Source organism: Sphingomonas psychrolutea, from assembly GCF_014636175.1.
GTDB lineage: Bacteria > Pseudomonadota > Alphaproteobacteria > Sphingomonadales > Sphingomonadaceae > Sphingomonas > Sphingomonas psychrolutea.
Genome location: NZ_BMDW01000013.1, coordinates 1 through 109,804 on the forward strand (window position 1 = coordinate 1; position 109,804 = coordinate 109,804).

General features: G+C 63.0%; 102 protein-coding genes, 1 tRNA gene and 3 pseudogenes. 63 read left to right on the forward strand and 43 right to left on the reverse strand.

Annotated elements, in window-relative coordinates; translation table 11 throughout:
• Window positions 1–99 precede the first annotated feature (99 nt).
• The 8 genes from IEV62_RS11250 to IEV62_RS11285 are packed head-to-tail and all read right to left on the reverse strand — an operon-like array spanning window position 100 to window position 8,093.
• Window positions 100–1,098 carry an NADP-dependent oxidoreductase gene (locus tag IEV62_RS11250; RefSeq protein WP_188447492.1) on the reverse strand — a complete coding sequence of 333 codons (999 nt, stop codon included), beginning with the start codon at window positions 1,096–1,098 and terminating at the stop codon, window positions 100–102.
• Window positions 1,095–2,027 (reverse strand): NAD(P)H-dependent flavin oxidoreductase, encoded by a 933-nt coding sequence (locus IEV62_RS11255; RefSeq protein ID WP_188447494.1) that lies wholly within the window; start codon window positions 2,025–2,027, stop codon window positions 1,095–1,097. Before IEV62_RS11255 ends, IEV62_RS11250 begins: the two co-directional genes overlap by 4 nt.
• A complete protein-coding gene (locus tag IEV62_RS11260) occupies window positions 2,024–2,935 on the reverse strand; it encodes an SDR family NAD(P)-dependent oxidoreductase (RefSeq protein ID WP_229733052.1) in 912 nt (303 codons plus the stop codon). The genes IEV62_RS11255 and IEV62_RS11260 overlap by 4 nt, the downstream gene beginning before the upstream one ends.
• 7 nt (window positions 2,936–2,942) lie before the next feature.
• Window positions 2,943–4,121, reverse strand: a complete 1,179-nt coding sequence (locus IEV62_RS11265) for an acyl-CoA dehydrogenase family protein (RefSeq protein ID WP_188447498.1) — start codon at window positions 4,119–4,121, stop codon at window positions 2,943–2,945.
• Window positions 4,118–4,993: an HpcH/HpaI aldolase/citrate lyase family protein gene (locus IEV62_RS11270; RefSeq protein ID WP_188447500.1), complete on the reverse strand. Its 876-nt coding sequence runs from the start codon at window positions 4,991–4,993 to the stop codon at window positions 4,118–4,120. The genes IEV62_RS11265 and IEV62_RS11270 overlap by 4 nt, the downstream gene beginning before the upstream one ends.
• Window positions 4,990–5,442, reverse strand: a complete 453-nt coding sequence (locus IEV62_RS11275; protein ID WP_188447502.1) for a MaoC family dehydratase — start codon at window positions 5,440–5,442, stop codon at window positions 4,990–4,992. The genes IEV62_RS11270 and IEV62_RS11275 overlap by 4 nt, the downstream gene beginning before the upstream one ends.
• Window positions 5,443–5,467: 25 nt before the next feature.
• The gene (locus IEV62_RS11280) at window positions 5,468–6,664 is read right to left on the reverse strand and encodes an acetyl-CoA acetyltransferase (protein ID WP_188447504.1); all 1,197 of its coding nucleotides are present in this window, start codon (window positions 6,662–6,664) and stop codon (window positions 5,468–5,470) included.
• Window position 6,665: 1 nt separating this feature from the next.
• Window positions 6,666–8,093, reverse strand: a complete 1,428-nt coding sequence (locus IEV62_RS11285) for a 3-oxoacyl-[acyl-carrier-protein] synthase III C-terminal domain-containing protein (RefSeq protein ID WP_188447506.1) — start codon at window positions 8,091–8,093, stop codon at window positions 6,666–6,668.
• A 128-nt stretch (window positions 8,094–8,221) separates the two neighbouring features.
• Between IEV62_RS11285 and IEV62_RS11290 the strand changes: the two genes are divergently transcribed.
• The 11 genes from IEV62_RS11290 (at window position 8,222) to IEV62_RS11340 (ending at window position 18,091) form a co-directional block, all read left to right on the forward strand.
• Window positions 8,222–8,710: a Rossmann-fold NAD(P)-binding domain-containing protein gene (locus IEV62_RS11290; protein ID WP_229733054.1), complete on the forward strand. Its 489-nt coding sequence runs from the start codon at window positions 8,222–8,224 to the stop codon at window positions 8,708–8,710.
• Window positions 8,707–9,900 (forward strand): acyl-CoA dehydrogenase family protein, encoded by a 1,194-nt coding sequence (locus tag IEV62_RS11295; protein WP_188447508.1) that lies wholly within the window; start codon window positions 8,707–8,709, stop codon window positions 9,898–9,900. The genes IEV62_RS11290 and IEV62_RS11295 overlap by 4 nt, the downstream gene beginning before the upstream one ends.
• Window positions 9,901–9,999: 99 nt before the next feature.
• Window positions 10,000–10,470: a MarR family winged helix-turn-helix transcriptional regulator gene (locus tag IEV62_RS11300; protein ID WP_188447510.1), complete on the forward strand. Its 471-nt coding sequence runs from the start codon at window positions 10,000–10,002 to the stop codon at window positions 10,468–10,470.
• 19 nt (window positions 10,471–10,489) lie between these two features.
• The gene (locus IEV62_RS11305; protein WP_188447512.1) at window positions 10,490–11,251 is read left to right on the forward strand and encodes a glucose 1-dehydrogenase; all 762 of its coding nucleotides are present in this window, start codon (window positions 10,490–10,492) and stop codon (window positions 11,249–11,251) included.
• A gap of 7 nt (window positions 11,252–11,258) precedes the next feature.
• A complete protein-coding gene (locus IEV62_RS11310) occupies window positions 11,259–11,669 on the forward strand; it encodes a PaaI family thioesterase (protein ID WP_188447514.1) in 411 nt (136 codons plus the stop codon).
• A gap of 1 nt (window position 11,670) precedes the next feature.
• Complete coding sequence (locus IEV62_RS11315; RefSeq protein WP_188447516.1) at window positions 11,671–12,465, forward strand: enoyl-CoA hydratase-related protein; 795 nt, start codon at window positions 11,671–11,673, stop codon at window positions 12,463–12,465.
• A gap of 13 nt (window positions 12,466–12,478) precedes the next feature.
• Window positions 12,479–13,705, forward strand: a complete 1,227-nt coding sequence (locus IEV62_RS11320; protein WP_188447518.1) for an acetyl-CoA hydrolase/transferase C-terminal domain-containing protein — start codon at window positions 12,479–12,481, stop codon at window positions 13,703–13,705.
• 10 nt (window positions 13,706–13,715) lie between these two features.
• A complete protein-coding gene (kce, locus tag IEV62_RS11325) occupies window positions 13,716–14,639 on the forward strand; it encodes a 3,5-dioxohexanoate:acetyl-CoA acetone transferase (RefSeq protein ID WP_188447520.1) in 924 nt (307 codons plus the stop codon).
• A complete protein-coding gene (locus IEV62_RS11330) occupies window positions 14,639–16,024 on the forward strand; it encodes an AMP-binding protein (RefSeq protein WP_188447522.1) in 1,386 nt (461 codons plus the stop codon). The genes kce (IEV62_RS11325) and IEV62_RS11330 overlap by 1 nt, the downstream gene beginning before the upstream one ends.
• Window positions 16,021–17,292 (forward strand): enoyl-CoA hydratase-related protein, encoded by a 1,272-nt coding sequence (locus IEV62_RS11335; RefSeq protein ID WP_188447524.1) that lies wholly within the window; start codon window positions 16,021–16,023, stop codon window positions 17,290–17,292. The genes IEV62_RS11330 and IEV62_RS11335 overlap by 4 nt, the downstream gene beginning before the upstream one ends.
• 37 nt (window positions 17,293–17,329) lie before the next feature.
• Entirely contained in the window at window positions 17,330–18,091 is a 762-nt protein-coding gene (locus IEV62_RS11340; protein ID WP_188447525.1) for a tyrosine-protein phosphatase, read from the forward strand.
• Between the two features lie 93 nt (window positions 18,092–18,184).
• Here IEV62_RS11340 and IEV62_RS11345 read toward each other — a convergent pair whose 3' ends face one another.
• Window positions 18,185–19,624, reverse strand: a complete 1,440-nt coding sequence (locus tag IEV62_RS11345) for an aldehyde dehydrogenase (RefSeq protein ID WP_188447527.1) — start codon at window positions 19,622–19,624, stop codon at window positions 18,185–18,187.
• Window positions 19,625–19,918: 294 nt separating this feature from the next.
• A complete protein-coding gene (locus IEV62_RS11350; RefSeq protein WP_188447529.1) occupies window positions 19,919–20,131 on the reverse strand; it encodes a hypothetical protein in 213 nt (70 codons plus the stop codon).
• A gap of 150 nt (window positions 20,132–20,281) precedes the next feature.
• Between IEV62_RS11350 and IEV62_RS11355 the strand changes: the two genes are divergently transcribed.
• The 16 genes from IEV62_RS11355 to IEV62_RS11430 all read left to right on the forward strand — a co-directional run bounded on the left by IEV62_RS11355 (window position 20,282) and on the right by IEV62_RS11430 (window position 38,836).
• Window positions 20,282–21,385 carry an NAD(P)-dependent alcohol dehydrogenase gene (locus IEV62_RS11355; RefSeq protein WP_188447531.1) on the forward strand — a complete coding sequence of 368 codons (1,104 nt, stop codon included), beginning with the start codon at window positions 20,282–20,284 and terminating at the stop codon, window positions 21,383–21,385.
• Window positions 21,386–21,461: 76 nt separating this feature from the next.
• Entirely contained in the window at window positions 21,462–22,445 is a 984-nt protein-coding gene (locus tag IEV62_RS11360) for a DUF7064 domain-containing protein (RefSeq protein WP_188447533.1), read from the forward strand.
• 2 nt (window positions 22,446–22,447) lie between these two features.
• A complete protein-coding gene (locus tag IEV62_RS11365) occupies window positions 22,448–23,683 on the forward strand; it encodes a phosphotransferase family protein (RefSeq protein WP_188447535.1) in 1,236 nt (411 codons plus the stop codon).
• Between the two features lie 26 nt (window positions 23,684–23,709).
• The gene (locus IEV62_RS11370; RefSeq protein ID WP_188447537.1) at window positions 23,710–24,201 is read left to right on the forward strand and encodes a hypothetical protein; all 492 of its coding nucleotides are present in this window, start codon (window positions 23,710–23,712) and stop codon (window positions 24,199–24,201) included.
• 627 nt (window positions 24,202–24,828) lie between these two features.
• Window positions 24,829–27,234: a TonB-dependent receptor gene (locus tag IEV62_RS11375; protein ID WP_229733072.1), complete on the forward strand. Its 2,406-nt coding sequence runs from the start codon at window positions 24,829–24,831 to the stop codon at window positions 27,232–27,234.
• Window positions 27,235–27,372: 138 nt separating this feature from the next.
• Window positions 27,373–28,029: a glutathione S-transferase N-terminal domain-containing protein gene (locus tag IEV62_RS11380; RefSeq protein ID WP_188447541.1), complete on the forward strand. Its 657-nt coding sequence runs from the start codon at window positions 27,373–27,375 to the stop codon at window positions 28,027–28,029.
• Between the two features lie 51 nt (window positions 28,030–28,080).
• On the forward strand, window positions 28,081–29,277 hold the full coding sequence (locus tag IEV62_RS11385) for an LLM class flavin-dependent oxidoreductase (protein WP_229733056.1): 1,197 nt from the start codon (window positions 28,081–28,083) through the stop codon (window positions 29,275–29,277).
• A gap of 26 nt (window positions 29,278–29,303) precedes the next feature.
• Window positions 29,304–31,229 carry a flavin-containing monooxygenase gene (locus IEV62_RS11390; RefSeq protein WP_229733058.1) on the forward strand — a complete coding sequence of 642 codons (1,926 nt, stop codon included), beginning with the start codon at window positions 29,304–29,306 and terminating at the stop codon, window positions 31,227–31,229.
• Window positions 31,226–31,990 (forward strand): crotonase/enoyl-CoA hydratase family protein, encoded by a 765-nt coding sequence (locus IEV62_RS11395; RefSeq protein ID WP_188447545.1) that lies wholly within the window; start codon window positions 31,226–31,228, stop codon window positions 31,988–31,990. The genes IEV62_RS11390 and IEV62_RS11395 overlap by 4 nt, the downstream gene beginning before the upstream one ends.
• The gene (locus tag IEV62_RS11400) at window positions 31,987–32,862 is read left to right on the forward strand and encodes a 3-hydroxyacyl-CoA dehydrogenase family protein (RefSeq protein WP_188447547.1); all 876 of its coding nucleotides are present in this window, start codon (window positions 31,987–31,989) and stop codon (window positions 32,860–32,862) included. The genes IEV62_RS11395 and IEV62_RS11400 overlap by 4 nt, the downstream gene beginning before the upstream one ends.
• Window positions 32,862–34,043, forward strand: coding sequence for an acyl-CoA dehydrogenase family protein (locus IEV62_RS11405; protein WP_188447550.1), 1,182 nt, complete (start codon window positions 32,862–32,864; stop codon window positions 34,041–34,043). Before IEV62_RS11400 ends, IEV62_RS11405 begins: the two co-directional genes overlap by 1 nt.
• Window positions 34,043–35,554: a class I adenylate-forming enzyme family protein gene (locus tag IEV62_RS11410; RefSeq protein WP_188447551.1), complete on the forward strand. Its 1,512-nt coding sequence runs from the start codon at window positions 34,043–34,045 to the stop codon at window positions 35,552–35,554. The genes IEV62_RS11405 and IEV62_RS11410 overlap by 1 nt, the downstream gene beginning before the upstream one ends.
• Complete coding sequence (locus IEV62_RS11415) at window positions 35,551–36,354, forward strand: ester cyclase (protein ID WP_188447554.1); 804 nt, start codon at window positions 35,551–35,553, stop codon at window positions 36,352–36,354. Before IEV62_RS11410 ends, IEV62_RS11415 begins: the two co-directional genes overlap by 4 nt.
• A gap of 2 nt (window positions 36,355–36,356) precedes the next feature.
• The gene (gene kce, locus IEV62_RS11420; RefSeq protein ID WP_188447556.1) at window positions 36,357–37,283 is read left to right on the forward strand and encodes a 3,5-dioxohexanoate:acetyl-CoA acetone transferase; all 927 of its coding nucleotides are present in this window, start codon (window positions 36,357–36,359) and stop codon (window positions 37,281–37,283) included.
• A gap of 2 nt (window positions 37,284–37,285) precedes the next feature.
• On the forward strand, window positions 37,286–38,059 hold the full coding sequence (locus tag IEV62_RS11425) for a cyclase family protein (protein ID WP_188447558.1): 774 nt from the start codon (window positions 37,286–37,288) through the stop codon (window positions 38,057–38,059).
• A gap of 30 nt (window positions 38,060–38,089) precedes the next feature.
• Window positions 38,090–38,836, forward strand: a complete 747-nt coding sequence (locus tag IEV62_RS11430) for an SDR family NAD(P)-dependent oxidoreductase (protein WP_188447560.1) — start codon at window positions 38,090–38,092, stop codon at window positions 38,834–38,836.
• A gap of 5 nt (window positions 38,837–38,841) precedes the next feature.
• Here IEV62_RS11430 and IEV62_RS11435 read toward each other — a convergent pair whose 3' ends face one another.
• Window positions 38,842–39,690: an alpha/beta hydrolase gene (locus IEV62_RS11435; RefSeq protein ID WP_268234239.1), complete on the reverse strand. Its 849-nt coding sequence runs from the start codon at window positions 39,688–39,690 to the stop codon at window positions 38,842–38,844.
• Between the two features lie 230 nt (window positions 39,691–39,920).
• Between IEV62_RS11435 and IEV62_RS11440 the strand changes: the two genes are divergently transcribed.
• The 9 genes and pseudogenes from IEV62_RS11440 (at window position 39,921) to IEV62_RS18430 (ending at window position 46,439) form a co-directional block, all read left to right on the forward strand.
• On the forward strand, window positions 39,921–40,610 hold the full coding sequence (locus tag IEV62_RS11440; RefSeq protein WP_229733060.1) for a TetR/AcrR family transcriptional regulator: 690 nt from the start codon (window positions 39,921–39,923) through the stop codon (window positions 40,608–40,610).
• A 382-nt stretch (window positions 40,611–40,992) separates the two neighbouring features.
• A pseudogene (locus IEV62_RS11445) lies at window positions 40,993–41,637 on the forward strand (Mu transposase domain-containing protein); the annotation flags it as partial.
• Window positions 41,624–42,352, forward strand: a complete 729-nt coding sequence (gene istB / locus IEV62_RS11450; RefSeq protein WP_188447564.1) for an IS21-like element helper ATPase IstB — start codon at window positions 41,624–41,626, stop codon at window positions 42,350–42,352. The pseudogene IEV62_RS11445 and the gene istB, both read left to right, overlap by 14 nt.
• 675 nt (window positions 42,353–43,027) lie before the next feature.
• A complete protein-coding gene (locus tag IEV62_RS11455; protein WP_188447567.1) occupies window positions 43,028–43,315 on the forward strand; it encodes a hypothetical protein in 288 nt (95 codons plus the stop codon).
• 93 nt (window positions 43,316–43,408) lie between these two features.
• The gene (locus IEV62_RS11460; protein ID WP_188447569.1) at window positions 43,409–43,771 is read left to right on the forward strand and encodes a hypothetical protein; all 363 of its coding nucleotides are present in this window, start codon (window positions 43,409–43,411) and stop codon (window positions 43,769–43,771) included.
• 239 nt (window positions 43,772–44,010) lie between these two features.
• Window positions 44,011–44,364 (forward strand): hypothetical protein, encoded by a 354-nt coding sequence (locus tag IEV62_RS11465; RefSeq protein WP_188447571.1) that lies wholly within the window; start codon window positions 44,011–44,013, stop codon window positions 44,362–44,364.
• Entirely contained in the window at window positions 44,364–44,639 is a 276-nt protein-coding gene (locus IEV62_RS11470) for a hypothetical protein (RefSeq protein WP_188447573.1), read from the forward strand. Before IEV62_RS11465 ends, IEV62_RS11470 begins: the two co-directional genes overlap by 1 nt.
• A gap of 144 nt (window positions 44,640–44,783) precedes the next feature.
• Window positions 44,784–44,987: a helix-turn-helix domain-containing protein gene (locus IEV62_RS11475; RefSeq protein WP_188447575.1), complete on the forward strand. Its 204-nt coding sequence runs from the start codon at window positions 44,784–44,786 to the stop codon at window positions 44,985–44,987.
• A gap of 332 nt (window positions 44,988–45,319) precedes the next feature.
• Window positions 45,320–46,439, forward strand: a pseudogene (locus tag IEV62_RS18430) (ISAs1 family transposase).
• A gap of 268 nt (window positions 46,440–46,707) precedes the next feature.
• Here the strand turns inward: IEV62_RS18430 and IEV62_RS11490 are convergent.
• The 8 genes from IEV62_RS11490 to IEV62_RS11525 all read right to left on the reverse strand — a co-directional run bounded on the left by IEV62_RS11490 (window position 46,708) and on the right by IEV62_RS11525 (window position 54,055).
• Complete coding sequence (locus IEV62_RS11490) at window positions 46,708–47,217, reverse strand: flavin reductase family protein (RefSeq protein WP_188447581.1); 510 nt, start codon at window positions 47,215–47,217, stop codon at window positions 46,708–46,710.
• Window positions 47,202–47,972: an enoyl-CoA hydratase-related protein gene (locus IEV62_RS11495; RefSeq protein WP_188447583.1), complete on the reverse strand. Its 771-nt coding sequence runs from the start codon at window positions 47,970–47,972 to the stop codon at window positions 47,202–47,204. Before IEV62_RS11495 ends, IEV62_RS11490 begins: the two co-directional genes overlap by 16 nt.
• A gap of 3 nt (window positions 47,973–47,975) precedes the next feature.
• A complete protein-coding gene (locus IEV62_RS11500; RefSeq protein ID WP_229733063.1) occupies window positions 47,976–49,241 on the reverse strand; it encodes a cytochrome P450 in 1,266 nt (421 codons plus the stop codon).
• Window positions 49,242–49,265: 24 nt separating this feature from the next.
• On the reverse strand, window positions 49,266–50,348 hold the full coding sequence (locus IEV62_RS11505; RefSeq protein WP_188447586.1) for a zinc-binding dehydrogenase: 1,083 nt from the start codon (window positions 50,346–50,348) through the stop codon (window positions 49,266–49,268).
• Between the two features lie 80 nt (window positions 50,349–50,428).
• Window positions 50,429–51,019: a TetR/AcrR family transcriptional regulator gene (locus IEV62_RS11510; protein WP_188447588.1), complete on the reverse strand. Its 591-nt coding sequence runs from the start codon at window positions 51,017–51,019 to the stop codon at window positions 50,429–50,431.
• Window positions 51,020–51,075: 56 nt separating this feature from the next.
• On the reverse strand, window positions 51,076–52,014 hold the full coding sequence (locus IEV62_RS11515) for an SMP-30/gluconolactonase/LRE family protein (protein ID WP_229733065.1): 939 nt from the start codon (window positions 52,012–52,014) through the stop codon (window positions 51,076–51,078).
• Window positions 52,015–52,026: 12 nt separating this feature from the next.
• Entirely contained in the window at window positions 52,027–52,881 is an 855-nt protein-coding gene (locus IEV62_RS11520; protein WP_188447590.1) for a crotonase/enoyl-CoA hydratase family protein, read from the reverse strand.
• 67 nt (window positions 52,882–52,948) lie between these two features.
• Window positions 52,949–54,055, reverse strand: a complete 1,107-nt coding sequence (locus IEV62_RS11525; protein ID WP_188447592.1) for an LLM class flavin-dependent oxidoreductase — start codon at window positions 54,053–54,055, stop codon at window positions 52,949–52,951.
• Between the two features lie 166 nt (window positions 54,056–54,221).
• Between IEV62_RS11525 and IEV62_RS11530 the strand changes: the two genes are divergently transcribed.
• Genes IEV62_RS11530 through IEV62_RS11540 form a run of 3 tightly spaced genes read left to right on the forward strand, consistent with a single transcriptional unit; the run spans window position 54,222 to window position 57,770 of the window.
• Window positions 54,222–55,898, forward strand: coding sequence for a class I adenylate-forming enzyme family protein (locus IEV62_RS11530; RefSeq protein ID WP_188447594.1), 1,677 nt, complete (start codon window positions 54,222–54,224; stop codon window positions 55,896–55,898).
• Window positions 55,895–57,001 (forward strand): 3,4-dihydroxy-2-butanone-4-phosphate synthase, encoded by a 1,107-nt coding sequence (ribB, locus tag IEV62_RS11535; protein ID WP_188447596.1) that lies wholly within the window; start codon window positions 55,895–55,897, stop codon window positions 56,999–57,001. Before IEV62_RS11530 ends, ribB begins: the two co-directional genes overlap by 4 nt.
• Before the next feature lie 22 nt (window positions 57,002–57,023).
• The gene (locus IEV62_RS11540; RefSeq protein WP_188447598.1) at window positions 57,024–57,770 is read left to right on the forward strand and encodes an SDR family NAD(P)-dependent oxidoreductase; all 747 of its coding nucleotides are present in this window, start codon (window positions 57,024–57,026) and stop codon (window positions 57,768–57,770) included.
• Window position 57,771: 1 nt separating this feature from the next.
• On the opposite strand, the gene IEV62_RS11545 is transcribed toward IEV62_RS11540, so the two are convergent.
• Together IEV62_RS11545 and IEV62_RS11550 are read right to left on the reverse strand one after the other, a co-directional pair.
• Window positions 57,772–58,152, reverse strand: coding sequence for a VOC family protein (locus IEV62_RS11545; RefSeq protein ID WP_188447600.1), 381 nt, complete (start codon window positions 58,150–58,152; stop codon window positions 57,772–57,774).
• A 2-nt stretch (window positions 58,153–58,154) separates the two neighbouring features.
• Window positions 58,155–58,814 (reverse strand): TetR/AcrR family transcriptional regulator, encoded by a 660-nt coding sequence (locus IEV62_RS11550; RefSeq protein ID WP_229733067.1) that lies wholly within the window; start codon window positions 58,812–58,814, stop codon window positions 58,155–58,157.
• Between the two features lie 275 nt (window positions 58,815–59,089).
• Here IEV62_RS11550 and IEV62_RS11555 point away from each other — a divergent pair, with 275 nt between their 5' ends.
• A complete protein-coding gene (locus IEV62_RS11555) occupies window positions 59,090–60,241 on the forward strand; it encodes an LLM class flavin-dependent oxidoreductase (RefSeq protein ID WP_188447602.1) in 1,152 nt (383 codons plus the stop codon).
• Window positions 60,242–60,366: 125 nt separating this feature from the next.
• Window positions 60,367–62,871, forward strand: a complete 2,505-nt coding sequence (locus IEV62_RS11560) for a TonB-dependent receptor (RefSeq protein WP_188447604.1) — start codon at window positions 60,367–60,369, stop codon at window positions 62,869–62,871.
• Window positions 62,872–63,388: 517 nt separating this feature from the next.
• Here IEV62_RS11560 and IEV62_RS11565 read toward each other — a convergent pair.
• Together IEV62_RS11565 and IEV62_RS11570 are read right to left on the reverse strand one after the other, a co-directional pair.
• Window positions 63,389–64,573: a tyrosine-type recombinase/integrase gene (locus IEV62_RS11565; RefSeq protein WP_188447606.1), complete on the reverse strand. Its 1,185-nt coding sequence runs from the start codon at window positions 64,571–64,573 to the stop codon at window positions 63,389–63,391.
• Between the two features lie 178 nt (window positions 64,574–64,751).
• Window positions 64,752–64,842: transfer RNA gene (locus tag IEV62_RS11570), tRNA-Ser, on the reverse strand.
• Between the two features lie 105 nt (window positions 64,843–64,947).
• Between IEV62_RS11570 and IEV62_RS11575 the strand changes: the two genes are divergently transcribed.
• Entirely contained in the window at window positions 64,948–65,898 is a 951-nt protein-coding gene (locus IEV62_RS11575; protein ID WP_188447608.1) for a peptidylprolyl isomerase, read from the forward strand.
• Between the two features lie 7 nt (window positions 65,899–65,905).
• Here IEV62_RS11575 and IEV62_RS11580 read toward each other — a convergent pair whose 3' ends face one another.
• Genes IEV62_RS11580 through IEV62_RS11595 form a run of 4 tightly spaced genes read right to left on the reverse strand, consistent with a single transcriptional unit; the run spans window position 65,906 to window position 69,385 of the window.
• Window positions 65,906–66,502 carry an ABC-type transport auxiliary lipoprotein family protein gene (locus tag IEV62_RS11580; protein WP_188447610.1) on the reverse strand — a complete coding sequence of 199 codons (597 nt, stop codon included), beginning with the start codon at window positions 66,500–66,502 and terminating at the stop codon, window positions 65,906–65,908.
• Window positions 66,499–67,470, reverse strand: coding sequence for an MlaD family protein (locus IEV62_RS11585; protein ID WP_188447612.1), 972 nt, complete (start codon window positions 67,468–67,470; stop codon window positions 66,499–66,501). The genes IEV62_RS11580 and IEV62_RS11585 overlap by 4 nt, the downstream gene beginning before the upstream one ends.
• Window positions 67,470–68,288, reverse strand: a complete 819-nt coding sequence (locus IEV62_RS11590) for an ABC transporter ATP-binding protein (protein WP_188447614.1) — start codon at window positions 68,286–68,288, stop codon at window positions 67,470–67,472. The genes IEV62_RS11585 and IEV62_RS11590 overlap by 1 nt, the downstream gene beginning before the upstream one ends.
• Window positions 68,288–69,385 carry an ABC transporter permease gene (locus tag IEV62_RS11595; RefSeq protein ID WP_188447616.1) on the reverse strand — a complete coding sequence of 366 codons (1,098 nt, stop codon included), beginning with the start codon at window positions 69,383–69,385 and terminating at the stop codon, window positions 68,288–68,290. The genes IEV62_RS11590 and IEV62_RS11595 overlap by 1 nt, the downstream gene beginning before the upstream one ends.
• Before the next feature lie 63 nt (window positions 69,386–69,448).
• Between IEV62_RS11595 and IEV62_RS11600 the strand changes: the two genes are divergently transcribed.
• The 3 genes from IEV62_RS11600 to IEV62_RS11610 all read left to right on the forward strand — a co-directional run bounded on the left by IEV62_RS11600 (window position 69,449) and on the right by IEV62_RS11610 (window position 72,635).
• The gene (locus tag IEV62_RS11600; protein WP_188447618.1) at window positions 69,449–70,120 is read left to right on the forward strand and encodes an HAD family hydrolase; all 672 of its coding nucleotides are present in this window, start codon (window positions 69,449–69,451) and stop codon (window positions 70,118–70,120) included.
• 293 nt (window positions 70,121–70,413) lie between these two features.
• A complete protein-coding gene (locus tag IEV62_RS11605) occupies window positions 70,414–71,994 on the forward strand; it encodes a SulP family inorganic anion transporter (RefSeq protein ID WP_188447620.1) in 1,581 nt (526 codons plus the stop codon).
• A complete protein-coding gene (locus IEV62_RS11610; RefSeq protein WP_188447622.1) occupies window positions 71,991–72,635 on the forward strand; it encodes a carbonic anhydrase in 645 nt (214 codons plus the stop codon). Before IEV62_RS11605 ends, IEV62_RS11610 begins: the two co-directional genes overlap by 4 nt.
• A gap of 14 nt (window positions 72,636–72,649) precedes the next feature.
• Here the strand turns inward: IEV62_RS11610 and IEV62_RS11615 are convergent, their stop codons facing one another.
• The 3 genes from IEV62_RS11615 to IEV62_RS11625 form a co-directional block, all read right to left on the reverse strand.
• Window positions 72,650–73,921: a DUF445 domain-containing protein gene (locus IEV62_RS11615; protein ID WP_373868587.1), complete on the reverse strand. Its 1,272-nt coding sequence runs from the start codon at window positions 73,919–73,921 to the stop codon at window positions 72,650–72,652.
• Window positions 73,922–74,015: 94 nt separating this feature from the next.
• Window positions 74,016–77,174 carry an efflux RND transporter permease subunit gene (locus tag IEV62_RS11620; RefSeq protein ID WP_188447624.1) on the reverse strand — a complete coding sequence of 1,053 codons (3,159 nt, stop codon included), beginning with the start codon at window positions 77,172–77,174 and terminating at the stop codon, window positions 74,016–74,018.
• 6 nt (window positions 77,175–77,180) lie between these two features.
• Entirely contained in the window at window positions 77,181–78,359 is a 1,179-nt protein-coding gene (locus tag IEV62_RS11625; protein ID WP_188447626.1) for an efflux RND transporter periplasmic adaptor subunit, read from the reverse strand.
• A 307-nt stretch (window positions 78,360–78,666) separates the two neighbouring features.
• Between IEV62_RS11625 and IEV62_RS11630 the strand changes: the two genes are divergently transcribed.
• On the forward strand, window positions 78,667–78,927 hold the full coding sequence (locus tag IEV62_RS11630) for a GlsB/YeaQ/YmgE family stress response membrane protein (protein WP_188447628.1): 261 nt from the start codon (window positions 78,667–78,669) through the stop codon (window positions 78,925–78,927).
• 110 nt (window positions 78,928–79,037) lie between these two features.
• Window positions 79,038–79,751: an SIMPL domain-containing protein gene (locus IEV62_RS11635; RefSeq protein WP_188447629.1), complete on the forward strand. Its 714-nt coding sequence runs from the start codon at window positions 79,038–79,040 to the stop codon at window positions 79,749–79,751.
• A 62-nt stretch (window positions 79,752–79,813) separates the two neighbouring features.
• On the opposite strand, the gene IEV62_RS11640 is transcribed toward IEV62_RS11635, so the two are convergent.
• The 3 genes from IEV62_RS11640 to IEV62_RS11650 all read right to left on the reverse strand — a co-directional run bounded on the left by IEV62_RS11640 (window position 79,814) and on the right by IEV62_RS11650 (window position 80,891).
• Entirely contained in the window at window positions 79,814–80,068 is a 255-nt protein-coding gene (locus IEV62_RS11640) for a GlsB/YeaQ/YmgE family stress response membrane protein (RefSeq protein ID WP_188447631.1), read from the reverse strand.
• A gap of 175 nt (window positions 80,069–80,243) precedes the next feature.
• A complete protein-coding gene (sciP, locus tag IEV62_RS11645) occupies window positions 80,244–80,543 on the reverse strand; it encodes a CtrA inhibitor SciP (RefSeq protein ID WP_188447633.1) in 300 nt (99 codons plus the stop codon).
• Between the two features lie 108 nt (window positions 80,544–80,651).
• Window positions 80,652–80,891 carry a hypothetical protein gene (locus IEV62_RS11650; protein WP_188447635.1) on the reverse strand — a complete coding sequence of 80 codons (240 nt, stop codon included), beginning with the start codon at window positions 80,889–80,891 and terminating at the stop codon, window positions 80,652–80,654.
• Window positions 80,892–81,003: 112 nt separating this feature from the next.
• Between IEV62_RS11650 and mnmA the strand changes: the two genes are divergently transcribed.
• Together mnmA and IEV62_RS11660 are read left to right on the forward strand one after the other, a co-directional pair.
• Complete coding sequence (mnmA, locus tag IEV62_RS11655) at window positions 81,004–82,113, forward strand: tRNA 2-thiouridine(34) synthase MnmA (RefSeq protein WP_188447637.1); 1,110 nt, start codon at window positions 81,004–81,006, stop codon at window positions 82,111–82,113.
• 147 nt (window positions 82,114–82,260) lie between these two features.
• Window positions 82,261–84,240, forward strand: a complete 1,980-nt coding sequence (locus IEV62_RS11660) for a putative bifunctional diguanylate cyclase/phosphodiesterase (protein WP_188447639.1) — start codon at window positions 82,261–82,263, stop codon at window positions 84,238–84,240.
• A 17-nt stretch (window positions 84,241–84,257) separates the two neighbouring features.
• On the opposite strand, the gene IEV62_RS11665 is transcribed toward IEV62_RS11660, so the two are convergent.
• From IEV62_RS11665 to pdxH, 3 genes are read right to left on the reverse strand one after another with little or no spacing between them, the layout of a single operon-like run.
• On the reverse strand, window positions 84,258–85,088 hold the full coding sequence (locus IEV62_RS11665) for a PhzF family phenazine biosynthesis protein (RefSeq protein ID WP_188447641.1): 831 nt from the start codon (window positions 85,086–85,088) through the stop codon (window positions 84,258–84,260).
• Window positions 85,085–86,029, reverse strand: coding sequence for a cation diffusion facilitator family transporter (locus IEV62_RS11670; protein WP_188447643.1), 945 nt, complete (start codon window positions 86,027–86,029; stop codon window positions 85,085–85,087). The genes IEV62_RS11665 and IEV62_RS11670 overlap by 4 nt, the downstream gene beginning before the upstream one ends.
• On the reverse strand, window positions 86,026–86,604 hold the full coding sequence (gene pdxH / locus IEV62_RS11675; RefSeq protein WP_188447645.1) for a pyridoxamine 5'-phosphate oxidase: 579 nt from the start codon (window positions 86,602–86,604) through the stop codon (window positions 86,026–86,028). The genes IEV62_RS11670 and pdxH overlap by 4 nt, the downstream gene beginning before the upstream one ends.
• A gap of 109 nt (window positions 86,605–86,713) precedes the next feature.
• Between pdxH and ku the strand changes: the two genes are divergently transcribed.
• The 9 genes from ku (at window position 86,714) to aroC (ending at window position 98,313) form a co-directional block, all read left to right on the forward strand.
• The gene (ku, locus tag IEV62_RS11680; protein ID WP_188447647.1) at window positions 86,714–87,583 is read left to right on the forward strand and encodes a non-homologous end joining protein Ku; all 870 of its coding nucleotides are present in this window, start codon (window positions 86,714–86,716) and stop codon (window positions 87,581–87,583) included.
• Complete coding sequence (gene ligD / locus IEV62_RS11685; protein WP_188447649.1) at window positions 87,576–90,101, forward strand: DNA ligase D; 2,526 nt, start codon at window positions 87,576–87,578, stop codon at window positions 90,099–90,101. Before ku ends, ligD begins: the two co-directional genes overlap by 8 nt.
• A gap of 73 nt (window positions 90,102–90,174) precedes the next feature.
• On the forward strand, window positions 90,175–92,646 hold the full coding sequence (locus tag IEV62_RS11690; RefSeq protein WP_188447651.1) for a circularly permuted type 2 ATP-grasp protein: 2,472 nt from the start codon (window positions 90,175–90,177) through the stop codon (window positions 92,644–92,646).
• Window positions 92,647–92,773: 127 nt separating this feature from the next.
• The gene (locus tag IEV62_RS11695) at window positions 92,774–93,664 is read left to right on the forward strand and encodes a transglutaminase family protein (RefSeq protein WP_188447653.1); all 891 of its coding nucleotides are present in this window, start codon (window positions 92,774–92,776) and stop codon (window positions 93,662–93,664) included.
• Window positions 93,665–94,063: 399 nt separating this feature from the next.
• Window positions 94,064–94,984 carry a DnaJ C-terminal domain-containing protein gene (locus IEV62_RS11700; protein WP_188447655.1) on the forward strand — a complete coding sequence of 307 codons (921 nt, stop codon included), beginning with the start codon at window positions 94,064–94,066 and terminating at the stop codon, window positions 94,982–94,984.
• Window positions 94,985–95,006: 22 nt separating this feature from the next.
• Window positions 95,007–95,966: a YihY/virulence factor BrkB family protein gene (locus tag IEV62_RS11705; protein ID WP_188447657.1), complete on the forward strand. Its 960-nt coding sequence runs from the start codon at window positions 95,007–95,009 to the stop codon at window positions 95,964–95,966.
• Window positions 95,963–96,766, forward strand: a complete 804-nt coding sequence (gene fabI, locus IEV62_RS11710) for an enoyl-ACP reductase FabI (protein WP_308510952.1) — start codon at window positions 95,963–95,965, stop codon at window positions 96,764–96,766. Before IEV62_RS11705 ends, fabI begins: the two co-directional genes overlap by 4 nt.
• A gap of 66 nt (window positions 96,767–96,832) precedes the next feature.
• On the forward strand, window positions 96,833–97,249 hold the full coding sequence (locus IEV62_RS11715) for an endonuclease domain-containing protein (RefSeq protein WP_188447661.1): 417 nt from the start codon (window positions 96,833–96,835) through the stop codon (window positions 97,247–97,249).
• A complete protein-coding gene (gene aroC, locus IEV62_RS11720) occupies window positions 97,246–98,313 on the forward strand; it encodes a chorismate synthase (RefSeq protein WP_188447663.1) in 1,068 nt (355 codons plus the stop codon). Before IEV62_RS11715 ends, aroC begins: the two co-directional genes overlap by 4 nt.
• A gap of 101 nt (window positions 98,314–98,414) precedes the next feature.
• Here the strand turns inward: aroC and IEV62_RS11725 are convergent, their stop codons facing one another.
• Window positions 98,415–98,768: a hypothetical protein gene (locus IEV62_RS11725; protein ID WP_188447665.1), complete on the reverse strand. Its 354-nt coding sequence runs from the start codon at window positions 98,766–98,768 to the stop codon at window positions 98,415–98,417.
• Window positions 98,768–100,057 (reverse strand): adenylosuccinate synthase, encoded by a 1,290-nt coding sequence (locus IEV62_RS11730; RefSeq protein WP_188447667.1) that lies wholly within the window; start codon window positions 100,055–100,057, stop codon window positions 98,768–98,770. Before IEV62_RS11730 ends, IEV62_RS11725 begins: the two co-directional genes overlap by 1 nt.
• A 150-nt stretch (window positions 100,058–100,207) precedes the next feature.
• On the opposite strand from IEV62_RS11730, the gene IEV62_RS11735 reads away from it, so the two are divergent.
• Both IEV62_RS11735 and IEV62_RS11740 read left to right on the forward strand, forming a co-directional pair.
• Window positions 100,208–100,429, forward strand: coding sequence for a hypothetical protein (locus tag IEV62_RS11735; protein ID WP_188447669.1), 222 nt, complete (start codon window positions 100,208–100,210; stop codon window positions 100,427–100,429).
• The gene (locus IEV62_RS11740; protein ID WP_373868588.1) at window positions 100,423–101,121 is read left to right on the forward strand and encodes an alpha/beta hydrolase; all 699 of its coding nucleotides are present in this window, start codon (window positions 100,423–100,425) and stop codon (window positions 101,119–101,121) included. Before IEV62_RS11735 ends, IEV62_RS11740 begins: the two co-directional genes overlap by 7 nt.
• Before the next feature lie 2 nt (window positions 101,122–101,123).
• Here the strand turns inward: IEV62_RS11740 and IEV62_RS11745 are convergent, their stop codons facing one another.
• The 4 genes from IEV62_RS11745 to IEV62_RS11760 all read right to left on the reverse strand — a co-directional run bounded on the left by IEV62_RS11745 (window position 101,124) and on the right by IEV62_RS11760 (window position 105,538).
• Window positions 101,124–102,230, reverse strand: a complete 1,107-nt coding sequence (locus IEV62_RS11745) for an ATP phosphoribosyltransferase regulatory subunit (RefSeq protein WP_188447672.1) — start codon at window positions 102,228–102,230, stop codon at window positions 101,124–101,126.
• Complete coding sequence (locus IEV62_RS11750; protein WP_229733069.1) at window positions 102,230–102,583, reverse strand: endonuclease domain-containing protein; 354 nt, start codon at window positions 102,581–102,583, stop codon at window positions 102,230–102,232. The genes IEV62_RS11745 and IEV62_RS11750 overlap by 1 nt, the downstream gene beginning before the upstream one ends.
• A 105-nt stretch (window positions 102,584–102,688) precedes the next feature.
• Complete coding sequence (gene serA / locus IEV62_RS11755; protein WP_188447676.1) at window positions 102,689–104,266, reverse strand: phosphoglycerate dehydrogenase; 1,578 nt, start codon at window positions 104,264–104,266, stop codon at window positions 102,689–102,691.
• A gap of 138 nt (window positions 104,267–104,404) precedes the next feature.
• Window positions 104,405–105,538 carry a phosphoserine transaminase gene (locus tag IEV62_RS11760; RefSeq protein WP_188447678.1) on the reverse strand — a complete coding sequence of 378 codons (1,134 nt, stop codon included), beginning with the start codon at window positions 105,536–105,538 and terminating at the stop codon, window positions 104,405–104,407.
• 147 nt (window positions 105,539–105,685) lie between these two features.
• On the opposite strand from IEV62_RS11760, the pseudogene IEV62_RS11765 reads away from it, so the two are divergent.
• Both IEV62_RS11765 and IEV62_RS11770 read left to right on the forward strand, forming a co-directional pair.
• Window positions 105,686–106,356: pseudogene (locus IEV62_RS11765) on the forward strand (extensin family protein).
• A 37-nt stretch (window positions 106,357–106,393) separates the two neighbouring features.
• Entirely contained in the window at window positions 106,394–107,269 is an 876-nt protein-coding gene (locus tag IEV62_RS11770) for an LOG family protein (protein ID WP_188447679.1), read from the forward strand.
• Window positions 107,270–107,391: 122 nt separating this feature from the next.
• Here the strand turns inward: IEV62_RS11770 and IEV62_RS11775 are convergent, their stop codons facing one another.
• Complete coding sequence (locus IEV62_RS11775) at window positions 107,392–108,060, reverse strand: c-type cytochrome (RefSeq protein WP_188447681.1); 669 nt, start codon at window positions 108,058–108,060, stop codon at window positions 107,392–107,394.
• A gap of 163 nt (window positions 108,061–108,223) precedes the next feature.
• On the opposite strand from IEV62_RS11775, the gene IEV62_RS11780 reads away from it, so the two are divergent.
• Window positions 108,224–109,114 carry a prephenate dehydratase gene (locus tag IEV62_RS11780; RefSeq protein WP_188447683.1) on the forward strand — a complete coding sequence of 297 codons (891 nt, stop codon included), beginning with the start codon at window positions 108,224–108,226 and terminating at the stop codon, window positions 109,112–109,114.
• Window positions 109,115–109,804: the final 690 nt, after the last annotated feature.

Sequence of the window (109,804 nt, forward strand, 5' to 3'; positions counted from 1 at the left end):
TGGAAACGCATCGGCACCTTGCTCGACGCTTTCCCGCCTCAGGAATGCGCCAACTATCTCAGAAACTCCGGCTACGCTTCAACATAAATGGATCAGACTCTAGCGCAATTCGATGACCCGTTTGCCGCGGTTCTCGCCGCGATAAAGGCCGGCGAGCGCATCCGGGCATGCCTCGATCCCGTCGAGCACGTCTTCAGCATAGCGCAGCCGACCTTCGCGGACCCAAGCGGCCAGCTGAGCGACGCTGGCGTCATATCGATCGTTGTGATCGAAAATGACGAAGCCCTGCGCCCGCGCACGCTTGACGAGCAAATGCCGTTCGATGCGCGGACCGGTCGGCCACGGGTCCCAGGCGGGGATCGATGCGGTACCGCAGATGACGACACGTGCTCCGATCGTCAGGCGGGGATACACGGTGTCGCTGATGACGCCGGCGGTATTGTCGAAATACACGTCCACGCCATTTGGGCACGCCGCATCGATCGCGTGGCCGAGCTCCGGTGCCTTGTAGTCGATCGCGGCGGCATAGCCGAAATCCTCGACGCACTGGCGCACTTTGTCGGCCCCGCCGGCGATCCCGACCGCACGCGCGCCGAGGATCGTCGCGATCTGCCCGACCGCTGAGCCCACCGATCCCGCCGCGGTTGACACGAGCACCGTGTCGCCGGGCTTTGGCTCACCGATCAGGGTCAGCGCGAGATGCGCCGTGACGCCGTTAATCCCGAGCACGCCGAGCGCCAGCGATAACGGAAGATCGGTTTCGGTCACGCGGCGGACGATCGCGTCGGAATCGACGGCGGCGAATTCCTGCCAGCCGAACCAGCCCGCGACATGCTCGCCAACGGCATAATTCGGATGGCGGCTCGCGACGATCCTCCCTACCGCGAGGGATCGCATGACCTCGCCGATGCCAACTGGCGCGGTATAGTTGCCGACGTCGGCGATCCAGCCGCGCATCGCCGGCTCGACCGACAGAAAGCGGTTGTGGACCAGAATCTGGCCATCGCCGGGGACCGGATCGTTGCTCTCCCGGATCGCGAAATTGTCCGCTTGCGCCACCCCCGTCGGGCGAGACACGAGAACGACTTGGCGGTTCATGCCACGCCCATCGCGGTCTTCGCCTGCGCATAGTCGTCGGCAAGCCAGTCGATATAGGCAGCGGCGGGTTCCGATCGCTTGATTGCGCCAATGCCTTGGCCGGCACTCCATATATCGCGCCACGCCTTGCTGTTAGCGCCGCCGCCGGAGATGTTGATCTCGCCGCCGGGTGGTCGTTGCAGGTTCTTGGGATCGAGCCCGTTTTTCAGGATCGAGGGAAGCAGGAAGTTCGCGTTCACCCCCGTGAAGCAGTTGGTGACGGTGATGTCGGCGGCCGAGCAATCGACGATCATCTGCTTGAACCCGGCTTGCGTGTTTGCCTCATCGCTCGCGAGGAAGGCAGAGCCGATATACGCGAGATCAGCGCCGAGCACCTCGGCGGCGAGTAGCGAGCGGCCGTTGGCGATACAGCCTGACAGGATCAGCAGCCCGTCCCACCATTCGCGGATTTCCTGCATCAAGGCGAAGGGCGACTGGTCGCCGGTGTGTCCGCCCGCGCCCGCGCCGACCGCAATGATGCCGTCGACGCCCATCTCTGCGCATTTTTGGGCATGCCGGTTTTTGATTACGTCCTGGAAAACCAGCGCGCCGTTCGCTTGGAGTTCCTTGACCAGGTCGGGGTTGGCGGCGAGCGCTAGAACGACGATCGGCACCTTGTGGCGCAGGATCACGTCTAGATCAGCCTGCAACCGCTCATTGGTCCGATGCGCAACAAGGTTGATACAATAAGGACGGTCCCCCACGGTCTCGCGAATGCGCGCCACGTCCTCATCGAGTGCGGCGGTGCTGCATGGGTTTAGCGCAGGCATCGCGCCGATGATCCCGGCCTTGCACTGCGCGATGACCAGATCGGCAGTCGAGGCTATGAACATGGGTCCGGCCATGACGGGCAAGCGAAGTTTCGCGCGCAGATCGGTCGCTAGGCTCATACTGGATCCCAAGTGAAGACGTCGCCCGACTTCTGAAGCGGGTAGAAGTCGTTGGCGAACTGGTCAAAGACCCGTTCGGCGACGGTCTCAGGCGTCCAGCCCTCGGCGGTATGCGCGGTGCGGATCGGACGCGGCTGCGAGAAGAGATATATCTCGTTGTTGCGCACGCCGAATATCTGGCCTGTTACCTTGGCACCGGCATCGGAACACAAAGCGACGACGAACGGTGCGATCTTTTCCGCGACGAGCTTCTTTAGTCCCTCGACGCGCTTCTGCTGTTCCGGCGTCTCGTTGGGGATCGAACTGACCATCCGCGTCCACGCGAACGGAGCGACCGCGTTGGACCGGATGCTGAAGCGCTGCATGTCGATCGCGATCGACTTGGACAGGCCGACAATACCCATTTTGGCGGCAGCATAATTGGCTTGGCCCAGGTTGCCGATCAGTCCTGAAGTCGAGGTCATGTGGACGAACGCGCCCGATCCCTGCTCTTTGAAGAACGGTGCGGCGGCACGGCTGGTGTTGAAGCTGCCCTTTAGGTGCACCGCGAGCACAGCGTCGAAATCCTCGGGACTCATCTTGTGAAACAACACGTCGCGCAAATTGCCGGCGTTGTTCACAACCGCATCGATCCGGCCGAAATTGTCCACGCCGGCCTTCACCATCGCGCAGGCACCGGCCCAGTCGGCGACGCTGTCGTGGTTGGCGACTGCCTGGCCGCCCATCGCGACGATTTCGGCCACGACCTGCTGGGCGGGCGATTCGTTCTCCGCACTTTCGTCGCCAGTCAGCGATACGCCGAGATCGTTGACCACGACCGCCGCCCCGGCCTTCGCCAGTGCGAGCGCTATGCCGCGCCCGACGCCGCGTCCCGCGCCCGTGACCAGCGCGACCTTGCCTTGCATCATGCCCATCTCAGTAACTCTTCGGCAGGCCGAGGACCTTCTCGGCGATGAAGCTCATGATCAACTGCTCGGTGATCGGCGCGAGGCGGGTCAGCGCCGATTCACGGTAGAGCCGCTCGACATGATATTCCTTGGCGTAGCCGAAGCCGCCATGCGTCGCGACCGCCTGCCACGCTGCATCGTGACACGCGCGGGCGGCGAGAAATTTCGCGCTGTTCGCCTCTGCACCACAGGCCAATCCTTGATCGTAGAGCGCAGCCGCCTTCTGGACCATCAGCCACGCGCTTTCGAGATACATCCAGCGCTCGGCGAGTGGATGCTGGATACCCTGGTTCTGGCCGATCGGGCGGTCGAACACGACGCGGTCCTTGGCGTAAGCGGTCGCGCGGCGCAGCGCGTCGCGGCCGATGCCGATCGCCTCCGCGCCGATCAGGATGCGCTCCGGGTTCAGGCTGTGGAGGATATAGCCGAAGCCCTTGCCCTCCTCACCGATCCGGTCTTCGTCGGGGATGAACAGCCCGTCGATGAAGATCGCGTTCGAATCCACCGCCTTGCGACCCATTTTGGGGATCAGGTGGACGTCGATCTTGGACCGGTCGAGATCGGTGTAGAAGATGGTAATACCGTCGGTCGGCTTGGCACAGTCCTCGAACTTGGTGGTGCGCGTCAGCAGCATGATTTTGTTCGAGACCTGCGCGGTCGAGGTCCACACTTTCTGGCCGTTGACGACGTAACCGCCCGGGACTTTCCGTGCGAAGGTCTTGATCCGCGTGGTGTTGAGTCCGGCATCGGGCTCCGTGAAGCCGAAACAGCATTGGTCCTCGCCTGAGACGAGCCGCGGCACCCAGCGTGCCTTCTGCTCGGGCGTCCCCTTCACGACGATTGGGTGCGGGCCGAACAGGTTGATGTGGATCGTCGACGCCGCCGCGAACCCGCCGCCGCATGCCGCGACCTCGCTCATCATCGTCATCGCCTCAGTCACGCCGAGACCGGAGCCGCCATATTCCTCCGGCATGGTGATGCCGAGCCATCCGCCGTCCGCCATCGCGCGGTGAAAGTCCTTAGGGAATTCACCGGTATCGTCGCGGTCGAGCCAATATTCGTCGTCGAACGGTTTGCAGACCGCGCGGACGCCTTCGCGGATGGTGTCGAGATCGTCTTCGGTGGGCAGGGGGCGGGGAGTGCTCATGCTTTGTCTCCGGTCGCGGCGAGCGTGCGCTGGGCGGCCTTGAGGTGGGGGATGTCGTACATCTTGCCGTCGATGCCGAGCGTGCCGGCCTCCGGGGATGCGGCGAACGCGGCGACGATCTTCCGCGCGTCGGCGAGTTCGTCGTCGGATGGGCTGAAGCAGCGGTTGATCGCGGCGACCTGATCGGGGTGGATCGCGATGCGACCGGTGAACCCGTCGCGGCGCGCGTCGCGGCATGATCGCTCCAGGCCCTCGGTGTCGCGGAAATCGGCGAATAGGGTATCGATCGGGGCGACGCCCGCACCCGCCGCCGCATACAGGCACTGCGCGCGCGCGACCTGATAGGGGAAGGTCCAGGCGCCGTCCGGATGCTTGTTGCCGGTCGCGCCGATCGCCGCTCCAAGGTCTTCCGCACCCCAAGTCAGGCCGACCAGCCGCGAGTGCGCGGGCGCGTAGCTGCCAAGCGCGAACATCGCCGCCGGCGTCTCGGTCGCGACGACCGCTATCTTCACGCTGCCGAGCGGCATATCGGCTTTCTGCTCGAACGCGTCGAGATAATGGCCGATGCGATCAATGTCGTGCGCGCCGTTCGCCTTGGGAACCAGGATGCCATCGAGCCCGGGCTTCACCACCGCGGCGAGATCGGCGAGCGTCAGCCCGGTGTCGAACGGGTTGACGCGAACGAAGAATGCCCATGCGCGCGGCGCGGTGTCGTCGAGCAGACCCGCGACCATCGCCCGTGCGGCGTCCTTCTGCGACGGCGCGACCGAATCCTCCAGGTCGAGGATCAACACATCGGCGCCGACGCCCGCCGCCTTGGCGAACTTGCGCGCGCTGTCGCCGGGCACGAACAGGAGCGAACGCAGCCTCATTGCGGCTTGGCCAGCATCAGCGCGGCCCGGGTCGTCTTGCAGACGATCTCGTCATGCTGGTTGAGCCCGACATGTTCGAAGGTGACGATGCCCTGGCCAGGGCGCGACTTGGAGGCGCGCAGGTCCATCACCGTTGTCTGCGAGCGGATTGTGTCGCCCGCGAACACCGGTTTGGGGAACACCGTGTCGGTCATGCCAAGGTTGGCGACGGTAGTGCCGAACGTGGTATCCTGCACGCTCAGGCCGATCACGAGACCCAGTGTGAAGATCGAATTCATCAGCGGCTTGCCAAATTCGGTCTTCGCGCAATAGTCGTGATCGATATGGATCGCCGCCGGATTGTACGTCAGCGACGAGAACATCATGTTGTCCATGTCGGTGACGGTGCGACGGATCTCGTGCATGAAGATGCGCCCGATGGTGAAGTCCTCGAAATACAGACCTGGCACAAAATGCTTCCTTGATTTGGGCGGTTCAGTTTAAGCGGCCGAGGATCGAGACCGCGGCGACGCTGTTGAACGGCGATCCGCCGAGATTGTGGGTGAGCCCGAAATCCATGTTCTGGCGCTGGCGACTACCCGCGCGGCCCTCGAGCTGGATGTAGACCTCGTACGCCATGCGCAGCCCCGACGCGCCGACCGGGTGGCCGAAGCATTTGAGTCCGCCATCGATCTGGCACGGGATCCGGCCGTTAGCATCGTAATCGCCGTCCAGAACGTCGAACAGCGCGCGACCCTCGTTTGACAGGCCGAGATCTTCCATCGTCACCAGTTCGGTGATCGAGAAACAGTCATGGACCTCGGTCATCGACAGATCGGCGCGGGGGTCAATCCCTGCCTCGGCATAGGCGCGGCGCGATGCGACCTGAGTGTTGCGTACCGACGCGCCGTCCCATTCGCCGTACTGCATCTCCCAGCCATTGCTGGCCGAGAGCTGGATGGCCTTGACGGTGACCGGGTTGGCGCGACCGAGCGACTTGGCGATCTCCGGCGTGGTAACAATCGCGCAGGCGGCGCCGTCCGATACGCCGCAGCAGTCGAACAGTCCGAGCGGATCGGCGATCATCGGCGCGGACAGGATCTTCTCCATGTCGACTGGATTGCGCAAATGTGCCTTGGGGTTGAGCGCGCCGTTCTGATGGCTCTTCCACGAGACGTGGCCCATTGCGCGCTTCAAATCGGCGGCATCGACGCCGTGGCGGGCAGTATAGGCACCGGCGAGCTGCGCGAAGGTCCCGGGCGCGGATCCGTACGGCATCCACAGATCGTTCGCGAGCCCCTTGGTCTTGAGCGGCAGCCCGCCATACCCCGTGTCCTTAAGCTTCTCGACGCCGAGCGCGAGAGCGAAATCGACAGCACCCGAAGCGACTGCATAGGTCGCCGCGCGCAACGCCTCAGTCCCGGTCGCACACATGTTCTCGACGCGCGAGACAGGGATGGTTTGCAGCCGGAGTGCGTGCGCAAGGGGCAGCGCGCTGTTGCCGACGCTGATATCGTCGAGCGCATTGCCCATCCACGCCGCTTCGATCTGGCTGCGGTCGATACCGGCGTCGGCAATCGCTTCCTCGAACGCCTCGACCATCAGGTCGTCGGCGCCCTTGTCCCAGCGTTCGCCGAACTGGGTGCAGCCCATACCGATGACCGCAACGCGATCCTTGATCCCGGTTGCCATTTCAGTTCTCCAGCGAAGGTCGCACATGTGGTGCGGCCTTCCAGAAATAGGTGCGAAAACCCCGCTTGCGATCGATCCCCTTGATGCGCAGCCGCATGGCGAGCGGATCGCCGACCGAGAAGCCCTTCGGATCCGCGTCGGTCAATTCCATGAGCACGCGCGCCCCGCCGTCGAACTGGACGAGGCCGAACCAGAAGGGCGGATCGGGCGTGTAATTGAGCCGGTCGGCGGTGACCGAAACAAGGTTGGCCGCAACATCGGCGAGACGGATGTCGGCCATCGGTTCGGGGCCGGTGGCACCGGGGCGCACGGGCATGCGGCTCTTGGGGAATTGCACGTTCCCGGCTGAATCGCGCCCACCGATAAAGCCGATTGTGTTGCGGCCGTGGCGTTCGAGTACCGTCCCCTGCGCCTTCTGCTCGAACTCGGATCGCACGCCCCAATCGAGCGCGATCTCTCCGGTGAGCGACAGGAATCGTACATAGTCGGTTGTGACGATGCCGGTGGCGAGCATCGCACTTGCCACCGAGCTGCCGGGGGTATCGCCGGTGGCTTCGAACAGCAAAGCGTCGCAGCCCGAACCGAAACTGGCGAGCAGGATGATGTCGCCCGCTTTCGCGGCATCTAGCGCCAGCGCGAAAGCGTAGAGCGCATGCGCCGCGCCGAGATCGCCAGCCTTGGCCTCAAGATCGGTAGCGTAATTGGGTGCGGTGACTCCAGACAGTTTGGCGATGTCGCGCCACAGATTGGGGAGAGGTTCGTGGACCGCCGCGTGGGTGATGGCGGAAGGGTCGATCCCGGCATCTGCACAGGCGGCGCGGATCGTGGGGGCGATGACGTCGCGCGCGGAGACTTCGCGGACGAAGCGTTCCTCATAAACATAAGGCGTGGGATGCTCGCGCGAGGCATAAGTGTCGACCAGATCGCGTGACAGGCTGGCCGAGCCGATGAATCGCGCGGCCCCCACATCGCCGACGCGCACTGCCACGCCGCCGTCGCCGAAGCGGAAATGCTGTGCGCTGCCCGCCCTGGCCGGGCGCTTCTCGCCGGCGGCAATCACCGTGTCGCCAGACCCCTGCACCGCATCGAGTAAGGCCGCTACGGCGCAGCGGCGCGATCCGGCGACGTCGTTGCTGCGCGTGGCGACGGGGAGGGCGAGGGCTTCGATCGCTAGCGTCGCCTGGCTGCGTTCGAAGAACGGGGCCGAGGTGGACGCAAAGATGAATTTTGCCGGCGCGGATTCGGAAACCAGCGCACGACTCGCTTCGACCGCTAGCGTCAGCGCATCCTCATCCCAGCCCGCGACGGCGCGCGTGCCCGCACCCCTGCCGCCGAGTCCCGAAAAGCGCAGCGCCTTCGCCGCGGCTGCGCGATCGAGCCGCAGCAATGGAAGATACCCGCTCGCGCCTGAAATGAACCTGCCCGACATTCCTCATCCTGTATCGTTTCTGGGTTTTGTTCCGCAGGTTTCTTGACACCATTCAATGAACTTGTAAACAGGTTGACGAAGATCGCGGCGCAGCCATAAGGGCGTCCGGCAAGGAAACGGGGTTCAGCGTGAGTCGCAACATTTTTCGCGATGATGTCATGGTAGGGACGCCGGTTTTGATGACTGGCGGCGGTTCCGGCCTGGGCAAGGGAATCGCTACCGCGATCGCCGCCCGCGGGGCGGCGATGCATATTTGCGGCCGCCGCGCCAACCTGCTGGAGGACGCCGCGAAAGCGATCGCGCCAAGGCTTTTCCCGACCGAGGGCGCGTGGCGGAAATTGAACCCACTACCGGGCATGAAATTCTCCGCGACGAACGATGATACCGTGCCGCTCGGTCTGTTCGGCGCAATGGCTGAGTTCAAGAACCTGATCGTCTTGCTGCTGTCGGACGGATGCAGCTATCTGACCGGGCAGACGGTCGCGATCGGCGGCGGACGGACTCGTGCCCAGTCCGCTGCCTTTGCCGACCGCTCCGACTTGACCGACTGGCGTTGGCAGGATGTGCGCGAGATGATCCAGGCTTCTTCCGCACGCGATAAGGCGAACCGGGCATGATCGACCGCAAGATTTTTACGCTTGAGCATGATATGTGGCGGGAAACCGTCCGCAAGTTCGTGGAAAAGGAGATCGTGCCGTTGCATGCGCAGTGGGAGCGCGACGGCATCGTCCCGCGCGAACTGTGGCTTAAGGCGGGTGAGGCTGGTCTGCTGTGTTGCACCGTGCCGGAAGAATATGGCGGGCTCGGCCTCGATTATCTGTTTGACGTCGTGGTATTCGAAGAATTGTGGCGCGTGGGGGCTAGCGGTCCCGGCTTCCTGATCCATACCGATTTGGTCTCCACCTACATTTTGTCGTTCGGCAGCGAGGAGCAGAAGCGGCACTGGCTGCCCAAGATGGTGCGCGGCGAGGCGATCGGTTCGCTCGGCATGACCGAGCCACATGCCGGATCGGACCTGAAGGCGGTGCGCACCAAGGCGGTGCGCGATCCGGAGGCGAAGCCGGGCGACAACGATGCCGACTTCGTCATTAACGGGCAGAAGGTGTTTATCTCCAACGGCCAGATGTGCGACGTGATCGTGCTGGCGACCAAAACCGACAGCGACGCTGGAGCCAAGGGCGTTTCGCTGTTCCTGGTCGACGCCGCGACCAAGGGGTTCGAGCGGGGCAGCAATCTCGAAAAACTGGGTATGAAGGCGCAGGACACGTCCGAACTGTTCTTCGACAATATGCGCATCCCGGCATCGTCGATGCTCGGCACCGAAGGTGGCGGCTTCAAGCTGATGATGACCAAGCTGGCGCAGGAGCGGCTGGCGCAGGCGATCCGGTCGGCTACGGTTACGGAGACGATGATCGAGTGGACCGTGGATTACACTGCCGAGCGCCGCGCGTTCGGCCAGACGATCGGTGATTTCCAGAACACGCAATTCGTTCTGGCGGACCTGAAAGCACGGAGCGTGATGGCGCGCGTGTTTACTGACAAGTGCATCGAACTGTTCATGGCCGGCGAACTGGATTCGGTCGATGCAGCAATGGCCAAACTGGTTACGTCGGAACTGCATTGCGAAGCGGCGGACAAGTGCCTGCAGCTGTTCGGAGGCTGGGGCTATATGTGGGAATATCCCATCTGCCGCGCGTATGCGGATGCGCGGATCGTGAAGATCGCCGGCGGATCAGTCGAAATCATGAAGACAATCATCGCGCGCGAGATGTTCAAAGGCAAGCTCAGCCCGAAACGGCTGGATTGAGCGTTGGGCGACGACGATCCGTCATCGAACAATTTTTCGGAGCGTGATTTCACGGATTCGCGTAACGGCGTTGGGTCCATTCTCAAGTCAGGATCTGTCGTGCCAAAGGATCTCAACGCCAACCTTCGTTTCGGTTTTCTCGTTCACGACGTGTCGCGCCTGCGCCGCGTCGTGGTCGATCGTGCGCTCAAACCGGTGGGTATCACGCGCTCGCAATGGTGGATTCTCGCTTTTTTATCGCGTCGTGACGGCATGACGCAGACCGCGCTCGCCGCCGATCTTGACCTGACCAAGGTGGCGATCGGCGGCCTGCTCGATCGCATGGAAGGGTCGGGCTATGTCGAGCGCCGGTCCGACCAGCGCGATGGGCGGATCAAGCGCGTCTATCTGACGAGTTCGGGGGCGAAATTCCTCTCCACGATCCGCAGCAACGTCCAGGATGTCGAACAGGACATCATGGCCGGCGTCAGCGACAACGCGCTTCAGGTCACGGCGGACACGCTGATCCTGATCAAACGCAATCTGCGCAGCCTTGTCGATGGCGAAGCGGGCGATAGCGAACACAGTTAACTTCAAAGGAGATTAAGCGTTGCGTGGTTTGAAAGGCAAAGTGGCGATCGTCACCGGCGGCGGTCAGGGGATCGGGCGCGCGTTATCGTTGAGGCTGGCCGAGGAAGGTGCGAAAGTCGCGATCTTCGACCTGAAGCCGGAGGCGGGCGAGGAGACCGCAGCTCTGGCGGGCGCCGGTGCCACGGTGAGGACCTACGAAGTCGACGTCGGCGACCAGGACGCGGTGAACGCCGCGGTCGATCGAGTCGAAGCCGAACTGGGTCCGATCTGGGCGCTGGTCAACAATGCCGGTTGGGATCAGCCCGCGCCGTTCCTCAGCACCGACAAGATGCTGTGGGACAAGATCATCCGCATCAATCTTTATGGCCCGCTCCACACCCACGCCGCGGTCGCGCCGAAGATGGTCGAGCGCCGCGCCGGGCGGATCATCAATATCGCGTCGGACGCCGCGCGCGTCGGCACCAGCAACGAAGCAGTTTATTCTGCGTGCAAAGGTGGGCTTATCAGCTTTACCAAGTCGGTCGCGCGCGAACTCGCGTCGAAGGGTGTGCTGCTTAACGTCGTCTGCCCGGGGCCGACCAACACACCGATGATGGCAAGCGTGCTCGGCGAAGGCGAACAGGCCGTGAAGTGGAAGGACGCGATGGTCCGCGGCATTCCGCTGAAGCGCATGGGCGAGCCCGAGGATTACGCCGGAATCGTCGCTTTCCTGGCGTCGGACGATGCTAGCTTCATAACCGGCCAGACCTTCTCGGTCGCCGGCGGCATGAACATGATCTGAGCCGCGCTTGACGCAACCTGTCCCCTACGGTTTCGAACCGACCGAACTGGGGTCCGGTTTCGGCCGGGCGTTCTGCTCGGTCTGGCTGAACCGCCCGACCTGCCGCATGGGGTTCCACGTCGCCGAACAGCATGTGAACCCCGTCGGGGGTTTGCACAGCGGTGCGATGGCAACCCCCGGCGATACTCAGTTGATGGTGTTCGGGGCGGGGGCAGAAAAGCGCGCGAGCCATTGCCCGACAATCAGCCTGTCGGTCGACTATCCGGCACCCGCCGCGGTCGCGGCTGAGATCGAGGACAGGGTGACGATGGTCGAGCAGAGCCACACGATGCTGTCCACCCAAGCAACGATGACCGTCAATGCCGACCCTGTCACACGGTCGCGCGCCATCTATCGTTCTAAAGACCAAGGAGACTGACATGATCGACCCGACGACTTTTGAAGACGTTATCTATGAAAAACGTAACCGTGCAGCCTGGATCATCATCAACCGACCCAAGCTTTATAATGCATTTCGGGCAAAAACGATCGAGGAACTTATCGCAGCGTTTAAACTTGCCGCCGACGACAAGGGAGTGTCTTCAGTGGTGTTGACGGGCGCGGGCGACAAGGCGTTCTGCACCGGGGGGGATCAATCCGCGCATGAGGGGCAATATGACGGCCGAGGTATTGTCGGGCTGCCGATTGACGAGCTGCAGTCGATCATCCGTGATATTCCCAAACCCGTGATCGCCCGCGTGAACGGTTTTGCGATAGGCGGCGGCAACGTGTTCGCGACGCTCTGCGACCTGACCATCGCTGCGGATACTGCCAAGATGGGGCAAGTCGGCCCCAAGGTTGGTTCGGTCGATGGCGGCTGGGGTACGGCGCTGCTTGCACGCCATGTCGGTGACAAGAAGGCACGCGAGATCTGGTACCTCAACGAGCAGTACACAGCGCAACAGGCGCTCGAGATGGGGCTGGTCAACAAAGTCGTGCCGGCGGCCGAACTCGACGCCGCAGTCAATGCCTGGACCGATACGATCGGTGAACGCTCGCCGACCGCGCTCGCACTCGCCAAGCGGTCGTTCAACGCCGACAGCGAGAATATTCGCGGCATCAGCCAGATGGCGCTGAACGCGGTGAAGCTGTTTTACGATACCGCGGAATCGAAGGAGGGCGTCAACGCCTTCACCGAAAAGCGGAAACCCGACTTCCATAAATATGTGAAGTGATCGGGTGATCGTGATGCCGCGACGGATCGACCCCGGCGAGCTCGCCACCGTCCTGCTGCCGGGCGGGCTGACTTTGGTGTCGGCCTGTTCGGCGGAGTCCACCGTGCTCGCGGATGCGGTGGAGACGGCAGGGGCGGCACTGGGCGCGATGACGTTCGCCGGGATCTTCGTCGGCGGGCTAAACCGGCGCACTTGGCGTGCGGGGCCGAAGGCGAGGGTACTTACCTTCTTCCTGACGCCGGACCTGCGCGCTGAAGCCGATCGTGTCGAGTTCCTGCCGCTCTGCTATCAGGATATTCTGGTCGAACTGCGGCGTCGTAAGCCTACCGCGGCGCTGTTCATGTGTTCGCCGCCCGATGCGGACGGACTGTGCAGCTTTGGCACCGAGGTCGCGTTCATCGCCGAACTCTGGCGCGAGATCCCGGTACGGATCGCGCATATCAATTCGTTGATGCCGCAGACACGGGGCAGTTTCGGCATCCCCTTCGATGCGCTGACGGCCTATGTTGAGCAGGACCAGCCGCTGGCGGGTACGCCAGCGGCGGAGCCAGACGCGGTCGCCAGCGCGATTGCTGCGCATGTCGCGCGCTTCGTACCGGATGGCGCGACGGTGCAAGCGGGGCTTGGCAAGCTTCCCGACGCGGTGTTCGGAGCGCTCGGTGCGCACCGCGACTTAAACGCGCATACCGGCTTAATGGGCGACGGATTGCTTCGCCTGATCGAGGCGGGTGCGGTTCGCCACGCCACCGTCGGCGTCGCGATCGGCAGCGCACGGCTTTACGCATCGCTCGATCATCCAGCGATACATTTCGCGCCCGTGTCGATCACGCACGGTGCCGAAAGTCTCGCCGCGATCGACGACCTCGTGACGATCAATTCGGGGATCGAGGTCGACCTGTTCGGCCAGGTCTACGCTGAACTGACCCCACGCGGACTGATGTCGGGGCCAGGCGGTGCGTCCGATTATGCCCGTGGCGCCCGCGGTCACGGCCTGCGCATCGTCGCGCTGCCGGCGAACGCGGGGAACGGCACCATAAGCCGGATCGTCGCACCCGGCCAGGCGGCCGGACCGGTGTCGCTCGGCCGGATGGACGTCGACGTGATCGTCACCGAACACGGCGCTGCAGACCTGCGCGGGCTCGGCTATGAAGCACGGGCACTTGCCCTCATCGCGATCGCGGCGCCCGACAGGCGCGATACGCTTGCAGAACAGTGGGCGGCCTACGCCCGCAAACTTTAGGAGACGCCCTATGGCCAAGGTCATCATCAGTTGCGCCATTACCGGATCGATCCATACCCCGTCGATGTCACCGCATCTGCCCGTCACCGCCGCTGAGATCGCCGAAAGCGCTCTGGGTGCGGCCGAGGCGGGCGCAGCGATTGTTCATCTCCACGCGCGCAACCCTGACGATGGTCGTCCAGACCAGAGCCCCGAAGCGTTCGAACCCTTCTTGAAAATCATCAAGCAATCGTCGAACGTCGTCGTGAATCTGACGACCGGCGGTTCGCCCTATATGTCGGTCGAGGAGCGCGTGAAGCCCGCCGAGCACTGGAAGCCCGAGGTCGCGAGTCTCAACATGGGCAGCATGAACTTTGGGCTGTTCCCAATGCTCAAGCGCTATAAGGACTTCAAGCACGACTGGGAGCCGGCGATGCTGGAGGGCAGTCACGATTTGGTGTTCCGCAACAGCTTCAAAGACATCCGTTACGCGCTCGACACGCTTAACGCGACCGGCGCGCGCTACGAATTCGAGTGCTACGACACGTCGCATCTGCACAACCTGCATTATTTCTGGACCGAAGGCCTCGTCCAAGCGCCGTTGTTCATCCAGACCTGTTTCGGCCTGCTCGGTGGAATCGGCGCGCATCCGGAAGAAGTGCTCCACATGAAGCGCACCGCCGACCGGCTGTTCGGCGATAATTACCGCTGGTCGGTGCTCGGCGCGGGCGCGAGCCAGATGAAGGTGGCGGCACAGGCAGCTGCGATGGGCGGGCATGTCCGCGTTGGGCTCGAGGATAATCTGTGGCTCGACAAGGGCGTGCTCGCGCCGAGCAACGCCGCTCAGGTGACACGCGTCCGCCGGATCATCGAGGGGCTGGGGCTTGAGGTCGCGACGCCCGACGAGGCGCGTGAGATTCTCAGCCTCAAAGGCGGCGACAAGGTCGGGTTCTGATGCAATCGCTGGCCGACGTCCCTGCGCGCTATCCGCCTGATCGTCTGGCGCTCGTCCACGGCGAGGCGCGCTGGACGTTCGGCGATCTCGATGCGCGATCGTTGGCATGGGCGCGGACGCTGGTCGCGCGCGGCGTCGTCGTCAACGATCTGGTCGCCTTCTCGTTGCCCAACGGGCCGGCGTTCATCGCGCTCGCCTTCGGCATCTACCGCGCCGGCGCGACACCCGCACCGATCTCCGGCAAGCTGCCCGCGTTCGAGCGCGATGCGGTGCTCGCGGTGATGCGACCGCGCCTGTTCCTCACGCTCGACGACATGCCGGACGCGGACGCGCCATCGTTCGCGATCGACCACGTCGCCGCCTCGTGGAAGGCGTGTACCAGCGGCGGCAGCACCGGCACGCCCAAGGTCATCGTCGATGGTCGGTCCGCCGCGTTCCCTGAGAGTACCGACTTCATCGGCATACCCGCCGACGCAGTCGTGCTGGTGCCGGGTCCACTGTACCACAACGCCCCCTTCAGCGCCGCAGTCTTCGCGCTTTGGAAGGGCAGCGCGGTCATCACGATGGACCGGTTTGACGCCGCGGGGGCGCTCGCACTTATCGAGCGCGAGCATGTCGCCTGGTCGATCATGGTGCCGACGATGCTCCACCGGATCTGGACGCTGCCGTCGGAAATGCGCGATGCTTACGACCTGTCGCGCTGGCGGATGGTCGTCCATACCGCAGCGCCGATGGCACGCTGGCTGAAACACGCGTGGATCGACTGGCGGGGACCAGATCACATCTGGGAAGTCTATGGCGCGACCGAAGGTTTGGTGCGCTGCTGGATCGGCGGTACCGAATGGCTTGAACGGCCCGGATCGGTCGGACGGTCGATCGGTGGCGCGACGCTCCGCATCCTGGATGAGCAGGGTGAAGAGGTTCCGACCGGCGAGACCGGCGAAGTGTTTGCGATGCCGCCGGGCGGCGCCGGATCGAGCTACCGTTATATTGGTGCCGATCGTCGCGCGACCGCTGACGGGTGGGAGTCGGTCGGCGACTGCGGGCATGTCGACGCCGATGGCTATCTGTTCCTCGCCGACCGCCGAACCGACCTGATCATCCAGGGGGGCGTCAATATCTGGCCTGCCGAGGTCGAGGCGGCTCTGCTGCGGCACCCCGAGGTTCGCTCTTGCGCCGTCTATGGCGAGGACGACCCCGATCTCGGCCAGCGCGTCCATGCCGTCGTGGAGACCACCGCGCCGCTGACGCTGGAAGCATTACGTAATTTCCTCGTCGAATATCTCGCCCGCGACAAATGGCCGCGCGCGCTTACGCTGCAAGCCACGCCTGTGCGCGACGACGCTGGCAAGTTTCGCAAGATCCGACCGAAAGCTCCCGCATGAACGACACGCCCGCGCTGACCCAGTTTCGTCTAAACTTTGCCGATAACGGCCTCGTCCATCTAATCTTCGACTGCCCAGGGCGGACGATGAACGTGTTCTCCGATGCCGCGATCGACGATATCGGTGCGTTCGCGCAGTGGCTGACGACCGCCGACGTCACGGGCGTGTTGATCCGGTCGGGCAAAGACAATGCCTTCTGCGCAGGGGCCGACCTGAACGAGCTCGGTGTCGCCTACGATATGATCATGGCGGCGGCGCCACAGCGACGGTTCGACGTCGCCTTCGCGCATTTCTTCCGATTGAGCACGGCGCTCCGTTTGCTTGAAACGGCCGGTAAACCCGTGGCCGCAGCCGTCGCTGGCTTAGCGCTGGGCGGTGGCTGCGAGTTGGCAATGGCGGCGCACTATCGCGTGCTGGTCGACGATCCCAAGATCGCGATGGGACTGCCGGAGTCGCTTGTCGGGTTGCTGCCGGGCGGGGGAGGGACGCAACGTCTTCCGCGGTTAGTCGGGCTTCAGGCGGCAATGCCGATCCTGCTCGATGGCGCAAAGCTCTCAGGCGAAGCGGCACGTACGGCCGGGCTGGTCGACAGGGTCGTGGCACCCGGCGAGGAAATCGCGGCGGCAGAGGCTTGGCTGCTCAGCGACCCGGAGCCGATCCAGCCCTGGGACCGCGACGATCGAGACGTGTTGACGACAGCGGCGATCGATGCTGGTATCACCCCGCTTCGCGAGCTGGTGCTCGAGGCAACACTAGGCCATTATCCGGCGCCGCTAGCGATTCTTGATTGCGTCGAGTTCGGCTTGCCCCAGGTTTTCGACGGCGCGATACGGACCGAAATGGCGATTTTTGCGCACCTCATCCAGCGCCCCGAAGCGCGTGACATGATCCAGACCCAGTTCCTGGCCAAGACCGACTATGACCGGATGCGCCGCAAGGACGTGCTGCCAGACCTCATCGGCGAAGCTGTCGATGTTGCACGCGCCGCGTTGGCGACGATCGGCGATGCCGACGCGCTCGCCGCCGCAGGTTTTGGCGGCAAGAGCGATCCAAAACGGGATCGGACACGCAATGGCTATTGGATTGATACCACCGAAGGCGCCGCAGCCCGGGCTACGGTCGCACACATCGACGCGGCGGTTGCGCCGGTCGGTGCCGGCAGAACGCATGCCGAGCGACGCCTGATTGATTATGCCGTGGTGACCGCGATCGGCTACCCGGCCTATCTCGGCGGACCGCTCGCCTCGGCACGGGGGCCGGCGGCGTGAGTTTCCTATCGGTCGTTTTGTCATCGTTGCGCGCGCCATGCCCCAGAGCCTGACGACCGCCCCGAATTTTCGCGACCTCGGCGGCCTGCCGACGGCGGATGGTCGGATCGTTCGCCCCGGTCTGGTGTTTCGATCCGAGGCGCTGCTCGAACCGATCGACGCCGATGCCGCGGCAATCATCGCGTACGGCATCGTCCTCGTCTGCGACCTTCGCAGCGATAGCGAGCGTAACCACGCCCCCAATGATTGGTGGGCGGCACAGGGTGTCGAGCTGCTCGACCTGGATGTCATGGCGGCGATCGAGGCCTGCGACGGTCCTTGGCTCCGATTGCGGTCCGACCGGACGACGGCCGGCGCAATCGCCGCGATGGAGGCGACCTACACCGCTCTGCCCGCCGCGGCCCTTGTCCATCTCGCCGCGATCGTCGATCGGATTATCGCGGGCAACCTCCCGCTGCTGATCCACTGCACCGCGGGGAAGGATCGCACTGGGTTCGTCTCTGCCATGCTGCTTGCGGCACTTGGCGTCGATCACGCGACCATCCTTGCCGATTATCTTGATAGCGACGGTCGCTGGACACCCCAGGTCCGCGAACACACACGACAGATGGTCGCCGATCAGATCGCCGAAGGAGTTCCGCCCCAAGCGATCGACGCGATGATGGGCGTGGACGAACGCTATCTCACGGCGAGCTTCTCAGTGATCGACGCGTATTACGGAGGAATTGACGCGTATTTCGCCGCTGGCGGTGTCGATGCCACCCGCCTGAATTTCGTGCGCGCGGCCTTGCTTTGCTGATCATCGCGTGGCTGTGCGCTCTGATCGTCGCGGATTTCGCGACGATCAGAGCGTATCAAGAGGCAGGTCGACACGCTGCGACGCTCAATAACTTCAGCCCATCACATAGATGGACTTAAGTTGCTGGTAGGCACCAATCGCTTCGGGCCCAAACTCCCGACCCATGCCGCTCGCCTTGACGCCACCAAACGGCGATCCGAGCGATGGCATGTAGCCGTTCACGCCGACCGTGCCGCTCTTCACTCTGCGCGCGATGCCGATCGCGTGCTCGGCGTCGCTGCTCCACACGGAGCCGCCTAGCCCAAACTGAGAGTCGTTCGCGATGCGCACAGCGTCGTCGTCGGTTGTGTACGAGATCACCGACAGCACTGGCCCGAAAATCTCCTCCTGTGCGATCGTGGCGCCGTTATCGACCTCGGCGAACAGCGTTGGCTCGACGAACCAGCCATGGTTGAGACCGCTGGGGCGGCCGCCGCCGGTGACTAATTTGGCCTCGCCACGACCTTTGGCGATATAGCCTTCTACGCGGTCGCGGTGCGCTTCCGTTGCCATCGGGCCGATTTGTGTTTCCGGGTCTAGCGCATCCCCGACTTTCAGCGACGACAGCAATTCGGCCAGCCCGTCGACGACTTCGCCATAACGGCTCTTAGGAGCCAGGATGCGCGTACCGTTGTAGCACGCCTGACCGTTATTCAGCATCGACACCAGCGGCACAGCCGTCAGGAACGCGTTAAGATCGGCGTCCTCCAACAAGATGGCGGCGGATTTGCCGCCCAGCTCGAGTGTGACGGGGCGCAGCATCTCACCGCAGACCTTCGCGATACCGCGACCTGCTGCGGTCGATCCGGTAAAGGCGACCTTGTCGATGCCCGGATGAGCGACGAGATACGCGCCGACATCCCGATCCGCGGCGACCCAGTTAAGCACGCCCGGCGGCACACCCGCCTCCAGCGCCGCCTCGGCAACGATATAGCTGTCGAGAACGGTGCCCGGCGAAGGCTTGATGACCAGCGTGCACCCTGCCGCCATGGCGGGCGCGATCTTGCTCATCGCCAGCGTTACCGGGAAATTCCACGGCACGATTGCCGCGACGACGCCGACGGCCGAGCGCTCGACGAGCGTCTCCTTGCCCATTTGCGACGGCCGCACGTCGGGTTGCGACGGCGCGCCGGCCAACTCGGCGTAATATTGCAGCACGCCCACCGAAAACTGCGCTTCAAGCATGCTCGACAGGCTGATCGGCATGCCGTTCTGCGCACTGACGGCTTCCGCGAGCTGGGCGCCGCGCGTCGCCAGCGCCCCCATGAAGCGCTGCATCACTACCGCGCGGTCGGCGGATGCGAGTTGGGGCCAGCCGGAGTGATCAAACGCATGGCGTGCCGCCGCGACTGCCGCGTCGATGTCCGCTTCGGCCGCCTCTGGTACGGTGGCAATCACTTCGCCGGTGGAGGCGCCGACGATTGCGAAGGTCCGCGAGGACGACGGGCGCGCCCATTCGTTGTTGATGAAGAACTCCTTGTGGTACTGGGTCATTGATTGCTCCTTGGGGTGTAAATCTAATGCGACGTGTTGTATGAGGAGCGACCGTCGATCGCTGGATGTTTGCGATTCCAAAGGGCTGGCACCGCTACATTCGAGCTTCGCCAGAACGCTCCGCCGACAAGGACATCTTCGAGGCTCTCGTCTTCGAGGCTCTCGTCTTCGAGGCTCTCGTCGAAATGTCCGGAGCCGCGCTCACTATCCCCGGCCAGATCATGATATGGGTCATCGATCCGGCCACCCCTCGCAGTGCAGGATCGCGGAGATCTTTGCATCGCTTTTCGCGGATCACGATCGCCCGCTCGCTCCGCCGCGGCCATCGTCGCCAAGCTCGAATGCCGTGCGCGCTACGGCGATCGCCCGATCGACGTCGGCCGCAATTGCTTTCGGTACTGCCGCGATCATTTCGCCGGTCGAGGCGCCGATCCGCTGAAACGTTTTCGACGCCGTCGGCTTCAGCCATTCGTTACCAATAACGATAGCGTCGCGATCCCGAATCATAAATCTCTCCCGCTGAGCCGCTTCATCGCCAGTCTATTATTCAGTTGACAAGCAAATCTAGTAAACCAATGAACTGGTTTAAGCCAATCGAAATCGTCATGGCGATTTTAGGCGGCAATCGGCATGAAACGTCATGCGCAGGAGATCAATATGACCGACGCAATCGCTGCGGTGATGCCCGCCGCCAATGCCGCTTTCTCGATCGTACCAATTACGGTCGAGGATCCCCAGCGCGGCGAAATCCTGATCGATATCAAGGCGGTCGGGGTCTGTCATACCGACTTGGTGATGGTCTCGGGTGCGTTCGGGACAGTCTTTCCGGCTGTGTTCGGGCATGAGGGCGCGGGCATCGTGGTTGCGATCGGCGACGGCGTGACCAAGGTTGCAGTCGGCGACAAGGTGTTGCTCACATTCAACAGCTGTGGGGCTTGCGCCCGCTGCACCGATGACGATCCATCCTATTGCACGCAATTTTCAGCATTAAATATGGCCTGTGCGCGCGGCGACGGGTCGTCGCGGCTGCACGCTAACGGCACGGCGCTGTCGGACAATTTTTTCGGCCAGTCATCTTTTGCCAGCAAATCGATCGCGATGGAGCGCAATGTCATCAAACTGGCCGAGGACGCTGACCTTGCGATGCTGGCGCCATTGGGGTGCGGCGTCCAGACCGGGGTTGGGGCCGTGACGCGTTCGCTCGAGGCGAAAGCGGGGCAATCGCTCGTGGTTATCGGCGGCGGTTCAGTCGGACTTAGCGCGGTCCTCGGCGGCCGGCTCGCAGGCTGTTCGCCTATCATTCTCATTGAACCGCAGCAGGATCGGCGGACGATCGCATCCGACATTGGTGCCGATCACGTCATCGACCCAGGCGCGGGCGACATCGTCGGGGCCGTGCGTGCGCTCCTGCCCGCAGGAGTCGATCTGGTGGTCGACACGAGCGGCCACATCCCGTCGGTCACCGCATCGCTGGGAATGCTGGCGAACAAGGGAAAGCTCGGGCTGGTCGGATTACCGGGCGCCTTTGATGCCGCCTTGCCGGTCCCCGTCATCCAGTGGATCACATCGGGCGGAACGGTGCGCGGGATCGTCGAGGGCGATAGTGACCCGGACCAATTCCTGCCTGAGTTGATTGAGCACCATCGTGCCGGGCGTTTGCCGTTCGACCGGTTCGTTCGCACCTATCCGTTCGCCGCGATCAATGAGGCCATCGCCGACGCGCATTCGGGGAAGGCGATCAAGGTCGTGCTCACTTTCTAACCGTTTTTGCCGCGCGCTTGGGTGTCGACTCGGCGATCACATCACACCTGCAAGCCGACCAAGGAGCAAGTTTCCCATGATCACGGTCGATGACTTCGGCTTTCACCCGTGCGATCCGACCGATCGCAGCTGGACTGAAACCCTGTTCGTGATTTTTTCGGTTCCTGAAGCCGGGATTAGCGGCAACCTCTACACACTGGCCCGACCCAATCTCGGCATCTGTCACAGCTCGATCGAAATCCACAAGGGAATGTGTTTTCATCCGTGGCAAATCCATCACAACGATGCTCAGATGCATCTGGTCTGTCCCGACAAATTCGATGATTTCACGCTCGAGAACGGGCTGTCGTTCAAGGCGCATAATGCGCGCGACAGTGAATTCTCTTACAATTCGCTGGATGGCAAATGCCAGTTGAAATTGTCGTTTGAGGCGGTATGCGACCCGTTCGATCCGCACGATCCCGACCAGGTCCCGTCGCTCGGTAAGGGCACAGTCGCCGGCTATGACGGCTGGAACAACGGTCACATGGAAAGCAAAGGCCGCATCCGCGGATCGCTGACCCTCCGCGGCAAGACGTATGCGGTCGACTGTGTCGACGGAATGGACAAGAGCTGGGGCCCGCGGCGCGATTGGGGCAATAAGGGTGCGACCTGGGTCCAGATCGACCTCGGCGAGGGACTCAGTGCATTTCTTGTCCTTGGACTGTCGTTCGAGAACAAGGAGGTCCGGTACGGCCCGTTCAACTATGGCTTCCTCGCGATCGGGGGCGAGCGGGTGCCGATCGTCTCGGCCTCTATGACGGCGCAGAGATCGGACATGCTGGTAACGCGTGCAGATGTGAGATTCGAGGACGATCAGGGCAATGAGTACCACGCCCGAGGAACGACGATCGCCGCTGGACCCTGGTATAATTTCAATCCTTCGAGCGCTGCGTTCCAGACGCTCATGCGCTGGGAATCGGGGACACGCGTCGGTTATAGTCACATCGCCGACTTTGCCGGGCTGAGCTATCTGTCCGAAGGCATGTCCGACAATTTCGCCAACGAACTGGACCAGTGAGCATGATCGGAGCAACGAGGGCCGGAGTTGCGGATGTTCGGCGGCAACCGGACAATGCGTTAATCGACGCGATCCGCGAGAAATTCCCGGTCGAGCGCGAAATCGACAAGATCCTGACGCGAAAAATGCATCGGCGCGCCGGTCTGTCGTTTCAGCTACCAAGCCTACACGATCTCGTCACCGCTACGACGGTATTGATCAGTGCGCGCGCCGGATATCCGGTTACGCTCGAGCGCGCCCGCTGGCTATCGGGCGGCGCGTCCAAGCTGCAGGTGGCGTTCGACCTTCGCTGGCGCGGTCCCGAAGGCGGCTCCGATGCGGTCGTGCTGACACCGATGGTGATGCGGATGGAGACCGCCGCATCGGTCACCGAGTCGAGCCGGCGTCGCGAATTCGAAGTGCTGCAGCTGGTCGATGGGATCATTCCCGCACCCCAAACCTATTGGGTAGATGCCGATGCCGAGTTCCTGCCTTATCCTGGGCTAATCTATGGGTTTGCCAGCGGCGTCGCCAAGCCGTCGGGCGATTCCGCCAAGGTCACCGGGCTGGGCCAGAATTATGGTCCCGAGTTGCGGGCGAAGCTCGTTCCACAGTTTGTGGAGATGCTCGCGACACTGCATCAGATTCACTCAAGCCAGTTCGCGGCACTGCCCAGCTTCGACGTTCCCGAAGTCGGGAGCAACGCGTCGATCATAAAGCAGGTCAACAACGCGCGCCGCATCTGGGAAGAGGACCGGATCGAGGAAGAGCCAGTGATGGAACTGGTTTATCACTGGCTGGTGGCGAATGCCCCGCCGCTCGACCATGTGTCGGTCGTCCACGGGGATTATCGAAGCGGCAATTTCCTATTCGACGAGACAAGCGGGGTGATTACTGCCTGGCTCGATTGGGAAGGTGCGGTACTTGGAGATCGCCATCAGGACCTGACCTATGTCACCATGCCGATCTTTCGACACATTGCGGAGGACGGCCAGACGATCTTGATGTCGGGCATGGGAACCGCTGATGAGCTGTTCGCACGCTATGCAGCGGCATCGCGTCTGGGAGTGTGCCCCGAACGCTTGCGCTATTTTGGGATCTTCAACCGTTATCTGGTCACCGTCCTCCTGCTCGCCGCGTCTGCGCGCGCCGCGCAAGTCGCGGGGACTCACCAGGACGTGTTGCTCAACCATGTTGCCGGGCTGGGCTATATCGCGCTCGACGACCTGCTCGACAACTTCCGGAAGGCCGTCGCATGATCCAGTCCTTCGAAACCCAGCTCCAAGTGTCGCTCCGTGCGCTCGGCGAGATTGTCGCCCCGGCCCTCGCGGGCGCGGACAAGCATGTGATCGAACAGCTGCACTTAGTGATGGCGGCGCTGGGATTTATGCAGGCGCGGCTGCGGTCGGAAGTTGGCTTCCAGCAGGCGGAATTAGAGGCGTATCTTGCGCTTGCTGAGGAGGTCGCCGCCAATTTCAGGAAGCATCGCGCGAGCGACTGCGCAAAGTTGATAGAAGCGGTGTCCGCGGGCCGCGTGGTGCTGGCGAGCGCCACATCGCAAGTCGGCGATTATCAGCATTCGACGCGTCACCTGCGCCAGCTCGTAGCGGCACTGGCCAGCGACTCGTCGAGCGAGGCGGAAGCCGCTGATTATCAAGTAATTGTGCTTGCGCGCAGTGGTGCCATGATCGGTGATGCTCGGCTGTGGTGTCTGCCGCTCGGCTTCGAGCTCGACCCCACCGCGCTGCCGCGCCGCGACTGGCTGCCAGTGGCGTAATTTCTACGGGACGACAGGAGCGAAGTTGGACGCTTTCGGGGGGCTGAGAGCGTGTTCATCTGTGACGCGAATATCGCACGCGGCAATTGCTGAGCGTCGGCTTCGAGATTGGCGAGCGAAAACCAGTATTCTGTAAAGATATATTTGCCATGTGGCATCGATACTGCAAAAAGGCACGGCACTTTTAAAATAGAATATTCCATCGATCGCTCGGGCGAATGCGCTGATAGCAATGAAAAACGTCCCCTTTGACGTATTATTTACTCGATACATATTTATTTGAGAGATACTCTCACACTATTTAGTTCTTTTATAGGCTATGAAGGTTTTTTTCGAATAGTGTCTTATCAGTACATCGGTACGCGGATCTTATTATATAGATGATTGAAGTTTTTATTCCAGTCAACGTTCATGTTCATAATGAACGTCTGTTATATATTATATGCTAGCTTATATTAATCTCGGTCCGGATACCCGGGCGGTAATAATTATTTTTTGAGTTAACAGTCCTATTGACTTGATCAACGCCACTGTTAAACACTCAGGGTGCAAGTCGAAGCGGGCGTAGCTCAGCATTCGGCAAATCCATCGCCACTTGTGAAAGTTGGGGATGGGAAAAGGGGGGTGATGATGACAAGAGCTCAAATCGGTGCTGCTTCGCTGGCGAGTTTGATCGCTATGATACAGTCTGGCACTGTGTTCGCGCAGGATGCGCCGGTGAACCCGCCTGTTGAGGCCAAATCACCGGCATCTGGAGACATTGTCGTTACGGCGCAGCGTCGTGCGGGTACTCTGGCACGAACTCCAGTTGCGATGACGGTGCTGGCTGGCGACATGCTGGCGCGGCAGGCGATCGTCACTGATTCGGACCTGCAGATCGCATCGCCTGGTCTGACCGTCCGCGCAGGTCAGAACTCAAACCAACTCAATTATGCTTTGCGCGGCCAGTCACTGGATGCGTTTAGCGACACTCGCCCAGGTGTCCTGCCCTACTTCAACGAAATTCAGCTGGACGGCGTAGGCGGGGGCTCTTCCGCATTCTACGACCTGCAGTCCGTGCAGGTCCTGAAGGGTCCCCAGGGAACATTGTTCGGGCGCAATTCTACCGGCGGTGCGGTACTGTTTACCTCGGTTCGTCCTTCTGACGCATTTGGTGGCTATGTTAGCGGTCGATTGGGTAATTACAATTCACGCCAGATTGAAGGCGCGATCAACGTCCCCATCATGGCCGACAAGGTTATGGCGCGGGTGGCTGGCTTTTATGAAAAGCGCGACGGCTATCAAGAAAATCGATTTCAGAACAACCGAGCGGGCAATGTCGATCGCTATGGGTTGCGCGGTAGCCTGACGGTCAACGTTACCAACCAGATCAAGAACGAACTGGTGGTTGATTACCTGCATTCGGATGGCAATAGCCTTAGTGGGTTAATCAATAGCCTAGATCCGTCAGGGGCGGTTCCTTTAATTTTGCTGACTAATTTTGGGAATCAGCCGCAATATAATTTCCTGATCAATGCCTTCACCGGCGGTGCAGCGGGATGCAATTCCACGACCAATAACTGCGCCGCGGCTTTCGCCGCCGCCAATCCCAAGCTTGATCCAGGTGGCGTTGCCTCGTACCTAAATACGCAGAACGCGCGTGGCCCGTACGTGATCGAGACAGACGGCGAAAACAAATATAAGGGGCGTAACCTTATTATTTCGAATATCACAACGTTCGAACTTACGCCCGACACCAAGCTCCGCAACATATTTGGCTATACAAACATTGAAGCCAACAGCACGGGCGACATTGACGGTACAGCCTTCGGTATCGATAGCAACGGACCGAATGGCGGAAAAAACGACACAACGAAGCAATATTCCGAAGAGTTGCAGCTGGGCGGAAAGGCATTCGCCGGAAAACTAAATTATGTTATTGGCGGATTCTATTCGCACGAGACAAATGTCGATTTGACAACTAGCTTGCTACTCCAATTTCCGCCGCTAACCTCAACGACCCGTTACCACAAACTTACTACACGGGACATGTACGCGGGTTACGGGCAGGGGACCTTTGATTTAAGCAATGCCACCGGAATACAGGGCCTGAGTGCCACGCTCGGCGCACGTTTTACGCACGAGAAGATCAAATTTGACGTCCTGCCAGATGATACGGCTTACCAGGCACCGCCGGCCCGGCAGGCGATCTTTAACTTCAACCAGCAGAAATCCTACAGCAACGTCAGTTGGACACTGGGGCTTGAAGAGCAGGTGAACTCCAACCTTATGATCTATGTGGCATCTCGCCGCAGCTACAAGAATGGCGGCTACAACGGGATCCAGGATCCCGTCCCGGGCCCGGGCTCGACGGGTGGCGATGGCTATGGCCAAGAAACGCTGACAGACGCAGAGGTCGGTCTGAAGTATCACGGTCGCGTGGGCGATATGCCGACTCAATTCAACCTTGCCGTCTATCAAAACTGGATCATGCAAGGGCAGCGCGTTGCTTACGTTCTGCTCGGGTCGACTCCGGCTGCCGTCACAGTTAACGTGCCGAAGTCAAAAGTTTCCGGTTTCGAGCTGGATGGGACGATCCGCCCTGCAAAGTGGCTTTCGATAGGCGGTTCGCTGAATTATACCAATGCACAGTTCACCGATGGGCGGGTGTCGATCAACGGCAATCCGGTGCTGTTCGCAACCTATCCTGATACGCCTAAATGGTCAGGCAGTGTTTTCGCTGAATTGCAGGCGCCGATCCATGCCTCAGTCACGGCTAGCCTCCGGGGTGATCTTTATTCGCAGTCCTCATTTTACTTCTCATCGACTGCGAACAACAATACTGGCGCCAAAATCAATGGTTATAGTCTTGCTAATTTCCGACTTGGAATAGAGGACAGCAACGCCGGATGGTCGCTCGCTGCAAATCTCAAGAACGCCTTCAATCGCGTCTACTATGTAGGTGGAATAGCTACTGGAGAGTTGTTCCAGTTTAACACCGTGGTGCCCGGTGCACCCCGGACGTTTTTAATAGAGGCGCGCTTTAAATTTTGAGTTGCCTAAAAGCAACGGGCTGATCGGTGAAGAACGTCGATGCTGGGTGACCAAGTGGCCGCCCAGCAGGAGCGGACGCGTTGCCTATGTCATCATTAGTTTAGAGTTTTAAGGTTTGTTTCTCGATCGAGGACTATCATGGCACTCAAACTCATCAATGCCGGTCCCAGCCCGTTCGGTCGGAAGGTCGCCATTGCGCTTCTGGAAAAAGGGCTCGAATTCGACGTACAAATGGACGCGCCCTGGGCGGTGGGGTCGGTTACGCCGCATCATAATCCGCTGGAGCAATTACCCATCCTGATTGCTGGCGACGAGACGCTGTTCGACTCGAGCTATATCCTCGAGTGGATCGAGGCGCGTAATCCCGCCCCGCCCCTGATACCAGCCGATCCCGACGCCCGGCTGGCGACGCGCAAGCGCCAGATGCTCGGCGAGCGGCTGATGGAAATTGCTCAGGTATTGATCATGGAAATGCACCGCCTCAAGCCGAGCCCCGACTGGATCGACCGGCAAACGCGCAAGATCAACGGGGGGCTTGCCGCGCTTGACCAGCTTTATGGGCAGCGCGGGATAAGCGGCGAGGCAATCGACCTCGGCGACATCGCCGTGGCCACAACGCTTTTGGTCTTCGAACATGCGGTGACGGCGGGATACAGCCCCGACATTGACGCACTTCTCTGGCGTGGGCGATTTGTCGCGTTGACCAAGTTCGTCGAAAGCGTCGAGCATCGCCCCTCTTTCGTCGCCACCCGGCCACAGGCGATGGCGCTCGATCTCGCGGCAACGGTGGGCTGAACAAACGACTGGGAACAGGGCGGCCCGCGGGCACCTAACTAGGAGAAGATGATGTCTACCAAACTTCGTTATGGCGCTTTCTGCGGCCCGCACCATGCGCTCAACGAAAATCCGACGCTGTGTCTGCAGCGCGACCTCGAACTTGCCCAGCATCTCGAATATCTCGGCTTCGACGAGCTGTGGTACGGCGAGCATCATTCCGCTGGGTGGGAGTTGATCGCAAGTCCCGAAGTGATGATCGCCGCCGCAGCCGAGCGGACCACCCGGATCAAATTGGGCTCGGCGGTAAGCTCGGTCCCATATCACCATCCGCTGATGCTAGCCGAACGGTTCAGCCAGCTCGATCACATGACGCGGGGCCGAGTGATGCTCGGGATGGGGCCGGGGTCGCTTGCTTCCGACGCCAAGATGATGGGCATCGAAGTCTCGAAGCAGCGCGACATGATGGACGAGGCGATCGACGTGATCGTCCGTCTGATGCGAGGTGAGACCGTGACTGCGAAGACAGACTGGTTCACGCTCGACAATGCCCGCATCCAGATGACGCCCTACTCGCGTCCTTCTATCGACATGATCGCGGCGAGCACCATATCGCCGACGGGGGCCCGGGCCAGCGGCCGCAACGGCATCGGGATGCTGTCGTTTGGCGCAACCTCGAGCGGGGCGTTCGACGCGCTTGCCGCCAACTGGGGTATTTGCGAGGACATTGCGCGCGATCACGGCAAGACTGTCGACCGCGCGAACTGGCGGCTGGTCGCGCCAATGCATATTGCCGAAACGCGTGAACAGGCGCGCGCCGAGGTCAAGCATGGCATCGAGGGCTGGGCCGACTATCTGCGCAATGTCGCCGCATTACCAATCGTCCCGGGCGGCGGCGACGTCATTGATGCACTTCTCGATTCGAGCATGGCAGTGATCGGTACTCCCGATGACGCCGTTGCGCAGATTGAGCGGCTCACGGCCCAGTCGGGCGGGTTCGGCACGCTGATCCTGTTCGCACACAATTGGGCCGACTGGCCGCAGACCAAGCGCAGCTACGAAATGTTTGCGCGCTATGTGATGCCCAAGGTCGACACGCTGCCCGACAATCGCGCTATCTCCGAGGACGAATGCCGGACCGCCAGACCCGAGCTGGCCGGCCAGATCGGTGCGGCGATCCAGGCGCGCATCCAGCGCCACGTCGATGAGAAGGGCGCCAAGAATATCGCTCCGCAGCTGATCGATGCTCTCCCCGAGAAGCAGTCCTAGGTGCGTCCGCGAGAGGATTGACGGCAGTGGGCGACGCACATTCTGGTGATTGGCTGGACGAGGCAACTGCGGTTGCCAACGTGCCGACGCTTGCCTGCATGCTCGTCCAGCTGACTGGCGATACAGAATGGATCCACGGTCGTTTCGTGCCCAGCCGAACACGCGGGCTGGAAGATAATGACGATGGCGGGCTGTCGTCCGAGGTCCAGGCCGAAGTGCGGGCGGCGGCCGCGGTCGAACTTCGCAAATGGTTCGCCGGATCGCCCCCGGCGCTTCCCGAGCCGCCGGGAGCGCTGGTGCGCGAGATGATGAGTGTGTCGCTCGGCGAGGACATCCCAGCCGACTACATCCCGATGATCCGGCACGAACTTGGCCTTGTCACCGAAGCGGCCGGGAAGGGGCCGGCCGCCGTCCCGCCAGGTTTCACCGCGCTGATCATCGGGGCGGGCATTTCCGGTCTGTGCGCCGCGATTCAACTGGCGAAAGCGGGCATCCCATATACCATCGTCGAGCGCAGTCATGAGCTTGGCGGAGTGTGGTTCGAGAACCGCTACCCCGGTGCGGCGTGCGATGTCCCGAGTCATCTCTATTCCTTTTCGTTCGCGCCCTATCGCTGGTCACGCTTCTTCGCTGGCAGCCGCGAAATCCACGCCTATCTCAGCGACGTTGCCGACCGGTTCGCGGTGCGCGATCAGATCCGCTTCGGGCTTGAGGTGATCGAAGCACGCTGGGACGAAGGTCGTTCCATGTGGGACGCCGACGTCCGCCGCGACGATGGCTCGATCGAGACGCTGAGCGCGAGTATGATGGTCAGCGGGGTCGGTGCGTTCAACAAGCCGCGGCTGCCCGATGTCCCCGGGCTCGATACATTCGAGGGCGTCAGCGTCCACACCGCGCGCTATCCCGATGCTGGGCTAGACCTCGTCGGCAAGTCGGTCGTGCTGGTTGGCAACGGCGCCAGCGCGATGCAGGTCGCCCCGGCAATCGCGGATCAGGTCGCCGCGCTGACTGTCGTCCAGCGCACCCCGCAATGGGTCGCGCCCTTCCCCAAGTTCGGCGAGGCGATCTCCGCGCCCTTGCGGCGACTGCTAGATGAGGTGCCGCTCTACCGCCGCTGGTATCGGTTGCGGCTCAGTTGGGCGTTCAACGACAAGCTCTATGACGCGCTGACGCGTGATCCCGAGTGGAACGGCGGCGGCAAGTCGATCAACAGGATCAACGACGCGCACCGCCTGGGGCTGACGGCTTATATGGAGGAGGAGCTCGGTGAAGCGCGGCACTTGCTGCCCAAAGTGCTCCCCGACTATCCGCCGTTCGGCAAGCGGATGCTCCTCGACAATGGCTGGTTCCGCACACTGGCACGGCCCAACGTGACTCATGTCGCGGGCGCGGTCGTTCGCGCCACGCCGACCGGCGTGGTCACCGAAGATGGCATCGAGCATCCCGCCGACGTGATTATTTGGGCGACCGGGTTCGACGTGGTGAACTTGCTCGCGCCCATGCGCGTGCGCGGACTTGGCGGGGTTGAGCTTCATACCGAATGGGACGGCGACGATGCGCGCGCTTATCTCGGCACGGTCATCCCGGGCTTCCCCAATTTCTTCTGCCTCTACGGCCCCAACACCCAGTTCGGTCATGGTGGCAGCCTAATTTCGGTGCTTGAGCGGCAAATGCACTATGTCATGTCGCTTCTCGGCCAGATGTTCGCGCGCGGGGTGGCGACGGTCGACGTTCGCCGTGACGTCTACGAAAACTATAACCGCGCGGTCGACGATACCCATGCGCACCTCGTCTGGTCGGCTCCCGGGGTCGATGGCTATTACCGCAACTCCAAGGGGCGGATCGTCGTCAACAATCCGTTCCGCATTCTTGAAGTGTGGCAACGGACCGAGACCGCGAGTCTCGACGACTATCGCCTCGACGGCCAGACATCTGCGGCGGTGCCGGCATGAGCGCGGCAGTCCTCATTGAGCGCAGCGGCGCCATATTGGTCATCACGCTGAGTCGCCCCGAACGGCGCAATGCGGTCGACTATGCGATGTCCGAAGCGGTCGCAGCAGGGCTCGACCTGCTCGATGCCGACGCGCAGCTGCGCGTCGGGATCATTACCGGGGCGGGTGGGAGCTTTTGCTCAGGCATGGACCTGAAAGCATTTGTTGCGGGCAGCCGTCCCGAGGTTATGGGCCGCGGCTTTGGCGGGCTGACCGAGGCCCCTCCGGCCAAGCCGCTGATCGCCGCCGTCGAGGGCTATGCGCTCGCTGGCGGATGCGAGATGGCGCTTGCCTGCGACCTGATTGTCGCCGCCGATGACGCCAGTTTTGGGCTTCCAGAGGTCACGCGCGGGCTGGTTGCGGGATCGGGCGGACTGACCCGGTTGGTGCGACGGATTCCGCCTGCGCTGGCGATGGAATTCGCCCTGACCGGTCGCCACTTGGGGGCGCTCGAGGCATATCGTCTCGGGCTCGTCAACCGTCTCACCGTACCAGGCGAGGCATTGGCCGAGGCGCATGCGCTAGCCGCCGAGATTGCCGCCAACGCCCCGCTGGCGACAATGGCGAGCAAACGTATCATGGTGGAAAGCGCCGACTGGACCGCCGCCGAGCAATGGGACCGCCAGCGCCCGCTGGTCGACGCGGTGCTTGCAACCCACGATGCGCAGGAAGGCGCCCGCGCCTTCGCCGAGAAGCGCCTGCCCGTGTGGAGGGGCGAATGACCAGCGACGACCTAAATTCCATCGCGGTCATCGGCGGCGGTACAATGGGAGTCGGCATCGCCTATGTCGCGGCGTTGGCGGGCATGCCGGTCGCGGTGGTCGAACCGGACAATGGCCGCGCCGAGGGGATGCGGCGCACGATCCGAGACACGGTCGCATCGGCCATCGGGCGCGGCAAGTTGGACCAGGCCGGCGGAGATGCACTGGCCCGGCGGATTACGCATGTCGCTGCGGTCGAAGATCTTGCCGCAGAGCTGTCATTGATCATTGAATCGATCCCCGAGCGCGTCGATCTCAAGCTCGACGTGCTCGCGCGGTGCGCCGCGCGCCGCCCGCGCCTGCTGGCCTCCAACACCAGCGCATTGTCAATCGACCGGCTGTCGCAAGCAGTCTCCGATCCAGGCACTTTCCTGGGAATGCACTTCTTCAACCCCGTCTGGTCGATCAAGCTGGTCGAGCTGGTGCGCGGGGCGGCGACGTCGGAGGCGACCCTCGCTACCGCCCGCGTCTTCGTCGCCGCGCTCGGCAAGGAGTCGCTGACGGTCCGCGACGTCCCGGGCTTCGCGACCAGCCGCCTCGACCTCATCGCTTCGCTCGAAGCGATGCGTATGCTCGAAAGCGGCGTTGCCAGCGCGGCTGATATCGATCGCGCGTCGGTCCTCGCCTACCGCCACCCGGTCGGCCCCCTGCGGCTCAGCGACATCGTCGGCCTCGACGTCCGGCTCGATATCGCGCGCACGCTCGAAGCCGTACACGGCGAGCGGTTCAGGCCGCCGCAATTGCTGATCGACATGGTCGCCGAGGGCAAACTCGGCGTCAAATCGGGCCACGGCTTCTTCGCCTGGCCCGATCCCTCGCGAAAGGAAGCCTGATGGCTGACCAGTCCCTGTTCTACAATAATCTGGTCGATACCGCCGACCATCATGCCGATTTGCGCGCTTCCGTCGGCAAGCTAGTCGGCAAATATGGCCGGAAATATTTTCAGGACGTCGTGACGAACGGTACTCAGCCCGACGAATTGTGGGCCGAACTCGGCAGCGCTGGTTTCCTTGGGGTCCACATCCCCGAAGCCTATGGTGGCAGCGGTGGCGGGCTCGCGGAGCTCAACATTGTCATCGAGGAATGTGCCGCGCAGGGCTGCCCGATGCTGAGCCTCGTGATCGCGTCGATTTGCGCGCCGATTATCGCGGCGTACGGATCGACCGAGCTGAAGGACAAATGGCTCCCCGGAATCGCTACCGGCAAGCTCAAGATGGCCTTCGCGATTACCGAACCGGATGCTGGATCCAATACCCACAATGTTACGACGAGCGCGCGCAAGGTCGATGGCGGCTGGTCAATTCACGGGGCGAAATACTGGACCTCCGGGATCGATGAATCCGACGCCGTGATGGTCGTTGCCAAGGATCCCGAGATGGAGACCGGAAACGGCCGCTCGGCGCTGTCGCTGTTCGTCATGCCGGCCGATGCACCCGGGATCAGCTACACGCGGATCGATGCGGCGGTGAAAACGCCCGAACGGCAATTCTCTGTGTTCTTTGACGACGTCCGCCTGCCGGAAGAAGCGCTAGTCGGCGAGCGCGGCGTGGGGCTCCGGCAGCTCTTCGTCGGGCTCAATCCCGAGCGCGTCTCGGCGGCCGCAATCAACAATGGCATTTCGCGTTTCGCCATTGCGCAGGCGGCGCGCTACGCCAACGAGCGGTCGGTTTGGGAAACCCCGATCGGCGCGCATCAGGGCGTCGCCCATCCGCTCGCCGAAAGCTATATCGGGGTCCAGTCGGCGCGGCTACTGGCGGCGCGGGCGGCGCAGCTGTTCGATCAGGGCGAGGATGCCGGTGAGGCCGCCAACATGGCCAAGTTCCTGGCTGCCGAGACATCGCTGAAAGCGCTCGACCAAGCGATTCAGGTCCATGGCGGCAACGGTCTTAGTCACGAATATGGCCTCGCCGACCTGTGGTTCATCGCCCGCCTCCACAAGACCGCGCCGGTCAGTCGCGAAATGATCCTGAACTATATCGCGCAGCACGGCCTCGGGCTCCCCAAGAGCTATTGATGGAAGCAGACATCACTTTGCTCGACGTCCTGCGAGAACACGCCGCGCGCACGCCCGGCAAACCGTGCCTGTCATTCGGCGAGGAGACGATCGGCTTTGCTGGCCTTGACGTATGGAGCGATCGGATCGCGACGTTTCTGGAGCAGCGCGGCGTCGGGCCGGGCGACCGGGTAGCGATCCTGTCGCACAACGCGCCGCTCTTCTATGCGCTGCTGTTCGCCTGCGCCAAGATTTCCGCGATCATGGTGCCGCTGAACTGGCGACTCTCGGCGCGTGAGATTGCCGCGATCATCGCCGATGGAGAGCCTAGCGTCGTGCTCGCATCGGACGTGCTAAGCCATCTTCTGCCGGTAAGCAGCGAGCCGCCAGTGCCGCTCAATCTGCTCGACGCACTGCCCGATGTCCCGGCCCGGAGCGGGTCGCCCGATCCCGATGCTGCTGCCATCATCCTCTACACATCGGGCACGACCGGCGAGCCCAAGGGTGCCATGCTTAGCCACCGCGCGCTCGGCTATGCGGCGCGCATCGCGCCCTACGCGTGGAATTTCGACGGGGCGTCCGTCAATCTGGTAGGTATGCCGTTGTTCCATATTGGCGGCATCGGTTATGGGATGATGGCACTGACCCAGGGCGGGCATACGGTGCTGACGCGCGAGGCGGACCCGGCGCTGATCCTGGCGACAATCGACCGCTGGCAGGTTACACACGCGTTTTTCGTGCCTACCGTGATTCAGCGACTGGTCGAACTAGTCGAGGCGGGAGCGCCGCCACCACGCAGCCTGAATCTGCTTGTTTATGGTGCTGCGCCGATCGGCGAAACCCTGCTGCGCCGCGCGATCGCCGTGTTGGGCTGCGGCTTCAGTCATGCTTACGGCATGACTGAAAGCGCGGGGACGATCGTCTCGTTACCCGCGAGCGACCATGATCCCGACGGCCCTAATGCGGATCGACTGCGATCATGCGGGCGGGCGTTCCCGTGGGTCGAGATCGCGCTGGTCGATCCCACCAGCGGTGCGGCGGTCCCCACGGGTGAAATCGGCGAAATCCGCATCCGCTCGGCGATGCTGATGAGCGGCTATTGGCGCAAACCCGCCGAGACCGCTGCAGTGATTGACCGAGAGGGCTGGTTCCACAGCGGTGACGCGGCAACGCGTGACGCCGACGGCTGCCTATTCATCCGCGACCGCTACAAGGACATGATCGTGTCAGGTGGCGAGAATATTTACCCGGCCGAAATCGAGCATGTTCTTCAGGCGCATCCGGCGGTGGCCGACGTGGTGGTGATTGGTGTGCCCCATTCGACCTGGGGCGAGACTCCGCGGGCCTGTGTCGTCGGAGCGCCAGGCGAACCGGCTGACGAGGCAGCCCTGATCGCCTTTGCGCGCGAGCGGCTGGCGCGCTACAAATGCCCGAGCTCGGTGCGTTTCATGGACGCCTTCCCGCGCAACGCCTCGGGTAAGGTGCTGAAGTACGAACTTCGTGCGCAAGCGGTGGCGGAAGAGGGCTTATGATTGGCGAACTTGCCCCACAGGCAGCGCTGCTGCGGGGGTTCGCGATCGATTTCCTCACTTCGCACGACGGAGCCGAGGTCGGGCGGATCATGGACCCGGCCTATCGCTTGTTGATCGGCGGTTTCCTGCTCGACGGTCGCGACGACAGCTATTTTCCGGCCACCGCCGCGCAGCTTGCCCAGTTCCCAGGCCTATGTGTCACCGTCCACGACGCCATCATCGGCACCGACCATGTCGCGATGCGCTTCACCGAGCATGGCGCCTCCGTCCGCGACGAGGGGCGGGTCGCAGCGTGGAGCGGAGTGACCTTGTTTCGCATTGCTGACGGGCGCCTTGCCGAAGGCTGGGCGGAAGAGGATTATTTCGCGCGCAAACGGCAGCTGAAGTCGGGCCATTGCGACCCAATCCGCGTTCCCGGCGCGGCACCGTGGGACCAGCCTGCCTTAGCGTCGGACGCCCACGTCGAAGCCGCCGTCCGCAACTGGCTCGCTCGCCCCTCATTCATTTTCGACCCGGTCGTCGACGAAATCGTCATTGGTGGTCCTGGCTTCGCGGCGTTGCTGGATCCAAGCGAAGTTAAGATCAACGCGCTGTTTACCGCCGGCCCGCGCGCCGCCTTCCACCTCGATCTCGTCGGCACCTATTGCGGCGGCTTTGACGATCTCGACAAGGCGACTGTCGGCCAAGCGGTCAGGCTGCGGCTCGCGGGAATGGTCGACATTGAGAACGGCGCGATCGTTCGCGCGCAGATATCCGGCGATCGGCTCGGCCTTCACCGCAGCCTGCTGAAACGAGGATAGCCATGGCCAAGGTCATCATCACCTGCGCGGTCACCGGGGGCGCCCATACTCCGACGATGTCCGACGCGCTGCCGATCACCCCACACCAGATTGCCGGCGATGCCATTGCCGCCGCAGAGGCCGGCGCAGCGATCCTCCACCTCCACGCGCGCGACCCCGTCGACGGCAAGCCGACCGGCGACCCCGAGGTCTATGCGCAGTTCCTCGGCGTAATCCGCCAGCGGACTGATGCAGTCATCAATATTACCACCGGCGGATCGGCGACGATGCCGATGGCCGATCGGCTTGCCGCCGCGACGCGCTTCAAGCCCGAGATGGCGTCACTCAACATGGGCTCGATCAATTTTGCCTTCTTCCCCGCCGCCCGCCGCATCACGCAGTGGAAGCACGCTTGGGAAGAGTCCTATGTTACCGGCTCGGACGATTTTATCTTTAAGAACACGTTCCGCGATATCGCCCATATCCTCGACACGCTGGGGGAGCGCGGGACGCGGTTCGAGCATGAATGCTATGACGTCGGCCACCTCTACAATCTCGCCCATTTCGTCGATCGCGGGATGATCAAGACCCCCTTTTTCCTCCAGTTTATTTTCGGCATCCTCGGCGGGATCGGTCCCGACCTCGAAAATCTGATGTTCATGAAGTCGACAGCCGACCGCCTGTTCGGGCGCGATGCCTTCAAATGGTCGGTGCTCGCTGCCGGGCGTCACCAAATGCCGTTCCTAACTCAAGCAGCGCTGATGGGCGGGCATGTCCGCGTCGGCCTCGAGGACAGCTTGTTCATCGAGCGCGGCAAGCTGGCCATTTCGAACGCCCAGCAGGTCGAAAAGATCGTTCGCATCCTTGCTGAAATGGGCCATGAGCCCGCCACACCCGCCGAGGCGCGCGAGATGCTCGCGCTCAAGGGCGGCGACCGCGTGGAGGTCTGACGATGGCGCGCAAAATCATCGACCTGTCGGTCTTCCTCGAGAACGACGTTATTTCCGATCCGCCCGGCTACCGTCCGAAGATCGACTATATCGACCATGAAACTTCGGTCCCCGATCTGCTCGACTTCTTTCCGGGCCTCAAGACCGAAGACCTTCCAGACGGCGAGGCGTGGGCTATCGAGCGTGTCGAACTCATCACTCACAATGGCACCCACCTCGACGCGCCGTACCATTTCGCCACGACGATGGACGGCGGCCAGCGCGCGATCACGATCGACGAAGTATCGCTCGACTGGTGCTTTCAACCGGGGGTCAAGCTTGACTTCCGCCATTTCGCCGACGGCACTGTCGTGACCGCCGCCGACGTCGAGGCCGAGTTGACACGCATTGGCCATACGCTGTCGCCGCTCGAGATAGTAGTGGTCAATACCGCCGCCGGCGCGCGCTACGGCTCGGACGATTATGTCTCGGCGGGCTGCGGCATTGGTTATGAGGCGACGCGCTATCTGCTCGACCGCGGGGTCCGGCTGACCGGCACCGACGGCTGGAGCTGGGACGCGCCGTTCGTCCATACGCTGAAGGAATATCAGGCAAGCGGCGATGCGTCGCTGATCTGGGAAGGGCACAAGGCCGGGCGCGACATCGGCTATTGCCACCTCGAAAAGCTCCACAATCTGGAATCGCTTCCCGCGACCGGCTTCACCATCGCTTGCTTCCCGGTGAAGATCCGCGCGGCTTCGGCCGGCTGGACCCGCGCCGTCGCCATTTTCGACTGACAAAAGATCATCAGGAAAGAGGATTTTTACATGGACCGGCTCAAAGGCAAGATTGCGATCATCACCGGTGCGTCGCAGGGAATGGGTAGTGCCCACGCCAAGGCATTTATCGACGAAGGCGCGAAGGTCGTGCTGACTGACCTCAACGTAGCAGATGGCGACGCCCTCGCTAAGAGCCTTGGCGAGCATGCGATCTTCGTCGAGCATGACGTGTCAGACGCTGCTGGCTGGCGCCGCGTGGTCGACGCCGCAGAAGCTGCCTTCGGACCGGTCAGCGTGCTGGTCAACAACGCCGGGATTATCGGTCCGGTCTCGATGAGTGCCGATCTAGACGAAGCTGCCTATGCGAGGGTCTGCGCGATTAACCAGACCGGGGTATTCCTCGGCATGAAGGCGGTGCTTCCCGGGATGATTGCAGCGGGCAACGGGTCGATCGTCAACATCTCGTCGATATCGGGGATCGTCGCAATCGTCGGCTCGCCCAACCTCGCTTATGTCGGCAGCAAGTTCGCCGTGCGTGGGATGACCAAGCATGTCGCGGTCGAATATGGAGATCGCAATATTCGCGCGAACTCGGTCCACCCAGGCTATGTCAGGACGCCGATGATGGTCGCCGCAACCGACGAGGACGGCGGCGGCGCCGCGATGGCGATCCCCCTGCGGCGCTTTGCGGAATCTGTCGAAATCTCGAACTTGGTTGTATTTCTCGCGTCCGATGAGGCCTCGTTCATCACCGGTGCCGAACACGTTATCGACGGCGGCATGACCGCAGCCTGATTGGCTCAGGCGGCAAAGCCATGCACGATGTCGGCGGCAATGTCGGCAATGGCGCGCGCAGCCATCGGGGTCGCCGCCGTCATGCTCACGAAGCCGTGAATCATGCCGAGATAGCGTCGGGCGGTGACGTCGACCCCCGCCGCTCGGGCCGCGCGCGCAAACGCCTCACCCTCGTCGCGCAGCGGGTCATATTCTGCGGTGGACAGCGAGATTGGCGGCAGTCCAGCCAGGTCGGCGTTTGCCACCGCCACGCGTGGGTCGAGCGGATCACCGCTTTCCCCGAGATAGGCGCTCCAAAACCACTGCATGAAGGCGCGGGTCAGAATGAAACCGTTGCCAAGTCCGTGTGCCGATGCGCTGTTGCAACCGGGGTCGAGCGCCGGATAGATCAGTCCGACGTGACGCAGCGTAATCCCCTGCTTCGTCGCCCACAACGCCGTTCCGATGGCGAGATTGCCGCCCGCACTGTCGCCGCAGATCGCCAGGCGCGAGGCATCGACGCCGAGGGCTTCGGCGGTATCATGAAGCCACGCCAATGCCGCGCGACAATCTTCCAGCGCGCCGGGGAAGATGGTTTCGGGTGCCAGTCGATAGTCGACTGCGACAACGACTGTACCCGACCGCTGCGCCAGCTCGCGACAAAGCGCGTCATGGCTATCCAACGATCCGATGACGAATCCGCCGCCATGTAGGAAGAGGATCGCAGGTCGGAGGATAGTGTCGGAAAAGGGTCGATAAAGTCGCAGTGGGACTTTTCCGGTCGTGGACGGCGCGCAATGCGCCTCGATAGACGTTAGCTGGGCCGGGACACCGCCGGCTATCGCTCCGTTCAAAATCTCTCGATATGACGTCATTAATGTGTTGGGGCGGGGCGGTCGCAAGTGATTGCGGTGATCGGCGAGTAGCGCGTGAAAGCAGGGGTCGACACCGTCATGGCTGTCATCCAGGTGAGGCACGAACAGTCTCGCAAGATTGTGGAAGATTTTGACGGATACGCTCGGCGCGAAATATCGTCAACAAGAGTGTTGATAATTTAAGGTGATGCGGACATGATGCGACTCTGGGACCCGAGCGGAGACGGTATTTGAACAGCGACAGCGACGCCATCGCCGCGAACGCGGCTGCTAAGGCAAGCGGTATTGGCCGGCGCCGTTCGGCCGCGCGTCGCGATTCAAGCGCCCTTTACAAGGCGAAGCGCGACGAAATTTCCGAGGCGGCCATCCGCGTATTCAATCGCAAGGGCTTTCAGGGCGCGAGCATGACAGCGGTCGCGGAAGAGCTCGGGGTCGAGCGCGCCTCGCTCTATTATTACTTTTCCTCGAAAGAGGCGCTGTTCGACGACGTCGTCCGGACGGTGGTCGAGCGCAACCTCGATTTCGTCAAACGTATCGCAGCCAGCAGGATCAGTCCCCGCCGCAAGATCCGCGCGCTTATCGTCGCTCTGATGTCGTCCTATGGCGAGCATTATCCGCTATTCTACATTTATATCCGCGAAAACCTGAGCCACGTCAGCGACGCCCGTTCCGAGTGGTCCGCGACGATGCGCGAGATCAACCGCCAGACGACCGATGCCGTGACTGCGATCATCGAGGAGGGGTATGCCGACAAGAGCATTCGCAAGATCGGTGATGCTCGGGTCGTTGCCTACGGTATTTTCGGGCTGGTCGGCTGGACGCACCGTTGGTTTCGGCCCGCAGAGTCAGATGTCAGCGCCGAGGAAATTGGCAAGATTTATGCTGAGATGGTACTGTCCGGGATCGAACCGCCCTATTAACCAAATCTACCTTAAAATAGCTGCCTTGCCATCAAAGTGGAAGCGCAGTTAAACGTTTCCTTGTTTATAATAGCTCAACCATTTCAGGCAGAGGTAACGTGTTGTGCGAGCAGAGCGACCGTCGATCGCCGGATGTGCGCGATTGAAAAGGGTAGGGGCCAGCGCTGTTCAACGCTAATTACAATCCTCTATAATTGAGGACGAGATTGAGGTTGAGAGCGCCGTCCCAAAGGGCCTTAGCGATGTTGGGGACGCCGTTGTAGCGCAGGATATTGAGGGCGCAGCTTCGCGCTCGTGCCATGATGCCGGGATTGGTTCGGATGCGGCTTTTGTCTTCACCGCAGGAGACATCGCGGACATAGTGGTTGCGGTTTTCGATAAGGAGATGACGGTCGCGCAGGCGCTGGAGTTGGAGCGGCCCGCGCTCCAGCCGATGCTCGCACCGTTCGACGGCTTCCACGAGACGCAGCATGCGGTGACCGGAACCTGCCTGATCAGCTTCGACCGGAACCGCTACTCGGTCGCCGCCAAGGCGGTGCGTCGTGCGGTTCAGGTCCGGGCCTATGCCGATCGGATCGTCGTGCGGATGGGCGACGAGGTGATCGCCGATCATCCCCGGTTCTTCGGTCGCGATCGGACGATCTACGACCCCTGGCATTACCTGCCGGTGCTGGTGAACAAGCCCGGTGCGCTGCGGAACGGAGCGCCGTTCCAAGGCTGGGATCTTCCGCCTGCGCTCGCTCGGCTGCGCCGCAAGCTTGGCAGCGACGACGATGCCGATCGGCGCTTCGTCCGCGTTCTTGCGGCCGTCCTCAGCGATGGTCTGGATGCCGTCGAGGGCGCCGTTCGCGAAGCGCTCGACGCCGGTGCGGTCAGCGACGAGGTGGTGCTCAACATCCTGTCGCGACGCAGAGAGCCGCCCGGTGCCGCATCGATCGTCACGCCTGGGGATCTGGCGCTGATGCACCCGCCGATCGCCAACTGCGCCCGCTACGACAGCCTGCGAGGCCTCCATGCAGCGGCATGAGATGATCGACGCAATGCGCGGACTCGGGCTCAAGGGCATGGCGGGTGCGTTCGACGAGGCAGTCACCACCGGTGTTCAGCGCAAGCGCACCGCGATGGAGATCCTGAGCGATCTGTTGCGCGCCGAAGGCGCGCATCGCCACGCCGCTTCGATCCGCTACCGCATGACGGCTGCCAGGCTGCCGGTTGTGAAGGACCTGGACGCGTTCGTGTTCGAGAACACCCCGATTAACGAAGGGCTGGTGCGCTCGCTTCACGCAGGGTCGTTCCTGGCAGGGCGTCGCAACGTCGTGCTGGTCGGGGGCACCGGCACTGGCAAGACCCACCTCGCCAGCGCGATCGCCGCCAGCGTCATCCGCGCCGGTGCGCGTGGTCGCTACTTCAACACCGTCGATCTGGTGACGCAGCTCGAGGAGGAGACGCGGATCGGCAAGGCCGGCCCGCTCGCGGCCCAGCTGCGTCGCCACGAGCTCGTGGTGTTCGACGAGCTTGGCTATCTGCCGTTCGCCCGGTCGGGCGGCCAGCTGCTGTTCCACCTGATCAGCAAGCTCTACGAGCAGACCTCGGTGATCATCACCACCAACCTGACGTTCGGCGAATGGCCCAGCGTGTTCGGCGATCCAAAGATGACGACCGCGCTGCTCGATCGCATCACCCACCACTGCGACATCGTCGAAACCGGCAACGACAGCTGGCGCTTCAAAAACCGTAGCTGACGCTAAAAAGAGGATCGGTTCGCGCTGCTTGCGCCTCCGGTCGGGCTACGCCCTCCCTACGCCGCAAGCAGCGCGAACGGTGCGCCCAGCGTCGACGCCCGCCAGCGCCATAGGGGGGTCCCTTTTGGACGCCGATCGGGGGTCCCGGTTCGACGCCTATTTACACGCCGGATCGAGGAATTGCTGCCGTGGAACTACTCAACCGGCTGGTCAAACGGGATCACCGGACGCTTACGAGCCAACTTTGACGGACGGACTGTAGGCTGAGCCAGTTGCGAGTTACCCAAATGCCGAAAATCCGGCGAAAATTGTTGACGCATGATGACCGACTGGCTCCGGCCCTCAGCGAATAAGCGCGTGGTACCCTTTGGGCAAAACACTACCGCCGACACCCGTTGTTGCGAGCGGTACGCAGAAATTCAGTAGGCGGTGGGGAGTGAAATCGGGCGTCTCCGCCTCGTAGAGATCATTTTGCTATATATCGCGATCTGAAAAATTCCTGAATTTGCGCTTCACCTTAATGATCAATTCAGGCGCGAACCAACCGCGGCGTTGCCCTGAATGCCTAGTAACGGCTCGACACTACAGACTTGGTCCAGACGGTTGCGGCTGGGGCCGCAGCCTCGGGCTTGCATCAGGCCGGCAGGGCTTCGAGGATCCGCCCCGGAATCGAAGATGGAACGTGTCACCATGTGCCGAGCAGCTGGCAAACCCACATACGCAAAGCGCCGGAAAGCATATAAATGCGTCCACATTGCCAAGGTGGAGCTGCGCGAGCGCAAACACCACGATCTGCCGGCCGCTGAGAGGGCGCACGAGAGGCTCTACGACCTGTTGATGGGGTATGACTACCCGAACACCACTCTTCGTGCTCTGGTGGGACGCCTAGGGCGTCACACGAGCCTTTCAATCGGCATTGATCGTCCGGTCGTGGACCTGGCCCTGGCCGAAAGTGCTTTTTGACCTAGGATTCCTCGGCCTCGCCAAGGGTAAGCGGGATTGTCGCGCTACAATTGGCGGTTGAACGCTGTCCGCATGCCGTTGGCGAGGATCCCGATGAGCCTCTATCCTGAACTCGCGATCGTGCTGGCCACGCCCGGGTTTGACCTGCGGAATTGGGGCACGGCGTTTGTGTGGAAGTGGAACCCGGCAACGGAAAGCTTCGCCAGGCGGGTTCAGGCGACGGCTGATCGTGATCTCGTCGACCTGAATGCCCAGAGTATTACCGTGGAGGATGGCCTGGACTGGCTACGTGCGGTCCTGTGGCGGTTGCCAGCCTATGCTGGGCCTGTCCCGGTCTGGACCAAGCGTGCCATCCGCCAGCAGGGCCTGAAGGCAGCGGACTGGGGCGTTTCCCAGCGCCAGTTCGGTGGTTGGCATGTCCAGAATGCTGGCGATCCGCTGTTTCTGCCGTTTTGACAAATGGAAATCTCATAACAAACACTAGGGATGATATTCCTATCCAATACCGGGTATTCTATTATCGAGTAGGTCAAAAGAGACATAATCTCGTGTTACCTTATCATTCTTATGGGTCGAAAGAGAAAGGGGGGAAGAAATAATAAGGGATTTGGGACCTAAATTACCCGGTATTGATCAGGAATATCATCCCTAGTGTTTGGTATGAGATTTCCATTTGTCAGAAGGAACATAATGCTATGCCTAGACCGGTCCTCTACGAAATCCCCGACCTCGCCGTCGGCGAACACTTCGACCTGCACATCCCTAACAACACGCTACGCCGTCGCCTGAACCGGACCGGGCGTGCATACTTCATCAAACGCCAACCCGACCAGAGCCTGCGCGTCCTCCGTCTCGCTGACGACAACACGACCGGCAAACTCCGCTTCGCAGCACTCGCCGTCGGCGAGCACCTGACCGTGACCTCCGACCACCCCCAATACAGGTCCGCCAAACAACGTGCCCGGCGCGCTTCAACCTCGCTGCGCCGCCAGTTCGACGCCAGCCAAACCCAAGTCAGCGGCCCCATCACCATCACGCGGAGAGCCTGATGCTAACCTTCCCAGCCGAATACGGCCTGCTTGTCCCGCCCGTGGCCCAGGGCCTGCCCAAGGCAATCTTCCGACGACCGAACCACCCCCAGCCCAAGATCGACTGGGCCTTGCAGTTTTACTTCTTCCCCCGGGACGCCAGCTTTTTCGTCCACGACGAGCTCATCAAAGCCGCTGCCCTGACCCAGCTGGCCTCAACATATTCCGCCCAACTCAACCGCCACTACGTCTTCCGCCGCGAAGACGGCGGCTACCGCATTTACAGGACCTCCTGACATGACCCCCATCCCCATCCCCATCCCCATCCCCTTCAACCGCGCCGTCTTCCACAAGCTCGCCCTCGAAGCGATCGGATGATTTACCCGGTATAGTTCGCTGCCACGCGAGACTTTCGTGAAGCATGCGCCGATGACGGTGCCATGGAAACGAACCAACCCCAAGAAATCATCATCGCGTATCGTATCCCTGAGGCTTCCCGAGCCACCGGGATCGGGCGGACCACCCTCTACAAGCTGATCAGCGGGGGCGAGTTGCCGATCGTTAAAATCGGCACACGAAGCCTGATCCGTCGCATCGATCTCGAGGCCCTCCTCGACCGCAACCTCGTCGGCGCGCGCGCTTAGTCTGACCGGATTACGTCGCCAGCCGCTGCAAAGGCTATCGCCCGCGGTCAACGGAGCAGCAGTCCCGTGGTCCTCACATTACCGCGACCGGTCGCAAGGTAAGCGTTACTGCCGAGATTGATTGCGCGGCAGGCACCGCCACTGCGCGTCCGCCCGTTCGAGCCATCGACATCATGCCTTCAACATACGGGCCGATGTCCCCAGCGACCCCAGGGCTGTTCAACGCTAATTACTTTATGAGTTGGATATCGTCATCGGGCGGGGGTTTGCGGATTCCCAAGCGGCAATTTTTCTGAATCAAGGGAGCGGCACTTTGAGGAAGGCCTGCTCCGATGTCGCCGACGCTTTTATCGTTTTTTGCCGAGGTTCCCGATCCGCGTCGTGGCCAGGACAAGATGTATCCGCTTGCCCCGATCCTGCTTTTCACGGTTTTGGCGATGCTGTCGGGCGCGGTTTCCTATCGGCAGGTTCACGCATTTATAAAAACGCATCTTGATCGGCTGAACGTGGTTTTTGACCTGTCGCTGCGACGGGCTCCTGCTTATTCGTCGGTCCGGTTCATTCTGCGTGGGCTTGACGGTGCCGCCCTTGAGGTCGCGTTCCGCCGTCACGCGGCGACACTTGGCACTGGCAGGATCGACGCAGATGATGCTGCCACAAAGCCCGTCTGCGTGGCAATCGATGGCAAGACCCTGCGTGGCAGCTTCGACGCCTTCAACGATCGCAAGGCAGCGCATCTGATGAGCGCCTTTGCCCATGATGACCAGATCATCCTTGCGCATTTGGCGATTGACGAGAAAAGCAACGAAATCCCGGCGGTTCAGGATCTGATGACGACACTGGGATTGAGCGGCAAGCTGTTCACAGTGGATGCCATGCATGCCCAAAAAAACCTTCGCGGCAGCGCTGGCAATGGGCAATCATCTGGTCGCTCAGCTCAAGAAGAACCAGCGGACCCTGTTTGAAGCAGCAAGCGCCATCGCCGCCAGCAACGATCCGCAAGATACTGCCTTCACCCGTGAGCTTGTGCGTAACCGTCAAGAGGACCGCACCGTCGATGTCTTCACTGTCGGCGACGCGCTGGCCCGCACCGACTGGCACCCGCTCATCAACACCATCATTCGCGTTGCCAGGCGAACCCTTGTCTTCAACACCGCCACGGGCGAGTGGAAACCGCGAAGCGAGGTGGCCTGGTATGTCTCGTCAGCCTCCGGCCTGGCAGCCAGTGACTGGCAAAAAGTGATCCGGGGCCATTGGGGTATCGAAAACCGCAACCACTATGTCCGCGATGTCTCCTGCGGTGAAGACAAAAGCCGCATCCGAACCAATCCCGGCATCATGGCACGAGCGCGAAGCTGCGCCCTCAATATCCTGCGCCACAACGGCGTCCCCAACATCGCTAAGGCCCTTTGGGACGGCGCTCTCAACCTCAATTCTCGTCCTCAATTATAGAGGATTATAATTAGCGTTGAACAGCCCTGCCAGCGACCCGATACCCGCGGCCATGTTTAGGCGGCAACAACGACCTGATTAACGTGCGCCTTGGTCCGATATCCCGGCCCGCTCATCCACGCCACGTCCAACAGAGAGCCTTGCATTAATCTGCGAGTCTGAGGTGAAGATTCGTCCACGAAGCCCAAATCAACGGATAATATACCCCCAAATTCACCAAGCTAAATTAAATAAAGGTCGCGGAAATTCGTTGTTGTTGGTCTTGGTCTCATAGCAAAGCGCTAAAACTGCCATACGTCCCACGTAGAAACAATAATGGCGCATCGCCACGCTCGACGTCTAGTTCGCGCACCCTACCGAGAACGATTAGGTGATCGCCGGCATCGTGGACCGCCTCCAGCGTGCAGTCGACCCACGCTATCACATCGTTCAATACGGGCGATCCGAGGGTCGAGACACGAAACTCCAAGTCGGCAAATTTGTCGTCGCTCTTGGCCGCGAACCGCCGGCACAAATCCTGCTGGTGGCTGCCGAGGACATTGACGCAGAACTTGCCTGCGCGCTGGATTCTAGGCCAACTGCTCGAGCCCCGATCCGGAAAAAACGCGACCAAGGGCGGGTCGAGCGATACCGAGGTGAACGACCCCACCACCATCGCCGTCGGCTTGCCGCCGGGTTCGATCGCGGTGATGACGCATACGCCGGTCGGGTAATGGCCGAGAACGCGGCGGAACGTTGCGCCGTCGATCGGCTCTTCCAGGATCACTTGCCCGTCCATACCGGTTTCCTCTTTTCCTTGGCGGCAAGCTCGCCTTCGCGACGGTCCTGGCTCTCGGCATAGCGCTCGATCAGCTCGAAGCGTGTCGACAGTGCGAGCTCGAGCGGGTCGTTCAACCGCGCCAGCACCGCCGCTTTCGCGGCCTGGTTTGCGAGTGGTGAGGCCGCGTTGATCTTGGTGGCCCAAAGCACGGCCGCGTCGTGCAGTTCGGACATGGCGACGACCTCGTTGATGAGACCGAATTGCGCCGCGCTCGTTGCGTCGATCCGTTTGCCGGTCAGGATCATTGCCATTGCAATCCGGTACGGCAATTGGCGCACGGCCCGGTGGACTACCCCGCATTCGCCGATGATGCCGAACTTGGTCTCGGGCAGGCCAAATTCGGCAGCCTCGGTCGCGACGATGATATCGGCGCACATCGCCAGTTCGAAGCCGCCGCCGACGCAAAAGCCCTGGACTGCCGCGATCAACGGCTTCTTGAGCGTCAGAAGCGGGCCGCCAATTCCGGTCAATCCGCCGCCGAAGGCAACCCGCGACGGATTATCCTGTCTTTCCGACATGTCGGCACCGATGCAGAAGGCCTTGTCGCCAGCGGCGGACAGGATCGCACACCAGATATCTGGATCGTTATTGATCTGCGCCCAAACCTCCGCGAGCAGCCGGTCCATCTCCGGCGTGACCGCGTTCAAATGCTCGGGCCGGTTGAGTCGCACATGCGCGACCCGACCTTCGTGATGAAATTCGACTTCGGCCAAAGCTCAGCCTGCCGCCGTGGACATGGGCGTCCATTCGAGCTGAATGTTGTCGACCGCCGCGATGATGCCCGACCGGAAGGTTGGTGCCGCTCCCGCGGCAACGCAAAATTCTGGAATACGGCTCAGCCATTCCTGGAGCGTGACGATCGCTTCCATTCGCGCGAGGTGCATCCCGGCGCAGCGATGCGGACCGCCGCCGAAGGTCATATGCTGGATCTTTTTGCGGTGAATATCGAGCTCCATTGCATTCGCATTCTCGTCTTCGTCGAGGCCGTGCAGCGCGGTTGGGATGAGGATCATGTCGCCATGCTTCAGCGTGACGCCGCGATACTCCTGATCGCCGTGCACCATCCGCGCCTCGGCGATGACCGGGAAGCGGCGGAACATTTCCTCCACGCTGCGCTGTAGAACCAGGGGATCGCTGCGCAGCTCGGTGACGATCTCGGGATGCTTGGCAAGATGCAGCATCATGAAGCTTAGGAAATTGACGACCGTATCCAAGCCACCCAGCAACAGCAGCGAGATCAAGCCGATCGCACGTTCGTGACTGAGCGGCTCGCCGTTGATGTCGTTATTGATCATCACCGTGATGAGGTCCTGTCCGGACCCGCCGCGCCGCGCATTAACGATCGGCTCGACATAAGTGTCGAACCCTGCTTGCGCTGCCTCGAGCGCCGCACCCATTTCCTCGGGCGTCGCACCGGGCGGACGTGTCATATGCTCGGCCAAGCGGGTCAGCATCGCGGCGTCCGCCATCGGCAAGTCGCACAGCGCCATGAACACCTTGACCGGGAAGATGCGCGCATAGTCCGCGGAGAATTCGCAGTGCCCTTGCGCCGCTATTCCCTCAATCAGTTCGACTGCGATACAACGCACGTCATCCTCGACCCGGCGCATCTGGGCGAGGTTCAAGCCCTTGTCGAGCGTCTTGCGGTACGGGGTGTGCTCGGGCGGATCCATCCGCGTCGGGACCATCAGGTACTTTTCGCCCGCCTCTTTCGGCAGGAAGATCACTTCGCTCGAGAAGCGTGTCGGGTCGGTGTAAATTTCCCTGATAAGGTCGGCGCGTGTCGCGACCCAGTGCCCGCCAGTGAACGGCGTCCAGACCAGTTCGGGCATGTCCGGACGTTGTAACGCGCGCCATGCCTCGTGATAGCCCTGATCGATCCCGTCGGGATCGTACATGTCGATATCGCGCTCGAGATGCTCGGGAATGTGCGCCGGGCGCGGGGTGCGGTGGCGGGCGACTTGCGGATCTGGTTCGGCCATGGGAATATTCTCTCCTGGATTCGTCTAGAGCGTCGGGTCGATGACCGCCTTGATCACTTCGCCCGCCTTGACTGCGGCGAGCGCCTTGTCGGCGTCGCGGATCGCAAAACGGTGTGTAACGAGCGCGGCGAGCGGGAAGCGATCCTGCAGCCGTGCCGCCAGATGCATCGCCTGATAGTAATTCTGGGGCTTGGGAAAGCTCGCGCCGGCAACGGTCAAATTCTTCGTCGTCAAATCGCGCGGGCTGATCGGCTGCGTTCCGATCGCGCCCCACAGGCCAAGCACGATATAGCGGCCGTGATTACCGGTTAGGTCAACGCCCTCTGGGAAGGCCGGGAGATAGCCGGCCGCCTCAACCACGACGTTGGGACCGTTATGCCCGCACAGATCGTAGATCTGGCGACGACGCTCTTCGGGGGAATCAGCCAGCGACACAGTCGCCGTCGCGCCGAGTTGCCGCGCGATCTCCAGTTTCTTGTCGACGCTGTCGATGACGATAATCTCGCGTGCGCCGGCGATCGCCGCGACCAGAACGGCGGACAGGCCAACCGGGCCCGCGCCTTGCACGACCACCGTCTCATTGACGCGAACGGGCCCGCAACGATCGAACCCGCGCAGCACCGTCGGCAGCGCGCAGCCCAATGCCGCAACGGCTTCAGGGTCGGCACCTTCGGGTAGCCGGAAGAAAGCGAGGCCGCCCGGCAACCACGCATAATCGGCATAGCTGCCCCAATTGGGCTTTTCTGCGTGCTCGAAAAACTGCGAATTCTCGCACGGCGTCTCTTCGAGGACAGTGCAGGAATGGCAGCGATGGCACAGAGCAATCGGAGACCAATAGACGAGATCGCCGACCTTGACGGGTATGCCGGCATAGTCGGTCGAGACACCCGGTCCGAGCTTCTCGACGCGACCAACCCCTTCGTGGCCGAGAATGATCGGAAACGGCATCACGCCCGCCTCGCCGGTGGTAATATGCAGGTCGCTGCCGCACACGCCACCGATGACGACCCGCACCAGCGCGCCGCCAGCTTCGGGCTCCGGGATTGGAACGTCCCAGGTCTCGAGATGGTTCGGTTTGACGAGGACTGTCGCTCTACCCATGGCCATTCATGCTCTCCTATGAAGTGATGCGCGCAAGGCCGCGCCCCGGTTATCGCTGGGGTCGCAGACGCGCGGTGAGACGTTGGTCAGGCTTGCGGTTGCGCGAAACCGTGCAGGAACAACTGACATGCTTGGCGTGCGATCTCGGCGATCTCCAAATGCCCTGGGCGATACCATTCCGCTGCGGAATCGAGCATGTTGATGAGGAATTTGCGCGCAACCGTCGGATCCAGATCGGCTCGCGCGTTGCCGCTCGCGCGTGCTGCGGAGATCAGGTCGCGCCAGTAATTGTCGAACCCGGCATAGGCCGCCAGTACGCGCCGCTTGATCTCCTCCGGCAAATCCGGGAACACGCGCGACACCGCCGATGAATATTGGTCGCCGGTCAGCAGAAATTCGAGATGCGCAGTGATCGCCGCTTCTATCCGCGCGATCGGTGACGCCGCATCGCCGAGCCGCTCGACCCGTGTCATGATGAAGCGCGTGTTGCGGTGACAGCCCTCGACCAGAACTTCCTCGATCAGTTCGTCCTTCGAGGAGAAGTGGTGATAGAGGCTCGGCGCGAGCATCCCGGCTCGCTTGGCGACCTCGGACAGTTTCGTGCCCTTCAGCCCACTCGTGCGCAGCAGATCGGCCGTCGCGTCGAGAATGCGCGTGCGTGAAGTGATCTCTTCCATGATCTTGGCATTGCGCATCGGCGGTCCGAAAGAAAGAGGCCCGGCGCATTGTACTGTCAACCGGTGAAAGCGACATTTGGCATACCCCGAACGCCAGGTTCGAGAATCTCGAACACGCTGCCGGCGAGTGGCTGCTCCACCTTGGCCTGCTCGCTCAGCGCATTCGCCGCGGAGGTCAGGAACAACCGTTCCATGTTCGCGCCGCCAAAGCCGGGGCGAAGTCCCTGGCGCACCGGTAAGCGCCGCTCGTCTAGCACCTGCGCATCTGGCGAATAGCGCCGCAGCACCCAGCTTTCGTAAAACGCGATCCAGATGCCGCCCTCGACGTCTACCGCCATGCCATCGGGAAAGCCGTCATCATCGCCATATTTCAGCCAGTCGCGGCGGTTGGAGATCGAACCGTCTTCGGCCAGATCATAGGCCCAGGTAACACGGGGCAGCGAGTCGTTGAAGTACATCGTCTTGCCGTCCGGGCTGAACCCGGGGCCGTTGGCGGTAACGACGCCCCGCTCCATTGTGGCAATGCTGCCGTCCGGATCGATGCGGTAAAGCTCGCCTGTGCTGCGCTTGTCGAAGTTGCGGACGCTGTCTTCCTTGTTCTCAGACGTGGTGCTGTCCTCGAACTGGGTGACGTCGCAGCTACCTGTCCAATAGCGCCCTTTGTGATCGACTACGCCGTCATTGAGCCGCGCAATCTTCGCGTCGGGACGGGGGTCAGCGAACAACTCGAAAGCTTCGGTCGCGGGATCGACATAAGCAAGGCCATCGCGCGTCGAGGCGATGAATCCGCCCTTGGCGCGCAGGCCCAACGCGGAAATCCACATCGGCGGGACCCAGCGGCCCTTTTCCTCGCTGTCGATCTCGATCCAGTTGATGCTCGGATTTTCGACATCGACCCAGTAGAGCCGGTTGTCGCGCGCGTCGTAGAGCGTGCTTTCGCCCAGCGTGGCCTTGGCTTCCCACAGGCAGCGCCAGCCAGGTCCTTGCATCGTCATCCCGCTCTCCATCTATAGTTCCACGCGCCCGGTGCCGAACGGCCCGTCGCGTTGTTTCACGGCTTCCTTGAGTCCTTCTTCGAGCACGGTGCGGTTGAAGGCGGTCCGGCTCTCGGCGAGGTGCCCGCGCGCATCCATCTCCGCCGCCAACCGCTGCAACGTGCGTGCGCCCATCAGTTCGAGACCGATATTGACGATACGCTTGTTGGCGCTGAGCAAATCAGCATCGATCAGCGCGAGCCGGTCGGCCAACGCTTCGACTTCGGCCTCAAGCTGGTCGGCCGGGACCGATTTTAACACCAGCCCTATTGTCGAAGCATCGCGCCCGCCGATCAGGTCCCCGGTCAAAAGCAGGCGTTTGGCCCATTGCGGGCCAACCATGTAGAGCCACATATTGCTGGGCAGCGACCCTTGCGAGCGCGCCGGTGGGAAGCCGAAGCTGGCATCGTCGGCGCAGATGATCATATCGCACAGCAGAGCGAGATCGGTACCGCCGGCGAGGCAGCGACCTTGCACTTGCGCGATCACCGGTTTGTGCATGTCGAACAGTGCCATGCGCAGCCGCTGGAGTCGCTCTTGGTGCCAGGCATCGTCGTCGAACTTCGCGCGACCCCGGCGATGCTCGACTTGCAGCGCGACTGGACGGTCATAGCGTTGCAGATCGTAGCCAGAGGAGAAATCCGGACCTGCGCCGGTAAGGATGACGCAGCGGACGCGATTGTCCTCGTCTGCTTCCCACAAGGCATCGTGCAGTTCGGTCAACAATTCCTCGTTCAGGGCATTGCGCTTGTCGGGACGATTCAGCGTGATCCGCGCCCGCCCGTCGGCAAGCTCGTAGCGAATGAATGTATAGCGATCGTCGCTCACCAATTCTGCATCCTCATCCTGTCGTGCGGACGGTCTGAAGCGCCATCCGTCACGACCTTCGTCATCATCAGGCGACGGCGCGATGCCGCTCGACCACGCGCGGGGCGCTGGTGTCGATATCCTTCAGCTTGGGCAGAACCTTGCGGGCGAACAATTCGTAATTCGCACGGCCCATTTCCTGCGGCATCTCGCCATATTGGAAATAGGTCACGAAGCTGCCGATATCGAACTGCTCGACCATCGCGGCCAGCTTCTCGGCGACCTCGTCCGGCGTGCCCCAGACCTGAAGATCGGCAAGGAAGCCGTTGAACTTGTGCAGGCCATGCTTGGCGATGTTCTTGGCGAGGCCGCCATAGTATTCGTAGCCGTCGATCTTGGCGAAATCGGCATTGTCGAACTGGTAGAAGTCTGATGTCGAGCGGGTGTACGCTTGGATATGCTGATCGCGCATTTCCTGCGCAACGGCGCGGTCCTCGTGCACCGCAACGAATACCGCGAACACCGGCTTGGGCGCCGGCTGGCCGTTCTGCTTGAGGAACAGCTGGCGATAGCTTTCGAGATCCTCGGCGACCTTGTCCCACGGCTTCTGCGCAATGACCATCAAGCCAACGTCGAGCTTGGCCATCAGATTGACCGATTCGGGCGAGATCGCCGAAGCGAAGACACGCCCGCGAAAGCTCTCATAGGGACGTGGACGCAGCTCGACGCGCGGCTGCTTCAAATACTTGCCGTCATATTCCATTACGCCGGTCTCAAGCGCGGTCAGCACCGCTTCGGCATATTCGGTGAAACGCCCGCGCGACTCGCCCATCGGCACGTTGAAGCCAGCGAATTCCGATGCGCCGAGGCCACGCCCGATACCAAGAACAGCGCGTCCTTCGGAATAATAATCGAGCAGGATAAAATTCTCTGCGGTGCGTACCGGGTCCTGCCACGGCAGCACGCATACCGTCGTGCCGAGCTTGATGCGCTTGGTCTGCCCGGCGATGAACGACAGGAACTGCGGCACGTTCGGTGTCATGTTGTAATTGGTGAAGTGATGCTCCGGCGTCCACACCGAGTCGAAGCCGAGCGCCTCGGTATCGACCGCCATCTTCAACTGGTGGCGATAGACTTCCTTGTCGGACAGCTGATCGCGCAAATTCTGGAAAGTGAGGCCGAGTCCGACATCCATCGTCCTAATCCCTTGCTCGTAAACGTTGATCGCAACCTAACGACGATTAGGCTGGTAGCGCAAGGCCTTTTCGTGTATTCTTTAAAAATCGCTGAAAACAGCAGGAGTCCTTGACCAACTGATCGGCGGGGCGGGATAATAAGAGTTAGGTTGAGGATCAGGCGACATGAGCGAATCGACAACGTCCAAGGTCGCAGAACGCCGCTCAGCGATGGAGCGACGGCATCCGAACTGGGTGCCGATGACGCTCGACGCCTATTTCTTGCGCGCCGTTGCGGAGTTCGCGGACCGCCCGCTTGTCATCACCGACGCGGCGTGTGTGCGCTACGCCGAGGTCGACGCGGAAGCGACTCGCATCGCGCAAATGCTGCGCAATCGCGGCGTGAAGCCTGGTGACCGGGTAGCGCTGCTGATGGCCAATTACCCGATCACCGTTGCCTTGCTGTTCGGCATCTGGCGCGCCGAGGCGACCGCCGTACCGCTCAACACGCTGTACCGACCCGAGGAACTCCGCTTCGTCCTCAGCCAGTCCGCTCCACGGCTCGTAATCGCGATGAGCAAGTTCCTGAAACGCGATTTCGCCACCGAGATCCCCTCGATACTGCCCGATGGCGTCGATCTGTTGCTCTACGATCCCGAGGCCGCGGCCACCTCCGATTTGGTCGCGGCGATCGACGCCGTAACGTCAATCGATCCCGTTGGCCTTGCCGACGCGACGCGCATCCCGGCGGTCATCATGTATACGTCCGGCACGACCGGCAGCCCAAAGGGCGTGATGCTCAGCCACGACAATCTGCTTCGCGCAGCCTATGCCGGAGCGCATCATCAGGCGTTCGAGGACGGGCGGCGGGCGATTTTCTCACTGCCGCTGTATCACGGCTTCGGCCTGGTCGTCGGCCTGCTGTCGGGCATCGTCGTTGGCGGGTCGATCGTGCCGCTCATCCGCTTCGATCCGCGCGCGATACTCGCCGGGATCGCGCGCCACCGGGCGACGTATTTGATGGGCGTGCCGACGATGACCGTCGCGATGCTGGAAGTGGCCGAGCAGGAGAGTTTCGACCTCAGTTCGCTGACCGCGATCCACAGCGCCGCCGCGCCGACGCCAAGTTGGGTGTGGCAACGCATCCAGGCGGTTTTCGGCTGCCGCGAAATCTTCACCAGCTACGGCCAGACCGAGGCCACGGCGACGATCATCTGCACGCAGCCTGGCGACGAACTGGAGGTTGTGGCGACGACGCAGGGCATCATCGTCAAGGGCGGCGTGGCGGGCATCCCGGAGCGCGGCGGCGACATCGCTGAATTCCGCATCGTCGATCCGGTCAGCGGCGCGGATAGCCCACCGGGCACGCCAGGCGAAATCTGGACCCGCGGACCGATGAATAGCCTGGGTTATCTGGACCTGCCGGCAGCGACCGCCGAGCTGTTTGCGGAAGGCGGCTGGTTGCGCACCGGGGATCGCGGCTATTTCCGTGCGGACGGCAACCTGCTGCTGACTGGTCGCACCAAGGAATTGTTCAAGAGCCGTGGCGAGCTCGTCTCCCCCAAGGAAATCGAGGAAGTCATCACTACCCATGCGGGCATTCGCGAAGCTTATGTCATCGGGATGCCCGACGATCGCTACGGCGAATGCGGCTGCGCGTGGCTGGTCGCCGCTGGGTCGGTTGCGCCGAATGCGGCGGAGGTGATGGCCTATCTCACCGAACGCTTGCCGCGCTACAAGATGCCGCGCGATATCTGGTTCATCGATGCGGCGGAATTGCCGACGACCGGCACCGGCAAGGTCCAGAAGAATTTGCTCAAGGAACGTGCCGAACGGCTGCTGGCAACGGAGGCGGCGGCATGACCGGTGGAATCTCAAGCATCGAGGCAATCCTCGACGATGCGCGAGACGGGCTGCCCTTCATCCTGGTCGATGCAGATGACCGCGAGAATGAGGGCGACGTCATCATCCCGGCGCAGTTTGCGACGCCGAGCCAAGTCAATTTCATGGCGCGTCACGCGCGCGGATTGATCTGCTTAGCGATCTCTGGCGAACGTGCGGCGAAGCTCGAATTGCCTATGATGGCCGCCAACAATCAGTCGGGCCACGGCACGGCCTTTACGGTCTCGATCGAAGCGCGAGAGGGTGTGACGACGGGCATTTCCGCCGCCGATCGCGCACATTCCATTGCCGTCGCAATCGACCCCAGCAAGGGACGCGGTGACATCGTGTCGCCGGGCCACGTGTTTCCGCTCGTCGCCCGCGAAGGCGGCGTATTGGTCCGTGCAGGGCACACCGAGGCGGCGGTCGATATTGCGAGGCTCGCTGGGCTCAACCCGGCTGGCGTCATCTGCGAGGTCATGAACGAAGACGGCACGATGGCGCGGCTGCCTGAGCTGATCCGCTTCGGGGAGCAGCACGGCCTCAAGATCGGCACGATCGCAGATTTGATCGCCTATCGCCGCCGCTCGGAGCGGATCGTCACTCGCGTCGCCACCGCGCCGTTCGACAGCGTCCATGGCAAGGATTTCACGATCCATGTCTATCGCAACAGCATCGACGGCGGCGAGCATATCGCGCTTGTGCGCGGGAATATCCACGACGGCGAGCCAACGCTGGTGCGTGTGCATCAGGTCGATCTATCGGCCGATCTGCTGGGCTGGTCGCTGGCGCGCCGCGACTATGTGCCACGCGCGCTGGCGGCGATCGCCGCGCATGACGGTCCCGCCGTTGCCGTGTTCGTGCAGGATCCCGATCCGGTTTCGATCTCGGCGCGGGTCAATGGCGGCCGCCAAGCGTATCACGAAACGCATGCGATCCGCGATTACGGCGTCGGCGCACAGATTCTTCGCGATCTCGGCGTGCAGGAGATGATCCTGCTGACGTCGAGCAACGACAAGCTGACTGCGCTGGAAGGCTTCGGCCTAAGCGTCGTTGAGCGCCAGCCGATCCCGGATGCACAATAAACCATAATGAAGGAGAAACACGATGGGCAGACTCGACGGCAAGATCGCGATCATCACGGGTGCCGCGCGCGGCATGGGCGAATCGCATGCGAAGACCTTCGTGCGCGAAGGTGCCAAGGTCGTACTGACCGACCTGCGCGGCGATGCCGGGCGCGCGTTGCAGCAAGAGCTGGGCGACGCCGCTTTGTTCATTGAGCATGATGCGACCGACTTCGCGCAATGGACATCGGTGGTCCAGCAGGCCGAGGCCAAGTTCGGCCCGGTCGATGTGCTGGTCAACAATGCCGGCATTCTCGGCGCGATGGCAAAGACCGCCGATCTGACCGAAAAGGACTATCTCGCGGTCTGCGCGGTCAACCAGCATTCGGTGTTCTACGGCATGCGCGCAGTGTTGCCCTCGATGCTCAAGGCCGGACACGGCTCGATCGTCAACATCTCCTCGATCGCCGGAATCGCCGCCAATTACGGCTTCCCAAGCCTAGCCTATGTCGCGAGCAAGTTCGCCGTCCGCGGCATGACCAAGGCGACCGCGATTGAATATGGCCCACACAACATCCGCGTCAATTCGGTGCATCCGGGCTTCATCCAGACGCCGATGATGGTCGAAGCGACCAATGAGGAAGGCGGTGACGCGCTGTCGCTGATCCCGCTCGGCCGCATTGCCGATCCGCAGGAAGTGTCCAACCTGGTACTGTTCCTCGCGTCAGACGACGCATCCTACATCACCGGGGCCGAGCATCTCGTCGACGCCGGGATGATGGCGCAGTAGGTCAGTCGGCGGCAGCGCGCAGCTCCAGGCCATTCCCTTCGGGATCGGTCAGGTAGATCGAGATGCCGTAGCCGCCCGCCCCATAGCGCGTTGCGATCTCGCCGATCGCGACGCCGTTCTCGCGCAGCCATGCCGCGACCCGGTCGGCATCGAACGACTCGAGCGTCAGGCACAGATGATCCATGTTGCATCCTGCAGCATCGTGCGGATCGCGCGCGACGATGTCGATCAGCGCGGCTCCCGCGCGCAATTGCGTCAAGCCGTCGATCGTCCGCTCGACCGGGCAACCGAGTGTGTCGGCGTAAAAGGCGATCAGCGCCGGTGCATCGTGCGCGCGCAGCACGACATGGTCGATACCTCGAATCGCGAACGGCCGCGTCATGCTCAACCGCCGGTGGTGAGACGGAGCGGCGCGCAGACGCACGAGACGATCTGCTCGATCGTATCGTCGAGTGCCGCCTCGAAGCTTTCCTCGTTCGGCGCCGAATCCTCGAACGTCTCGTAGCGCGCGAGGATTGCGAGGAACATGAAGCTCGCCGTGACCAGTCGGCGCTGCGCGACGTCTTCCGGGAGGTAAGACAGCCGCTTGCGCAGTAATTCAAAGACGCGCGCTAAATGGGGATGCCCGCCGCCCCCGAAGTCTCCAAAGCGGTGCGAGTGGCTGCGCATCAGATATTGGCTGAGGAAGCCGGCATAAGACCGATGACCGTCGCCGTCGGGCAGTTCGAGCTGCGGCAAATAGACCATATCGAGCAGGGTCCGTGCATCGTCGAGCCGGCCTTTTGCCTCCGCCGCCGCCAACATCCGTTCGCGCATCCGCTCCATCTGGTCCATGCGATAGTCGAAGATCGCCTCGACCAGACCTTCGCGCGATCCGAAATGATATTGCACGGCGTAATGGTTGCCTTGCCCTGCCTTGGACGCGATTTCCCGCATCGAGACGCCGTTGATGCCGCCTTCTGCAAAAAGCGCCTCGGCCACCAGAATCATCTTGGTCTTGCCGTCAACCTCGGAGTCGGCGGGGGTGTCGGGCAGATCGGCCAAAGTGCGCTCCAGTGAAACACGTGTTTTAACTTGATTAGTCTATACCGCGGCTATGCGCCTGTCGATAATATGGACGAAAGTCCGTATTGCCGCGGTTTTTCGGGCATTTCGCGGGAAAGTACCGCTGCGCATTAAGCCCGTCTTTCCCTGCAGCGCAGCGTCGAATCAAACAGTTGACTTAGCTTTCGGACTGAACCATTCTCCGTACAGCGCAGGCAAACGACCAGTGCGGACCGCGGACGTAGCGTCGCCGCATCACATCTAGGAGAGCGATCATGGCAATGGACACCGGCCTCATCTTCCACCCGTACATGCGCCCCGGCCGCACGGCGCGGCAGACGTTCGAATGGGGCGTCCAAAGCTCGATCGCCTGCGACAAGGCCGGGTTCGATTCGATGATGATTTCCGAACATGCCTCGCAGATCTGGGAGAACATCCCCAATCCCGAGCTGATCATCGCCGCCGCCGCGCTGCAGACCAAGACGATCAAGTTTGCGCCGATGGCGCATATCCTGCCGCACCATAACCCGACCAAGCTGGCGATGATGGTCGGCTGGCTCTCGCAGATCCTCGAAGGCCGCTACTTCATGGGGATCGGCGCAGGTGCCTATCCGCTTGCTTCGTACATGCACGGCATTCGCGGCGAGGATCAGAATACCGAACACCTCAACGAGATGGTGCGCGAATCCCTCTCGATCATGGAAAAAATCTGGAAGCGCGAGCCCTTCTTCTTCGAAGGCAAATATTGGGACGCGGGTTTCCCGGAAGAGGAGGTCGCGCTGACCGAGGAGGACGAGCAGCACAAACTCGCCAATTACGCGCCGTGGGGCGGGTCTTTCCCGGAATTCGCGGTAACCGGGTTCAGCGCCAACTCGCCATCGATGCGGCTGGCGGGCGAAAAGAACTTCAAGCCGGTCTCGATCTTTTCCGGTGAAGAAGCGCTCAAGCGGCACTGGGACATCTATTCGGAGGCCAACATCAAGGCCGGCTTCACCCCCGACCGCCAGCGGCACGCCGTGTCGCAGACCGTGTTCGTCGGCGACACCGATGCCGAGGCGAAGAAGGAGGTGATGGAAGGCCCGATCGGATATTGCTTCAACAAGTATCTGATCCCGATCTGGCGCCGGTTCGGCATGATGGACGGCTTTGCCAAGGATGCGGGGATCGATCCGCTCAAGGCCGATCTCGAATTCTTGGTTGACCGCGTGTTTGTCGTCGGCTCGCCCGACACCGTCGTCGACAAGATCAACACGCTGTTTGACAAAGTTGGCGGCTGGGGAACGCTGCAGATCGAAGCGCACGATTATTACGACGATCCGTCGCCTTGGTTCCACTCGCTGGAACTGGCCGCCAAGGAAGTCGCGCCGCGCATTTCGATGCCGGGTGCGAAACCCGCTGCCAAGCAGATGGAAGCGCAAGCGGCCTGATCATTAGAAAGTGGGGTAGCCCCTCGGGGCTGCCCCTTTCCTAAATACTCATCGAACGCCCCCCAGACGTAGCCCCAAGCAAAAAGAACGTGGCGAAAAGCCACTGATTCAAAATGGAGAAGATTATGAAAAGCCGGGAATCCGCATATCTGCGTCTTAAACGCACGCTCAATGCCGCGTCCGATCACGCATCGCTGGCAAAGGGCATCGGCCCGCGCAGCCGTTACGCCCCAATCCTGACCGCTGCCGCCGTGCTTGCTGGCTTCGCCGGCAACCCGGCACTGGCCCGTACCAACCCCGACACCGCCCCCGCGGCCCCGGTCTCGCCGCAGACCGACGCAGGTGCACAGACGAGCGACCAGACCGCACCTGCGCCAACCGCTGCCAGCAATGGCGACATCATCGTCACAGCGACGCGCCGCGAGGAGTCGCTTTCGAAAGTGCCGCTGTCGATCACCGCGTTGACCGCAGATACACTGACGGCCCGCGTCGTAACCAAGGAGCAGGATCTCGCCTCGCTCGTCCCCGGCCTCGTCGTGAAGAACGGGCAAAACCAGAACCAGCTCAGCTTTACGCTGCGCGGCCAGACGCTCGATCCGTTCTCGGGTGCTAGCCCAGCTGTGCTCACCTATCTGAACGAAGTGCCGTTCGGCGGCGGCAATTCGGCCACCTCTTTCTATGATTTCTCTTCGGTGCAGGTGCTGAAAGGCCCGCAAGGCACACTGTTCGGTCGCAACGCGACGGGCGGCGCGGTCCTCTACACCTCGACTCTGCCGGGCAAGGACTTCGGCGGCTATCTGACCGTGCGCGGCGGCATGCGCAATACGCTCCAAGTTCAGGGCGCGATCGACATCCCGCTCATTACGGATGTCCTTCAGGTGCGCATCGCGGGCGATTACCAACGCCAGGACGGTTATGTACGCAACCGCCTCGCTGGCGGGACGCTCGGTAATACCGACAACAAGTCCGGTCGCGCAACGATCGTCTTCCAGCCCAGTTCCGACATCAAGAACGTGACCGTTCTGCAATACAGCAAGTTCGGCGGGAATGAAGCGGCGAGCCAACTCTATTCCTATTACAAGCTGGGCGCGACCAACAATGGGTATGCGCTGACGACGACCCTTGATACGGTCTACGGCAACGGCTTCTTCCCCGGTGTAGGCGACGGGCCGCCGGGCAAGGGAACCTTCCCGGGCGCGGTCGCAGGGTATCTCGCCTATCAGCAAACACACCCGTACGACATTTATCTGTCGTACGATCTACCGCACGATGCCGACAATTATTTCGCGCAGAATACGACGACAATAGATCTCAACAGCGCGACGACGTTCAAGAACATTTTTGGATATCAGAAGAGCTATGCGAAGACTCCGGGCATCCTCAGCGGATCGCCATTCGCTTCGCTCGATCTGTACAACTCGACCGGCGCGTTCAAAGGTCCACCCGGCGGCGAAGTATTCCGCAACACCAGCCTCTCGGACGAAATTCAAATTCAGGGACAAGGGGCCAATGGCCGCCTGAAGTATATCATCGGCGGCTTCTACAATTACCAGACTCGCGAAGAAGGCATCCCGGTCATCGTCGGTGGCGAACTCGCCGCGCCACTCGGGCAAGTGCTCTATCACACGCGCAACACCGATGAATCGAAGGCATTGTACGCGCAGGCGACGTACGACCTGTCAGACGCCGTACAGGGCCTTAGCATCACCGCCGGCGGTCGCTATACGTGGGAAACGGTGGGCCAGACGCCCTACCCGGACCATGTCTTTTTTGCGAATTTCCCACAGGAGCGGCGCGATTTGTCTGCGCCGAGCTGGAACTTCAACCTGCAATGGCAATTCAACTCCAACAATCAATTGTACTTCACGCAGCGCGGAAGCTTCCGATCCGGGAACTTCAACGGAGCAGTCGTCCCATATAATTTCGTGAATTTCTTTCAGAACGAATACACCCACGATTTCGAAGTCGGCTATAAATTCAACGGCAAGATCGCCGGCAAGCGCGCGCACTTCAACATCGCGCTGTACGATCAGATCGTCAGCAACGCACAGCATTCGCTGTACGCGGTGGTGGCTGGCGCCCCGTCCGCCTTTACCGTGAATGTGCCCGAGGCGCAGGTCAAAGGCGTCGAGGTCGATGGTGATATCGTACTGGTCGATTGGCTTAAAATCGGTTTTGCGGGTGCCTACACCGACGCGAAATACACCAAGAACATCGTCGATCTGTCGCGTCAGACAGGCGTCGCAGGCTACAAGATCCCGTTCGACTCTTATCCCGACGCACCAAAGGTTTCCGGCTCGCTGTACGCGGATGTAACGCTGCCGGTTTCCGAGAAAATCGGCCGCGCCCACTTCCGCGCAGACTCTTTCTCGCAAACGTCGAGCTACTTCTCGAACAACAACAACTCGATCACCCCTGGTACACAAGTAAAGGGCTACACCACCGTAGCCCTGCGCCTCGGCATTGAGGACATCGCGGGCAGCCGCTTGTCGGCATCGGTTTACGCCAAGAACGTCTTCAACCGGCTCTATTACCAAGCCGGTTACGTCGAGGGGAATTCAGGCGGCTTTAACACCGTGATCGTGGGGGAGCCACGCACCGTCGCCGGTGAAATAACCTTCAAATTCTGAGAGAACGAGCTTTTTATATGACGCACGGTGGTTGCTCGCCTCCTGATTGGGGCGGCAACCATTTTGCATTTTTGTAGCCAGCAGAAACGCTCGCTTGGTGGTCACCCGCGACCTGTGTGGCGGCGTAGGATTACATGGCTTCTATCGCGTTTCTCGACTTTGACAATATTGGGGGCGGGATCGCCGCCACTTGAGGATCGGCCCTCAAAAGGGGCTCTGACGCAGTTTTGATGATTGGCTTCAGGTCGCTGCGATCACCCGTGCTCGGAGAAGGCTGAGATTTTTGCGGCCGTACATTTTGGTTTGACCAGCTTGAGTTTTGTGATTTGTCCCTCAGTCTGGCCGCTCAACTATGGGGAGACGATTGCGGCGGCGCGAGACAGAGTAGGGGCGGGTCGTAAGGCAGCCGTCAACCTGACTACGATCGACACCGTCATCCCGGGCTTTTCGATCACCAAGATTAAAGATGACCCGATCTGGTAATTTAAGCTGCCACTACCCGCATGAGCAGCAGTCATCAGACATCGACCGCTAGATAGTCGGCCCAGTCCTGCATGAGCGTCACGCGCTTATCGATCGAGGTGCCCCGACGATAGGCGACCTCGACTTCGTTTCCTACGGCGTGAGCGAGGGCCGCTTCTGCGGTTTCTCTCGCATGGTCGGTAAGTTCGCCGGCCCAGTCGCGGAAGCTCGACCTGAAGCCGTGGACGGTGACCGATTGCTTCTTCATGCGGCGCAGCACCATTTCCATACTCATGTTCGAGAGCGGACGCCCTTCCTTCGCGCCCGGGAAAACGAAGTCTCCTGTGCCACGCGGCAATACGTGTTGCGCACGAAGCACCACCAACGCGGCCCCCGACAGCGGCACAACATGGTTGATGCCGGATTTCATCCTTGCCGCGGGAATGGTCCACCTTGCGGCCTTAAGGTCGAACTCGGCCCAGACCGCATTCAGCGCCTCGCTCGTACGCGCAGCCGTTAGAATCGTAAAACGGAGCGCTTTGGGAGCGGAGCCTTCTTGCGCCGAGAGCCGCTGCATGAACGCTGCAACCTCGCCGAACGGCATCGCCGGATGATGACCGCGGTGCGACTTCTTCGTGCGCGCCGGCAGCAAGATCGAGAGGTGACCGTTCCATCGAGCCGGGTTTTCGCCCATTCGCAGGCCCCGTGCCTTGGCCGCGTCGAGCACCCGCTCGATCCGGCCGCGGACCCTGCTCGCGGTTTCGGGTATTTCGGCCCAGATTGGGGATAGAACGTCCAGTACGTGCTGGGCCGCGATCTGATCGATGGGCAGGTTCCAGAGCGATGCGGCATGGGTCGTCAGCGTGTTGGTCCATTGCTGATGATGCTTGGGGTTCTTCCAGCCAACCTTCAGCGCCGCGATGAGGTTGGTTGCCGCATCGCCGAAGGTCACAACGACAGTCGATGCAGCAGACTTTTTCCTAGCGGCAATCGGGTCGATGCCAGAGGCGACTTGGGTGTTCGCCACCGCAGCCTGTTCACGGGCGAGCGCGAGCGAGATCGCCGGATAAGGACCTAGCCCCATCTCCCGCCGCTTTCCATCCAGCTTGAAGATCAGGGCCCAGGATTTCGCGCCCGAATCTTTCACATGCAAATAGAGGCCGTTTCCATCGGCGTGCATGCCAGCAGAGGATTCCCGGCTCACCGCCAGCGCGGTCAGCCGTTTAGTAACACGCGCCATTTGATGTCCCGTTCGTATCGCGTGCTCGCCCGCCAGCCCGTGGATCGACCCTAACACCGACCCTAACACAAGATCCGGATTAAGACGATCCACGGCGAACTGGGGCGACCGCGTATCTTGAAAATGTCAGCGATAACAGATGGTTACTGTACAGCGGCGAACGCCTGCATACAGTAAGTGGCGGAGCGGGTGGGATTCGAACCCACGATACGCTTTTGGCGTATACTCACTTTCCAGGCGAGCGCCTTCGACCACTCGGCCACCGCTCCGCATGTCCTGGAAGGGGTGGCCCTAGAGGCTTGGGCGCGGGTGCGCAAGCGTCTCCCGGCAATCGGCCATTGCACGGCGCCGCCCCCGCATGGCACACTCACCGCATGTCCATATTCCTCCCCTTGCTTGCTGTGCTCGCGCCTGCGCAGGCGACCGCTGCCGCCGCTACGGTTCCGTCCCCGACCGAGATCGTTACCGCCGCGCCGGCAGGCGACTGGGCTGATATTGCTGCGTCCGATTTGCTGGTGCTGGATCTCGCGCCCGACCGCGATGGCAAGCCCCGCCGCGTCGTGATCCAGCTGATGCCGCCGCCTTTTTCGCAAGGATGGGTCGACAACATCCGTAAGCTTGCCGCTGCGCATTGGTGGGACGGATTGAGCGTCAACCGCGTGCAGGACAATTATGTCGTGCAGTGGGGCGATGCAAATGGGGACGATAAGGCGAAAGCGCGGATGCTGCCGCCGGGGCTGGCGGATGTGCCACAAAGCCAGTATTCCACGGGGGGCGACGTGACGGGTGGGCTGCCCGCGGAGCTACGTTTTGCCGCGATGCTGATCCCGCGACCCGACGTGCAGCGATTTTCAACTTTCACCCGCGGTTGGCCGGTGTCGGGTGAGGGGATGCCCGATTCTGCGGAATATTGGCCCATCCATTGCTACGGCATGGTCGGTGTCGGGCGGAATTTGCCCCCGGATACGGGAACCGGCGCTGAACTCTACACCGTGATCGGCCATGCCCCGCGCCATCTTGACCGCAACATTGCGCTGGTCGGGCGGGTGGTGGCGGGGATCGAGCATCTCTCCAGCCTGCCGCGCGGCACCGGGCCGCTGGGTTTTTATGAAAAAGCGGAGGAGCGCGTGCCGATCCGCGCGGTCCGCCTCGCCAGCGATCTGCCCGAGGGCGAGCAGCCGCGCCTGCAATATCTGTCGACCGAAAGTGCGAGCTTCGCGCGTTATGCCGATGCGCGGGCAAATCGGCGTGACCCGTTCTTCATCGTCCCTGCAGGCGGTGCGGATATCTGCAATATCCCGGTGCCGATCCGCAAGAAACCCTGAGCGCGATCTACTTTCCCACCCAGTCCGCCACCTCGCCCGCCACGGTATTGGCGGCCTGGTTGAGCGCGATGCCGACCGGACCCGCCGCAATCGCGCTGACGGGGACGCGCGCTTCGAAGCGGCGCTTCTCGACCACCTTGCCGCTGGTGCGGATCAATGATCCGTCGAACGTGACGACGGCTTCGTTCGTGCCCGCATCGATCCCGAAACTGCGCAACTCGCCTGACAACACCGCGCCCGGATCGGAAAAGGACTGCGCGCTGCTGAGCACGATCCGCCCGGTCTTGGCGGGAACGGTGTCGATCAGCAGCCGCACGAACATGCGGTTGGGCGGCTCGACCCATTGCGCGTTCGCGACATAGGCGATCGAGGTCTGGCTGGCCTGCACCGGCACGCGCGTTCCCGCAATCGCTTGTGCGGCACCGGGCACCAGGATGGTGATCGTGGGGGCAGTTGCCGAGGATTGCGTTTGTCCGGCGGGGACGCTGAGCGCGGAGTTGAGCGACAGCAGCGACGGCGGCGGCTTAGCCCCGAAGCTGATGCAGCCGGCCAGCGGCACGAACGCGGCGATCGCCAGCAGGGTTCTTGATCGGATCATGGTCACTGTCCCTTTCCGGGCTTGTAATCGGGCAATTTCGGCTGGCCGATCAGCGATGTCGCGCCGCCGCGGTCGAGCTTTTCGGCGACCGAGGTCAGCGCCTGCGACATTTGCCGCAGATCATGAACGAGCTGGCCGACCTCGGGGATCGTCTGCTTGGAGAAGGCCTGCAGCCCCGGCCGTGCGTCGCTGACTGCTGCATCGATCGTCGCGAGACTCTTTTGCGCGCTGGCGATCGTCTTGTTGAGATTGGCGAGGAGCGGGCGACCGTCGGATTCGAGCAAGCCGTTGGTCGTCTTGGCGAGCTTGCTGAACTCCTCGGCGGCCGCCCCCGCCTTCTGGATCGCGCCCTTGGTCTCGGCGATCGTCGCCGCGATATCCGGCCCACGATCCGCCAGCGCCTTGGTCAGGCGATCGGTATTGGCGAGAATCCCGGTGATTGATTTCTGGTTCTTGTCGTTCAGCAAATCGGACAACTTCTCGGTCAGCGTCGAGATCCGCTCGAGCAATTGCGGCGCCGAACTCAGTAAGGCACCGAGTCCACCCGCCTTGGTCGGGATCGTCGGCACGCCATTGGGGCAATCGGCCAGCGGGTTGACCGCCGGGCACGCGATTGGCGGTGCGCCCTTGATCGCGCCGTCGAGCTGCACCGTGCTGGTGCCGGTAAAGCTGCCCTGCAGCGTCGCGGTCGTGCCAACCAGGATCGGCGTGTCGGCGTTGACTGCAATCCGCACGCGCACCAACGAGGGATCAGGCTTCCACAGCTTGATTTCCTTCACCTGTCCGGTCGGCACGCCGGAGAAGGCAACTGCCGAGCCGGTGGCAAGGCCATCGACCGATTGTTTGAAGAAGATGTCATATTCCTTGTCGGTCGCGGTGCCCCAGCGCGCGATCCACACCAGGAACAACAGCATCACCGCGAGCAGGATCAGCACGACCGTGCCGACCAGCACATGGTTCGAACGGGTTTCCATTACTTAGCCCCTTCTGGCGCGTGGTCGTTGCGCTCGACCGTGGCGATCGCGGCGCGGCCGCGTGGCCCCTTGAAATATTCCTGGATCCACGGATGGTCCAGCGCGAGCAACTCGTCGATCGTCCCGACCGCGATCACCTTCTTGTCCGCCAGTACCGCGACGCGGTCGCAAATCGCGTAGAGCGTATCGAGATCGTGGGTGATCAGGAACACCGTCAGCCCGAGTGTCTTTTGCAGCGACTTGGTGAGCTCGTCGAACGCCGCCGCGCCGATCGGGTCTAGCCCCGCCGTCGGTTCGTCGAGAAACAGCAATTCGGGATCGAGCGCGAGCGCGCGGGCCAGCCCCGCGCGCTTCTTCATGCCACCCGACAGCTCGGCCGGAAATTTCGGTCCGGCATCGGCGGGCAAGCCCGACATCACGACTTTGTAGGCTGCAATCTCATCGAGCAACGCCCCGTCGAGATTGGGATAGAATTCGCGAATCGGCACTTGCACGTTTTCGGCGACGGTCAGCGTCGAGAACAGGGCGCCGCCCTGGAACAACACGCCCCAGCGCTTGGTCAGGTCGGTCAGTTCGATTTCCTCGCGACCGATCGTTGGCTGGCCGAACACTTCGACTTCGCCCTCGACCGGCACTTGCAGCCCGATGATCGATCGCATCAGCACCGATTTTCCGGTGCCCGACCCACCAACCACGCCGAAAATCTCGCCACGGCGCACCGACAGGTCTAGGCCGTCATGCACAACCTGCTCGCCGAACGCGCTCTTCAGGCCGCGCACGACGATGACGGGTTCGTCGTCCTGGGTGTTGCTGCGCATCAGACCCAACCGATCGAGGTAAAGAAGACGGCGAAGAATGCATCGAGCACGATGACGAGGAAAATCGCCTGCACCACCGCTGCTGTCGTGCGCGTGCCGACCTGTTCGGCGTCGCCTTCGACCAGCATGCCCTGGAAACAGCCCGCCACCGCAATGATCAGGCCGAACACCGGCGCCTTGACCAGGCCGACGTAAAGATCGGTGATCGGCACCACCTCGCGCAGTCGCTGAATGAAGGTCACGGGCGGGATGTCGAGCGTGATCCAGCACAGCAGACCGCCACCGAAAATAGCCCAGAGCGATGCATACATGCCGAGTAGGGGCATCATGATGACCGATGCCAGCACGCGCGGCAGGACCAGTGCCTCCATCGGCGACACACCGATCGTGCGCATCGCATCGATTTCCTCGGTCAGCTTCATCGTGCCGATCTGCGCCGCGAAGGCCGAACCGGAGCGCCCGGCGACCATGATTGCGGTCATCAGCACGCCGAGTTCGCGCAGCGTGATGCGCCCGACCAAGTTGATCGTCAGGAATTCCGCGCCGAATTGGCGGAGCTGCACCGCGCCTTGCTGCGCGATGACGATGCCGATCAGGAAACTCATCAGGCCGACGATGGCGAGCGCGCTGACCCCGACCACTTCGAAGCGCTGCACCACGGCGTTGAAGCGAAAGCGCTTGGGGTGCGTCGCGACATGCCAGAACGCGATGAGCGTCGCACCGAGGAAACCTAGCAGACCGTAGAGGGTCCGTCCGGTCTGCTCGACCGCCGCGCCGATTTCGCCGACGACGCGGATGAAGCTGCCGACATGTGCCGGGCGCATCGCCACGGGTTGATCGGCACTTGCGACTTGCGCCAGCAAATGTTCCCCATCGGTATCGAGGCCGACCACCGCGGCATCATGCTCGGCGGCGAAACGGTGAATCAACCATGCGCCGACCGTGTCGATTCGTTCGATCTCGCTGAGATCGACGCGCGTGATCGTCCCATCGAACGCGCGCAAGCGTTCGGGAAGATCGCCGATCTTCGCAAGGGACAGGCTGCCGGTGAAGCGCACCGTGTCGCGGTCGGTCGAGAAGGTGGCCATTTCGGTCATCTGTCGTCTTCTGTGCTTCAAACGGGCTGGATCGGCAAGCGTCCAGCGGGTTAGGATGCTGCGATGCACCACCTAGCTGTCTATGATCTGGACAAGACGATCACATACGCGCCGACTTGGACTTCGTTCCTTGTGCGCACCGCGTGGGCGCGCGCACCGTGGCGATTGGCCTTACTGCCGCTCGCCGGGCTCGCAACGCTTGGCTATGGCTGCGGGCTGGTCGGGCGGGCTCGATTGAAGGAGGTGACGCACCGCCTGTTGCTCGGTTCGGCCTTGCCCGATGCGGCGGCGGCACAGGCGGCGACGCGTTTTGCCGATCGAATCGTGGCCTCGGGCGTCTATCGCGGTGCCCGCACGCAGATTGCGGCGGATCGCGCCGCCGGATACCGGATCGTGCTCGCGACGGCGTCATATGGCTTTTATGCCGGCGCGATTGCCGCGCGGCTTGGTTTCGACGCAGTCATCGCGACCGATGTCGTGCGCGACCGCGGCATGATCCGCGCGAGGATCGCAGGTGAGAATTGCTACGGCCCGGCCAAATTGCGGCTGATCGAGGCGTGGCTGGCAGGGGAGGGGATTGCGCGGGGCGCGGCGACAATCCGCTTCTATTCGGACCATGTCTCCGACGCGCCGACGCTGGAATGGGCGGATGTCGGGGTTGCCGTAAATGCGCACGGGCCGCTGCGCGTGCTGGCCGCGGCACGCGGCTGGCCGGTCGTTGACTGGGATCGCTGACCTGCGGGCTCCAGGGGTGTGTAGCCTCAGAAGGATCAAGTCTGTCCGATTTTCGGTAAAGTCGGGAACAAAATCTAATCAATAATTCATCGACAAATCCCAATATTACAAGCAACCACCTAAAATACAGTGGTCAGATACGCTTGATTCGTCGTAAAAAATCGTTTCGATATCGTAATAATATCGGCAATACTTTGTAATATTTTGTGGGGTTACGCGCGCAGTACCTCAACTCCATATACGCCTTCAGACCTTATATCGCGCCGGTGCGTGTTCGATGATTTTGGAGTATAATGACTAAACCTTTTTCAATGTTCGCGGGATGGCGGGCCGATGTGCCCTCGTCCATCGTCGTGGCGCTGGTCGCGTTGCCGCTGTGCCTGGGTGTTGCCCTCGCATCGGGCGCGCCGCTGTTCTCGGGCGTGATCGCGGGAATCGTCGGCGGCATCGTCGTCGGTCTGCTTTCGCGGTCCCCGCTGTCGGTCAGCGGACCCGCCGCCGGGCTGACGGTGATCGTGTTCGACGCGATTCAATCCTTGCCGAGCTATCAGGTGTTTCTGGCAGCCGTCGTGCTGGCCGGCGTGATCCAGATCGCCTTCTCGATTTCGCGCGCCGGCATTCTCAGCGAATTCGTACCTTCGTCGGTGATCACCGGCATGTTGGCGGCGATCGGCATGATCCTGATCCTGAAACAGGTTCCCTTCGCCTTCGGCTATGAAAAGGAATTCGAAGGCAGCGAAAAGTTCATCGAAGCCGATGGCGGCAACACGCTGTCGTCGCTGTGGGACGGGCTGCTGGATCGGCTGACGCCCGGTGCCGCGATCATCGGCATCACTTGCCTCGTGTTCCTGTTCGTGTGGGACAAGGTTAAGCCCAAGCAGGGCCCGTTCAAGCTGCTGCCCGGGCCGCTCGTCGTCGTCGTCCTGGGCGTAGCGGGCAACGCGCTGTTCGCGGCGCTCATCCCCGAGTGGGCGCTCGGATCCAAGCATCTGGTCCAGGTGCCGGTCGCCGAGGGTTTCGACGGTTTCGTCGGCCTGTTCACCTTGCCCGATTTCTCGCACATCGGTTCGGCCGCGCTGTGGATCACCGCCGCCACGCTGGCGATCGTCGCCAGCCTCGAATCGCTGCTGAGCGTCAAGGCGGCCGACGAACTCGATCCGCGCCGGCGTTCGACCGACAAGAATTGGGAATTGCTGGCCCAAGGCAGCGGCAACATCGTTTCGGGGATGATCGGCGGGTTGCCGGTCACCTCGGTCATCGTGCGAACTTCGGCAAACGTCATGGCGGGCGCGGAAACCAAGGCATCCGCGGTTCTGCACGGGGTCTGGCTGCTGGTGTCGGTCGCGCTGATCCCGGTGGTGCTCAATTTGATCCCGCTCTCGGCGCTGGCGACCGTGCTGATCCACACCGGATACAAGCTCGCCAGCCCGGCGCTGTTCATCGAACGCTTTCGCCAGGGTTTCACGCAGTTCATCCCGTTCATTGTCACAGTCGCGGCGATCCTGTTCACCGATCTGCTGATCGGGATCGTGATTGGTCTGACGGTCGGCTTCGTGTTCGTCGTCGCGCGCAATTTCCGCTCGGCGATTACCTTCGCGGTGGATGGCGAGGATTGCCTGCTGCGCGCGCGCCGTAACCTCTACTTCATCCATAAATATGAGCTGCAGCAAGAGCTCAACAAAGTGCCCGACGGGGCGGTGCTGGTGATCGATCTGTCATCGACCAATTATGTCGATCTCGACAATGTCGATATCATCAACGCCTTCATCAAGGGCGCCGCCTTCCGCAACATCGAGGTCCATGTCCGCGGCGACATTGCCGACCGGACCGCACCGATGATCAACGCGCCATCCTATGGGGTTCGCTTCGCATGAGACATTATAAGCAGCTGCTGCTCGCCAACAAAGCTTGGGCGAGCGAACTGACCGAGGAGAATCCCGACTTCTTCCCGCGCCAGATCGCGGGGCAAAAGCCCGATTTCCTGTGGATCGGCTGTTCCGACAGTCGCGTCAGCCCCGAACAAATGACGATGACGCCGCCGGGCGGCATGTTCATCCATCGCAACGTCGCCAATCTCGTCAATGAAGACGATCTCAACCTGATGTCGGTGCTGCAATATGCCACCGAGGTGTTGAAAATCCGCCACATCATCGTGTGCGGTCATTATGCCTGCGGCGGCTTGCAGGCGACGCTGTCGGGCGGCACGCACGGGCCGGTCGACAGTTGGCTGGCGAATGCGCGCGGCGTGCTGCACGCGCATGAGGATGAGGTGCGCGGTCAGGTCGATGACGAGACGCGGGTTAATCGCCTCGTCGAGGTCAATGTCCGCGATCAGCTCGTGAAGCTCGCCCGCACGCAGTTGATTCAGGCCGCCTGGGCACAGCAGCAGGAAGTGTTTCTGCACGGCTGGGTCTATGACATTCGCGACGGGCACATCAAACCGCTGCTCGAAATCGATGCGACGACGGCGCTCGATCAAGTCGGCCGCCCCGACAAGGTGCTGCTCGCGAGTTGATCGATCGGTCGGGCTTACAGCGCCACGTCTATTGTGTGGAGCGCCAGCCCGACCAGCCCGCCGACCAGCGTGCCGTTGATGCGAATATATTGCAGGTCGCGCCCGACGGCATTTTCCAGGCGGCGCGTGATCGTGTTCGCATCCCAGCCGTGGATCGTCTCCGACACCAGTCGCACGATGCCGTCGCCATAATCCGCCGCCATGCCGACGACGGCGCGGCGCACGAAGCGGTTGATCGTCGCGCGGAGCTTGGGATCGGTCTGCAGCGTAGCGCCCAACTGGCGCAGCGCGTCGCCAACCGGCCCCGCCAGCATCGCATCAGGATCGCGCGCGATCCGCAGCATCCCGCTGCGCGCCTGCTCCCACAGCCCGTCGAGCCAGCGCTGCATCGCGGGATTGTCGATGATCTCGCCCTTCACTCCGGCAACGCGCTCGCGCATGCGCGGATCGTTGACGAGATCGTGGGCAAGCGCCGCTAGTCCTTCTTCCGCCTTGGCACGAAGCGGGTGGTCGGGGTCCTCGGCAATGCCGGTGAGCATGCCGTTCAACCCGTCGATAATCTTGGTGGCGAGTGTCTCGTCTAGCCCGGTCCAGCGCATCATCGCTCCGGCGCGTTCGTGCACCATCGCGCGGATCAGGTCTTCGTTCGACGCGAGCAGCCGCGCGCCCCACCGCACGATCCCATCGAGCAGCGGCATGTGCCGGTCCTCGGCGATCGCCGCAGTCAGCGCTTGCCCCAGCAGCGGCGACACGTCGAGCGCGCGCAACCGCTGACCAATCCCGGCCTTAACCATCCCGCCAAGCCGTTGCTGATCGAACGCCTCGAGCATGTGCGCGGCGAGGCTCGCCGCACCACGTCGCAACCGTCCGTCCCCGCCCGGCGGGTTGGCCAGCCAGCGCCCGGCCGCCCCCGCCATGTCGACGCGGCGCATCCGCCGTGCAACCACGCCGGGGATCAGGAAATTGTCGCGCAGGAAAGCGGCGAGCGTGGTGCCGATGCGATCCTTGTTGCGCGGGATGATCGCGGTATGCGGGATCGGCAGCCCGAGCGGATGGCGGAACAAGGCGGTGACCGCGAACCAATCGGCAAGGCCGCCGACCATCGCCGCTTCGGCAAAGGCGCGCACGAAACCGAGTGCGGGATAGCGGTGATCGAACGCGCGCGCGACCAGAAAGGTCGCCGCCATCAGCACCAACAGACCACCCGCGATCCAGCGCATCCGCACCAGGCCGGCAGGTGGCGCTTCGACGCTACGGGGCGGGCGGGTCAGGCGGAAAGTACGCATCGCACGACCAATCCCTGAACGCCCGGATAGTTCAAGCGGAAAGCCCGGAGCCCGCCGACAAAGCCCCTTCCCTGCAGGGGAGGGGCTTCACCTTTCATTCGGCTGGTTGCGGTTCGTGATCGCCGTGATAGCCGATCTGCCCCGGCTTTCCCCCGATCTGGGGCGCCATCGGGCCGCCCTCGATCAGCGGACCGTGGTCGTCGCCGGGACGATAGGTCAGCAAATTGCGGCGCAGGAATGGACCGACCCGAGCCTCGATCCCGACTGCAAGGCTGAAGCTCGCCGGCACGATCACCAGCGTCAGCACGGTCGACAGGATCAGCCCGCCGATCACGGTGATACCCATCGGCACGCGCGACGATCCATCGCCGGTCAAGGCCAGCGCGGTGGGCATCATGCCCGCCACCATGGCGACCGTCGTCATCACGATCGGCTGCGCGCGCTTATGCCCGGCGTCGATGATCGCGGTGACCTTATCAACGCCCTTATTCATCTCTTCCAGCGCGAAATCGATCAACAGGATCGAGTTCTTGGCGACGATGCCGAGCAGCATGATCAGGCCGATATAGACCGGCATCGAAATTGGCGTGTTGGTGATCCACAGCCCGATCAACCCACCGAGCGGCGCGACCAGCAGCGACAGGACGTTGACGAACGGCGGCAGCAAGCGGCGGTACAGCAGCACCAGCACCGCGAAAAGCAAGACGATGCCCGCGACGAGCGCGACGATGAAGTTCTGGATCAACTCGATTTGCCACTTGGATTCGCCAAGCACCAATTCCTTCACGCCGATCGGCAAATTCTTCATGATCGACAGCGTGTGGATTTCCTTTTGCGCCGTACCGCTGACGACACCGGGCGCGAGATCCGCGCCGATCGTCAACTGGCGCTGCTGCGCGACGCGTTCGATCTTGGTCGGACCGGCACCGAACCCGATGCTCGCAACCACGCTGAGCGGGACCGTACCGCCACTTGCCGTCTGGACCGGAATATTCTGGATCGTCGAGAGGCGCTGGCGCGAATCCTGATCGAGCGCGACCCGGATCGGAATCTGGCGATCGGCAAGCGAGAATTTCGCGCTATTTTGGTCGATATCGCCGAGCGTCGCGAGCCGGATCGCGCTCGACATTGCCGCGGTGGTCACCCCCATGCTCGCCGCGAGATTCATGTGTGGCGTGATGACGATCTCGGGGCGCTTCAAATCACCGCCGATGCGCGGCGCCACGACATCGGGCAAGGTCGACATTTGCTGGACCAGCGTGGCACCGGTGCTGGCGAGCAGTGCAGGATCATCGCTACCGAGCGTTACGGTCAGCGCGCGTCCGCCGCCGCCCCAGCCGCTCGACGAGCGGAAGGAAACGCGGGCGTCGGGAATCGTCTGAAGCTCGGGTGCGAGCGCGCGTTCGAAATCATAGCTCTTCATCGTGCGTTCGCGCTTCGGTTTGAAGTTCGCGGTGACGCGGCCATTGCCAACAAAGGTCCGGGCATAGACCGACTCGACTTGCGGTTGCTTGCGCAGGAAGGCGGCGACGCGGTCGACCACGATTTGCGTTTCCGCAAGCGTCGTCCCTGGCACCATGTCGATCTGCGCAGTGCTCGAATCGGCATCGCGTAGTGGCTGGAAGGTGGACGGGATCGTCATGAACAGGAAGATCGTCATCCCGAACGCAACCGCGCCCGCCACGACGGCCGACCAGCGATGCAGCAAGGTCCATTTCAGCACCGCCATATAGCGGTCCATAACCCAGCCCTCGCCATGCGAAGCCTGGCCGTGCGCCTTCAGGAAATAGGCGGCAAGCATCGGCGTGATCAGACGCGCGACCGCGAGGCTCATCAGCACCGAGGCGACGACGGTCAGCCCGAAATTCTTGAAAAATTGCCCTGAAATGCCGGGCATCAGGCCTACGGGTAAGAACACCGCGACGATCGCCATGGTCGTGGCGAGCACCGCGAGACCGATCTCATCGGCGGCATCGATCGACGCCTGATAGGCCGATTTGCCCATCCGCATGTGCCGCACGATATTTTCGATTTCGACGATCGCATCATCGACCAGCACGCCCGCGACCAGGCTGAGTGCCATCAGCGTCATGTTGTTGAGCGTGAAGCCGAGCAAATCCATGATCCAGAAGGTCGGGATTGCCGAGAGCGGGATGGCGAGCGCCGAGATGATCGTCGAACGCCAATCACGCAGGAATACGAACACGATAATCACAGCGAGGACCGCGCCCTCCACCATGGCTTCCATCGCGGAATCATATTGCGCCTTGGTATATTTGACGCTGTCGGAGATGCGCTTGAAATGGACCTTGGGGTTGCGCGCTTCGAGGGCTGCCAGCTTCTTTGCGGCTTCGTCGAACACCGTCACGTCCGACGCACCCTTGGCACGCTGAAAATCGAAGCTCAGCACTTGCGTGCCGTTCAACTGCGAAGCCGAGCGTTGTTCGGCATAGAGGTCCTGCACGCGCCCGAGATCGGCAACCTTGATCGTGCGGCCATTGCCGACGGCGATCTGCACTTGGCCCAAATCATAGGCGGTCTGCGCATTGCCGAGCACGCGCACCGATTGTTCGGACCCGCCAATTTCCGCGCGACCGCCCGCCGCATTCAGATTGACCTGACGGAGTTGCGCGTTGACTTGCGCCGCGGTCAGCCCGAATGCCGATAGCTTGTCGGGGCTAAGGATGACGCGAATCTCGCGGTCTACGCCACCGTTACGATTGACCCCGGCGAGGCCCGGCACCGACAGCAATTCCTTGGCAACGTTATTGTCGATGTACCAGCTGAGTTGCTCGACCGTCATGTCGGTGGTGATTGCGGCATAGCTCGCCAGATCCTGCCCGGTCGTGTTTGCGCGGCTGATTTGGGGTTCGAGAATGCCATCGGGCAAATTGCTGCGAATTTGCGATATGGCCGAACGGACGTCCTCGACCGCGCGGTCGATTGGTGTGCCGATGGTGAGCTGGACGACGGTGGAGGAATTACCCTCGGTCACGGTCGAATTGATCTCGTCAATCCCCTGCAGCGAGCGCAACGATGCCTCGACTCGCTGGGTGACTTGGGTTTCGAGTTCGGTCGGCGCGGCACCCGGCTGGCTGATCGATACGATCACCACCGGAAAATCGATATCGGGCTGATTGTTGACGTCGAGATTGCGGAAACTGACGATCCCGGCCAGCGTCAACATAACAAAGAGCACGATCGACGGGACCGGGTTGCGGATCGACCACGCCGAGATGTTCCGGAAATTCATCGCCGCTTACCTCTTGCTGCCAGCGTCCGCCGTAACGAGCGTCGGCTTTACCTTTTGACCGGCATTGAGAAAAGCGCCAGCCGATTGGACGACCTTTTCGGTGCCGTTCAGGCCCTCGGCGATCGCCACGCCACGATCGGACACTTCACCGACCTTGACGCCACGCCGCACGATGACATTGTCCGGCCCGACGACGTACACGTAATTGCCCTTGTCGTCGCTCTGGATCGCGGCGTTGGGCAGTTGCGGCACATCGGTCGATCCCGCGACGATCGCGGCCGAGGCAAAACCGCCGGGGCGCAGCGCCACGTTGTACGACAGGGCGATCCGCACGATGCCTTGGCGCGTTTGTGGATCGATCACGGGGGAGACCTGCCAGACTTCGCCGGTGAAGACTTCGCTGCCCCCGACGGGCGTCACTTGCGCTTGCGACCCGGCATGCAGCCCGCGCAGATCGGCCTCGCTCACTTGCGCGCGAAGCTCCATCTGGCCGCCCTCGGCCAAGCGGAACAGCACGCCCGAACCCGAACTGACCACTTGCCCCGGCTCGACGCTGCGGGTCAGGACAAGGCCGGCGGAAGGCGCGCGAATGTCGAGCCGGTCGGTGCGGGCGCGCGCTTCGCCCAGCGTCGCTTGCGCCACGCGGACGCGGGCGAGGGCTGCATCGCGCGTCGCGGCCTTGCGCTCAAGATCGGCCTTGGAGACGAAGCCGCGATCGACCAATTGCTTCGATCGATCCAGTTCCGCCTGCGCGATCGCCGCGTCGGAGCGTGCGACGTTGATTTGTGCGGTAAGCGATGCCGCCGTCTGATTCTGGACCGAGCGATCGACCAGCGCCAGCACTTGCCCCTTGGCGACCCATTGGCCGGGCTCAACCAGCACGCGCGTGATCATCCCGCCTTCGCCGGCAACGCCGACCGGCATTTCGCGCCGCGCCGCCAGCGAGCCGGTCGCGGTAATCGTCCGCGCGACGCTTGAGCGACCGGGGACCACTACCGACACCAACGGCAATTGCTCGACCGGCTTGGCCGGCGCGGCTTTCTTGCCACCGAACAGGAACGAAGCGGCAAGGACGATGACGAGGACCGCGACGACGATTCCGACGATCAGACCCCAACGCGGGCCGCGCTCGCCGGGCAGACCCAGAATTTCCTCATTGCCGATCGCGCGCGTCTCGTAGTTCATCTGTCCCACTTCCCAACCCCTGGGCTCCGTTCCGCCCGCCTACCACAGCTGAGTTCGACCCTGCCAGTTGCTGTGTTATAGGAATACATCACCGAGCTCAAGTAGCCGGATGCTACCGCGCGCCGCATGACGCGCTTCCCTTCCGTTCGCAAGGCGATAGCGCAGTGACAGGACCGTTTTCGCGCTTTTTCTGCAAACCGTTGCCGATATGACATCGTCACGATGGCGAAACAAAGTGTTTGCATTTCCGCAGGGCGGAAGCGACCCTCCGAATCGGTGTTGGCGGGTGTGACAGGGAGAGCGAAGAATGGACCGTTCGATTCTTGGTTGGCTCTTGATCGGGCTAGTGGCTGGCGTGCTCGGCAAGATGATCATGCCGGGAAAGGATCCTGGCGGCTTTATCGTCACGATCCTGATCGGCATTGCCGGTGCCATGCTGGCGGGGTTCATCGCGCAGTCGGTCGGCGTATCGCTGAATGGGGGCTGGCAGAATTATGCGGCGGCAACCGGCGGCGCGGTGCTCCTGCTGGCACTGTACCGGTTGGTGGTTTCGCGCCGGGTGCGCTGAAGCCGCTCGGTCCGGGCGTTCTCTCCGACCCGTTCATCCCCGGTTGCCGTGCGCACTGGCAGAGCCGCGCATGACGGCCTGTTGGTCGTTGACAATCGGGAGTGACTGCCATGCGTTCGAGTTTCCTGTTCCTTGCCCCCGCGCTGATTCTCGCGGCGACCGCGGCGTCGGCGCAAACCGCGCCAATGATCGCGCCCGACGGCACGCTGCTCGATATCGCGGCCGAGGGGCACACTACGCGCGTTCCCGACGTGGCGACGATCCGCGCCGGCGTGATGACGCAGGCCCAAACCGCAGCGGCAGCGCTTGCGGACAATGCCACCCGCATGGCCCGCGTGCTTGCTGCGTTGAAAAAGGCTGGCGTCGCGCCACGCGATATCCGCACCGCCACCGTCTCGCTCAGCCCGCAATATCGCTATGTCGATGGACAGCCGCCGGTCGTGACCGGATATCAGGCGAGCAACAGCGTCTCGGTGCGGTTCCGCGACGTGGCGAAATCGGGCGCGATCCTCGATGTGCTGGTCGGCGAGGGCGCAAACCAGATCGACGGCCCGAGCTTGTCGATCGATCAGCCTGAGGCCGCACTCGACGAAGCGCGCGTGTCGGCGGTGAAGATCGCACGCGCCCGCGCCGAACTCTATGCCAAGGCGGCTGGGCTGAGCGTATCGCGGATCGTTTCGATCGCGGAAAACGGATCGAACGATGGCGGGTCGCCACCGCCAATGGTGTTCATGGCGCGCGCCAAGGCGGCCGATTCGACGCAGATCGCGGCGGGTGAAGCCGACGTCTCGGTCACGCTGACGGTGCGCTTCCTGCTCAAGTAACGAAACGGGCCGCGGAGCATAGTGCTCCGCGGCCCGATTGTGTTCGTTCGATAATCGCGTGGTTAGCGAACGGTACCGCGACGGACGAGGTTGACGATCGCCAGCAAGATGATCGCACCGATTAGTGAATAGAGGAACGTCGTAACCGTGATCACTTGGTTGATACCGGCACCAAAAAGAAACGACGCGATAACAGAGCCGATTATTCCAACGACAACGTTCAGAATGATACCCTGCTGGCCGTCAGTACGCATTACCATACTTGCGAGCCAACCACACACGCCACCGACAACAAGCCAAACAATGAGCTGGACCATCTTACCCTCCATTTGCCCGGTGCATCCGGGATACGGGGGACAAGACTCTCGAGTCGGGTTTTTTGTTCCGGGGGCGGTTTGGAAGGATCTGCGCCTACGCGCCGAAACGATTTCGGCCCGCCGCTCATGAGAGCAGCGGGCCGACCGATCCGTAACGCTAACCCCCTAGCGGCGCTCAGTATTTTTGCTGGCGCTCGTACAACGATTTGTAGTGCTGGATGCGGGTCACGCGTAGCCCGGGCATACCCGACCGATCGATCGCGCGCTGCCAGCCGGCGAATTCCTCAACCGTCAGATTATAGCGTTCGCACACTTCATCGACCGACAGCAGCCCGCCATTTACGGCGGCGACGACCTCAGCCTTGCGCCGCACGACCCAGCGCGTCGTCTCCGGCGGCGGGAGCGTGTCGAGCGTCAGCGGCTCTCCGAGCGGTCCGATCACCTTGGCGGGGCGAATTTTCTGGTTTTCGATCATTCTTGCAAACCTCGTGTCGGGGCGGGGGCCCCCTCCATCTCATTAACGGCGATTAGCGTAAGGACTTGAACGTCAGCTAAAGCGGCTCGGTAAACAGCGCCTTCATATCTACGTTTCCCAATCACTGGCGTTTGCCGGGGCAAGTAAGCGCGCAACGCCATGGTTGAACGCACCATGGACCGGGGCGAAGCGATCGGGGATCGGGTCCGCTGCCGCCAAATTCGCTTGCATCATCGCGGTCGGGCTCGCCGCTTGACGCGCCGCGACACCGACCATCAGCACGGCGAGATCCGGCGGCAGCGCGACCACCGTCACATCGGCTTCGAAACGGGAAAAACTCAGGTCCACACGGTCGCTTCCGATTGAGGGCGAAACAGCGGTGTACGGGCAAGGTCCTAAAGGTCGGGTAAAGCACCCGCGATTTTTGCATCCACCCGCGCGAGTGCCTATCTGCGTGGCGATGGATGACGTGGATTTTCAATTGGGGCCGGATCTTGCGGCCAAGCGGATCGTCGTGGCGATGTCGGGCGGGGTCGATTCGTCCGTGGTGGCAGCCCTTGCCGCGCGCACCGGCGCGGAGACGATCGGCATCACGCTGCAACTCTACGATCATGGCGAAGCGGTGGGGCGCGCCGGATCGTGCTGTGCCGGACGTGACATTCGTGATGCGCGCGCAGTGTGTGATCGTCTGGGCATCGCCCATTATGTGTTCGATCATGAATCGCGCTTCCGCGAATCGGTGATCGACCGCTTTGCCGACGAGTATCTCGCCGGGCGCACGCCGATCCCGTGCATCCAGTGCAATATGGGTCCAAAATTCACCGACCTGCTCGCCGCCGCGCGCGATCTCGGCGCGGATTGCCTGGCGACGGGCCACTACGTCCGCCGCGTGATCGGGCCGGAGGGGGCGGAACTGCACCGCGCCGCCGATCCGGCGCGCGACCAGAGTTACTTCCTGTTCGCGACAACGCAGACCCAGCTCGATTATCTGCGCTTTCCGCTCGGCAGCTTGCCCAAGCCGCGCGTGCGCGAACTGGCGGCGGAATTGGGCCTGGGCGTCGCCGGCAAGCCCGACAGCCAGGACATCTGTTTCGTGCCCGATGGCGACTATGCCTCGCTCGTTAAGAAATTGCGGCCCGATGCCGATACCAGCGGCGAGATCGTCGATGAAACCGGCCATGTGCTTGGCCGACATCGCGGGCTCATCCACTTCACCGTCGGGCAGCGGCGCGGGCTGGAGATCGGCGGGACGCCCGAACCGCTTTACGTCATCCGGCTGGAGGCTGCGACCAAACAGGTTGTGGTCGGGCCGAAGGCCGCGCTGGCGGTCGGCGCAGCGCGCTTAAGCGGAGTCAATTGGCTGGGCAGGGCGTATCAGGGGCCTGTGACGGCGAAGGTCCGTTCGCTCGCAAAGCCGGTGGCGGCACGGTTCGATGGCGAAAACGTGCGGTTCGATGCAGCCGAATATGGCGTTGCGCCGGGTCAGGCCACGGTGCTGTATGGTGGCGATCGCGTGCTCGGCGGCGGATGGATCGAAGAAACTGCGGGCGTGGCGGCGACGGTTTCCTGAGCCGTCGATCTGGCTAAACGTGTGGAAGCCGTCAGCATTGCCTTAGGTAGAATTCCGATGATCCCGGATGCGGCGGTAGTCGATACACGGTAAGTGCCGGATCGATTAGCGCTTGCGCCCGACAGGCCCGCAGTTGGGATCGCATCGATGAACCGTGAGTCTTTTGTCGATAGTCTGGTTCACTGGAAAGCCAGCGACGCGCTGGTGGCCGAACAATTCCGGACCTTGCGATCGCAAATACCAGCAATGTATCTCGCGGTACTGATCAACATGGGGTTCTTGGCCTTCGTATCGGCACCAAACGCCGGCAATGCCGTCTATGGCGTGCCGATCGCCGTCGCCGGAGTGATTGTAATCCGCCTGACCGTCTTGTGGCGGTCGCGAGGTGCCTCGCTCAATGCGAACGTCGCGCAAAAGCGCGCGGCGATGACGGGAACCCTCGCCGCGGCCAGCCTGCTCTCGATCGGTCTGAGCATATGGACCGAGATCATTCAGCGCTCCGGCGGCGAAGCGCGGACCTATGTTGCCCTGTTCGCGTCGCTTTGCACCGTTTCGACGACCAATTGCCTGTCGAGCTTGCCGTTGGCGGCCTATATTGTCGTTGCGCTGGGCACCATTCCCGTCTCGCTGTCCTTGCTGTTGAGCGGCAACCTCATGCTGGCGAGCATGGGTGCCAATATGGTGCTGATCGCGCCGCTCGTCGTCGGCATGACCTTCCGCCAGTATCGCCAGCTGCGCCGCATGGTTGAATCGCGCAGCGCCATCGCCGACGAGAAGCTCAAGGTGAGCGATCTGGCGTATTGCGACGTGTTGACCGGCCTTGCCAACCGCCGGGCCTTTCTTGAAGAACTGCGCGACGCCTCTTTGGTACGACCCGCGCTGGCTTTGGCGATCGCGATCATCGACCTCGACGGTTTCAAGATCATCAACGACACATATGGCCATCACACCGGAGATGCGCTGTTGGTTGAGACCGGAAAGCGATTCCAAAACCTCAACATCGGCGACGCCCTGATCGCCCGCTTCGGCGGAGACGAATTCGCCGTCCTGTTGCGCGGGGTCGAACACTTTGGCGATGCGCAGGAGCGCCTTGCCCAACTCGGCCAGAGTTTCGACCAGCCCTTTGTTGTGAGCGGACAAGCCTTTCGATTGCGCGCGTCGATCGGCATCGCGCATGATGGCGTCGATCCCGAAAGTACATTGGCGCTCATCAACCGCGCCGATCTTGCGATGTATGAGGCGAAACGCACGCGTGGCGGCGGAATCTGTGTGTTCGCGCCTGCGATGGAAGCCCGCAGCCGCCGTCGACTGATGATCGAGCAAGCGCTCGCGATCCAGGCGGAGAACGAGCTGATCGTGCTGGAGTATCAGCCGGTCGTCGATGCCAAAACCGACCGGATCATTGCGTTCGAGGCGCTGGCCCGCTGGACGCATCCGACGCTTGGGGTGATTTCTCCAGCGGAATTCATCCCGCTGGCAGAGCAGGCCGGGATAACGCGCGCGATGACCTTGCCTTTGCTCTCGCTGGCGCTGACCGCGGCGGCAACCTGGCCTGAGGACATCGGTCTGTCCTTCAATCTGAGCGGTGCCGAGCTGAATTCGCCGAGCATTGCAGATCAGATCCTGACCGTGCTGCGCGAACACGGCTTCGACCCTGGGCGTCTGTCGATCGAAGTCACCGAAACCGCCTTACTCGTCGATTTTGCGGCGGCACGGTTGGCGCTGTGCGCCTTGCAACGCGGCGGTGTCCGCATTTTGCTCGATGATTTCGGGGCAGGCTATGCCTCGATCGGCTATTTGCGGGAGCTGCAGTTCGACGGGATCAAGCTCGATGGCAGCCTGATCGCCTCGCTGATGGAAAGCCCGTCCGCGCGTGATTTGCTGGTTGGCGTGTTGCATCTCTGCAAGGCAATCGGTGCACCGGTCACCGCCGAAATGGTCGAAAGTGCGGCGCAGCATGATCTGTTGTGCACGCTCGGCGTCCAAAAACTGCAGGGCTACTTTTTATCGCGCCCATTGACGACCGATCAGGCGCTGCTTGCCTGCGAGCGGGAGCAACGCTCCGCACAGCCGATCGCATCGCCAGTGGCCCGGTTCAATCCAGCGGGGCCGCGCAAGGTTGCCTGACCCGAGGCACGCCGACCCTATAGAAAGAACGTGCCCTCCAGCACGGTAACGCATGTGCCGCCGAGCACCACACGATCGCCCGCAAGCCGGCACGTTAGATGCCCGCCGCGTGCGCTCGCCTGATACGCGGTGAAGCTGTCGCGGCCAAAGCGCGCAGCCCAGTATGGCGTCATCACGGCGTGGGCGGAACCGGTGACCGGGTCCTCGTCGATCCCCGCACCCGGTGCGAAGACGCGGCTGATGACGTCGGTCTCGTCACCCGGTGCCGTTACGATGGTCAGCACATCGACCTCGGCATCGTGGCCACTTGCCGGGTCCGCGGCGGAGGGTCGGCCGAGCGCGCGGAAATCGGGGTCGAGCGCGCGGATTTGCGCCGCATTTTCCAGCACGATCAGCGCATAGCGATGCGGGTGCCACAGCGTTTCGACCGCCGATGCCAGGCCGAGCGCGGCGACGATATGCGGCAGCGGCTTGGGTTCGGGGCCCCAGGCGGGCAGCGCCAGCTCATACCCGTCACCGACGCGCGTGACCGACAGGAGCCCCGCCTTGCGCGTGCGGAAACTGACAGAATCGCGCTCGGGATCGCTCGACAGGACGAAATGCCCGCTCGCCAGCGTGGCGTGGCCGCACAGCACGACCTCGGCGGTCGGCGTGAACCAGCGCAATTCGAAATCGCTCGCGCCGCTTTCGTCGGGCACGAGGAACGCGGTCTCGCTGAGATTATTCTCCGCCGCGATCGCTTGCAGCACATCGTCCTCCAGCCATGCGGCAAGCGGCATCACCGCCGCCGGATTGCCCTCGAATGGATTGCTGGCGAAGGCGTCGATCTGGACGATGGGCAATCTCATGCGCGTTTCCCGAACCAAGGGGGGGTGACGTCCGCCTCGATCAGCGGATTGTCGGTATCGACATGGCCTTCGGGGTCGAGATGGATCAACACCTCGACCTTGGGGAAGGCGGCGTGCAGCGCGCGCTCGACGCCTTCGACCACTTTATGCGCCTGCGCCACGGTGATGTCGCCGGCGACTTCCATGTGGAATTGCGCGAAATCGTGCGCGCCCGAATGCCGCGTGCGGAAATCGTGGATGCCCTTGATGCCGGGCTGGCGCGCGGCGACTTCGATGAATTCGGCGCGGCGCTGCTCGGGCCATTCCTTGTCCATCAAATGGTCGATCGCGCTCGACGACGCGCGGAACGCCCCCCAGGCCAGCCACACGGCGATGACGATGCCGAAGATCGGGTCCGCATCATGCCATCCGAAATATTGATCGAGCACCAAAGCGACGATCACCGATCCGTTGAGCAGCACGTCGGATTGATAATGGACATTGTCGGCGACGATCGCGACCGACCCGGTCTTGCGGATCACGCTGCGTTGATAGGCGAGCAGCACCACCGTCGCGAGGATCGCGATCAGCGACACGCCGATGCCGAATTCCGCGCCTTGCTTCGGCGCATCGCTGCCCAACGCCTGGATTGCGCGCCACGCAATGCCTGCCGCCGACGCGGTGATCAGCATGACCTGAAACAGCGCCGCGAGCGATTCGGCCTTGCCGTGGCCGAAGCGGTGATCGTGATCGGCCGGAGTCGCGGCGAGGCGAACGCCATAGAGCGTGACGGCACTGGCGAGCAAATCGAGTCCCGAATCGGCAAGGCTGCCGAGCATCGCGACCGATTCCGTCGTCCATGCCGCCCAGGATTTGAGCGCGATCAGGAACGTCGCCATCGCCACGCTGGCGAGCGCGGCGCGGGTGGCAAAGGGGATCGCGCGGCGCTGGTCCTCGGTCATGGGTAGAGCATCTCGCTGGTCCACCCGCTCCCGGAGCGGGTGAAATGGTGGCGCTCGTGCAGGCGGTGCGCGCGATCCTGCCAGAATTCGATTGCTGCGGGCGTAACCCGGTACCCGCCCCAATGCGGCGGGCGCGGGACGTCTTGTCCCTCGAACTTCGCTTGCATTGCCTCGAATCGCGCCTCGAAGGTTGCGCGGTCGGGCATCGGCCGCGATTGATCGGAGGCCCAGGCGCCAAGCCGCGAATCGCGGCTACGGCTTGCGAAATACGCGTCGCTCTCGGCATCGCTCGCACGCGTGACGCGCCCCTCGATCCGGATTTGGCGGCGCAGCGATTTCCAGTGAAACAGCAAGGCAACCGATGCACCCTCGACCAGATCGCGCGCCTTGCGGCTTTCGCGGTTGGTATAGAAGACGAAGCCGTCCGCGCCATGCCCCTTCAGCAGCACCATCCGCGACGACACCACGCCGTGCGCGTCGACGGTCGACAACGCCATCGCGTTGGAGTCGTTGAGTTCGCTCGCGCGGGCCTCGGCATACCAGGTATCGAACAGGGCAAAGGGGTCTTGGGTCATCGCGCCGCTCTACGATCCGGCGGCTTCGCTGTCGAGCAACGGAACGACTCCGCCGTTCGCGGATTGAATCGGCTTCGCAACGACGCCTTCTGCACAAAGGGACAAATTCATGGCCGCACGCGCCTATTGGCAAGGACAGATTCGGCTCGCTTTGGTGTCGATCCCAGTCGAGATCTATTCGGCGACCAAATCGGGCGCGCAAATCAGTTTCAAGCAGATCCACGAACCCTCGGGCAAGCCGATCCATTACGACAAGGTCGTTACCGGGGTCGGGCCGGTCGATCCCGAAGAAATCATGAAGGGCTTCGAATATGAGAAGGGCTCGTACGTCTTGCTCGGGCAGGACGAAATCGACGCAGTGAAGCTCGAATCGAAGAAGACGCTCGAATTGACGCAGTTCGTCGATGCGAGCGAGATCGACGTGCTCTATTATGATAAACCCTATTTCGTCGTGCCCGCCGACGATTTGGCGGAAGAGGCGTTCATCGTGCTGCGCGAGGCGCTGCGGCGGACCAAGAAGGTCGGGCTTGGGCAGCTCGCGATGCGCGGGCGCGAATATGTCGTGAGCTTGAAGCCGTGCGGGCGCGGCATGGTGCTGGAAACGCTGCGCTACGCCGATGAAGTCAACAAGGCGCAAGGCTATTTCCGCGACATCCCAGACGACAAGCCCGACGACGATCTGATGGAGCTGGCCGAGGCGCTGATCGCCAAGAAGACCGGCGCGTTCCACCCGCAGGATTTCCACGATCGCTATGTCGATGCCCTGCGCGATCTGGTCGAGCGCAAACGCAAGTCCAAGGGCGGCAAGATTATCGAGGATGCCGGGGACGACGCGCCGAAGAAGGGCGGGTCGAACGTGGTCGATCTAATGGCGGCGCTCAAGAAATCGATGGGTGCGGCGGCGCCCGCAAAAGCGGAGGAAAAGGCGCCTGCGAAGAAGGCTCCCGCAAAGCGCGCACCGGCGAAGAAGCGTGCCTAACACGACCACCGACCCGCTCGCCAAGTACAATGCGAAACGCGACTTCGCGAAGACGGCGGAACCCGCAGGCACGTTGGAGCCCGGTCACGGCAACCGCTTCATCGTGCAGAAACACGACGCCAGCCGCCTGCACTGGGACTTCCGTATCGAGGTCGATGGCGTGCTGAAAAGCTGGGCGGTCACGCGCGGACCGAGCATAGATCCCGACCAGAAGCGGCTCGCGGTGCGGACCGAGGACCATCCGATGTCCTATGCCGATTTCGAAGGAACGATCCCGGCGGGCGAATATGGCGGCGGCACGGTGATGCTGTGGGACAGCGGCACTTGGTCGCCGATCGAGGGCAAGAGCGCAAAGGATATCGAGAAAGGCCACCTCCATTTCGTGCTCGATGGCGAGCGGATGAAGGGCGAGTGGATCCTGATCCGCCTCAAACCGCGCGGGAAAGAAAAAGGCGAGAATTGGTTGCTCCGCAAGGTCGAGGATGCAGAAAGCGGCGGAACCGATACGCTGGTCGAGACCGGGCTGACGAGTGTCTCGACCGGGCGGACGATGGTGGAGATCGCGGAGGGAGCGAAACCCAAATCCTCCCCGGCACGGGAAGGGGGACCATCTGCTTTTTCAGCAGATGGTGGAGGGGGCGGGCCGGCAGCGCGGCGCTCGCGGCCAGCCCCCTCCACCACCAGCCTGAAGAAGGCTGGTGGTCCCCCTCTCCCGGTCCCCGGGGGAGGATTTCAAGAACCCCAACTCTGCACGCTGGTCGACTCCGTCCCCACCGGCAGCCAATGGCTCCACGAGGTCAAATATGACGGCTACCGCGCGCAGATCGCGGTCGCCAACGGCAAGGCGACGGTCTTCACCCGCTCCGGCCTCGACTGGACCGAAAAGTTCCAGGCCATCGCCGACGCCGCCGCGAAACTCGCCGTCAAATCCGCGCTGATCGACGGCGAGATCGTCGCCTTCAAGGACGGCAAGCCCGATTTCTCGACGCTGAAGAACGCGATCGCCAACGGCGGCGACATGACCTTCTTCGCCTTCGACCTCCTTCAGCTCGACAGCGAGGATCTGACCGGCCTCGCCAACCTCGCGCGGAAGGAACGGCTCGCCCCGCTGATCGACGGTAAGGACCCGCGCATCCAATATTCCGACCACATCATCGGCCAAGGCGGGCAACTGTTCGAGACGATGTGCCGCGAAGGGTATGAAGGAGTCGTCTCGAAGCGCGCCGATGCCCCCTATCGCGGCAAGCGCACGCAAGCGTGGCTCAAGATCAAATGCACGCACCGGCAGGAATTCGTGATCGTCGGCTGGACGCCCAGCACGAAATCGCGCGGCTTCGCGGCACTATTGCTTGGCCTGAACGGCCCCGACGGACTTCGCTATGCCGGCAAGGTCGGCACAGGCTTCGACACCGCGACGATGCTCGACCTTCAGGCGCGGCTTGCGAAAATCGAACGCAAGACCCCGACCGTCACCGCCCCGCGCGCGGCAGTCAGGGGCGCGCATTGGGTAAGCCCAAAGCTCGTCGCCGAAGTGGCTTATGCCGAGACAACTCCTGACGGCGTGCTGCGCCATTCGAGCTTTCTCGGCCTGCGCGAGGACAAAGCGGCCGGCGAAGTCGTCGCCGAAACCCCCGTCGCGCTCGACGCGCCTGAAATCCACATCAAGGTCAGCAGCCGCGACCGCGTGATCTTCCCCGAATCGAACATCACCAAGGGCGAACTCGCCGATTATTATGCGGCGGTGTCGGGCATCATGCTGCCCTGGGCGGGCAACCGCCCGATCAGCCTGGTGCGCTGCCCACAAGGCCGCGCAAAGGCGTGCTTCTTCCAGAAGCACGACGCGGGAAGCTTTCAGGGCGACCACGTCCACAAGGTACCGATCCGAGAGAAGGACGGGTCGAGCGAAGACTATCTCTACGTTGACGATGCCGATGGCCTCGTCGCGTGCGTGCAAATGGGCACGATCGAATTTCACGGCTGGGGCTCGTCCGTCGAAACCCTCGAACAACCCGACCGGATGGTGTTCGATCTCGACCCCGATGAAGAGCTCGGCTTCGACGTGGTGAAGAAAGCGGCAGTCGATCTGAAGGAGCATCTCGCCGAACTCGGCCTGGTCAGCTTCGCGCTGCTGTCGGGCGGGAAGGGTGTGCACGTCGTCGTGCCGCTCACCCCCAAGGCGGAATGGCCCGCGGTCAAGGATTTCGCCGATCGCTTTGCCCGCGCGCTGGGCGAGGTCGAGCCCGATCGCTTCGTCGCGACGATGTCCAAGGCCAAGCGCAAGGGTCGCATCTTCATCGATTGGCTGCGCAACCAGCGTGGCAGCACCGCGGTGCTACCGTATGTCGCGCGCGCCCGCCCCGGCGCTCCGGTCGCGGCCCCGGTGTCGTGGAGCGAACTGCGCGAGATCGAGACCGCTGGGCGCTGGAGCGTGCGCGATGCCGCCGAACTGATCGCGCGCGCCGCCTCACGCGATCTTGCCGGGTGGGGCGTGGCCGATCAGGTCCTGCCCGATCTCTGACATTTCCACGGTTGCGCCTGCGAAGCGATTGTGGCCATGTCGCCCGCACGCTCGCGGGGACTGAAATATTCGAATGGCAACCGCTATCGCCCCCTCGTTGCTCGACCACGCGACGCACGCCGCGCGCTGGATCGCCGAGTATCGCGCGCGCACCGCGCGCGGCGACGTGCTGAGCGACGATCCGGCGTGGAGCATCATGTTCGAAGAACTCGCGGCGGTCGCGGGCGACGATCTCGGTCTCGCGCGCGACCGCGTGCAGCGCCATGCCGAGGATATTGGCACGGGTTTCCGCATCATCGGGGAAAGCGAAGAGCGCCCCTGGCCGCTATCGCCGATCCCGCTGATGATCCCGGCGGAGGAATGGCGCACGATCGCGGCGGGGATCGTACAGCGCGCCGATCTGCTCGAAAGCATCATTGCCGATCTCTACGGTGATGCGACATTGGTCGCGCGCGGGCTGATCCCGGCGGCGCTGGTTGGCGGGTCGCCGTTCTTCCTGCGGCCGATGGCGGGGCTGGTGCCGCCGGGCGGGCATCATTTGCAATTCATCGCAGTCGATCTCGGGCGCGGGCCCGATGGCGAATGGCGCGTGCTGGCGGATCATCTGCGCAGCCCGGCAGGTGCCGGCTATGCGCTCGAAAACCGCCTCGCGATCGCGCGAACGCTGGGCGGGTTGCAGGCGCGGCTCAACGTGCAGCGTCACGCGGCCTTTTTCGCGGCGTTTCGCGATGGCCTCGCCGCCGCCTGCCGCCGGGTCGAGCCGCGCATCGGGCTGCTGACGCCGGGGCGTTATTCGGCAAGCTATGCCGAACAGGCGCATCTCGCGCGCTATCTCGGCTTCCTGCTGGTCGAGGGGGCGGATCTCGCCGCATTGGAGGACAAGCTCTATGTCCGCACGATCGGCGGGCTCAAGCGGATCGATGCGCTGTGGCACCGCGTCGACCCGCGCTTGCTCGATCCGCTCGCCTTCGATTCGCATTCGCAGATCGGCGTCGCGGGGCTGATCGATGCGGCGGCGGCGGGGAACGTCGTGATTGCCAATGTGCCGGGCGCGGGCGTGCTTGAATCGGCGGCGTTCGGCGCGTTCCTGCCGCGGATCTGCGTGCGCGAGACGGGCGAGGATCTGATCCTGCCCAATATCGCCACCTGGTGGTGCGGTCAGGATCAGGCGTGCGCCAGCGTGATCGCCGATTTCGACCATTTGCTGATCGGCCCTGCGTTCGGCGTCGCCCCGCTCGGCCTGCCCGACGGGATCGCATTGCCCGGCGTGGATATCACCGGCCCGGCCCGCGCTGCCTTGCTCGACGACATGACGCGCCGCCCGCAGGATTATGTCGGGCAGGAAATCGTCCGCCTCTCGACCATGCCGGTCGTGACCGACACCGGCCTCGCCGCGCGGCCCTTCACCTTGCGCGTGTTCGCGGCGCGCGGCAGCGACGGCGCTTGGACGGTGCTGCCCGGCGGCTTCGCGCGCATCGCCGAACATCCCGATCCGCGCGCATCGGTGATGGGTGAGGGGTGCTGGTCGGCCGATGTCGTCGTCCACGGCGGCGAGCATGTCGCGCCAATGTCGCTGCTGCCCCCCGCCGATACGGTGCATGTCCGGCGCAACCCCGGCACGCTGCCCAGCCGCGTCGCCGACAATTTTTTCTGGCTCGGGCGCTATCTCGAACGCGGCGAGGCGCTGCTCGGCGTCATCCGCGTGATGCTCGGCAATTCGATCGACGCCGATGCGGGCGCGGCGCTGGCGTCGGAAACGGTCGGGGGGCTGGTCGGGCTGGTGGTCAATGCCGGCGGTGCGCCGCATCCGCCATCGCTGCGCCGGGCCGATTTGTCGGCGTTCGCGCGCACCGCGATGGAAGATGGCGAGCGGCACAGCGTCCGCGCGATCAACCGCCTCGCGCGCGGCATCGGGCAAGGCTCGCGCGACCGGCTCGCGGCGGATTTCGTCCGGCTGCTCGATGCGCCCTATCCGGTCAAAGGCGTCATGCTCGAACGCGCCGGGTCGTTGCAGCGGCGCTATGCCGCGCTCTCCGGGCTCTCGGCCGAACATATGGGCCGCACCGCTGCGTGGCGCTTCCACGATCTCGGCCGCCGACTGGAACGCGCGCAGACCGTGACGCGCGCGGTCCGCGCCTTCGGCATGGCGCAGGCGAGCCTTGATGATCTCTCCACCTTGCTCGATTTGGCCGACAGCCAGATCAGCTATCGCCAGCGTTATCTGACCGGTATCGCGCGCGTCCCCGTGGTCGATCTCGTCGCGCTCGACCCCGGCAATCCGCGCTCGCTCGCGTTCCAGATCTGCCGGATTTGCGAGCATCTCGCGGCCTTGCCCGTGCTTGAAGATGACGGGATGGAGGAGCCGCAACAGGCGCAGGGCAGCGTGCTGACCGCAATCGTCTCGACCGCGACGGCGGCGACGCTCGATGCCGATGTGCTGGGCGATGTGGAACGGCGGCTGTTCCAATTATCGGAGGCGGTCGCGCGGCGGTATTTTCTGCAGGGCGCGGAGCCGCTCCGCGCGGGCGGGATGGTCTTGGCTTGAAGACCACCTGCCATCGCCGTCACCCCGGGCTTGACCCGGGGCCCATCGTGCCGCGCTCGCAGCGGCCGTGGTGCGTGCTACCCGATGGGCCCCGGATCAAGTCCGGGGTGACGATGAGTGTGTGCCCATGATCTACGAAATCCGCCACATCACGCGCTTCGATTATGGCGCGAACGTCAAATTCGCGCGCTGCAACCTGCGCCTGAAGCCGATCCATTGGTCGGGGCAGGATCTGCTCGACTATCGCCTCACCATCTCCCCCTCGGGCCGCGTCTCCCCGGCGCGCGCGGAAGCGGGGCTCGCCAACGTCATGCGCATGGTGGTGGATGAGCCCGTTCGCCACCTGACCATCGAAAGCGTCTCGCGGATCGCGGTCGATCGCCCCGTGCCGATGCCCGCCAACGGCTCTCGGGCGCTCGCCGAAATCGCCGCCGCCGCGCGCGCCAGTCGCGATCCGTCGCCCGCTGGCCCGGCCAATTACCTCTTCCCCTCGCCGCTGATCCCGCTTGACCGCGATATTGCCGAATGGTGTGCGCAGGATTTGCAGTCCGATCGGCCCGCGCTCGATGCCGCGATCGCGCTGGCGCAGCGCATTCAGAACGATTTCGCGTTCGATCCCGCCGCGACCTTGGTCGACACGCCCCCGCACGAAGCGTTCATGAAGCGCGGCGGGGTGTGTCAGGATTTCGCGCAGATCATGATCACGGGCCTGCGCGCGGCAGGGCTGCCGGCGGCCTATGCCTCGGGCTATATCCGCACGATCCCACCGCCGGGGCAGGCGCGGCTGGTCGGGGCGGATGCGACGCACGCCTGGGTGTTGCTATGGTGCGGCGCCGAGCTCGGCTGGGTCGGCGTCGATCCGACCAACGGCATCTGGATGGCGGGCGACCATATCGTCATGGCGATCGGCCGCGATTATGGCGAAATCGCGCCGATCGACGGGGTCGTGCTGGGTTCGAGCGCGCAGAAGATGGACGTCAGCGTGGACGTCGCGCCGGTGCTGGAGATGGTGGGGTAGGGGAGGCTGGAAGTGGATGGTAAGCTTCCGCTCCGTCACCCCGGCCTTGTGCCGGGGTCCACTGTGCGGCAGGCGCACCGCCCGAAGTTCGAGACGGCTTTCTTCCGGATACGTGGACCCCGGCACGAGGCCGGGGCGACGAACGTGGGGGGCGTTCGATGTCCGCTATCGGCCGCAACCTGCCGTCTGTCCTACGTGGCCAGCCCTATGGTATCGTCTCGCATCAGTCGTTCGCCGAGCCCGATCATACCCGCCGCCGCCCGACCCGCAACAACCGCAAATCGCCTAACCTTTGTGACTTTACGCGTATCACAAATATAACACGCCTATCGCACACCCCCGCGTTGCACTCCGCCGCGCGATCCCCCAAATAGGCGGCGCAGGACATTGGGGTACAACGTGGCCGATCCGTATACGACATTGGGCGTCGCCCGCACCGCGACCGAAGCGGAGATCAAGAAGGCGTATCGCAAGCTCGCCAAGGAGCTGCATCCCGACAAGAACAAGGACAATCCCAAGGCGAGCGACCGCTTCAGTGCGGTGACCAACGCCTATGATCTGCTCAACGACAAGGACAAACGCGCGCGCTTCGACCGGGGCGAGATCGACGGCGACGGCAATCCGGCGTCGCCCTTCGGCTTCGGCGGCGGGGGCGGCAATCCCGGCGGCTTCCGCCCCGGCCCCGGCGGCGGCGGGTTTCAGGCCGATGGCCCCGATCTCAGCGACATCTTCGAAAACATGTTTTCGAGCGGGGGCCGCGGCGGGTTCGCCGGCGGCTTCGGGCGGGCCCGCGAAAAGGGTGGCAACATCCTCTACAAGCTCGACGTGCCGTTCGTCGATGCGGTGACCTCCAAGCCGCAGCGGATCACGCTCGGCGACGGCAAGACGATCGACCTCAAGCTGCCCGCAGGCCTTGAAAGCGGCGCACAGATGCGCCTCACCGGCAAGGGCCAGCCGGGGCCGGGCGGCAATGGCGACGGCATCGTCACGCTCACCGTCCTGCCGCACCGCTTCTTCGAACGGGCGGGCGACGATGTCCGGCTCGATTTGCCGATCAGCCTGTCAGAAGCCGTGCTGGGCGCGAGCGTGCGCGTGCCGACGCCTGAGGGCGCGGTGATGCTGACGGTGCCCAAGGGCTCCACCTCGGGCAAGACGCTGCGGCTGCGCGGGCGCGGCTTCCACCGCAAGGACGGCACGCGCGGCGATCAATTGGTGACGCTGATGGTCGATCTGCCGGTCGATGACGATGCGCTGATCGAATTCGTAACGGGCTGGAAAGACAAGGATTTGCGGAACCCGCGCGGCGGGCTGGGCGTCTGAGCTCCGTAAGGAGCCTGCGGCGATGAGTCATATTTCCCCCGTCTCGCCCGAGGAGCGCGCCGCGCATGGCGAAGCCGGGGTCAAGCCCGAAGACGTGCCACCCGCCGCACGTCCGGCGACCCGGGCGTGGCGGGTGCTGCGGCGCGTCATCATCGGGGTGTTCTCGGACGGCTTCATCCATGCCGGGAACCTCGCCTATCTGGCGTTGCTGACGGTGTTTCCCTTTTTCATCCTGGCCGCCGCGATCGCGTCCTTGCTCGGCCAAAGCGCCGAGACGCAGCGCGCGGTCGCGTCCTTCCTCCACGTCCTGCCGCCTAATGTCGGCGATTTGCTCGAAAAGCCGATTCATGACGTGCTGGCGGCGCGCACCGGGTCTTTGCTGTGGATCGGCGGGCTCGTCGCTTTGTGGTCGGTCGGCAGTTTCGTCGAGACGATCCGCGACATCTTCCGCCGCGCTTACGGCGTCACGTCGAGCAAGCCATTTTGGCATTACCGCTTGAGCTCGATGCTCGTCATCATTGTGTCGGTCGTGGTCGCCTTGCTGTCCTTCCTGGTGCAGGGTGTGATGACAGCGGTCGAACGTTTTATTTACGCGCTTCTGCCGTTCGCCCAAGATCTCGCAATGTGGGTCGGCCTGTCGCGGATCGTGCCGGGTCTGGTGATGTTCATCGCCTTGTACATGCTGTTCTTTTCGGTCACGCCGTCGAAATATCGCATGAGCAAATGTCCGAAATGGCCCGGCGCGCTGTTCACCGCCGCATGGTGGGTGTCGATCACCGCGCTGTTGCCGATCATCCTGTCATCGCTCTCCGATTACAGCCTGACCTATGGCAGCCTGGCGGGGGTGATTGTGGCGCTGCTCTTTTTCTTTCTGGTGGGTCTGGGCATCGTCTTTGGTGCGCATTTGAACGCGGCACTGGCGGAACCCCCCGAACCAAGGGTAGAGACCGCGCGGAAACTGACGGAGGCGACGAGCGCGTGATGGAATTGATGGCAGGCAAACGCGGGCTGATCATGGGCCTCGCCAACGATCGTTCACTCGCCTGGGGCATTGCCAAGAAGCTGAGCGAAGCGGGGGCCGAACTGGCGTTCAGCTATCAGGGCGAGGCGATGGAGAAGCGCGTGCGCCCGCTCGCCGAGCAACTCGGCGTCGCGCGGTTGTTCGATTGTGACGTGTCGGACATGGCCGCGCTCGATGCGACCTTCGCCGATCTGGCGAAGGAATGGCCGACGATCGATTTCGTCGTCCACGCGATCGGCTTTTCCGACAAGAACGAGCTGCGCGGCGGTTATGTCGACACCAGCCTCGACAATTTCCTGATGACGATGAACGTCTCGGTCTATTCGTTCGTCGCGGTGTGCAAGCGCGCCGCCGCGATGATGCCCAATGGCGGCGCGTTGCTGACGCTCAGCTATTATGGCGCCGAAAAGGTCATCCCGCATTACAATGTCATGGGCGTGGCCAAGGCCGCGCTCGAGACGAGCGTGCAATATCTCGCGGTCGATCTCGGTCGCGACAAGATTCGCGTCAATGCGATCTCGGCCGGGCCGATCAAGACGCTGGCCGCCTCCGGCATCGGCGATTTCCGCCTGATCCTGAAGTGGAATGAGCTGAACTCCCCGCTCAAGCGCAACGTGACGATCGAGGATGTCGGCGGCGCGGGGTTGTATCTGCTCAGCGACCTGTCGAGCGGCGTGACGGGCGAGACGCATCATGTCGACGCAGGCTATCACGTGATCGGCATGAAGGCCGAGGACGCGCCGGATATCGCGCTGGCGTAAAGCTCCCTCTCCCCAAGGGGGAGAGGGAAGGGGCCCGCGCCGCAGGCGTGGGAAGGGTGAGGGGCAGTGGCGAATTCGCGCTACAAAGTCGGTGATGGGACGATCGATCGCGCACGCGATTTGCGGCGGAATTCAACCCCCGCTGAGAGCAAACTCTGGTCGGTGCTCCGTGGCGGTGCGCTTGACGGCCACAAGTTCCGTCGCCAGCAACGTCTCGGGCCGTTCTTCGGCGATTTCGTATGTCAGGCGGCGCGGCTTGTGGTCGAACTTGATGGCGATACGCACGCCGTTTCGGAGGCCTATGATGCGCGTCGAACCGCATTTCTTGAAGGTGAGGGATATCGCGTGCTGCGTTTTGGCAATGCCGAAGTGACGGGAAATGTGGAGGGGGTCGCCGCCGCGATCCGCGCTGCGCTCACGCCCTCACCCTCCCATGCTGCGCATGGGCCCCTCCCTCTCCCCCATGGGGGAGAGGGGTTTTGAGTTTCAACACCTTCGGCCATCTCTTCCGCTTCACCACCTGGGGCGAATCGCACGGGCCCGCGATCGGCGCGGTTGTGGACGGCTGTCCGCCGGGGATCGCAATCAGCGAGGCTGACATCCAGCCGTTCCTCGATCAGCGCCGCCCCGGTACTTCACGCTTCACCACGCAGCGGCAGGAGCCGGATCAGGTCCGCATCCTGTCGGGCGTGTTCGAAGGCAAGACCACCGGCACACCGATCAGCCTGATGATCGAGAATGTCGATCAACGCTCGAAGGATTATTCGGAGGTCGCCAAGGCCTATCGCCCCGGCCATGCCGATTACGCCTATGACGCCAAATACGGTTTCCGCGATTATCGCGGTGGCGGGCGCTCCTCGGCGCGCGAGACGGCGTCGCGCGTTGCGGCGGGCGCGGTGGCGCGGCTGGTGATCCCCGAGGTGACGATCACGGCGTGGGTCGAGGCGATCGGCGGCGATGCGATCGACCCGGCCAATTTCGATGCGACCGAGATCGACCGCAACCCCTTCTTCTGCCCCGATCCTGCCGCCGCCGCGCGCTGGGAGAGGTTGGTCGACGCCGCACGCAAGGCGGGGTCCTCGCTCGGCGCAGTGATTGGCTGTTCGGCCACGGGCGTGCCCGCGGGATGGGGCGCGCCGCTTTATGCCAAGCTCGATGCCGATCTGGCGGCGGCGTGCATGGGGATCAACGCGGTCAAGGGCGTCGAGATCGGTGATGGCTTCGGCGCGGCGATGCTGCGCGGCGAAGACAATGCCGATCCGATGCGCCCGGGTACCGATGGTCCCGAATTCCTCGCCAATCACGCCGGTGGCATAGCCGGCGGCATCGCAACGGGCCAACCGATCACGTTGCGCGTCGCGTTCAAGCCGACCTCGTCGATCCTAACCCCGGTCGAGACGATCGACCGTAGCGGCGCTGCAACCGAGATACTGACCAAGGGCCGGCACGATCCGTGCGTCGGCATTCGTGGCGCGCCAGTCGTCGCGGCGATGGTCGCCTTGGTGCTGGCCGACCATAAGCTGCTGCATCGCGGGCAAATCGGGTAATCGGGCAAGCCGTTCTCGCATAGGGATAAAGGGAGCGACCGCACTATCGGTGGAGCGTTATTACGGTCGACCTCTTCGATGGTCATGACACCGAAAGGACCCTATTCCATGCGTATCGCACTTCTGGCCGGCCTTGCCGCCGCCACCTTTTCTACCGCAGCACTTGCGCAAACCACGGCGCCCGCGCCCAGTGAGCCGCAAACCATGCCGGCGCCGCAGACCTCTACCCCGACGACGACCGACGTGCCGCCGAGCACGATCCCGCAGCCGACGATGACACCCGAGCCGATGGCCGCGCCGACTCCGTCACCGACCGATTCGACGATGACGACCCAGACGCCAAGCGACCCGGCCACGACGCCGACCAAGAAGAAGTACAAAAAGCCGATGTAATCGGCGCGGTCGAACCGAAAATCGCCCCGGTCCTGCACGCGCAGGGCCGGGGCTTTTCGCATCAGTCGGCGAAGGGATCGCGTACCAGGATCGTGTCTTCGCGTTCCGGGCTGGTCGAGACCAGCGCGACCGGGCAGCGGATCAGCTCCTCGATCCGGCGGATGTATTTGATCGCCTGGGCAGGGAGATCGGCCCAACTGCGCGCGCCCGCCGTCGTTTCCTGCCAGCCGGGCATCGACTCATAGACCGGCACGACTTCGGCCTGATCGGCGGCATGGGCAGGGAAATAATCGAGCGTTTCGCCGCGCAACGTATAGCCGGTGCAGATCCGGACCTCGTCAAACCCGTCGAGCACGTCGATCTTGGTCAGCGCGATGCCGGTGATGCCGCCGACCGCCGCCGATTGCCGCACCAGCACCGCATCGAACCAGCCACAGCGCCGCTTGCGCCCGGTGACCGTGCCGAATTCATGCCCGCGCTCGCCGAGCCGTTCGCCGGTCGCATCTTCTAGCTCGGTCGGGAACGGCCCCGAGCCAACGCGGGTCGTATAGGCCTTGGCGATGCCCAGCACGAAGCCGACCGCGCTGGGGCCGAGGCCGGAGCCGCCTGCTGCGGTGCCCGAAATTGTGTTCGACGAGGTGACGAACGGATACGTCCCATGATCGACGTCGAGCAACACGCCCTGCGCGCCTTCGAACAGGATCCGCCGCCCGCGCGCGCGCAAGGCGTTGAGATCGCGCCACGTCGGTTTGACAAAGGGCAAGACGAACGGCGCGATTTCGCGCAGTTCGGCGAGCAGCGCTGCGCGATCGACCGGCGGTTCGCCGAAACCGGCGCGCAGTGCGTCGTGATGCGCGGTAAGACGGTCGAGCTGCGGCCCGAGCGCGTCGAGGTGCGCAAGGTCGCACACGCGGATCGCGCGCCGGCCGACCTTGTCTTCATAGGCCGGACCGATCCCGCGCCGCGTCGTCCCGATCTTGCCAGCACCACTCGCATCTTCGCGCAGCGAATCGAGGTCGCGGTGGAAGGGAAGGATCAGCGCGCAGGTGTCGGATACCATCAGCGTCTCGGGCGTGATCGTCACGCCTTGCCCGCGCAATTTCTCGACCTCGGCCTTCAGCGCCCACGGATCGAGCACGACGCCATTGCCGATCACCGACGGCGTGCCGCGCACGATGCCCGAGGGGAGCAGGGAGAGCTTATAAACCTTTTCGCCAACGACGAGCGTATGCCCGGCATTGTGCCCGCCCTGAAAGCGCACCACGACATCGGCGCGCTCGGCGAGCCAGTCGACGATCTTGCCCTTGCCTTCATCGCCCCATTGGGCACCAATCACTGCTACGTTGGCCAAATGTCCACCTTTCAGGGTGTGCCGGAAATCGGCCTTTCCCTAGGTAGCGCGGGCGCAAGCGTCCACCCCCTACACTCTGTTACACTTGATCGATTGACCCGGTTTCGCCCTGCGCGATAGCGAAACGCGTAACGATCGAGGGACCGCGCCATGATCCGCTTGCTGTTGCCCGTGCTCGTCGCCGCCATCGCTTTCACCCCGGTCGAGGCTGGGCAGACGTTGCGCGAACGTCTGGCGCAGCGGATGGCGCAGCGCATGGAGGGGCGGTCGCAGGAACGCCCGCGCCCGGCAAGATCGACATCGCTTATGGGGCCGATCCGCTCCAGCATCTCAATTTCTGGCGTGCCAAAGGGCCGGACGCGCCCGTGGTGATCTTCGTCCACGGCGGCGGATGGAAGCGCGGCGACAAGTCGAACGCCACCGGTGCGGCCAAGGTCGCGCATTCGCTCGTAGCAGGTTATGCGTTCGCTTCGATCGATTACCGGCTCGTGCCCGCCGCAACCGTCGAACAGCAAGCGCAGGACATCGCCGATGCGGTCGCGGCGCTGCGCGCGCAGGCGGCGACGCTGGGGTTCGACCCCAATCGCGTCGTGCTGATGGGGCATAGCGCCGGTGCGCATCTGGCGGCGTTGGTCGGCACCGATCCGCGCTACTTCGCCAAGGCGGGCCTGAATCCCGACGCGGTGCGCGGCGTGATCCTGCTCGACGGCGCGGCGTATGACGTGCCGCGCCAGATCGCCGAGGGCGGCAATTTCATGCACGACACCTATGTCCAGGCGTTCGGCAACGATGTCGCGCGGCAAAAGGCGCTGTCGCCGACCTTTCAGGTCGCCGCACCCAACGCCCCGGATTTCCTGATCCTCCACATCGCGCGCGAGGATGGGACGGTGCAATCGATCGCGCTCGGCGCGGCCCTGCGCGCGGCAGGCACGCTAGCCGAGGTGAAGGCAGTCGAGGGCAAGGGGCTACGCGGCCACATGGAAATCAACCGCAAGCTCGGCGAACCCGATTATCCCGCAACGGCCCTAGTCGATGCGTATCTGAAGCGCCGCTTCGCGCGGTAGCCTTAAAGCGCCCGCGCTTCGCCGTCGGCCAGCACGTGCGTGCAGAGCTGCGCGGCGGGCGTATCGCCAGCCTCTAGTGCCGCGACCGTGACCCACCCTTCGCCGCGCATCCGCGCCGTCACCGCCGGATCGGTACCGAGCGGCACGAACAGGCGGCGGCGGTCGGTGTCGGCGAGGCCGGCCGCGACAATGGCGTCGGCGTAGAGCGAGAAGCCCACCGCTGCCTCCTCCGCGCCATCCTCGTGCAGGATCGTATAGGTGCCGCCCCGCCCGATCTCACCGCGTAAACCCCCGGCAAAGATCGAGAAGCCGAGCCAGCTTTGATATTCGAAGCCGTGCCGCTCGGTCGGATCGAGCGTGAGCGCGACGCGGCCTTTTAACCCGTCAGCGATCTGCCACAAAGCTTCGAGCCGCGACGTCAGCGCCCCGCCCGCGTCGAACGCGCACAGCCGGTCATGCGCCTCGAAGAACGGTCCGGCGGCGGCGATCAGCGGGAGATAGGCGGGTGCGATCGCGGCGACTCCGCCTGCATCCTTGGCGTCGAGGCGGTCGCGCAAGGCATCAATTCGCACCGCATCGACCGGGAAGGGACCGCTTGCCAGCACGTCGATCAAATCAGGGAGCGTAAAGTCGATCGACACATCGGCGACGCCCGCTGCGGTCAGCGCCGCCACCACAACCTCGACGATCTCGCGCGCCGCGGCAACGGTGTCGAGGCCGATCAACTCGCAGCCGATCTGGCGCATTTCGCGATTCGGCGAAAGTTGCGAGGCGCGCAGTTTGAGCACGGGGCCGGCATAGGAAAGCCGCACCGGGCGCGGGTGGTGCGCCATGCGCGTCGCGGCGATGCGCCCGATCTGCGCGGTCATGTCGGGGCGGATCGCCAGCGTCGCCTGGCTGACCGGATCGACGAAGCGCACCGCATCCTGCGCGCGCGCGGCCTTCAGTCGACCGGCGAGCCCGGCCTCGAATTCGGCCAGCGCCGGGTCGGCGCGTTCATAGCCATGGGCATAGGCCGTGCCGAGCACCGCCTGTTCAAGGCGCGCGGCGGCATCGGCAAAGGGCGGGAGCCGGTCGCGGAAACCGGTGGGGAGGAGGGCGGTGGTCATTATACTTCCTTCTCCCTCTCCCCTTCGGGGAGAGGGCCGGGGAGAGGGGCAGTACCGAGCGCGACGCTGATTGTTTCAAGCACGCCTTCGAGGTTTCCCATCACGTCGGCATTGGAGAAGCGGATCACGCGATACCCTTGGTTTTCCAGCCACGCGGTGCGGCGGCCATCATAGGCTCCGTCGTGCGAGTGCGTGTCGCCGTCAACCTCGATTACGAACTTTCGCGAGCGCGCGACGAAGTCGGCGATATAGGGGTAGATGACGACTTGGTGATTGAACTTTACCGCTTCAAAGCGCTTGGCGCGGAGGTTGTACCAGAGCCGCGCTTCAGCGGGCGTCGGGTTGCTGCGCATGGATTTAGCACGCGCTAGCAACTCTTTATTGGTTTACGGCACGGCCCCTCTCCCCGGCCCTCTCCCCGGAGGGGAGAGGGAGCAGAAGAGGCTACCGTTGCCTCCTCAGAACGACAATCCCATCGCGGTCTTGACGCCGGCCAGCGCGCGGACCTTGGCGAGCAGTTCGGGCGTCACCGCATCATCGACCGAGAGCAGCAGCACCGCCTCGCCCCCGGCGCTGCGCCTGCCGAGGTGGAAGGTGCCGATGTTGACACCCTGCTCGCCCAGCAGCGAACCCAAGCGACCGATGAACCCGGGCGCGTCCTCATTGACGACATACAGCATGTGCCCGGCAAGATCGGCCTCGACCTTGATTCCGAACAGCTCGACCAGGCGCGGCGCCGCGTCGCCGAACAGCGTGCCCGCAACCGAACGCTCGCCGGCATCGGTCTTCACCGAAACGCGCAGCAGCGTGTGGTAATCGCCTTCACGCTCGGTGCGCACTTCACGCACTTCCATCCCGCGCTCCTTGGCGAGCAACGGCGCGTTGACCATGTTGACCGTGTCGGTCTGCGTGCGCAGGAACCCGGCGAGCACGGCCGAGACCATCGGCTTCTGGTTGAGCTCGGCGGCGGCACCCTCGCTATGGATCGAGATCCGCCCGATCGACCCGGTGGTGAGCTGCCCGACCAGGCTACCAAGCTTTTCGGCGAGCGTCATGTACGGCTTCAGGCGGGGCGCTTCCTCGGCGGAGAGCGACGGCACGTTGAGCGCGTTGGTGATGCCGCCCGACATCAGATAATCCGACATCTGTTCGGCGACCTGAATCGCGACATTGACTTGCGCTTCGTCGGTCGAGGCGCCGAGATGCGGCGTCGAGACGAAGTTGGGTGTGCCGAACAGCGGCGATTCCTTGGCTGGTTCGGTCACGAACACGTCGAGCGCTGCGCCGCCGATATGGCCCGAATCAAGCCCGGCCTTGAGCGCCGCTTCGTCGATCAACCCACCGCGCGCGCAATTGATGATGCGCACGCCCTGCTTGGTCTTGGCGAGTGCCTCGGCCGACAGGATGTTGCGCGTCTGGTCGGTCAGCGGTGTGTGGAGCGTGATGAAATCGGCGCGGGCGAGCAGATCGTCGAGCTCGACCTTCTCCACGCCGAGTTCGACCGCGCGTTCGGGCGACAGGAAGGGATCGAACGCGATCACCTTCATGCGGAGACCCAGCGCGCGATCGGCGACGATCGAGCCGATATTACCAGCACCGATCAGGCCGAGCGTCTTGCTCGTGACTTCGACGCCCATGAAGCGGTTCTTCTCCCACTTGCCGGCTTGCGTGCTGGCATCGGCTTCGGGGAGCTGGCGCGCGAGCGCGAACATCAGCGCGATGGCGTGTTCGGCGGTGGTGATCGAATTACCGAACGGGGTGTTCATGACCACCACGCCCTGCGCGCTAGCCGCGGGGATATCGACATTGTCGACGCCGATGCCGGCGCGGCCGATCACCTTGAGATTGGTCGCGGCGGCGAGGATCGCCTTGGTCACCTTGGTCGAGCTGCGGATCGCGAGGCCATCATATTGGCCGATGATCGCGATCAGTTCTTCCGGGGTCTTGCCGGTGATCTCGTCGACCTCGACGCCGCGCTCGCGGAAGATCTGGGCGGCCTTGGGATCCATTTTGTCGGAAATGAGGACTTTTGGCATGGAGATTTCTTTCATCTCCCTCTCCCCTTCAGGGGAGAGGGTCGGGGAGAGGGGAAGTGGAAAATTCGGGGAAGGGTGGCGCTTTGTAACGGCCCCTCTCCCCGGCCCTCTCCCCGCGAGCGGGGAGAGGGAGAAGTTTCAGGCGGCTTTTACGCTCGCATAGGCCCAGTCGAGCCACGGCCCGAGCGCGACCACATCGGCGGTGTCGACGGTCGCGCCGCACCAGATGCGCAGCCCCGGCGGGGCATCGCGGTAGCCCGCGATGTCATACGCCGCATGTTCCTTTTCGAGCAGCCCGGCGAACGCCTTGATGAAGGCTTCGTCCGCACCCTCGACTGTCAGGCACACGCTGGTCTTCGAGCGCGTCGCCGGATCGACCGCGAGGTGCCCAAGCCATGAACGCTCCGCGACAATCTGGTCGAGCGCGGCGGCATTGGCGTCGCTGCGGGCGATCAGCCCATCCGCGCCACCGACCGATTTCGCCCATTCGAGTGCTGCGATGCAATCCTCGACCGCGAGCATCGAGGGGGTGTTGATCGTCTCGCCCTTGAACACGCCTTCGGTCAGCTTGCCCTTGGAGACGAGGCGGAACACCTTGGGCAGCGGCCAGGCCGGGGTATAGCTTTCAAGCCGCTCGACCGCACGCGGGCCGAGGATCAGCACGCCGTGACCGCCCTCGCCGCCCAGCACTTTCTGCCAGGAGAAGGTCGCAACGTCGATCTTGGCCCAGTCGATGTCGTACGCGAACACCGCGCTGGTCGCATCGGCGAAGGACAGGCCTTCACGGTCGGCGGGGATCCAGTCGGCATTCGGCACGCGCACGCCCGAGGTGGTGCCGTTCCAGGTGAACAGTACGTCGTTCGACCAATCGACCGCACCCAGATCGGGCAGTTGGCCATAATCGGCGCGCACGACGGTGGGATCGATCTTCAACTGCTTGACTGCGTCGGTGACCCAGCCTTCGCCGAAGCTTTCCCAGGCGAGCGCGGTGACGGGCTTTGCACCCAGCATCGTCCACATCGCCATTTCATAGGCGCCGGTGTCGGAACCGGGGACGATCCCGATGCGGTGCGTGTCGGGTAGCTTGAGGAGCTCGCGCATCAGATCGATGCAATATTGCAGCCGCGTCTTGCCGATCTTCGAGCGGTGTGAGCGCCCCAGCGATTCGGTGGCGAGATTGGTAGGGGTCCAGCCGGGAGGCTTGGCGCACGGTCCACTCGAAAAATAGGGACGTGCCGGCAGATGCGCGGGACGCGCAGGAAGGTCAGTCATGTAGTCTCTCCTCACAGAGAGCACGCGCGGCGTTGGGACCGCGTGGCCCGTCGCCGCCCGTATAGAGTTTGGGAGGCGGGTCAAGGGTCGTGTCGTTCGTCGCAAGTGGGGTAGCGGTCGGATAGTGGTACGCGGTATCTCCTCGCCATGCCGCGCCGCCTCGCCGTCCTTGCTCTACCGCTCTTGCTCGCGTCGTGCGTATCAGGCGGCGGGAGCGATCGCCGTGCGCCGCTGCGTCCGCGTGGTGCCAAGCCGATCACGCTCAACCTGCCGACCAGCCGCGAGACGCAGGCGTGTTTCGCCGATCTCGCGCGGCAGGACGTGCGGTTTTCGCCGTTGCCCGACCGGGATTATGGCGGCGGGTGTCAGGTGATCGGCGCGTTGCAGCTGCTCGACATCGGCGTGCCCGTCACCAACATCAAAGCGATGCGCTGCGGCCTTGCGCGCAGTTTCACCGGCTGGGTCGAATATGCCGTCGCGCCCGCCGCGCGGCAGATGCTGGGGAGCGATCTGGAGCGGATCGAGAGCATGGGGACCTATGCCTGCCGCGCGGTGGTGGGCGCGCCCGGAGCGGCTGGGAAGCTGTCTGGGCACGCCACCGCCAATGCGATCGACATATCGGGCTTCGTGCTGCGCGACGGGCGGCGAATCACGCTCCAGCAGGGTGGAACGGCGGTGACGCCGAAACGCGTGCCTTTCTGCGTGTGATTCGTGCCTCGGCCTGCAAGCGCTTCGGCACCGTGCTCAGCCCGGACTACAACGCCGCGCATTACAACCATTTGCATCTTGAGGACGATCGCGCCGGCTTTTGCCGCTAGGCTTCAAATGGCGCGTCTTTTCGCTTAAGCGCGGTGGATGAGCGATATCCCCAAAACCGACACGCACGTCCCGGCGCGCGTTTTCCCCCGTGCGCGGCAGGATGCCGAGACCGCCAAGACCGGCATCAGCACGCCGCAGACCGAGAATCCGGCCTACCGGCTCGCGTTTCAGGACATGGATTTCCTGCTGCGCGAGGATTTGCGGCCCGTGCGATTCCAGCTCGAATTGCTCAAACCGCAACTGATCATGGACGAAGCCAACATTGCGTCGACCTTTGTGATGTACGGATCGGCGCGCATTCCTGAGCCGGCCAAGGCACAGGTGCTTCTCGAAAAGGCCGAGGGCGAAACCGCGATCCGCATCGCGCAGAATCTGGTCGAGAAGTCGAAATATTATACGGTCGCCTATGAACTCGCCCAGCTGGCTAGTGCGTTTCCGCTCGATGAGGACGGCAAGCGCCACTTCGTCGTGTGTTCGGGCGGTGGCCCGTCGATCATGGAAGCGGCTAACCGTGGTGCGCACGATGCCGGGCAGGAATCGATCGGGCTCAACATCGTCCTGCCGCACGAACAGGCGCCGAACCCGTACGTAACCCCGGCGCTGTCGATGCAGTTTCACTATTTCGCGCTGCGGAAGATGCACTTCCTGCTCCACGCCCGCGCGCTCGCCGCGTTTCCGGGCGGGTTCGGGACGTTCGATGAGCTGTTCGAGCTGCTGACACTGATCCAGACCGGCAAGATCGCGCCGATCCCGGTGCTGCTCTACGGCCGCAAATTCTGGGAGCGCGTCGTCAATTTCGAGGCGCTGGTCGAGGAAGGCGTCGTCTCGGCCAAGGACCTCGGCATCTTCACCTTCGTCGAGACCGCCGCAGAAGGCTGGGCGGTGGTGAAGGACTTTTATCGGGATAAGTGATTAAGGTCGCCCCTCCCCTTCAGGGGAGGGGATGGGGGTGGGGCCTATCCGCGAATTCAACGTCGCGTTGAAGGCGCGGCCCCACCCCAACCCCTCCCCTGAAGGGGAGGGGCTTGAATATCTTACTTCCCCGCCGCCGCCGGGGCGGTGGTGTTGCTGCCGATGCCGGTGGTCGGCTCGCTCGCCTTGCCGCCCGGATCGGCGGCGCCAGCAGCCGGCGGAACCTTCGCGTCGGTCGCCGCCGGAGCGCCGGCCGGGGCCGCCGGGAGCGGCAGGTTCGAGCCTTGCGCGTTGAGGTACAGGATCACGTCGGCGCGGTCCTTGCCGCTGGCGAGGCCGGCAAAGGTCATCTTGGTGCCGTTGGCATAAGTGCGCGGCGAGGTGAGCCAGGCGTTGAGCTGCTCGAAATCCCACTTCTTGCCCGCGCCCGCGGTCGTCAGCGCGGCGGAAAAGGCGTAGCCGGCCTTGCCCTGCGCGATGCCTTCGCCGACCGTCGCCCACAGGTTCGGGCCGATGCCGTTGGCCCCGCCCTGCGCGATCGTGTGGCAAGCGCTGCACTTCTTGAACACTTCGGCACCGTGCGACGCATCGGCGACCGCCATCATCTCGCCGATCGGCTTGTCGGGAACAGCGGGACCAGCGGCACCGTCTTCGGCGGCGACTTCGATCGGATAGCCGGCCTTTTCGGCCTTGATCGGTTGCACAATCATATGGCCCGCAATGCCTGCGGCGACGGCTACCATGCAGCTGCCCAATACCCAGCCTGCGATCGTGTTGGTGCGGTTATCCATGTCTCGCCTTATACCTTTGTCGCCGTTCGGCCCCCGGTGGGACCGCGAAGTTGCGTGTCCCATAGGTTCGTGGGGGGCGCATCGCAAGCCGGTTTGCCGCGCCGCAACAGCAGGACTGCCAAGGGTTGCCGGGGTGCGACGCGGTCGTTACCTCCCCGCGCCAATGGAAAGCTTCCCCGAACCCGCCCGCGCGCTCGTCGCCACGATGACCGCCGCCGCCGCTGCCGACCCTTCCCGCGCCGTTGCTTTTCAGGGCGCGCCGGGGGCCAATTCGCATATTGCGGCGCTGGAGGCGTTCCCCAACGGCTTGCCGCTGCCGTGCTTCGATTTCGCCGACGCGATCGATGCGGTGCGCGACGGGCGGGCGGACTGCGCGATCATCCCGATCGAAAATTCGCTCCACGGCCGCGTCGCCGACATGCATTTCCTGCTGCCCGAATCGGGGCTGGTCATCACCGGCGAGCATTTCCTTGGCATTCGCTATGCGCTGATGGGACTGGGGCCGATCGCGGGCGTGCGCGAGGCGATCAGCCATCCGCAAGCGCTCGGCCAGTGCCGGTTGTGGCTGCGCGAGCGGGGGATTGCGCCGGTTTCCTATCCCGATACGGCGGGGGCGGCGGCCCTGGTGGCGGAGCGCGGTGATGCGACGCTCGCGGCACTCGCCCCGCCGGGCGCGGCGGCGCTGTACGGGCTGGAGACGCTCGCCAGCGACATTGCCGATGCCGCGCACAACACCACGCGCTTCGTCGTGCTGGCACGGCAAGGGCATGCGCCGGTGGGCGACGGCGCGTGGATGACGACGCTGATTTTCGAAGTGAAGAACGTCCCCGCCGCGCTCTACAAGGCGATGGGCGGCTTCGCGACCAACGGCGTCAACATGACCAAGCTGGAAAGCTATCAACGCGGCGGCAGCTTCGCCGCGACCGAGTTCTACGCCGATGTCGAGGGGCGCCCGGGCGAGGCGGGGCTGGACCATGCGCTGGAGGAACTGGGCTTCCACTCGAAATGGGTGCGGGTGCTGGGGACGTATCGGCAGGCGCGTAAGCGGGGGTGAGGGGCGGAAGTTTAGGCTAAGTTTAGGGATAAAACGCATGTCGTCGGGGGCAGCGGTGGGGCGTCATCGCAGCGCCGATAGGCATGCAAGCGTACGCCCAATTGCGGACATTTAAGCCACCAATGGTCGTCACCCCGGCCTTGAGCCGGGGTCCACTGACCCGCAAGCAGACCGTTCGACCTTCGGGCGGTGCGGCTGTCGCACGGTGGACCCCGGCACGAGGCCGGGGTGACGGAGCGGGGGGGACGGCCGCTATCCAAGCGTTACCGGCTGCAGTCGATTTCACCCGATCTCTCTTCGTTCGCAATCAGTTAGCTGCCTCCATCAGCGCGGAAAGTCACGCTAAGGTCACACCAAACGCGCTAAAGTCACGACATCGGCGCGTTATTTGCACGTGAGGGCGGACGCGGTTGGCGCCCGAAATTTCGAAAAGCCGATGATGTCAAAGAGCGTTGCTGGGCAATGCTGACAGAGGATGGGGGTGTAGGAAAGCGGGAACGTGGGTGTTTGGTTTGGAGCCAGAGTTCCTCTCGACCAAATCTGCTCACCCTCACCCTTCCCACCCGGCTTCGCCGCGCGGGCCCCTGAGCTGCTGCCGGTTTCGTGGACACCAAGATAAGGTGTTTTCGGAACCGGAGGGTGTAAATGCAACGACGGAAGTTCAGCCGAGAGTTCAAGCTCGAGGCAGTG

Bases quoted from the DNA above. Each gene is read 5' to 3' on its own strand.
- IEV62_RS11525 (WP_188447592.1), bottom strand. From the start codon at position 54,055: ATGGATGTCGGACTCGGCCTCACTTTCCAGAATTTGCGCGATCAGCTG.
- IEV62_RS11375 (WP_229733072.1), top strand. From the start codon at position 24,829: ATGATGACAAGAGCTCAAATCGGTGCTGCTTCGCTGGCGAGTTTGATC.
- IEV62_RS11515 (WP_229733065.1), bottom strand. From the start codon at position 52,014: ATGACGATGCAAGGACCTGGCTGGCGCTGCCTGTGGGAAGCCAAGGCC.
- IEV62_RS11320 (WP_188447518.1), top strand. From the start codon at position 12,479: ATGCCGCGACGGATCGACCCCGGCGAGCTCGCCACCGTCCTGCTGCCG.
- IEV62_RS11460 (WP_188447569.1), top strand. From the start codon at position 43,409: ATGAGCCTCTATCCTGAACTCGCGATCGTGCTGGCCACGCCCGGGTTT.
- IEV62_RS11260 (WP_229733052.1), bottom strand. From the start codon at position 2,935: ATGATGCAAGGCAAGGTCGCGCTGGTCACGGGCGCGGGACGCGGCGTC.
- mnmA (WP_188447637.1), top strand. From the start codon at position 81,004: ATGGATGACGTGGATTTTCAATTGGGGCCGGATCTTGCGGCCAAGCGG.
- IEV62_RS11510 (WP_188447588.1), bottom strand. From the start codon at position 51,019: ATGGAAGAGATCACTTCACGCACGCGCATTCTCGACGCGACGGCCGAT.
- IEV62_RS11380 (WP_188447541.1), top strand. From the start codon at position 27,373: ATGGCACTCAAACTCATCAATGCCGGTCCCAGCCCGTTCGGTCGGAAG.
- IEV62_RS11465 (WP_188447571.1), top strand. From the start codon at position 44,011: ATGCCTAGACCGGTCCTCTACGAAATCCCCGACCTCGCCGTCGGCGAA.
- IEV62_RS11410 (WP_188447551.1), top strand. From the start codon at position 34,043: ATGGAAGCAGACATCACTTTGCTCGACGTCCTGCGAGAACACGCCGCG.
- IEV62_RS11555 (WP_188447602.1), top strand. From the start codon at position 59,090: ATGGCAATGGACACCGGCCTCATCTTCCACCCGTACATGCGCCCCGGC.
- IEV62_RS11665 (WP_188447641.1), bottom strand. From the start codon at position 85,088: ATGAGATTGCCCATCGTCCAGATCGACGCCTTCGCCAGCAATCCATTC.
- IEV62_RS11280 (WP_188447504.1), bottom strand. From the start codon at position 6,664: ATGGCAACCGGGATCAAGGATCGCGTTGCGGTCATCGGTATGGGCTGC.
- IEV62_RS11385 (WP_229733056.1), top strand. From the start codon at position 28,081: ATGTCTACCAAACTTCGTTATGGCGCTTTCTGCGGCCCGCACCATGCG.
- IEV62_RS11335 (WP_188447524.1), top strand. From the start codon at position 16,021: ATGAACGACACGCCCGCGCTGACCCAGTTTCGTCTAAACTTTGCCGAT.
- kce (WP_188447520.1), top strand. From the start codon at position 13,716: ATGGCCAAGGTCATCATCAGTTGCGCCATTACCGGATCGATCCATACC.
- IEV62_RS11670 (WP_188447643.1), bottom strand. From the start codon at position 86,029: ATGACCGAGGACCAGCGCCGCGCGATCCCCTTTGCCACCCGCGCCGCG.
- IEV62_RS11660 (WP_188447639.1), top strand. From the start codon at position 82,261: ATGAACCGTGAGTCTTTTGTCGATAGTCTGGTTCACTGGAAAGCCAGC.
- IEV62_RS11255 (WP_188447494.1), bottom strand. From the start codon at position 2,027: ATGAGCCTAGCGACCGATCTGCGCGCGAAACTTCGCTTGCCCGTCATG.
- IEV62_RS11615 (WP_373868587.1), bottom strand. From the start codon at position 73,921: ATGCGTACTTTCCGCCTGACCCGCCCGCCCCGTAGCGTCGAAGCGCCA.
- IEV62_RS11430 (WP_188447560.1), top strand. From the start codon at position 38,090: ATGGACCGGCTCAAAGGCAAGATTGCGATCATCACCGGTGCGTCGCAG.
- IEV62_RS11400 (WP_188447547.1), top strand. From the start codon at position 31,987: ATGACCAGCGACGACCTAAATTCCATCGCGGTCATCGGCGGCGGTACA.
- IEV62_RS11590 (WP_188447614.1), bottom strand. From the start codon at position 68,288: ATGCGCAGCAACACCCAGGACGACGAACCCGTCATCGTCGTGCGCGGC.
- IEV62_RS11750 (WP_229733069.1), bottom strand. From the start codon at position 102,583: ATGCGCAGCAACCCGACGCCCGCTGAAGCGCGGCTCTGGTACAACCTC.
- serA (WP_188447676.1), bottom strand. From the start codon at position 104,266: ATGCCAAAAGTCCTCATTTCCGACAAAATGGATCCCAAGGCCGCCCAG.
- IEV62_RS11635 (WP_188447629.1), top strand. From the start codon at position 79,038: ATGCGTTCGAGTTTCCTGTTCCTTGCCCCCGCGCTGATTCTCGCGGCG.
- IEV62_RS11745 (WP_188447672.1), bottom strand. From the start codon at position 102,230: ATGACCACCGCCCTCCTCCCCACCGGTTTCCGCGACCGGCTCCCGCCC.
- IEV62_RS11775 (WP_188447681.1), bottom strand. From the start codon at position 108,060: ATGGATAACCGCACCAACACGATCGCAGGCTGGGTATTGGGCAGCTGC.
- ku (WP_188447647.1), top strand. From the start codon at position 86,714: ATGGCCGCACGCGCCTATTGGCAAGGACAGATTCGGCTCGCTTTGGTG.
- kce (WP_188447556.1), top strand. From the start codon at position 36,357: ATGGCCAAGGTCATCATCACCTGCGCGGTCACCGGGGGCGCCCATACT.
- IEV62_RS11345 (WP_188447527.1), bottom strand. From the start codon at position 19,624: ATGACCCAGTACCACAAGGAGTTCTTCATCAACAACGAATGGGCGCGC.
- IEV62_RS11455 (WP_188447567.1), top strand. From the start codon at position 43,028: ATGGAACGTGTCACCATGTGCCGAGCAGCTGGCAAACCCACATACGCA.
- IEV62_RS11250 (WP_188447492.1), bottom strand. From the start codon at position 1,098: ATGAACCGCCAAGTCGTTCTCGTGTCTCGCCCGACGGGGGTGGCGCAA.
- IEV62_RS11565 (WP_188447606.1), bottom strand. From the start codon at position 64,573: ATGGCGCGTGTTACTAAACGGCTGACCGCGCTGGCGGTGAGCCGGGAA.
- IEV62_RS11640 (WP_188447631.1), bottom strand. From the start codon at position 80,068: ATGGTCCAGCTCATTGTTTGGCTTGTTGTCGGTGGCGTGTGTGGTTGG.
- IEV62_RS11330 (WP_188447522.1), top strand. From the start codon at position 14,639: ATGCAATCGCTGGCCGACGTCCCTGCGCGCTATCCGCCTGATCGTCTG.
- IEV62_RS11540 (WP_188447598.1), top strand. From the start codon at position 57,024: ATGGGCAGACTCGACGGCAAGATCGCGATCATCACGGGTGCCGCGCGC.
- IEV62_RS11435 (WP_268234239.1), bottom strand. From the start codon at position 39,690: ATGACGTCATATCGAGAGATTTTGAACGGAGCGATAGCCGGCGGTGTC.
- IEV62_RS11415 (WP_188447554.1), top strand. From the start codon at position 35,551: ATGATTGGCGAACTTGCCCCACAGGCAGCGCTGCTGCGGGGGTTCGCG.
- IEV62_RS11595 (WP_188447616.1), bottom strand. From the start codon at position 69,385: ATGACCGAAATGGCCACCTTCTCGACCGACCGCGACACGGTGCGCTTC.
- IEV62_RS11760 (WP_188447678.1), bottom strand. From the start codon at position 105,538: ATGACTGACCTTCCTGCGCGTCCCGCGCATCTGCCGGCACGTCCCTAT.
- IEV62_RS11295 (WP_188447508.1), top strand. From the start codon at position 8,707: ATGATCGACCGCAAGATTTTTACGCTTGAGCATGATATGTGGCGGGAA.
- IEV62_RS11395 (WP_188447545.1), top strand. From the start codon at position 31,226: ATGAGCGCGGCAGTCCTCATTGAGCGCAGCGGCGCCATATTGGTCATC.
- IEV62_RS11575 (WP_188447608.1), top strand. From the start codon at position 64,948: ATGTCCATATTCCTCCCCTTGCTTGCTGTGCTCGCGCCTGCGCAGGCG.
- sciP (WP_188447633.1), bottom strand. From the start codon at position 80,543: ATGATCGAAAACCAGAAAATTCGCCCCGCCAAGGTGATCGGACCGCTC.
- IEV62_RS11600 (WP_188447618.1), top strand. From the start codon at position 69,449: ATGCACCACCTAGCTGTCTATGATCTGGACAAGACGATCACATACGCG.
- IEV62_RS11265 (WP_188447498.1), bottom strand. From the start codon at position 4,121: ATGAGCACTCCCCGCCCCCTGCCCACCGAAGACGATCTCGACACCATC.
- IEV62_RS11725 (WP_188447665.1), bottom strand. From the start codon at position 98,768: ATGCGAAAAGCCCCGGCCCTGCGCGTGCAGGACCGGGGCGATTTTCGG.
- IEV62_RS11695 (WP_188447653.1), top strand. From the start codon at position 92,774: ATGATCTACGAAATCCGCCACATCACGCGCTTCGATTATGGCGCGAAC.
- istB (WP_188447564.1), top strand. From the start codon at position 41,624: ATGCAGCGGCATGAGATGATCGACGCAATGCGCGGACTCGGGCTCAAG.
- IEV62_RS11470 (WP_188447573.1), top strand. From the start codon at position 44,364: ATGCTAACCTTCCCAGCCGAATACGGCCTGCTTGTCCCGCCCGTGGCC.
- IEV62_RS11425 (WP_188447558.1), top strand. From the start codon at position 37,286: ATGGCGCGCAAAATCATCGACCTGTCGGTCTTCCTCGAGAACGACGTT.
- IEV62_RS11350 (WP_188447529.1), bottom strand. From the start codon at position 20,131: ATGATTCGGGATCGCGACGCTATCGTTATTGGTAACGAATGGCTGAAG.
- IEV62_RS11770 (WP_188447679.1), top strand. From the start codon at position 106,394: ATGAGCGATATCCCCAAAACCGACACGCACGTCCCGGCGCGCGTTTTC.
- IEV62_RS11735 (WP_188447669.1), top strand. From the start codon at position 100,208: ATGATCCGCTTGCTGTTGCCCGTGCTCGTCGCCGCCATCGCTTTCACC.
- IEV62_RS11365 (WP_188447535.1), top strand. From the start codon at position 22,448: ATGATCGGAGCAACGAGGGCCGGAGTTGCGGATGTTCGGCGGCAACCG.
- IEV62_RS11505 (WP_188447586.1), bottom strand. From the start codon at position 50,348: ATGGCCATGGGTAGAGCGACAGTCCTCGTCAAACCGAACCATCTCGAG.
- IEV62_RS11705 (WP_188447657.1), top strand. From the start codon at position 95,007: ATGAGTCATATTTCCCCCGTCTCGCCCGAGGAGCGCGCCGCGCATGGC.
- IEV62_RS11605 (WP_188447620.1), top strand. From the start codon at position 70,414: ATGACTAAACCTTTTTCAATGTTCGCGGGATGGCGGGCCGATGTGCCC.
- ribB (WP_188447596.1), top strand. From the start codon at position 55,895: ATGACCGGTGGAATCTCAAGCATCGAGGCAATCCTCGACGATGCGCGA.
- IEV62_RS11690 (WP_188447651.1), top strand. From the start codon at position 90,175: ATGGCAACCGCTATCGCCCCCTCGTTGCTCGACCACGCGACGCACGCC.
- IEV62_RS11355 (WP_188447531.1), top strand. From the start codon at position 20,282: ATGACCGACGCAATCGCTGCGGTGATGCCCGCCGCCAATGCCGCTTTC.
- IEV62_RS11585 (WP_188447612.1), bottom strand. From the start codon at position 67,470: ATGGAAACCCGTTCGAACCATGTGCTGGTCGGCACGGTCGTGCTGATC.
- IEV62_RS11530 (WP_188447594.1), top strand. From the start codon at position 54,222: ATGAGCGAATCGACAACGTCCAAGGTCGCAGAACGCCGCTCAGCGATG.
- IEV62_RS11780 (WP_188447683.1), top strand. From the start codon at position 108,224: ATGGAAAGCTTCCCCGAACCCGCCCGCGCGCTCGTCGCCACGATGACC.
- IEV62_RS11625 (WP_188447626.1), bottom strand. From the start codon at position 78,359: ATGAACTACGAGACGCGCGCGATCGGCAATGAGGAAATTCTGGGTCTG.
- IEV62_RS11545 (WP_188447600.1), bottom strand. From the start codon at position 58,152: ATGACGCGGCCGTTCGCGATTCGAGGTATCGACCATGTCGTGCTGCGC.
- IEV62_RS11560 (WP_188447604.1), top strand. From the start codon at position 60,367: ATGAAAAGCCGGGAATCCGCATATCTGCGTCTTAAACGCACGCTCAAT.
- IEV62_RS11405 (WP_188447550.1), top strand. From the start codon at position 32,862: ATGGCTGACCAGTCCCTGTTCTACAATAATCTGGTCGATACCGCCGAC.
- IEV62_RS11610 (WP_188447622.1), top strand. From the start codon at position 71,991: ATGAGACATTATAAGCAGCTGCTGCTCGCCAACAAAGCTTGGGCGAGC.
- IEV62_RS11630 (WP_188447628.1), top strand. From the start codon at position 78,667: ATGGACCGTTCGATTCTTGGTTGGCTCTTGATCGGGCTAGTGGCTGGC.
- IEV62_RS11360 (WP_188447533.1), top strand. From the start codon at position 21,462: ATGATCACGGTCGATGACTTCGGCTTTCACCCGTGCGATCCGACCGAT.
- IEV62_RS11490 (WP_188447581.1), bottom strand. From the start codon at position 47,217: ATGGACGGGCAAGTGATCCTGGAAGAGCCGATCGACGGCGCAACGTTC.
- IEV62_RS11270 (WP_188447500.1), bottom strand. From the start codon at position 4,993: ATGAGGCTGCGTTCGCTCCTGTTCGTGCCCGGCGACAGCGCGCGCAAG.
- IEV62_RS11340 (WP_188447525.1), top strand. From the start codon at position 17,330: ATGCCCCAGAGCCTGACGACCGCCCCGAATTTTCGCGACCTCGGCGGC.
- IEV62_RS11475 (WP_188447575.1), top strand. From the start codon at position 44,784: ATGGAAACGAACCAACCCCAAGAAATCATCATCGCGTATCGTATCCCT.
- IEV62_RS11620 (WP_188447624.1), bottom strand. From the start codon at position 77,174: ATGAATTTCCGGAACATCTCGGCGTGGTCGATCCGCAACCCGGTCCCG.
- IEV62_RS11315 (WP_188447516.1), top strand. From the start codon at position 11,671: ATGATCGACCCGACGACTTTTGAAGACGTTATCTATGAAAAACGTAAC.
- IEV62_RS11500 (WP_229733063.1), bottom strand. From the start codon at position 49,241: ATGGCCGAACCAGATCCGCAAGTCGCCCGCCACCGCACCCCGCGCCCG.
- pdxH (WP_188447645.1), bottom strand. From the start codon at position 86,604: ATGACCCAAGACCCCTTTGCCCTGTTCGATACCTGGTATGCCGAGGCC.
- IEV62_RS11285 (WP_188447506.1), bottom strand. From the start codon at position 8,093: ATGTCGGGCAGGTTCATTTCAGGCGCGAGCGGGTATCTTCCATTGCTG.